General features: G+C 65.2%; 97 protein-coding genes, 1 tRNA gene, 2 pseudogenes and 1 riboswitch (1 of these 101 running past the window's edge). Of the genes and pseudogenes, 45 read left to right on the top strand and 55 right to left on the bottom strand.

Translation table 11 applies throughout. From position 1 onward, the window contains the following. Positions 1-121 carry the 5' portion of a hypothetical protein gene (locus CFR72_RS01535; protein WP_110912305.1) on the bottom strand. Its footprint begins 65 nt before the window's first position, so only the first 121 of its 186 coding nucleotides appear in the window; it begins with the start codon at positions 119-121; its stop codon lies off the left edge, out of view. Between the two features lie 116 nt (positions 122-237). After that, positions 238-325, bottom strand: a riboswitch (glycine riboswitch). 127 nt (positions 326-452) lie between these two features. On the opposite strand from CFR72_RS01535, the gene CFR72_RS01530 reads away from it, so the two are divergent. After that, positions 453-761, top strand: coding sequence for a putative quinol monooxygenase (locus tag CFR72_RS01530; RefSeq protein ID WP_110912390.1), 309 nt, complete (start codon positions 453-455; stop codon positions 759-761). 162 nt (positions 762-923) lie between these two features. On the opposite strand, the gene speE is transcribed toward CFR72_RS01530, so the two are convergent. The 3 genes from speE to uvrA all read right to left on the bottom strand — a co-directional run bounded on the left by speE (position 924) and on the right by uvrA (position 5,648). After that, on the bottom strand, positions 924-1,799 hold the full coding sequence (gene speE / locus CFR72_RS01525) for a polyamine aminopropyltransferase (RefSeq protein ID WP_110912389.1): 876 nt from the start codon (positions 1,797-1,799) through the stop codon (positions 924-926). Between the two features lie 146 nt (positions 1,800-1,945). Then, entirely contained in the window at positions 1,946-2,410 is a 465-nt protein-coding gene (speD, locus tag CFR72_RS01520; RefSeq protein WP_110094539.1) for an adenosylmethionine decarboxylase, read from the bottom strand. Positions 2,411-2,582: 172 nt separating this feature from the next. Beyond that, positions 2,583-5,648, bottom strand: a complete 3,066-nt coding sequence (gene uvrA / locus CFR72_RS01515; RefSeq protein ID WP_110912388.1) for an excinuclease ABC subunit UvrA — start codon at positions 5,646-5,648, stop codon at positions 2,583-2,585. A gap of 321 nt (positions 5,649-5,969) precedes the next feature. Between uvrA and ssb the strand changes: the two genes are divergently transcribed. From ssb to CFR72_RS01485, 6 genes are all read left to right on the top strand, one after another. Beyond that, entirely contained in the window at positions 5,970-6,509 is a 540-nt protein-coding gene (gene ssb / locus CFR72_RS01510; protein WP_110912304.1) for a single-stranded DNA-binding protein, read from the top strand. Positions 6,510-6,657: 148 nt separating this feature from the next. Further along, positions 6,658-7,227 carry an RNA 2'-phosphotransferase gene (locus tag CFR72_RS01505; RefSeq protein WP_110912387.1) on the top strand — a complete coding sequence of 190 codons (570 nt, stop codon included), beginning with the start codon at positions 6,658-6,660 and terminating at the stop codon, positions 7,225-7,227. 223 nt (positions 7,228-7,450) lie between these two features. Further along, a complete protein-coding gene (gyrA, locus tag CFR72_RS01500; protein WP_408869951.1) occupies positions 7,451-10,327 on the top strand; it encodes a DNA gyrase subunit A in 2,877 nt (958 codons plus the stop codon). Further along, on the top strand, positions 10,320-10,832 hold the full coding sequence (gene coaD, locus CFR72_RS01495) for a pantetheine-phosphate adenylyltransferase (RefSeq protein WP_110912386.1): 513 nt from the start codon (positions 10,320-10,322) through the stop codon (positions 10,830-10,832). Before gyrA ends, coaD begins: the two co-directional genes overlap by 8 nt. A gap of 75 nt (positions 10,833-10,907) precedes the next feature. Continuing rightward, positions 10,908-11,396, top strand: coding sequence for a peptidylprolyl isomerase (locus CFR72_RS01490; protein ID WP_110912302.1), 489 nt, complete (start codon positions 10,908-10,910; stop codon positions 11,394-11,396). A gap of 311 nt (positions 11,397-11,707) precedes the next feature. Beyond that, positions 11,708-11,783, top strand: a tRNA-Lys gene (locus CFR72_RS01485). Between the two features lie 110 nt (positions 11,784-11,893). Here the strand turns inward: CFR72_RS01485 and CFR72_RS01480 are convergent. Next, positions 11,894-12,400: a cupin domain-containing protein gene (locus tag CFR72_RS01480; RefSeq protein ID WP_244182119.1), complete on the bottom strand. Its 507-nt coding sequence runs from the start codon at positions 12,398-12,400 to the stop codon at positions 11,894-11,896. 440 nt (positions 12,401-12,840) lie between these two features. Between CFR72_RS01480 and edd the strand changes: the two genes are divergently transcribed. Both edd and eda read left to right on the top strand, forming a co-directional pair. Continuing rightward, on the top strand, positions 12,841-14,682 hold the full coding sequence (edd, locus tag CFR72_RS01475; protein ID WP_110912301.1) for a phosphogluconate dehydratase: 1,842 nt from the start codon (positions 12,841-12,843) through the stop codon (positions 14,680-14,682). Between the two features lie 60 nt (positions 14,683-14,742). After that, on the top strand, positions 14,743-15,357 hold the full coding sequence (gene eda / locus CFR72_RS01470; RefSeq protein WP_110912300.1) for a bifunctional 4-hydroxy-2-oxoglutarate aldolase/2-dehydro-3-deoxy-phosphogluconate aldolase: 615 nt from the start codon (positions 14,743-14,745) through the stop codon (positions 15,355-15,357). A 47-nt stretch (positions 15,358-15,404) separates the two neighbouring features. Here the strand turns inward: eda and alkB are convergent, their stop codons facing one another. Together alkB and CFR72_RS01460 are read right to left on the bottom strand one after the other, a co-directional pair. Continuing rightward, entirely contained in the window at positions 15,405-16,055 is a 651-nt protein-coding gene (gene alkB / locus CFR72_RS01465) for a DNA oxidative demethylase AlkB (RefSeq protein ID WP_244182101.1), read from the bottom strand. Between the two features lie 235 nt (positions 16,056-16,290). Beyond that, positions 16,291-17,082 carry a DUF2076 domain-containing protein gene (locus CFR72_RS01460; RefSeq protein WP_110912298.1) on the bottom strand — a complete coding sequence of 264 codons (792 nt, stop codon included), beginning with the start codon at positions 17,080-17,082 and terminating at the stop codon, positions 16,291-16,293. Between the two features lie 212 nt (positions 17,083-17,294). Here CFR72_RS01460 and CFR72_RS01455 point away from each other — a divergent pair, with 212 nt between their 5' ends. Continuing rightward, positions 17,295-18,182, top strand: a complete 888-nt coding sequence (locus CFR72_RS01455) for a glycine--tRNA ligase subunit alpha (protein ID WP_110912297.1) — start codon at positions 17,295-17,297, stop codon at positions 18,180-18,182. 7 nt (positions 18,183-18,189) lie between these two features. Continuing rightward, entirely contained in the window at positions 18,190-20,250 is a 2,061-nt protein-coding gene (gene glyS / locus CFR72_RS01450; RefSeq protein WP_110912296.1) for a glycine--tRNA ligase subunit beta, read from the top strand. Positions 20,251-20,454: 204 nt separating this feature from the next. Here glyS and CFR72_RS01445 read toward each other — a convergent pair whose 3' ends face one another. The 6 genes from CFR72_RS01445 to CFR72_RS01420 all read right to left on the bottom strand — a co-directional run bounded on the left by CFR72_RS01445 (position 20,455) and on the right by CFR72_RS01420 (position 26,710). After that, positions 20,455-20,847, bottom strand: coding sequence for a DUF3293 domain-containing protein (locus CFR72_RS01445; protein ID WP_110912295.1), 393 nt, complete (start codon positions 20,845-20,847; stop codon positions 20,455-20,457). Beyond that, positions 20,844-21,998 (bottom strand): rod shape-determining protein RodA, encoded by a 1,155-nt coding sequence (rodA, locus tag CFR72_RS01440; protein WP_110912294.1) that lies wholly within the window; start codon positions 21,996-21,998, stop codon positions 20,844-20,846. Before rodA ends, CFR72_RS01445 begins: the two co-directional genes overlap by 4 nt. Positions 21,999-22,076: 78 nt before the next feature. Next, positions 22,077-24,002, bottom strand: coding sequence for a penicillin-binding protein 2 (gene mrdA / locus CFR72_RS01435; protein ID WP_110912293.1), 1,926 nt, complete (start codon positions 24,000-24,002; stop codon positions 22,077-22,079). A 46-nt stretch (positions 24,003-24,048) separates the two neighbouring features. Next, complete coding sequence (locus CFR72_RS01430) at positions 24,049-24,615, bottom strand: rod shape-determining protein (RefSeq protein WP_110912292.1); 567 nt, start codon at positions 24,613-24,615, stop codon at positions 24,049-24,051. Between the two features lie 12 nt (positions 24,616-24,627). Next, entirely contained in the window at positions 24,628-25,533 is a 906-nt protein-coding gene (gene mreC / locus CFR72_RS01425; protein ID WP_390670883.1) for a rod shape-determining protein MreC, read from the bottom strand. Positions 25,534-25,663: 130 nt separating this feature from the next. Continuing rightward, on the bottom strand, positions 25,664-26,710 hold the full coding sequence (locus CFR72_RS01420) for a rod shape-determining protein (RefSeq protein ID WP_003617867.1): 1,047 nt from the start codon (positions 26,708-26,710) through the stop codon (positions 25,664-25,666). A 302-nt stretch (positions 26,711-27,012) separates the two neighbouring features. On the opposite strand from CFR72_RS01420, the gene CFR72_RS01415 reads away from it, so the two are divergent. Continuing rightward, positions 27,013-27,564, top strand: coding sequence for a hypothetical protein (locus CFR72_RS01415; RefSeq protein ID WP_167400268.1), 552 nt, complete (start codon positions 27,013-27,015; stop codon positions 27,562-27,564). A gap of 176 nt (positions 27,565-27,740) precedes the next feature. Here CFR72_RS01415 and CFR72_RS01410 read toward each other — a convergent pair whose 3' ends face one another. The 3 genes from CFR72_RS01410 to CFR72_RS01400 form a co-directional block, all read right to left on the bottom strand. Next, positions 27,741-29,315, bottom strand: a complete 1,575-nt coding sequence (locus CFR72_RS01410) for a 2-isopropylmalate synthase (RefSeq protein WP_110912290.1) — start codon at positions 29,313-29,315, stop codon at positions 27,741-27,743. Positions 29,316-29,634: 319 nt separating this feature from the next. Beyond that, positions 29,635-30,552, bottom strand: coding sequence for an N-acetylmuramoyl-L-alanine amidase family protein (locus tag CFR72_RS01405; RefSeq protein ID WP_110912383.1), 918 nt, complete (start codon positions 30,550-30,552; stop codon positions 29,635-29,637). Between the two features lie 135 nt (positions 30,553-30,687). Further along, a complete protein-coding gene (locus CFR72_RS01400) occupies positions 30,688-30,999 on the bottom strand; it encodes a hypothetical protein (protein WP_110912289.1) in 312 nt (103 codons plus the stop codon). A 336-nt stretch (positions 31,000-31,335) separates the two neighbouring features. Between CFR72_RS01400 and CFR72_RS01395 the strand changes: the two are divergent. After that, positions 31,336-34,281 (top strand): annotated as a pseudogene (locus CFR72_RS01395) (Rne/Rng family ribonuclease). Between the two features lie 185 nt (positions 34,282-34,466). On the opposite strand, the gene bla reads toward CFR72_RS01395, so the two are convergent. The 5 genes from bla to CFR72_RS01370 form a co-directional block, all read right to left on the bottom strand. Continuing rightward, positions 34,467-35,327 (bottom strand): class A beta-lactamase, encoded by an 861-nt coding sequence (gene bla, locus CFR72_RS01390; RefSeq protein WP_110912288.1) that lies wholly within the window; start codon positions 35,325-35,327, stop codon positions 34,467-34,469. A 174-nt stretch (positions 35,328-35,501) separates the two neighbouring features. Continuing rightward, entirely contained in the window at positions 35,502-37,001 is a 1,500-nt protein-coding gene (locus tag CFR72_RS01385; protein ID WP_110912287.1) for an ATP-binding protein, read from the bottom strand. Continuing rightward, positions 36,998-38,266: a TIGR03862 family flavoprotein gene (locus tag CFR72_RS01380; RefSeq protein WP_110912286.1), complete on the bottom strand. Its 1,269-nt coding sequence runs from the start codon at positions 38,264-38,266 to the stop codon at positions 36,998-37,000. Before CFR72_RS01380 ends, CFR72_RS01385 begins: the two co-directional genes overlap by 4 nt. Continuing rightward, positions 38,266-39,102, bottom strand: a complete 837-nt coding sequence (cysE, locus tag CFR72_RS01375; protein ID WP_244182118.1) for a serine O-acetyltransferase — start codon at positions 39,100-39,102, stop codon at positions 38,266-38,268. The genes CFR72_RS01380 and cysE overlap by 1 nt, the downstream gene beginning before the upstream one ends. Positions 39,103-39,186: 84 nt before the next feature. Continuing rightward, a complete protein-coding gene (locus tag CFR72_RS01370; protein ID WP_110912382.1) occupies positions 39,187-40,410 on the bottom strand; it encodes a UbiH/UbiF/VisC/COQ6 family ubiquinone biosynthesis hydroxylase in 1,224 nt (407 codons plus the stop codon). Positions 40,411-40,673: 263 nt separating this feature from the next. On the opposite strand from CFR72_RS01370, the gene CFR72_RS01365 reads away from it, so the two are divergent. Beyond that, entirely contained in the window at positions 40,674-41,012 is a 339-nt protein-coding gene (locus CFR72_RS01365; RefSeq protein WP_110912284.1) for a P-II family nitrogen regulator, read from the top strand. 73 nt (positions 41,013-41,085) lie between these two features. Further along, a complete protein-coding gene (locus CFR72_RS01360; protein ID WP_110912283.1) occupies positions 41,086-41,583 on the top strand; it encodes a hypothetical protein in 498 nt (165 codons plus the stop codon). Positions 41,584-41,758: 175 nt separating this feature from the next. Here the strand turns inward: CFR72_RS01360 and CFR72_RS01355 are convergent, their stop codons facing one another. Genes CFR72_RS01355 through CFR72_RS01345 form a run of 3 tightly spaced genes read right to left on the bottom strand, consistent with a single transcriptional unit; the run spans position 41,759 to position 44,754 of the window. Continuing rightward, on the bottom strand, positions 41,759-42,727 hold the full coding sequence (locus tag CFR72_RS01355; RefSeq protein ID WP_233045319.1) for a retroviral-like aspartic protease family protein: 969 nt from the start codon (positions 42,725-42,727) through the stop codon (positions 41,759-41,761). A 56-nt stretch (positions 42,728-42,783) separates the two neighbouring features. Beyond that, complete coding sequence (pip, locus tag CFR72_RS01350) at positions 42,784-43,743, bottom strand: prolyl aminopeptidase (protein ID WP_110912282.1); 960 nt, start codon at positions 43,741-43,743, stop codon at positions 42,784-42,786. Between the two features lie 36 nt (positions 43,744-43,779). Next, positions 43,780-44,754 carry a tyrosine recombinase XerC gene (locus CFR72_RS01345; protein WP_110912381.1) on the bottom strand — a complete coding sequence of 325 codons (975 nt, stop codon included), beginning with the start codon at positions 44,752-44,754 and terminating at the stop codon, positions 43,780-43,782. A gap of 111 nt (positions 44,755-44,865) precedes the next feature. On the opposite strand from CFR72_RS01345, the gene CFR72_RS01340 reads away from it, so the two are divergent. After that, a complete protein-coding gene (locus tag CFR72_RS01340; RefSeq protein WP_110912281.1) occupies positions 44,866-47,139 on the top strand; it encodes a primosomal protein N' in 2,274 nt (757 codons plus the stop codon). A gap of 175 nt (positions 47,140-47,314) precedes the next feature. Here CFR72_RS01340 and CFR72_RS01335 read toward each other — a convergent pair whose 3' ends face one another. Further along, positions 47,315-49,000: an NAD(P)/FAD-dependent oxidoreductase gene (locus CFR72_RS01335; protein ID WP_110912380.1), complete on the bottom strand. Its 1,686-nt coding sequence runs from the start codon at positions 48,998-49,000 to the stop codon at positions 47,315-47,317. Between the two features lie 251 nt (positions 49,001-49,251). Here CFR72_RS01335 and CFR72_RS01330 point away from each other — a divergent pair, with 251 nt between their 5' ends. From CFR72_RS01330 to CFR72_RS01320, 3 genes are all read left to right on the top strand, one after another. Beyond that, the gene (locus CFR72_RS01330) at positions 49,252-50,304 is read left to right on the top strand and encodes a cation diffusion facilitator family transporter (RefSeq protein ID WP_110912280.1); all 1,053 of its coding nucleotides are present in this window, start codon (positions 49,252-49,254) and stop codon (positions 50,302-50,304) included. A 17-nt stretch (positions 50,305-50,321) separates the two neighbouring features. Further along, a complete protein-coding gene (locus tag CFR72_RS01325) occupies positions 50,322-51,242 on the top strand; it encodes a cation diffusion facilitator family transporter (protein WP_110912379.1) in 921 nt (306 codons plus the stop codon). 249 nt (positions 51,243-51,491) lie between these two features. Beyond that, entirely contained in the window at positions 51,492-52,868 is a 1,377-nt protein-coding gene (locus CFR72_RS01320; RefSeq protein WP_110912279.1) for a chloride channel protein, read from the top strand. A gap of 101 nt (positions 52,869-52,969) precedes the next feature. Here CFR72_RS01320 and CFR72_RS01315 read toward each other — a convergent pair whose 3' ends face one another. The 9 genes from CFR72_RS01315 to CFR72_RS01275 form a co-directional block, all read right to left on the bottom strand. Further along, a complete protein-coding gene (locus tag CFR72_RS01315; RefSeq protein WP_233045317.1) occupies positions 52,970-54,037 on the bottom strand; it encodes a glycosyltransferase in 1,068 nt (355 codons plus the stop codon). Between the two features lie 20 nt (positions 54,038-54,057). Further along, positions 54,058-55,131: a WD40 repeat domain-containing protein gene (locus tag CFR72_RS01310; RefSeq protein WP_110912278.1), complete on the bottom strand. Its 1,074-nt coding sequence runs from the start codon at positions 55,129-55,131 to the stop codon at positions 54,058-54,060. Next, on the bottom strand, positions 55,128-56,120 hold the full coding sequence (locus CFR72_RS01305; RefSeq protein ID WP_110912277.1) for a CobW family GTP-binding protein: 993 nt from the start codon (positions 56,118-56,120) through the stop codon (positions 55,128-55,130). Before CFR72_RS01305 ends, CFR72_RS01310 begins: the two co-directional genes overlap by 4 nt. 99 nt (positions 56,121-56,219) lie before the next feature. Further along, positions 56,220-57,305, bottom strand: a complete 1,086-nt coding sequence (locus CFR72_RS01300; RefSeq protein ID WP_110912276.1) for a glycosyltransferase family 4 protein — start codon at positions 57,303-57,305, stop codon at positions 56,220-56,222. 26 nt (positions 57,306-57,331) lie between these two features. Further along, entirely contained in the window at positions 57,332-58,000 is a 669-nt protein-coding gene (locus CFR72_RS01295; RefSeq protein WP_110912275.1) for a glutathione S-transferase family protein, read from the bottom strand. A gap of 21 nt (positions 58,001-58,021) precedes the next feature. Beyond that, positions 58,022-59,098, bottom strand: a complete 1,077-nt coding sequence (gene mnmA, locus CFR72_RS01290) for a tRNA 2-thiouridine(34) synthase MnmA (protein ID WP_110912274.1) — start codon at positions 59,096-59,098, stop codon at positions 58,022-58,024. A 96-nt stretch (positions 59,099-59,194) separates the two neighbouring features. Further along, positions 59,195-59,509 carry a ferredoxin family 2Fe-2S iron-sulfur cluster binding protein gene (locus CFR72_RS01285; RefSeq protein ID WP_110912377.1) on the bottom strand — a complete coding sequence of 105 codons (315 nt, stop codon included), beginning with the start codon at positions 59,507-59,509 and terminating at the stop codon, positions 59,195-59,197. 62 nt (positions 59,510-59,571) lie between these two features. Beyond that, the gene (locus CFR72_RS01280; RefSeq protein ID WP_110912376.1) at positions 59,572-60,756 is read right to left on the bottom strand and encodes a cysteine desulfurase family protein; all 1,185 of its coding nucleotides are present in this window, start codon (positions 60,754-60,756) and stop codon (positions 59,572-59,574) included. Between the two features lie 206 nt (positions 60,757-60,962). Beyond that, on the bottom strand, positions 60,963-62,102 hold the full coding sequence (locus CFR72_RS01275; protein WP_110912273.1) for a cysteine desulfurase family protein: 1,140 nt from the start codon (positions 62,100-62,102) through the stop codon (positions 60,963-60,965). 582 nt (positions 62,103-62,684) lie between these two features. On the opposite strand from CFR72_RS01275, the gene CFR72_RS01270 reads away from it, so the two are divergent. The 3 genes from CFR72_RS01270 (at position 62,685) to CFR72_RS01260 (ending at position 65,417) form a co-directional block, all read left to right on the top strand. Beyond that, on the top strand, positions 62,685-63,350 hold the full coding sequence (locus tag CFR72_RS01270) for an alpha/beta hydrolase (RefSeq protein ID WP_110912272.1): 666 nt from the start codon (positions 62,685-62,687) through the stop codon (positions 63,348-63,350). 298 nt (positions 63,351-63,648) lie between these two features. Continuing rightward, positions 63,649-64,905: a tyrosine--tRNA ligase gene (gene tyrS / locus CFR72_RS01265; RefSeq protein ID WP_110912271.1), complete on the top strand. Its 1,257-nt coding sequence runs from the start codon at positions 63,649-63,651 to the stop codon at positions 64,903-64,905. A 14-nt stretch (positions 64,906-64,919) separates the two neighbouring features. Then, on the top strand, positions 64,920-65,417 hold the full coding sequence (locus CFR72_RS01260; protein WP_110912270.1) for a DUF4186 domain-containing protein: 498 nt from the start codon (positions 64,920-64,922) through the stop codon (positions 65,415-65,417). A gap of 93 nt (positions 65,418-65,510) precedes the next feature. On the opposite strand, the gene CFR72_RS01255 is transcribed toward CFR72_RS01260, so the two are convergent. Further along, entirely contained in the window at positions 65,511-65,879 is a 369-nt protein-coding gene (locus CFR72_RS01255) for a Rieske (2Fe-2S) protein (protein WP_233044969.1), read from the bottom strand. 154 nt (positions 65,880-66,033) lie between these two features. Here CFR72_RS01255 and CFR72_RS01250 point away from each other — a divergent pair, with 154 nt between their 5' ends. Both CFR72_RS01250 and CFR72_RS01245 read left to right on the top strand, forming a co-directional pair. After that, a complete protein-coding gene (locus CFR72_RS01250) occupies positions 66,034-67,281 on the top strand; it encodes an aminopeptidase (protein WP_110912268.1) in 1,248 nt (415 codons plus the stop codon). Next, positions 67,278-67,772: a hypothetical protein gene (locus CFR72_RS01245; protein ID WP_110912375.1), complete on the top strand. Its 495-nt coding sequence runs from the start codon at positions 67,278-67,280 to the stop codon at positions 67,770-67,772. Before CFR72_RS01250 ends, CFR72_RS01245 begins: the two co-directional genes overlap by 4 nt. Here the strand turns inward: CFR72_RS01245 and CFR72_RS01240 are convergent. From CFR72_RS01240 to CFR72_RS01225, 4 genes are read right to left on the bottom strand one after another with little or no spacing between them, the layout of a single operon-like run. Beyond that, positions 67,739-68,893, bottom strand: a complete 1,155-nt coding sequence (locus CFR72_RS01240) for a glycosyltransferase family 4 protein (RefSeq protein WP_110912267.1) — start codon at positions 68,891-68,893, stop codon at positions 67,739-67,741. The genes CFR72_RS01245 and CFR72_RS01240 overlap by 34 nt on opposite strands. Continuing rightward, positions 68,890-70,596 (bottom strand): heparinase II/III family protein, encoded by a 1,707-nt coding sequence (locus CFR72_RS01235; protein WP_110912374.1) that lies wholly within the window; start codon positions 70,594-70,596, stop codon positions 68,890-68,892. Before CFR72_RS01235 ends, CFR72_RS01240 begins: the two co-directional genes overlap by 4 nt. Positions 70,597-70,645: 49 nt before the next feature. Further along, entirely contained in the window at positions 70,646-71,326 is a 681-nt protein-coding gene (gene rpe, locus CFR72_RS01230) for a ribulose-phosphate 3-epimerase (protein WP_110912266.1), read from the bottom strand. A 60-nt stretch (positions 71,327-71,386) separates the two neighbouring features. Then, entirely contained in the window at positions 71,387-72,700 is a 1,314-nt protein-coding gene (locus CFR72_RS01225; RefSeq protein ID WP_110912265.1) for an RsmB/NOP family class I SAM-dependent RNA methyltransferase, read from the bottom strand. Positions 72,701-72,984: 284 nt separating this feature from the next. On the opposite strand from CFR72_RS01225, the gene CFR72_RS01220 reads away from it, so the two are divergent. The 6 genes from CFR72_RS01220 (at position 72,985) to CFR72_RS01195 (ending at position 79,863) form a co-directional block, all read left to right on the top strand. Next, positions 72,985-73,695 (top strand): YggS family pyridoxal phosphate-dependent enzyme, encoded by a 711-nt coding sequence (locus tag CFR72_RS01220; protein ID WP_110912373.1) that lies wholly within the window; start codon positions 72,985-72,987, stop codon positions 73,693-73,695. A 123-nt stretch (positions 73,696-73,818) separates the two neighbouring features. Next, entirely contained in the window at positions 73,819-75,816 is a 1,998-nt protein-coding gene (locus CFR72_RS01215; RefSeq protein ID WP_110912264.1) for a potassium transporter Kup, read from the top strand. Continuing rightward, positions 75,806-77,017 (top strand): radical SAM family heme chaperone HemW, encoded by a 1,212-nt coding sequence (gene hemW, locus CFR72_RS01210; RefSeq protein WP_167400266.1) that lies wholly within the window; start codon positions 75,806-75,808, stop codon positions 77,015-77,017. The genes CFR72_RS01215 and hemW overlap by 11 nt, the downstream gene beginning before the upstream one ends. 175 nt (positions 77,018-77,192) lie before the next feature. Continuing rightward, entirely contained in the window at positions 77,193-78,320 is a 1,128-nt protein-coding gene (locus CFR72_RS01205; RefSeq protein ID WP_110912262.1) for a nucleoside hydrolase, read from the top strand. A 17-nt stretch (positions 78,321-78,337) separates the two neighbouring features. After that, complete coding sequence (locus CFR72_RS01200; RefSeq protein WP_110912261.1) at positions 78,338-78,784, top strand: DUF1489 family protein; 447 nt, start codon at positions 78,338-78,340, stop codon at positions 78,782-78,784. Beyond that, positions 78,781-79,863: a transglycosylase SLT domain-containing protein gene (locus CFR72_RS01195; protein ID WP_390670902.1), complete on the top strand. Its 1,083-nt coding sequence runs from the start codon at positions 78,781-78,783 to the stop codon at positions 79,861-79,863. Before CFR72_RS01200 ends, CFR72_RS01195 begins: the two co-directional genes overlap by 4 nt. Here the strand turns inward: CFR72_RS01195 and CFR72_RS01190 are convergent. Beyond that, on the bottom strand, positions 79,844-81,946 hold the full coding sequence (locus tag CFR72_RS01190; protein WP_244182100.1) for a glycoside hydrolase family 3 C-terminal domain-containing protein: 2,103 nt from the start codon (positions 81,944-81,946) through the stop codon (positions 79,844-79,846). The two genes, CFR72_RS01195 and CFR72_RS01190, sit on opposite strands and share 20 nt — an antisense overlap. A gap of 365 nt (positions 81,947-82,311) precedes the next feature. Here CFR72_RS01190 and CFR72_RS01185 point away from each other — a divergent pair, with 365 nt between their 5' ends. Genes CFR72_RS01185 through holA form a run of 4 tightly spaced genes read left to right on the top strand, consistent with a single transcriptional unit; the run spans position 82,312 to position 87,343 of the window. Next, positions 82,312-82,836: a DUF3576 domain-containing protein gene (locus tag CFR72_RS01185; RefSeq protein WP_110912259.1), complete on the top strand. Its 525-nt coding sequence runs from the start codon at positions 82,312-82,314 to the stop codon at positions 82,834-82,836. 28 nt (positions 82,837-82,864) lie between these two features. Continuing rightward, positions 82,865-85,498: a leucine--tRNA ligase gene (leuS, locus tag CFR72_RS01180; protein WP_110912371.1), complete on the top strand. Its 2,634-nt coding sequence runs from the start codon at positions 82,865-82,867 to the stop codon at positions 85,496-85,498. A gap of 3 nt (positions 85,499-85,501) precedes the next feature. Beyond that, positions 85,502-86,299, top strand: a complete 798-nt coding sequence (locus CFR72_RS01175; RefSeq protein ID WP_110912258.1) for an LPS assembly lipoprotein LptE — start codon at positions 85,502-85,504, stop codon at positions 86,297-86,299. A gap of 24 nt (positions 86,300-86,323) precedes the next feature. Beyond that, entirely contained in the window at positions 86,324-87,343 is a 1,020-nt protein-coding gene (gene holA / locus CFR72_RS01170; protein ID WP_110912257.1) for a DNA polymerase III subunit delta, read from the top strand. 460 nt (positions 87,344-87,803) lie between these two features. On the opposite strand, the gene CFR72_RS01165 is transcribed toward holA, so the two are convergent. The 3 genes from CFR72_RS01165 to CFR72_RS01155 all read right to left on the bottom strand — a co-directional run bounded on the left by CFR72_RS01165 (position 87,804) and on the right by CFR72_RS01155 (position 91,569). Next, the gene (locus CFR72_RS01165) at positions 87,804-89,093 is read right to left on the bottom strand and encodes an McrC family protein (protein WP_110912256.1); all 1,290 of its coding nucleotides are present in this window, start codon (positions 89,091-89,093) and stop codon (positions 87,804-87,806) included. Continuing rightward, complete coding sequence (locus tag CFR72_RS01160) at positions 89,090-90,661, bottom strand: AAA family ATPase (RefSeq protein WP_208629934.1); 1,572 nt, start codon at positions 90,659-90,661, stop codon at positions 89,090-89,092. The genes CFR72_RS01165 and CFR72_RS01160 overlap by 4 nt, the downstream gene beginning before the upstream one ends. 545 nt (positions 90,662-91,206) lie before the next feature. Further along, positions 91,207-91,569 (bottom strand): winged helix-turn-helix transcriptional regulator, encoded by a 363-nt coding sequence (locus tag CFR72_RS01155; RefSeq protein WP_110912254.1) that lies wholly within the window; start codon positions 91,567-91,569, stop codon positions 91,207-91,209. Between the two features lie 115 nt (positions 91,570-91,684). Here CFR72_RS01155 and CFR72_RS01150 point away from each other — a divergent pair, with 115 nt between their 5' ends. The 3 genes from CFR72_RS01150 to CFR72_RS01140 all read left to right on the top strand — a co-directional run bounded on the left by CFR72_RS01150 (position 91,685) and on the right by CFR72_RS01140 (position 95,946). Then, positions 91,685-92,809: an alkene reductase gene (locus CFR72_RS01150; protein WP_110912253.1), complete on the top strand. Its 1,125-nt coding sequence runs from the start codon at positions 91,685-91,687 to the stop codon at positions 92,807-92,809. A 16-nt stretch (positions 92,810-92,825) separates the two neighbouring features. After that, a complete protein-coding gene (locus CFR72_RS01145; protein ID WP_110912252.1) occupies positions 92,826-94,196 on the top strand; it encodes an NAD-dependent succinate-semialdehyde dehydrogenase in 1,371 nt (456 codons plus the stop codon). A gap of 289 nt (positions 94,197-94,485) precedes the next feature. Next, the gene (locus tag CFR72_RS01140; protein WP_208629933.1) at positions 94,486-95,946 is read left to right on the top strand and encodes a phosphomannomutase; all 1,461 of its coding nucleotides are present in this window, start codon (positions 94,486-94,488) and stop codon (positions 95,944-95,946) included. A gap of 104 nt (positions 95,947-96,050) precedes the next feature. Here the strand turns inward: CFR72_RS01140 and CFR72_RS01135 are convergent, their stop codons facing one another. The 3 genes from CFR72_RS01135 to CFR72_RS01125 form a co-directional block, all read right to left on the bottom strand. Then, positions 96,051-97,076: an MYG1 family protein gene (locus CFR72_RS01135; protein WP_110912251.1), complete on the bottom strand. Its 1,026-nt coding sequence runs from the start codon at positions 97,074-97,076 to the stop codon at positions 96,051-96,053. A gap of 134 nt (positions 97,077-97,210) precedes the next feature. After that, positions 97,211-97,771 (bottom strand): methylated-DNA--[protein]-cysteine S-methyltransferase, encoded by a 561-nt coding sequence (locus tag CFR72_RS01130; protein ID WP_110912250.1) that lies wholly within the window; start codon positions 97,769-97,771, stop codon positions 97,211-97,213. 185 nt (positions 97,772-97,956) lie between these two features. Continuing rightward, positions 97,957-98,505: a Dps family protein gene (locus CFR72_RS01125; RefSeq protein WP_110912249.1), complete on the bottom strand. Its 549-nt coding sequence runs from the start codon at positions 98,503-98,505 to the stop codon at positions 97,957-97,959. Between the two features lie 258 nt (positions 98,506-98,763). Between CFR72_RS01125 and CFR72_RS01120 the strand changes: the two genes are divergently transcribed. After that, a complete protein-coding gene (locus CFR72_RS01120; RefSeq protein WP_167400273.1) occupies positions 98,764-99,357 on the top strand; it encodes a cupin domain-containing protein in 594 nt (197 codons plus the stop codon). Here the strand turns inward: CFR72_RS01120 and CFR72_RS01115 are convergent. Further along, positions 99,269-100,300, bottom strand: coding sequence for a LysR family transcriptional regulator (locus CFR72_RS01115; protein ID WP_110912247.1), 1,032 nt, complete (start codon positions 100,298-100,300; stop codon positions 99,269-99,271). The genes CFR72_RS01120 and CFR72_RS01115 overlap by 89 nt on opposite strands. Before the next feature lie 161 nt (positions 100,301-100,461). On the opposite strand from CFR72_RS01115, the gene CFR72_RS01110 reads away from it, so the two are divergent. Continuing rightward, entirely contained in the window at positions 100,462-101,235 is a 774-nt protein-coding gene (locus tag CFR72_RS01110; protein ID WP_110912246.1) for an SDR family oxidoreductase, read from the top strand. Between the two features lie 539 nt (positions 101,236-101,774). Here the strand turns inward: CFR72_RS01110 and CFR72_RS01105 are convergent. Further along, positions 101,775-102,275 carry a periplasmic heavy metal sensor gene (locus CFR72_RS01105; RefSeq protein ID WP_408869953.1) on the bottom strand — a complete coding sequence of 167 codons (501 nt, stop codon included), beginning with the start codon at positions 102,273-102,275 and terminating at the stop codon, positions 101,775-101,777. A 387-nt stretch (positions 102,276-102,662) separates the two neighbouring features. On the opposite strand from CFR72_RS01105, the gene CFR72_RS01100 reads away from it, so the two are divergent. Further along, on the top strand, positions 102,663-103,604 hold the full coding sequence (locus tag CFR72_RS01100; RefSeq protein ID WP_110912244.1) for a nucleoside hydrolase: 942 nt from the start codon (positions 102,663-102,665) through the stop codon (positions 103,602-103,604). 80 nt (positions 103,605-103,684) lie between these two features. Here CFR72_RS01100 and CFR72_RS01095 read toward each other — a convergent pair whose 3' ends face one another. After that, positions 103,685-104,185 carry a GAF domain-containing protein gene (locus CFR72_RS01095; RefSeq protein ID WP_110912243.1) on the bottom strand — a complete coding sequence of 167 codons (501 nt, stop codon included), beginning with the start codon at positions 104,183-104,185 and terminating at the stop codon, positions 103,685-103,687. Between the two features lie 185 nt (positions 104,186-104,370). Here CFR72_RS01095 and CFR72_RS01090 point away from each other — a divergent pair, with 185 nt between their 5' ends. After that, the gene (locus tag CFR72_RS01090; protein WP_193713575.1) at positions 104,371-105,300 is read left to right on the top strand and encodes a glycosyl transferase; all 930 of its coding nucleotides are present in this window, start codon (positions 104,371-104,373) and stop codon (positions 105,298-105,300) included. Positions 105,301-105,363: 63 nt separating this feature from the next. On the opposite strand, the gene CFR72_RS01085 is transcribed toward CFR72_RS01090, so the two are convergent. From CFR72_RS01085 to CFR72_RS01080, 3 genes are read right to left on the bottom strand one after another with little or no spacing between them, the layout of a single operon-like run. After that, positions 105,364-105,618 (bottom strand): hypothetical protein, encoded by a 255-nt coding sequence (locus CFR72_RS01085; RefSeq protein WP_110912241.1) that lies wholly within the window; start codon positions 105,616-105,618, stop codon positions 105,364-105,366. 35 nt (positions 105,619-105,653) lie between these two features. Further along, the gene (locus CFR72_RS17425; RefSeq protein WP_167400265.1) at positions 105,654-105,809 is read right to left on the bottom strand and encodes a hypothetical protein; all 156 of its coding nucleotides are present in this window, start codon (positions 105,807-105,809) and stop codon (positions 105,654-105,656) included. A 32-nt stretch (positions 105,810-105,841) separates the two neighbouring features. Further along, a complete protein-coding gene (locus CFR72_RS01080; RefSeq protein WP_110912369.1) occupies positions 105,842-106,120 on the bottom strand; it encodes a hypothetical protein in 279 nt (92 codons plus the stop codon). A 137-nt stretch (positions 106,121-106,257) separates the two neighbouring features. Here CFR72_RS01080 and arfB point away from each other — a divergent pair, with 137 nt between their 5' ends. Further along, a complete protein-coding gene (gene arfB, locus CFR72_RS01075; RefSeq protein WP_110912240.1) occupies positions 106,258-106,680 on the top strand; it encodes an alternative ribosome rescue aminoacyl-tRNA hydrolase ArfB in 423 nt (140 codons plus the stop codon). Between the two features lie 123 nt (positions 106,681-106,803). On the opposite strand, the gene CFR72_RS01070 is transcribed toward arfB, so the two are convergent. The 3 genes and pseudogenes from CFR72_RS01070 to CFR72_RS01060 all read right to left on the bottom strand — a co-directional run bounded on the left by CFR72_RS01070 (position 106,804) and on the right by CFR72_RS01060 (position 112,680). Continuing rightward, positions 106,804-107,493 (bottom strand): Fe2+-dependent dioxygenase, encoded by a 690-nt coding sequence (locus CFR72_RS01070; RefSeq protein ID WP_110912239.1) that lies wholly within the window; start codon positions 107,491-107,493, stop codon positions 106,804-106,806. A gap of 291 nt (positions 107,494-107,784) precedes the next feature. Beyond that, a pseudogene (locus CFR72_RS01065) lies at positions 107,785-110,265 on the bottom strand (TonB-dependent receptor). A gap of 288 nt (positions 110,266-110,553) precedes the next feature. Then, a complete protein-coding gene (locus CFR72_RS01060; protein WP_244182095.1) occupies positions 110,554-112,680 on the bottom strand; it encodes a TonB-dependent receptor in 2,127 nt (708 codons plus the stop codon). 244 nt (positions 112,681-112,924) lie between these two features. Between CFR72_RS01060 and CFR72_RS01055 the strand changes: the two genes are divergently transcribed. From CFR72_RS01055 to CFR72_RS01045, 3 genes are read left to right on the top strand one after another with little or no spacing between them, the layout of a single operon-like run. Further along, complete coding sequence (locus CFR72_RS01055; protein ID WP_110912237.1) at positions 112,925-113,215, top strand: hypothetical protein; 291 nt, start codon at positions 112,925-112,927, stop codon at positions 113,213-113,215. Then, positions 113,215-114,681 carry a PepSY-associated TM helix domain-containing protein gene (locus CFR72_RS01050; RefSeq protein WP_110912236.1) on the top strand — a complete coding sequence of 489 codons (1,467 nt, stop codon included), beginning with the start codon at positions 113,215-113,217 and terminating at the stop codon, positions 114,679-114,681. Before CFR72_RS01055 ends, CFR72_RS01050 begins: the two co-directional genes overlap by 1 nt. After that, entirely contained in the window at positions 114,678-114,947 is a 270-nt protein-coding gene (locus tag CFR72_RS01045) for a hypothetical protein (RefSeq protein WP_110912235.1), read from the top strand. The genes CFR72_RS01050 and CFR72_RS01045 overlap by 4 nt, the downstream gene beginning before the upstream one ends. Positions 114,948-115,343 lie beyond the last annotated feature (396 nt).

Below are 115,343 nucleotides of genomic sequence, written 5' to 3'. Positions count from 1 at the left end.
GCGACGCCAGCAGCGCATGCAGGAGGAAGATCGCGGCGTCGGGACACGCGCGGGGGGAACATGTGCGGGGGGATGCCAGAAATTGCGAAATCGTTACGATCTGTGCCGAAAGCATGGACATGAAAAGGGCTCCCGCGACTCCGTCATGGATATCACCTGCCCCTTCTGTCACCTGTGCCTGAGATCGCTATCCCGTCGGCGGGCGCCACGGAAGACCGCGCGCCTCTTTCCAGAAGTTATCACCGACCGGTCCTTTTGCCTGAGAGTTTCCGGGGCGGTTGCTCCTTCGGCGCCGGCATGGCCGGTCTCTCCCGTGTCGATATCCGACTGCTTGACATGACACGCGAACACAAGTCAATCCATGAAAACACCCGATGTCCCGCGTCCATGCGCCCGCGCCTGCACGCACCGGGGCGGGGCATCCATTCGCGCTGTCACAAAGGATGCCAGACATGACCGACACCCGCCTGATCATCATTGCGGAATTCGAAACCACGGCCGCCACGCGCAAGCCCTTCCTCGAGGCATGCCTCGAGGACAGCATCCGTTCGGTTGCGGACGAGGCGGGATGTTCGTGCTTTGACGTGCTGACCACGTCGGACGAACCCGACACCGTGATCCTGCACGAAGTCTATGACAGCCCGGCCGCGTTCGAGGCGCACCAGGCGACGCCGCATTTCAAGGCGTTCAGCGATGCGGTCAACACGCTGAAGGTGCGCACCGTGAGCGTGCGCAAGACGACGCGCAACGTGGCGGCATGATCCGTTACGGAACGATCTCTGAAAAGTCATGAAAGTTTCTGGGTGTCGCCTTTTGATCGAAAAAGGCGACGTTCTTTGAAGCTTTTTGAAAAAAGCTTCACCAAAAACTTTTATCATTTCAGGGCTGCGGGGCGGAGAATGACTTTCCCCGCCCACGACTGGTCAGGTTTCGGGGGTGTAGCCCGGCAGGTTGCGCGCGATGTAGGGCGGCAGGACGAAGGACGCGACCTGCATTTCGGGCGTCCAGTACTGGCATGCCCCGATTCCCGCCTTGCGCGCGCGCTCGCGGATGGTTGCGACATCCTGCCTGCCCGGCGCCTCGCCCTTGGCCGCGATGCCCAGCGTCATGAACCCGCCGACATAGGTCGGGACCGCCGCGACATAGGCCGAGACATGACGGAAGAACTGTGCCCGGCGCATGCTGGTGTCACGCAGTTCATCAGCCTGCATGAAGGGCACGCCGCACTGGTTCACGATCAGGCCGTTATCCGTCAGGACGCGCGCACAGTGGCGATAGAACGAATCGGTAAACAGCACTTCCCCCACACCGATCGGGTCGGTGCTGTCGACGATGATCACGTCAAAGGCGCCATCGGGTGCGTTGGTGACATATTCGATGCCATCGCCCACGATCACTTCCGCACGCGGGTCGTTCCACGCATCACCCGCGATGTCGGGCAGGAACTTCTTGGACAGGGAAATGACTTCGCCGTCGATTTCGACCATGACCGCGCGTTCGACCGTGCTGTGCTGCAGCACGCGGCGCAGCACGCCGCCATCACCCGCCCCGATGATCAGGACATTGCGCGCCGCCCCATGCGCCAGCAGCGGCACATGCGTCAGCATTTCCTGATACACGAACTCGTCACGCTCGGTAATCTGCACCACCCCGTCGAGCATCAGGACGCGGCCATAATCCTCGTTCTCGAATACCGCGATGTCCTGGAACGCGCTTTTGGTCTGGGCCAGCATCCTGTTGACGCGAAGCTGCTGGCGCCAGCCGCCATAAAGGGTTTCGCTGATCCAGACATCGGACATCATGGTACTCCTTGAAAATATCCATGCGAAAACGGGCCGTACATCTGGTCCGGCCTGTCATTCTTTCCCCTACGGGAGGTAATCGGGTGCGGGCGGGACGCCGAAAACCGGGACATGGGGCACATGACGCACCCCATGCCGGCACGTTACAGCGCGACGCGACCGCGACGCTGTTCGTCCACCTCGATCCGGCCGGCCTGGAACAGGCGCTGCATGACCGGGATCGCCAGGTGCGGGTCACATGCGCCGCACATGAAGATGTCCACGGCGGCAAAATTGCGTTCCGGCCACGTATGGATGGAAATGTGGCTTTCCGCCAGCACGACCACGCCGGACACGCCGCCATTGGGCGTGAAATGGTGGAAGTGGCTGTGCAGGATTGTCGCCCCGGCCGTCACTGCGGCTTCGCACAGGGTGCGGTCGATCTTGTCCGGATCGTCAAGATTGTGCGCATCCCAAAGATCGACAAGAAGATGCGTTCCCGCAAACTTCATCCCGTCTTTTTCGACGAAATAATCTTTCCGGTCGTCGTCGGACGAAAACGGCGCTGAAGAGATCTGGTTATCGCTCGGGAGTTCCGAGACCATCCCCAGTTGAGCAAGTGCGTTCATCACGTACCCCCAAACCAGTAGACAGCCTGTTGGGCAGACATTGCCCCCTTGGGCCAAGAGCGCCGCTGATAGGGCTTCTGACGGGCAGGACGCAAGCATTTTCCGCATGATGGGGACAATATTTTTCGTATTTCCCCATCACGCCCGCAACTTCGCCCCGCCCTGCCGGTTTTTATTTGCCCTTCATCGGCTTTTTTCCGCCTTTTTTCGCCTTTGGCGCGGCCTTGGTCCCGGCGGCGCGCGATTTCGGCGCGGCGGGCGGTTTTTTGTCCCCCCTGCGGGCAGGAGCCTTCTTCGCGGGCTTCGCCGCGTCGGTGTGAGGGACCGCAACCAGCGGACGCTGCGCCAGGAGCGGGCGAAGGAATCGGCCGGTATGGCTTTCGGGATTGGCCGCGACCTCCTCCGGCGTGTCCTCGGCCACGATGCGGCCACCGCCGTCACCGCCCTCCGGCCCCATGTCGATCACCCAGTCGGCGGTCTTGATGACCTCCAGGTTATGCTCGATCACCACCACCGTGTTGCCCTGCGCCACCAGCGCGTGCAGCACCTCGAGCAGCTTGCGCACGTCCTCGGTATGCAGCCCGGTGGTCGGCTCGTCGAGGATGTAGAGCGTCCGCCCCGTGGCGCGCCGGGCCAGTTCCTTCGACAGCTTCACGCGCTGCGCCTCGCCGCCTGAAAGGGTGGTCGCCTGCTGCCCCAGCGCGACATAGCCCAGCCCCACCTTCTGCAGGATCGCAAGCCGGTCACGGATGCGCGGCACGGCGGAGAAGAACGGCAGCGCCTCGTCCACCGACATCGCCAGCACGTCGGCAATCGACTTCCCCCGGAACTTCACCTCCAGCGTCTCGCGGTTGTAGCGCGCGCCCTTGCAGGTGTCGCAGGTGACGAACACATCGGGCAGGAAGTGCATCTCGATCTTCAGCACGCCATCGCCCTGGCACGCCTCGCACCGCCCGCCCTTCACGTTGAAGGAGAAGCGCCCCGCCTTGTAGCCACGCGCCTTGCTTTCGGGCAGTTCGGAGAACCAGTCCCGAATCGGGGTGAACAGGTCGGTATAGGTCGCGGGGTTGGAACGCGGGGTGCGCCCGATGGGCGACTGGTCGATGTCGATGATCTTGTCGAGCTGCTCGATCCCGTCGATCTCCCGGTACGGGGCCGGGTTCTGCCCCGATCCCATCAGGCGGCGCGACAGGGCCTTGTACAGCGTGTCGATCACCAGCGTGGACTTGCCGCCGCCCGACACCCCCGTGACGCAGGTGAACGTGCCCAGCGGGAAGCGCGCGGTCACGTCCTTGAGGTTGTTGCCGCTTGCCCCGCGCAGGACGAGTTCACGCGCCGGATCAACCGGACGGCGCCGGGCCGGGACCTCGATACGTTTGCGCCCCGACAGGTACGCGCCCGTCAGGCTGTCGGGATTTTGCGCGACCTGCTGCGGCGTGCCGTATGCCACGACATGCCCGCCATTGACGCCAGCCCCCGGCCCCATGTCGATCAGCCAGTCGGCCGCGCGGATCGCGTCCTCGTCATGTTCGACGACGATCAGCGTGTTGCCCAGCCGCTTGAGCCGTTCCAGCGTGCCGAGCAGGCGTTCATTGTCGCGCTGGTGCAGCCCGATGGAGGGTTCGTCGAGCACATAGAGCACCCCCGTCAGGCCCGACCCGATCTGGCTGGCAAGCCGGATGCGCTGGCTCTCCCCCCCCGACAGGGTGGCCGACCCGCGCGACAGCGTCAGGTAATCCAGCCCCACGTCATCGAGAAAGCGCAGCCGGTCAAGGATTTCACGCAGGATACGGCGCGCAATTTCCGCGCGCTGCGGGTTCAGCGTCTCCTCCACGGTGGCGAACCATTCCAGCGCACGGCGGATGGGCATGTCCGACGCCTGCGCGATGTTCAGGCCCGCCACCTTCACCGAAAGCGCCTCCGGCCGCAGGCGCGCGCCATGGCAGACATGGCACGGCTTTTCGGACTGGTAGCGTGACAGTTCCTCACGCACCCAGACGCTGTCGGTTTCCGCCATGCGGCGGCGCAGGTTGGTGATGACCCCCTCGAACGGCTTGGTCAGGGTGTAGCTGCGGCGGTCGTCGCTGTAGGTGAAGGCGATGGGGTCATGCCCGCCATCAAGGATGACGTCACGCACGCCTTCGGGCAGGTCGCGCCACGGCGTGTCCATGCTGACCCCGTAATGCGCGGCCACACCCGCCAGCGTCTGCTGGTAATACGGACTCTGGCTGTTGCGCCACGGCGCGATCGCCCCACCGGCAAGCGACAGCCCTTCGTCCGGCACCACGAGATGCGGGTCGAAGAACGTCTCCTGCCCGATGCCGTCACAGGCGGGACATGCCCCCTGCGGCGCGTTGAAGGAGAACAGCCGTGGCTCGATCTCCTCCAGCGTGAAGCCGCTGACGGGACAGGCGAAGCGCGACGAGAAGACCGTGCGTTCGGCAGGCGTGTCGTCGGATGCCTCCTTCCCGCGTGGCACTTCCTCGGCATAGACAAGGCCGTCGGACAGCGACAGCGCGGTCTCGAAACTGTCGGCAAGGCGGGATTCCAGCCCCTCGCGCACGACGATGCGGTCCACCACCGCCTCCACCGTATGGCGCAGGCGGCGGTTCAGGTCCGGCACGTCGGCGATTTCATACAGCGTGCCGTCCACCTTCACCCGGGTGAAGCCCTTGCGCTGCAGGTCGGCGAGTTCCTTGCGGCATTCGCCCTTGCGGTCGCGGATGACCGGGGCCAGCAGCATCAGGCGCGTGCCCTCCGGCATGGCCATCACGCGATCGACCATCTGGCTGATGGTCTGCGCCTCGATCGGCAGGCCGGTCTCGGGCGAATAGGGAACACCCGCACGCGCCCACAAAAGGCGCATGTAGTCATGGATCTCGGTCACGGTGCCCACGGTGGAACGCGGGTTCTTCGACGTGGTCTTCTGCTCGATGGAGATGGCGGGCGACAGTCCCTCGATCGAATCCACGTCCGGCTTGCCAATCAGTTCAAGGAACTGCCGCGCATAGGCCGACAGGCTCTCGACATAGCGGCGCTGTCCCTCGGCATAGATGGTGTCGAACGCCAGAGACGACTTGCCCGACCCCGACAGGCCCGTCATGACCGTCAGCGCGTCGCGCGGGATATCGACGTCGATGTCCTTGAGGTTGTGCGCACGCGCGCCCCGCACGCGAATCGCGGGGCCGGTCACCTGCTGCACACCGGCCCCCGCCCGTGCGGGAGAAGAATCGTCCATGTTATCCTCCTGCCCCACTGACGCCGCGTGGGGACCGAATGTGATGTTGCCATGTTGTTCTGTCCCCATCCCGGCCGGAGGGCAAGGGGCCATGGCAAGGCGACCTGTTTTTTCCCGGCTGCTTTTCCGATGGGAATCCGCACCAAAAAACCCCGGGCAGGGCTTTGCCGTGCGCCCCCATTATGGTCTAGGATATGCGGCCTCACGACCGGCCGGTCCGCACCATGGCGGACATGGCGGTTCCCGACGGACCGGCCCCTGCCCCTGACACCGGGACGCAGGCAGGCCGCCCGCGAACCCGAACAGCAAGCAGGACATCAAATGGCGGGTAGCGTCAACAAGGTCATCCTTATTGGTAATCTGGGCAAGGACCCCGAGATCCGCAACAGCCAGAGCGGTGCAAAGATCGTCTCCCTGACGGTCGCGACCAGCGAATCATGGAACGACCGCGCCTCTGGCGAACGGCGCGAGCGCACGGAATGGCACCGTGTGGTCATCTTCAACGAACGCATCGGCGACGTGGCCGAACGCTTCCTGCGCAAGGGGCGCAAGGTCTATCTCGAAGGGACGCTGCAGACCCGCAAGTGGACGGACCAGTCAGGGATGGAGCGTTATACCACCGAGGTGGTGATCGACCGTTTCCGCGGTGAACTCGTCCTGCTCGACAGCAACCGCGGCGGCGAAGGTGGCGAGGGCGGTGGTTACGGCGGCGGCAATGGTGGTGGCTATGGCGGCGGTGGTGGCGGCGGCGGTTCCTCCCGCCCGGCACAGCAGCCCCGCTCCGCCCCGCCCGCAGGCGGCGGTGGCGGATGGGATGCGCCGTCGGGTGGCAGCGACCTTGACGATGAAATCCCGTTCTGAGCACGGCGCCGACGCCGTCTGAAGGCATGTGACCGGCGAAGGGCGCAGGAAATGCGCCCTTTTCCACGGGCGGCGTCCGTGGGCGGGTCCAATGGCAGGCATCGCCCCGGCATGATGCCGCCATGGTGCCAGGTGATGGATGGACGACATGAATACGCACGCCCCCCGCACGCAACGCCCCCTGACCGACAGGGAAATCGGCAGATTCCTCAGCCTTGTCCTGCGCCACGACCCCGGCCGGATCGACATCAGGCTCGACCCGCAGGGATGGGTGGACACCACCATCCTGATCCGCCAGGCCCGCAGGCATGGCAGGACGTTCGACCTGCCGACGCTGCGCCGCGTGGTGCGTGACAATGACAAGCAGCGTTTCACCCTGTCGCCCGATGGCGCGCGCATCCGCGCGGCACAGGGCCATTCCGTCGCCGTGGACCTCGCACTTGCCACTGCCATCCCGCCCGCGACCCTGTGGCATGGCACCGCGCGCGCCAGCCTGGATTCGATCTTTCGCGACGGACTGGTGCCCGGGCGCCGTCAGCACGTCCACCTCTCCACCGACGAGGCCACGGCCATGAAGGTCGGGACGCGCCATGGCCGGGCCGTGGTCCTGCGGGTCGCGGCGGGGCGGATGCAGGACGATGGCCTGGTATTCTGGCGGGCGGATAACGGCGTATGGCTGAGCGGGCACGTGCCGCCACGCTATCTCTCCTTCGCCTGACATGGCCGTCCCGCGGGTCTGGCGCTGCGTCCTTTCCGTGACGGAAACAGGCGTATCCGCACCACGCCACGGGGCCGGACTTGCACGCCCGCGCACCCGCCCGTACGTTCCCATGCGCGACACGCTTCGCGCGTGGGCGCAATTCTGCTATTGAGAGGGCAACAAACCCGCACGCCATGCGCGATGCGAGTCCTGATGCCCGCCCCCGCCCGCTTCCCCCCGAATGCGTGCGAAAACCAGCCATGACGGAACTGCCTTGACCGAAATTCCCGAACAGACTCCGCCCTCCGACATGCTGCCGGTGACCATTGAGGAGGAGATGCGCTCCTCCTACCTGGCCTATGCAATGTCCGTCATCGTCAGCCGCGCGCTGCCTGATGTGCGCGACGGACTGAAACCGGTGCATCGCCGCATCCTGTATTCCATGCGCGAAAGCGGCTTCACCCATGACAAGCCGTACCGCAAGTCGGCCCGCGCGGTCGGTGACGTCATGGGTAAATACCATCCGCATGGCGACTCCTCCATCTATGACGCCATGGTGCGCATGGCGCAGTCATGGTCGATGCGGGTCAAGCTGATCGACGGGCAGGGCAATTTCGGGTCGGTCGATGGCGATTCCCCCGCCGCCATGCGCTATACCGAGGCAAGGCTGGCGCGGGCCGCCTCCTTCCTGCTTGATGACATCGACCGTGACACCGTCGATTTCCAGCCCAATTATGACGAGAGCGAGCAGGAACCCCAGATCCTGCCCGCCGCCTTCCCCAACCTGCTGGTCAACGGCGCGTCGGGTATCGCGGTCGGCATGGCCACCAACATCCCGCCGCACAACCCGGGCGAAATCATCGACGCCACGCTGGCGATGATCGAACGCCCGGACATGACGCTCGACGACCTGCTGCAGTACGTCCCCGGCCCCGACTTCCCCACCGGCGGGACGATCCTGGGCCGCGCGGGCATCCGCAGCGCGTTCGAGACGGGACGCGGGTCGGTCATCATCCGTGCGCGTGCGGAGGTCGAGGACATCCGCCGCGACCGCAAGGCCATCATCGTCACCGAAATCCCCTATCAGGTGAACAAGGCCACCCTGCAGGAACGCATCGCCGACCTGGTCCGCACCAAGCAGGTGGAGGGCATTTCCGACATCCGCGACGAAAGCGACCGTTCGGGCATGCGCATCGTCATCGAGATCAAGCGCGACGCCACGCCCGAGGTGGTGCTGAACCAGCTTTACCGCTTTACGCAGTTGCAGACCTCCTTCGGGGTCAACATGCTGGCCCTTGATGGCGGGCAGCCGCGCCTGATGGGCCTGAAGGACGTGCTGCAGGCCTTCATCCGCTTCCGCGAGGAAGTGATCCTGCGCCGCGCGCGCTTTGACCTGAACAAGGCGCGCGACCGCGGGCACCTGCTGGTCGGCCTGGTCATCGCGGTCGCCAACATCGATGCGGTTATCGCCCTGATCCGCGCCGCCCCCGACGCCGCCACTGCGCGCACCGCCCTGATGGAACGCGCATGGGACGCAGGCGACATCGCGCCGCTGCTCGCGCTGATCCATGACGAGGGCAATGTCGTGGTGGACGGGCGTGTCCACCTGACCGAGGCACAGGCGCGCGGCATCCTTGAACTGCGCCTGCAGCGCCTGACGGGGCTGGAGCGCGACAAGATCCAGCAGGAACTCTCCGAAGTCGCGACGCGCATCAACGAACTGCTGGAAATCATCGCCAGCCGCCCGCGCCGCATGGAGGTCATGCGCCACGAACTCGCCACCGTGCGCGCCGAAATCGCGACCCCGCGTGCAACCGACATCGCCGATTACGCGGGCGACCAGACGGATGAAAGCCTGATCGAACCGGGACAGATGGTCGTCACCATCACCCGCGACGGCTTCATCAAGCGCACGCCGCTTGATGTCTTCCGCGCGCAGAACCGTGGCGGGCGCGGCCGTACCGCCGCCGGCCGCCGGGGCGATGACATCATCATCCGTTCGTTCAACGCCCACACCCACCAGTGGGTGCTGTTCTTCTCCTCCGGCGGCAAGGCATACCGCGAAAAGGTCTGGCGCCTGCCCGAGGCCAGTCCCACGGCGAAGGGGCGTGCGCTTGTGAACCTGCTGCCTGACCTGGGCGAGGATTCGATCACCGCCGTCCTGCCGCTGCCGCAGGACGAGGACCTGTGGGAAAACCTCCACCTTGTCTTTGCCACGGCGTCGGGGAACGTGCGCCGCAACCGGATGAGCGATTTCCGCAACATCCGCTCATCCGGCCTGATCGCGATGAAGCTTGATGACGGCGACAGGCTGATCGGTGTCGCCACCTGCCGCGAGGGGCAGGACGTCTTCCTTGGCACCCGCAACGCGCGCTGCATCCGCTTCCAGATCACGGACGACACGCTGCGCGTGTTCGCCGGGCGTGGCAGTTCGGGCGTACGCGGCATCCGCCTTGCCGAAGGCGATGAGGTCAACAGCCTGTGCGTGCTGTGTCATGTCGATGCCACGGTGGAGGAACGCGCCGCCTACCTGCGGATCGCCAATGCCCGCCGCCGCGCCGAAAATGCTGCCCAGAATGGCGAGGACGCCGACACCACGCCCGAGGCCGCCACCAGCGAGGACGAGGAAACGGCCACCGACCTCGCCCTGTCGCCCGAACGCGTGGCGGAAATGGAGGCGGCGGAGGAAATCCTCCTGATCGTCAGCAATGCCGGCTTTGGCCGCCGCTCCTCCGCCTATGACTACCGCGTCAGCGGGCGCGGCGGGCAGGGCATCAACAACATGTCCTTCCCCACCGCGCGGCGCGGCAACGCGGTGGTCGCCACCCTGCCGGTTCTGGCGGGCACGGATGTCATGCTTGTCACCGATGCGGGCCGCCTGATCCGCCTGCCGGTGGACCAGATCCGCATCATGTCGCGCCAGGCCAGCGGCGTGACGCTGTTCCGCCTGAACGATACGGAAGAAGTGACCAGCGTCTTCCCGGTCATGGATGACGGATCGGAAGGCGACGACACCGACGATACGGATACGGGCGATACGGGCGCGGACGAAACCGGTGACGTGGCGGATGGCGACGCGACGCCGCCCGCCGCCGGGACGGACGCCGGCGATGACTGACACGGCCGTGCGCGCCGGCTTTTACCCCGGCACCTTCGATCCCGTCACCAACGGGCACCTCGACATCATCACGCGCGCCGCACGTCTGGTCGGCCGCCTGGTGATCGGGGTGGCGAAGGACACGACCAAGCAGCCCCTGCTGTCGCTGGATGAGCGGATCGCGTGCCTGCGCACCGATATCGCGGCCCTCGACATCCCCCCTGCCACCGTGATCGAGGTGGTGGGGTTCGAGGGCCTGCTGGTCAACGCGGCGCATGCGCATGGGGCACATGCAATATTTCGTGGCCTGCGGGCGGTTGCGGATTTCGATTACGAGAACCAGATGTCAGCTATGAACACGCATCTGGCCCCGGACATCGAGACCGTTTTCCTGATGGCGCGACAGGGGAACCAGTATATTTCCTCCCGCCTGGTCAAGGAGATCGCGCGGCTGGATGGTGACATCACGGATTTCGTCTCATCCTCCACCCGCCAGTGCGTTCTGGCGCGCCTGAAGAACCGCTGAAGGCGCCTTCCCCGACCCGGCAACGGATGCGCGCCGGTTTTTTTCACCCTACAGATAAACAGGAAACGGACAGCCATGTCAGATACGAACAAGGCCGACCTCATCAACATGGACCTCAAGACCGGGCGCGTGGTCATCCGCCTGCGTCCCGACCTCGCCCCGCTGGCGGCGGAGCGCATCCGCACGCTGGCGGCCGAAGGGTTCTATGACAACACGCCGTTCCACCGCGTCATCCATGGTTTCATGGCGCAGGGTGGCGACCCGACCGGCACCGGCACGTCAGGCAGCAAGCTGCCGGACCTGAAGGCCGAATTCACCAACAAGGCGAAGTTCGAGCGCGGCACCGTCGGCATGGCCCGCACCATGAACCCCGACAGCGCCAACAGCCAGTTCTTCATCATGTTCGAGCCCTCCCCCCATCTGGATGGCCAGTACACGATCGTCGGACAGGTGATCGAGGGCATGGACCATATCGACAAGGTCAAGCGCGGCGCGGGCCAGAGCGGCATGGTCAAGGATCCCGACCGCATCATCAAGATGCGTCCCGCCGACGCCGAGGCGTAAGGACATGCATGGGGACCGTGCACGCGCGGTCCCCATCCCCCTGCCGCCCCGTCACCATACGGCCAGCATGAAGACCGGGGCGGCAGGGCGGCAATCAGGGCGTATTTGCGGCCCACCGCCATGAATTCGTGGCGTAATCGCCAACAACTGCCCTTAATATCAGCGATTTAGTCCGCAGATATATTTTCATCTTCTTCTTGACAGTCCGCATCAGGCCGCCTACACCCCCGCTTGAGCAGTTACGGGACGTCAAGGCACGTCGGGTCCTCCATGACCTGACCCCTGTTACGACAGGCCAGATCCCCATTCGTGAGCCGGTAGCTCAGTCGGTAGAGCATTCGACTTTTAATCGAATGGTCGTGGGTTCGAATCCCACCCGGCTCACCACACACTTTCATGAAAATCCAGAAGTTTTTGGTGAAGCTTTTTTCAAAAAGCTTCGAAAGAACGCCGCGTTTTAAAATAAGGCGACACCCAAAACTTTTATCCGTTTCAAATCAGCGGAAATGGCAGGGCCGGTCCACCGTGGGCGCGATATCCATCTGCACCACCATCAGGTCCACCGCACCATCGCCGACATTCCAGCCAAGATGCCCCTTGCGCCCCTGCATCGGGCCGGATGGCAGCGGACGGGTATTCTGGTCCTCGCCCAGCAGCACATCGCCCGGCCCCATCTCGACGCGCGTGCCATCCATCGCCTGCACGAACCAGCGCCCATGCAGGGGGACGATCCACTGCACCTTCGGGTCTTCGTGCCAGTCCCCGTCCCAATGCGGAGGCTGCACGGTCATCAGCACCGTCGCGCGCCCGTCAGGCTGGCGGTCCTGCCATTGCGGGCCTGCGGGGGGCGACATGCTTTTCAGCACGAACTGCGTCAGCGGACAGGTCGCGATATGGCTGACGCCCTGCCCGTCGGTCCAGACATGGTGATAGGTCAGGCGCGGTGGCGTCTGTGGCGTCGCCTGCGCGGATGCGGCCAGCGCCCCGGCCGGCGGCAGCACCATCGCCGCAACAGCCATGGCCCATCGCCCGGCGCGCCAGCACCTGATTGCATGTCCAAGGATCATGTCATGACACCTCCCGATGATACGAAATATCACGCGCCCGCCACAGCCACCAAGGCACGCGGCCATGCGCGACCATTTGTGAACCTGCATCGCCACCCATGTCCCTGCTGAACGCGGAAATCCGCACAATCGGCGATGTATATTACGATTCAATAATTAAAATACCAAACGAGACCTTAATTATAATTTTATGTCTTGTTTTTGTTTATATCATGCCATATGTAACCGCAGGTATAATATGCCACCGTTCCTTCTGGCGGCATCCATCCGGCCGAAATACCGCGTCCCATCCCGGCACCGCCTGCGGACGCACCGGAAAACCCATCATCGGGATTGCAGCGGCAACCCCGCGGCCACATGACATTCTGTGAGAACTGATGAGCCTTAATCCTGTCCTGTCTGCCGTAACGGATCGCGTGATCGCACGTTCTGCGCGTTCGCGCGGCCATTATCTCGACCTGATCGCCCGTGAAAAGGACGCAGGCATTTCACGTCCGCACCTGGCCTGCGGCAACCTTGCCCATGCCTTCGCCGCGGCGGGAGAGGACAAGGACAGCATCCGCGCACAGCGCGCGATGAATATCGGTATCATCACATCCTATAACGACATGCTTTCCGCGCACCAGCCCTATGGCCGGTATCCGGACCAGATCAAGGTCTTCGCGCGTGAAGTCGGGGCCACGGCGCAGGTGGCCGGCGCCACACCGGCGATGTGCGACGGCGTGACGCAGGGCCAGCCTGGGATGGAGCTGTCGCTGTTCAGCCGCGACGTGATCGCGATGTCCACGGCGATCGGGCTGAGCCACGGGATGTACGAGGGCGTCGCGATGCTGGGCATCTGTGACAAGATCGTGCCCGGCCTGCTGATCGGCGCGCTGCGCTTCGGGCACCTGCCCGCCCTCCTGATCCCGTCGGGGCCGATGCCATCGGGCATTTCCAACAGCGAGAAGCAGCGCATCCGCCAGCTTTACGCCGAAGGGAAGGTGGACCGCGAACGCCTGATGGATTCAGAGGCCGCGTCCTACCACGCGCCGGGCACCTGCACCTTTTACGGCACGGCCAACACCAACCAGATGCTGATGGAGGTCATGGGCCTGCACCTGCCCGGTTCCTCCTTCGTGCCGCCCAACACGAAACTGCGCCAGGAACTGACGCGTGCGGCCATCCACCGGCTGGCGCAGATCGGGCCGAACGGCAATGACTACCGCCCGCTTGGCCACTGTGTTGACGAACGCGCCATCGTCAACGCCGCCGTCGGGCTGCTGGCGACGGGCGGGTCCACCAACCTTGCCATCCACATCCCGGCGATGGCGCGCGCGGCGGGCATCATCATCGACTGGGAGGATCTGGACCGCCTCTCCGCCGTGGTGCCGCAACTCACCCGCGTCTATCCCAATGGTTCCACCGACGTGAACGGTTTTCACCAGGTGGGCGGCATGCCCAGCCTGATCGGGTCGCTGCTCGATGCGGGGCTGCTGCATCCCGACATCCTGACCGTGGCCGAGGGCGGCTTCACCCGCTACCGCACCACCCCGCACATGCGCGACGACCGCCTGGTGTGGGAAGAAGCCGGGCCGTCACGTGACGACACGGTCCTGCGCACGCCCGCCGACCCGTTCCGCAAGGATGGGGGCATGCGCCTGATGCAGGGCAACCTCGGGCGCGGGATCTACAAGACCAGCGCCGTCGCCCCCGAACGCTGGACGATCGAGGCACCGGCCCGGATATTCGAGGACCAGCAGGACGTGATCGACGCGTTCAAGGCGGGGGAGCTTGATCGTGACGTGATCGTGGTCGTGCGCTTCCAGGGACCGGCGGCGAACGGCATGCCCGAACTGCACCGCCTGACGCCGACGCTCAGCGTCCTGCAGGACCGCGGGCACAAGGTCGCGCTCGTCACCGATGGCCGCATGTCGGGCGCAAGCGGCAAGGTGCCCGCCGCCATCCATATCGGCCCCGAAGCCCATGCGGGTGGCCCGCTGTCGCGCCTGCGTGACGGGGACATCGTGCGGGTCTGCGCGCAGTCGGGCCGTATCGAGGCGCTGGTTGACGCGGCGGAATGGGAACAGCGCCAGCCCGCGACAGGGCCAAGGGCCGCCTTTGGCACGGGGCGCGAACTGTTCGCGCTGATGCGCGGCGGGGTGGACAGCCCCGAACGCGGGGCGTCGGCCATCCTTGCCGGGATGGACCATATGGCCGAAGCCGAGGGGCTGTCGTAAAAACCGGGCACACGCTCCCTGCCCCATCTCCGCACGGACCAGAACCAAGGAAAACCCATCGTGGCTACCATCGAAGACATCATGACGCTGTCACCGGTCATTCCGGTGCTTGTCATCCATGACCCCGCCCACGCCCGTCCCGTGGCCGAAGCCCTTGTCGCGGGGGGCCTGCGCACGCTGGAGGTCACGCTGCGCACCGAAAGCGCCCTCGACGTCATTGCGGAAATGGCGAAGGTCGAGGGCGCGGTCGTCGGCGCGGGCACGGTGCTGAACAGGGCCGACCTCGACGCCAGCGTGCGTGCGGGCGCGCGTTTCATCGTCAGCCCCGGCCTGACCAAGCCGCTGGCCCATGCGGCGCGGGACGCGGATGTGCCGCTGCTGCCGGGCATCGCCAATGCGGGCGACATCATGCGCGGGCTTGACCTTGGCCTGACGCGCTTCAAATTCTTCCCTGCCGAGGCCTCGGGCGGGATCGCGGCGCTCAAGGCGCTGTCGGCCCCGTTCGGGCAGGTGCGTTTCTGCCCCACCGGCGGCATCCGCCAGGACACGGCGGCGAACTGGCTGGCGCTGCCGTCCGTGCTGTGCGTGGGCGGGTCGTGGCTGGTGCCGTCGGGCATACCGGACCCTGCCGACATCACGGCACGCGCCCGCGCGGCGGCGGCACTGGCGGCCTGATCCCACACCTGCCGATTACATGACGGGCGGGGACACGGCCCCCACCGTCATGCGGTCCGGCGGAATGTCAGGTTGTAGCGCACATCCCCGCACAGCGGATGCTGCGCCTGTGGCACGGGTGCGATCCCGTGCCATGCCAGACGCGACGGGCCGCCCCACACCACCACGTCGCCATTGCGCACCACGATGCGCCGCACGGGGTCCGATCGCGTCACACCACCCCACAGGAAGACCGCCGACACGCCCAGCGAGATGGAAACGATGGGCGCATCACACCGTTCATCCCGATCCTGATGCAGCCCCATCCGGTCCCCCGGCCCATAACGGTTGATCAGGCCCGAATCCGGCACAAACCCGTCATATCCCGCCTTTTGCGCACATTCGCCCGCGATGTCGCGCAGCAGCGCGGGCATGGGCGGCCATGGCCGTCCCGTGCGGGGATCGTGCGTTTCATACCGGTATCCCGCCGCGTCACTGACCCAGACACGCGCGCCACAGCCACTCATCCCCACCGACATGCGGCCGCCACCCGGCGTCGTCATGTGCCGCAGCGGGGCACGGCGCACGACCTCCCCGATGGCCGACAGCAGCGCAGGGGCACGCGCATGGACAAGGCCGGGGAACAGCCATGCACCGGGGGCCAGCGCCTGCGCGGGGGCATCCCTGCGGCCCGGCGGCTCCTCCGTATTGAACAGCATGCCCTGCATCATGGACCGCCTCGCCTGTTGATATGTGCGTCTGGGGGCTGTGATCTTTCAAAAGTTTTTTGGTGAAGCTTTTTTGCAAAAAAGCTTCGAAAGACGTCACCTTTTTGAAAAAAGGCAACACCCAAAAACTCTTGTGATTTATCAATGCCCTACCTTCAGGCGCTGTCATAAAAAAGGCCACCCCGAGGGATGGCCTTTCAAGTGTTACGACGGAACGGACGGGCAATCAGAAGCTGTTGTCGTCGCCCGCGTCGAACCCGCCGCCATCGTCAAAGCCGCCGCCGCCCGCGTCACCACCAGCGTCAAAGCCCTGGTCGGCGGTCGTGCCGCTGCCCGCGAACGGGTCGGCACCGGCACCCGCGCCGGAATCGCCATAGTTGTTGTTGATGATGGTCTCGCCCCCACCCGCAGGCATGCCCGCGCCGAAGCCTCCGCCCATGTCGTGATGGCCGCTGAACAGGCCCGTCAGGGCGTTGCCCATCATCATGCCACCGGCAACACCGGCCGCCGTCGTCAGGGCAGACCCGAGGAAGCCCGAACCGCGCTGCGGGAACATGCCCGGCTGCATCCCCGGCGGATAGACAGGCTGCGGCGGGGCGGACGGTGCCGCACCCGCACCCCAGCCCGGCGGCGGGGCGGCGGGGCGGGGTGCGGACTGCGCCGCGCCACCACCGAACATGCCGCTGAAGAACCCGCCCGAACGTGCGGGCTGCGGCGCGGCCTGCGGCTGTGCCTGCTGCGCCTGTGCCGCGGCAACCTGCTGCTGCGCCTGCTGCAGTTCCCACTGCAACTGGCGGATGCGGTTCTGCGCCTCCGCCAAGGCAGCTTCCTGCACCACGGCCATCTGCGTGATGCGGTAGCGTGCCTCGGGGTATTTCTGGAACATCTCCCCGATATACTGGTCGGCCTGGGGGTCGATCGGCGGCAGCGAGGATGCCGTCTGCGGCACGCTGCCCGTGCTCGCGCCGCCAACACGGGCGAAGAACTGTGCGATCAGATCGCGTTCCTGAGTATTCATCGTAATTCCATCCTGCTCCACACAAGGAAACTGACCCAGCCACCAATCATGTGGCGCGCGGTGCGCCAATGCGCAAGACCCCACGCCATGCAGGCAACGGACAGCCACACGGCACGCCCCGCCTTTCGGTCGGGGCGACATAACGGTATGCTGTTCGCAGCAATTGCGCCAGATGGCGCAGACCCGTCCCCGTTCAACGGAGCATCCTGTTCATGGACCCGGCCCCCGTGCCCCGATCATCCCGTACGCGCCCCCTGTCGTTCCAGGGGCTTATCCTGAAACTGCACCAGTTCTGGTCCGAACAGGGCTGCGCCATCCTCCAGCCCTATGATACCGAAGTCGGCGCTGGCACCCTGTCGCCGCATACCACGCTGCGCGCGCTGGGCCCGCGCCCGTGGAAGGCGGCGTATGTGCAGCCCTGCCGCCGCCCGTCGGACGGACGTTACGGGGAAAACCCGAACCGGCTTCAGCATTATTACCAGTATCAGGTCCTGCTCAAGCCCACGCCCGAAGACAGCCAGAAGCTGCTGCTTGACAGTTATCGCGCCATCGGGATCGACCCGATGGAACATGACATCCGCTTTGTGGAGGATGACTGGGAAAACCCGACCATCGGGGCATGGGGACTGGGCTGGGAGGTCTGGTGCGACGGGATGGAGGTGACGCAGTTCACCTATTTCCAGCAGGTCGGCGGCATCCCCACCGTCATGCCGTCCACGGAACTGACCTATGGCCTAGAACGCCTTGCGATGTACGTGCAGGGGATCGAGAACGTCTATGACCTCGATTTCAACGGCCACGGCCTGACCTATGGCGATGTGTTCCTGCGTGCCGAACGCGATTATTCGCGCCATAATTTCGAGGCCGCGGACGTGGAGATGCTGCATCGCCATTTCATCGACGCGGAACGCGAGTCCACGGCCCTTGCCGAACTTGGCCTGGCGCAGCCTGCCTATGACCAGTGCCTGAAGGCCAGCCACCTGTTCAACCTTCTTGATGCGCGCGGCGTCATCAGCGTCAGCGAACGCGCCTCCTATATCGGCCGCGTGCGCACGCTTGCAAAGCGATGCTGCGAAGCATGGCTGGCGGGCGAAGGATAACACGATCATGCCCGAACTCCTGCTTGAACTCTTTTCCGAGGAAATCCCCGCCCGCATGCAGCAGCGCGCGGCGGAAGACCTGCAGCGCCTGCTGACGGAGGCGCTGTCCCCGCTCAACCCGCGTGAGGCCCGTACCTTTGCCGGGCCACGCCGCATCGCCATCTCGCTACAGGTCGATGCGACCGTGCCGGGCAGCACCGTCAACGAACGCGGCCCGCGCGAAAGCGCGCCGGACAAGGCGCTGGCCGGTTTCATGCGCAAGCATGGGGTCGAACGCGACGCGCTGGTGCTGGAAAACGGGTTCTGGGTCCTGCGGCGCGAGGTTCCCGCCGTGCAGGCCGCAACCCACATCGCGGCCACCGTGCCCGCCCTGCTGCGCCGCTTCCCGTGGCCCAAGTCGATGCGCTGGGGCGTGGGCAGCAGCTTCACATGGGTGCGCCCGCTGCGCCGGATCGTCTGCCTGCTCGACGGGCAGGTCGTGCCGTTCTCCCTGGCCGAGGGCGAGGATAACGGCCACGGGCTTGTTGCCGCCAACCTGACCGAAGGCCACCGCTTTACCGCGCCGGGCGCGTTTGCCGTGACCGGCACGCAGGACTGGCTTTCGGGACTGCGCGCGCGCCAGGTCGAACCCTGCGCCGATGCCCGCCGCACCAGAATTACCGAAGGTGTCGCCCGCCTTGCCGCCGAAGAGGGGCTGAGCGTCGTATCCGACCCCGCCCTGATTGACGAGGTCGCGGGCCTGACGGAATGGCCGGTGCCATTCCTGGGGCAGATTGACGACGAATTCATGACCCTGCCGCCGGAGGTGATGCAGGTGTCGATGCGCGTCAACCAGCGTTATTTCGCGCTGCGCAACGCCGATGGCTCCGCCGCACCGCGCTTTGCCTTCGTCGCGAACATGGAACCGTCGGATGGCGGCGCACTGACGATCGCGGGCAACGAACGGGTGCTGCGCGCGCGCTTTGCCGATGCCCGGCATTTCTGGGACCTTGATCGCACCCACACGCTCGAAAGCCGCGTGGCGCAGCTCGACCGCATCGTCTTCCATGCCGCCCTCGGCAGCCAGGGGGAACGGGTGCGGCGCATCGTGCGCCTTGCCGGACTGATCGCGCCGATGGTGGGCGCGGACCCGAAGCAGGCCGAACGCGCCGCCCTGCTGTGCAAGGCGGACCTGACGACCGGCATGGTGGGTGAATTCCCCGAGCTGCAGGGCACGATGGGGGCCTATTACGCCCGCCATGATGGGGAGGACAGCGTGGTCGCCGACGCGATTGGCGAACATTACATGCCGCGCGGGCAGCATGACGGCGTGCCCCATGCCCCCGTCTCCATCGCCGTGGCGCTGGCGGACAAGATCGACAGCCTTGTCGCGTTCTTCGCGGCGGGGGAAAAGCCGGGCGGGTCGGGCGATCCGTACGCCCTGCGCCGCGCGGCCCTTGGCCTGATCCGCATCATCCGCGAAAACCACCTGCGCCTCGACCTTGCGGAACTTTTCGTCATGGCGGCCCATGGCCTGCCTGAAAACCTGCGGCTGGCCCCGGACCTCGACCTGCTGCCGCAGTTCGTGGCCGAACGCCTGCGCGTGCAGTTGCGTAACGAGGGCGCGCGCCACGACATCCTGGCCGCCGTGTCGGTGGGCAATACCGACACCGACATCACCCGCCTGCTGGCGCGCAGTGACGCGCTGGCGGAAATGCTGGCGACGGAGGACGGGCGCAACCTGCTGGCGGCGACCCGGCGCGCGGCCAACATCCTGCGTATCGAGGACCGCAAGGACGGCCCCCACGAAGGTGCCCCCGACCCCGCCCTGTATGCACAGGACGAGGAACGTGCCCTTGCCGATGCGCTGGCCCGCACGATCCCCGCCGTGGAAAGCGCCATCAGCGAGGAACGCTTCGCCGACGCCATGCGCGATGTCGCCCACCTGCGCCCCGTGCTGGACCGGTTTTTCGAGGACGTCACCGTGAACGCCGAAGACGCCGCCATACGTCGCAACCGCCTGCGCCTGCTGTCGGAACTGCGCCGCATGACCGTGCTGATCGCGGATTTCAGCCAGATCGAAGGCTGATCCCCCGCCCCCGTGGCTGCGTGCGCGGGGGCGGCTTTCCCAGGGGCGTTGCCCCTGAAACCCCACCAAAGGGTATTACCCTTTGGAAACCATGATTTTGGTAAACGGATCAGGGTGCAGGGAGCCGCGCTCCCTGCCGGGTCCGGGCAGAGCCCGGGTGTCCCATGCACGCGGCGACACCACGCGCCAGAAAACTGACGGCCCCTAAGCCAGATAGACAAGCCGTGCCGCCTGCCCCCGCCGCACGACCACCACCGCGTTCTGCCGATACCGCCGGGCAAGGCGCAGCGCCGGGGCAAGGTCCATTTCCACCGCATAAAGCGGTTCGGACCACCGGCCCAGCCGTCCTTCGCCCAGATGATGCGGCACATGGCGCAGGTCGCGGGCCAGATGCGCCATCATGCGCGCATTCCACCCATCCGGCCGGCGACGCCCGCCCGGATTGCACGCACTGAGCATCACGATTGTCCCCCGCCGGGGCAGGCCCGCATCATCGGGACGTTGCCCCACCCGGACAACCGGCAGGGTGGCGGCGTGATAGGTACTGAGGCGATAGGACCGGCGGATGGCGGCAGACGGGGGCAGGATGCCGCTCATGCATCCTTGTCCGTCGTTTCGCCAAAGGTGGAGTTGCGATGTACCCATGCGGACAGCAGCAGGCCAAAACCGAACATCACCATCAGCATGGCCGACCCGCCATACGAAATCAGCGGCAGCGGCACGCCGCCCACCGGGATCGCCCCCATGACCATCGACAGGTTGACCGCGCAGTAGAGGAAGAAATTCATGCTGATCCCCAGCCCCAGCAACCGCCCGAACTGGTTGCGGCTGCGTATCGCGATCAGCATGCCGCCCAGGATCATCACCAGCAGCAGCCCGATCACCGCCGCGCCCCCGACATACCCCCATTCCTCCGCGATCATGGTGAAGATGAAGTCGGTCTGCTTTTCGGGCAGGAAGTTAAGCTGCCCCTGCGTGCCGTGCAGGTAGCCCTGCCCCCACATCCCGCCAGATCCCAGTGCGATCTTGGACTGGATGATGTTGTAGCCCGCGCCCAGCGGGTCATTTTCAGTGTGCAGGAAGGTGATGACCCGCGCCTTCTGGTAATCATGGAGGTGGTTGTAGGCGATTTTGGTCAGGAACGGCAGCGGCGCCGCCAGCAGCGCGATCTGCCACAGGCGCATCCCGGCGGCAAAGAACAGGCTGGCCCCCACGGTCGCGATGATGACCGCAGTCCCCAGGTTCGGCTCCTTCAGCACCAGCCCCACCGGCATCAGCACCATCAGCGCGGGCGGGATCAGATAGAGCGGATTGCCCATGTCACGGTAACTGACCTTGTGAAACCAGCTTGCCAGCACCAGCACCAGCGCGATCTTCGCCAGTTCGGAGGGCTGGACCTGCAATCCGCCGATCATCAGCCATCGCTCCGCCCCCTTGCCGACATGCCCCATGCGCAGCACCGCCACAAGCAGCAGCAGCGACAGGCCATAAAGCGGCCATGCAAGGCGCACCAGCACCGTCGGACTCATCAGCGCGACGCCAAGCATCATCACAAGGCCGAAGCAGAAACGGATGGTCTGCGGTTCGGCGAACGGGCGTGACGTGCCGCCGCCAGCGGAATACAGCGCCCCATATCCCACCGCCGCCAGCAGGCAGATCAGCACGACATAGATCCAGTTGATCTGCCACAGCTTGGCAAGGATCTGGAAATTGGGTTCCGCCCGCAGCAGGCGTTTCTGGAAGTTCATGTCAGTCCCCCGGCAGCAGCAGACACAGCCATCTCGACAGCCTATGCGACAGGCCATCGCACGCCAATGGCGCGGCCGTTATCCCTGATCCACGTCCGCCTGCGCCACTTCCTGGCCCGGCGATTCCTTGTGATTGACCGGATCGCGCATCAGCGTGTCGGTCATGATGTCACGCGCCAGCGGGGCCGCGACCTCCGCCCCGGCATTGCCGTGCTCCACCACCACCGCCGCCGCATAGCGCGGCGCGTCATAGGGGGCAAAGCAGATGAACAGAGCGTGCGGGCGATATTCACACGGCAGGTTGGCGGAATTGAAATGCCCGCTTTCACGCATGGCGCGCGACACGCGCCGCACCTGCGCCGAACCGGTCTTGCCCGCCATCTGCACGCCCGGAATGGCCAGGCGCGCCTTGGGCGCGGTGCCGCTTTCCTCGTTCACGACGGCATACATGCCCTCGCGGATCGCGTTGAAGAAATGATCGGGCATGTTTTCCATCGGCCCGGCATGGTCCAGCGCCGCCATGTCCCCCAGTCGGCCGCCCACCGCACGCACAAGATGCGGCTGCACGTCGCGGCCGCTGGCAATGCGTGCGGCATAGGTCGCAAGCTGTAGCGGCGTGACCTGCATGAAGCCCTGCCCGATACCACTGACGATGGTGTCGCCCCCGTTCCAGTGATGCCCGTGCGCGCGCCGCCATTGCGGCGTGGGGATCAGGCCCTGACGCACATGCGGCAGTTCGATGTCCAGCGGCGCGCCAAGCCCGAACTGGTGCGAGGCCAGCGCGATCGGGTCCATGCCGGTACGCCGCGCGACCTCATAGAAAAACACGTCGCAGGAGAATTTCAGCCCCTGCCTGAGCGTCAGCGACCCATGGCCATAGCGTGACCAGCAGTGAAAGCGCGTGCCTCCGACATCGATATAGCCGGGGCAGTTGATGCGGTCGTTCGGCGACAGGGTGCCCGCGCGCAACGCCGCCATCGCCACGGCCGGCTTGAAGGTGGAGCCGGGCGGATACAGGCCAGACACCGCCTTGTTGATCAGGGGCGTCTGGCTGTTGTTCGTCCATTCGATCCACTGCGCCTGGCTGACGCCGCTGTCGAACAGCGACGGGTCGAAGGAAGGGTTGCTGACCATGGCCAGCACTTCGCCATTGCGGCAGTCCATGACCACCGCACTGGCGGACTGGTCCGCGATGCGGCCAAGCACCTGCTGCTGCAACCCGCTGTCGAGCGTCAGGGTGATCTCGTTCCCCGGCTGCCCCTCATCCCGGTCAAGCTCGGCCATGATGCGGCCAACGGCGTTGACCTCCATCTCCACCGACCCGACCTGCCCGCGCAGGCCCTGGTCCTGTGTCTGCTCGATCCCCGAACGCCCCACGCGCATCCCCGGCAGGGCCAGTTCCGCATCCCGCGCCACGTCCTTTTCCGAAGGGGGCGCCACATACCCCACCACATGCGCCAGCAGCGGGCCAAAGGGATAGACCCGCGTCGTGCCAACATCAATCAGCACACCCGGAAGCGACGGCATGTTGAGTTCCAGCCGCGCCATGTCGTCCCACGACAGGAAATCACGCAGCATGATGGGGATGAAACGCCGCTTGTGCCGCAGTTCACGCTCGACCCGCGCGGTGTCGCGTGGCTCCATCGGGACAAGCTGGGCGAAACGCTCCAGCGTGCCGGGCAGGTCGTTCGTCTCCTCCGCCAGCAGGAGCGCGCGCCAGTTCACCTTGTTCGCCGCGACCGCGATGCCGAACCGGTCGGTAATGCGCCCGCGCGGCGGCGCAAAAAAGCGTTTGCTTAACCGATTGTTTTCCGCAAGCCGTGCATAATGGCTGCCGTCACGAACCTGCAGGCCGTACAGGCGTTGCGCCAGCGTGCCGAGTACGGCCCCCTGCGCCGCCATCAGCAGCAATGCACGACGTGTAAAAACACCCCGGGAAGGATTCTTGCCTTCCTCCGGGCTGGTCATCAGCCGCGTACCTGTTTTCTTAGTGCGAAACTTCATTCACCCATCCGGGCAGATCGGAAGACGTCTGATCCATCAGCCCTGTTCAGGCGCGATTCGCGTCGTTGACGATAAAGCGGTAAGTCCAGACGAATATGACATAAAGCACCGGAAAGCTGCCGAATGCCAAGATGCTTTCGAACATGAATGGTATCGTTTCCACAAGATGCAGCGCCAGCGCCGAACACAGCACCCATTGCAGCGCCGTTGCGAACACCATGACAACCCCGAACACCAGCCACAGCACGAAGACATTCAGGCGCGCCAGCACGTAACGCCCCGAAAGCCCGATCCCATGCACCACCAGCATGATCAGCAGCAGGACGCCCGGTGGCTCGAAACTCAGCAGATCGACACACAGCCCCAGCCCGAACACCGCAACCGACGGCATCAGCGCCGGGCGGAACACCGACCACAGGAAGACCGACACCTGCACGACGGCCGGCATCAGTTCCGCCTGCGCGGGGATATTGAGCGGCGCGGACAGCACCAGCGTCACCACCAGCACGAACAGGCACGGCAGGCAGTGCCGTACGAACAGGTCCGTGCCGTGGGCCAGACCGGCACGCGGCTGGATCTCGGGCTTCAGCGATGGCGGGGGAAGCGGTTTCATCCATGCACCCCTTCATCCCCGCTTCGGCTGGAACTGGGGCGGAAGGGTCATGGTCCGCCCGACGGAAGGCAGCGGTATGCGCCCCGGCGCATCAGGCGGGACGACCGCATCGGCATAGTTGAATATCCGCAGGATATCGAGATGCTCCAGCGCGGCGGCCGGGATCACCACCGGCGTGCCGGGACGCAGGTAATGGACATGCCCGACCGGAAGGCCAGCCGGCAGGGATTCGATTTCGCCGTTGGTCACGACGCGCTCCCCCTCCACCGGCATGTTGTCCTGCGGGTAATAGATGATCTTCGGCGTGGCGGAATTGTCCCCCGCCATGATCGCCGCCGCATGGCTCGATTCCAGCGTCACGGGCAACCTGCTGGAGGAATCGGTAATCAGCAGCACGCGCGCCGACCGCTTGCCCACCTCGGTCACGCGCCCCGCAAGCCCCGCACCGTCAAGGGCGATGCCATCCTTGCGCACGTTGGTGTCGGGATTGATCGACAGCAGCACCGCGCGCGCATACAGGCCGCTGGTGTCGCGCACCACGCGCCCGGTGACATAGGAAGGCGCATCGTCGGGGATCCAGTGCAGGTTGGCCTTCAGCGTCGCATTTTCATCCGCCAGCGCCGCCGCCACGTCATACCAGTGCTGCAGGTTGGCATTTTCGGTGCGCAGGCGGATATTTTCCGCCTCCAGGTTGCGGATGTCCTGAAGATTCCCCGAAAGTTCACGCAACCGCGCCTGTGGCCATGCCACAAGGCCATAGGCCGGGGCGAGCATGTCGGCCACCTGCATGCGCATATGTTCGATCAGGGGACGGTCCGCCTTGCCCAGCAGGATGATGCCACACGCGACAAGGATCAGGAACGGCAGCACAAGCTTGCCCATCGCCTGACGGGACTGGATGGAAACCGGCATTACCATGCCCCTTTCCCGTACCTGTCCACGCGCCGGCCGGACCTATCGAACGTGCCTGAGCGCCGGCCCCCCATAGTCCTGCATTCCCCTTGTCTTGTCCTGCGCCACGCTGGCCAGTGGCATGGCGTCGATACCGTCAGTACATGCTTGTCAGCACATTGCGCAACCGCTTCATTTCCTCAAGCGCGCGCCCGGTGCCCATCGCAACGCACGACAGCGCGTCCTCCGCCACCGTCACCGGTAGGCCAGTCGCACGGCGCAGCACCTCGTCCAGGCGATACAGCAGCGCACCGCCACCCGTAAGCACGATGCCCTTGTCCACGATGTCGGCGGCCAGTTCAGGCGGCGTGTTCTCCAGCGCGGTGGTCACCGCATCAAGGATCTGGCTGACGGGTTCGGCAAGGCTTTCGGCAATCTGCGCCTGCGACACCACCACTTCACGCGGCACGCCGTTGATCAGGTCGCGGCCCTTGACCTCCCGCCACGGGCCGGCATCATCCGGGTCATCGGGCGGGATGGCGGAACCGAGGCCGATCTTGATCTGCTCGGCGGAGCTTTCACCGATCAGCAGGTTATGGTTGCGCCGGATGTAGGAGATGATGGCCTCGTCCATCTTGTCGCCACCCACCCGGACGGAACGGGCATAGACGATACCGCCGAGGGAGATGACCGCCACTTCGGTCGTGCCGCCGCCGATATCGACGATCATGCTGCCCGACGGTTCTGTCACCGGCAGGCCCGCGCCGATCGCGGCCGCCATCGGCTCCTCGATCAGGAAGACCTTGCGCGCGCCGGCACTCTCGGCGCTTTCCTGGATGGCGCGCCGTTCGACTGCGGTTGACCCGGACGGGACACATACGATAATCAACGGGCTGGCAAACATGCGCCGATTATGCACCTTGCGGATGAAGTGCTTGATCATCTCCTCCGCAACTTCAAAATCGGCGATCACGCCATCGCGCAGCGGGCGAATGGCCGTGATATTGCCAGGGGTACGGCCAACCATCAGCTTGGCTTCCTCCCCAACGGCCAGAACCTGTTTCTTGCCCCGCACCTCGGCCAGGGCAACGACCGAAGGTTCATTCAGGACGACGCCGCGTCCCTTGACATAGACCAGTGTATTGGCCGTGCCGAGGTCAATCGCCATATCAGCGGACAGCAGACCCAGCACACGAGCAAACATCCAAAACTCCCGACAACAAACCAGCCATGACCCATTCCGCAGCTTCGACCCGATGACACGGCCATGCCGCGCCTGTTCGCCTGCCGAAAAATCTGGATCAGGTCGAGTGCTTACCGGTGCTGACGGATGGGAGCAAGAGGAGACATGGTTTTAATTCGTTAATTTATGGCCGCCAAGGCGCTTTGTTACAAAATGCCCAAATTTTATCACGCAGGATATCCTTTCCTGTGCGGCGCACACTACAATATGACCCTTTGCCGGTCGCGGCAGTTCCGCCGCCCCCGCACCAGAGATTGATGAGAATGATCCTTCACGATTTACTGCGCCGACCGCTCGCGGTTGCGACCCTTGCCGCCGCTTCCATGACGATGGTCGCCTGCACCGACAATTATGATCCGGGTCAGCGTGCGATCGCCGGTGGCCTGATCGGGGCGGGCGGCGGTGCCGCGATCGGCGCCCTTGCCGGTGGGGGCGAAGGGGCGGCCATCGGTGCGCTCGCAGGGGCCGGCGGCGGCGCCGCCGTGGGGGCCGCGACCACCCCGCGCAGGCGTTCCGATGGTGGCCCGCCAAGCTACATCTGCCCCAACGGCACGGCGCTGCCACCCGGATACCCGCCGCAAAGCTGCCCCGGCGCACGTCCCGGCGGTTACGCCACGCCGTCCTACCCGCAGGGCTATCCGCAACAGGGATATTCCCAGCAGGGGTATCCGCAGGGGGCCTACCCGCAGCAGCAGGGCTATTCGCAGCAGTCCTACCCGCAGCAGGAAACCTATCCCCCCGGGGCCTACCCGCAGGGCGCGGCCTATCCCCAGAGTGGATATTCGCAGGACCAGGGCGGCTACTACCCGCAGTAACGCATCCCAACGAAAAAGGGCTTCACCACCATGGCGAAGCCCTTTCCCATTTAAAACAGCCTGACGTCATCAAAAGTTTTTGGTAAAGCTTTTTTCAAAAAGCTTTAAAGAACATCGCCTTTTTGAAAAAAAAGGCGACATCCATCAACTTTTACTGTCCCTTCCATCAACGCACTTCACGCCGTCAGTTCGGCGGGCTCCGCACGGTCACGCTTGACCAGCAGCTTGTTCAGGGCGTGGACATAGGCACGCACGGCGGACACCAGCGTATCGGCATCGGCCCCCTGCCCGTCCACCATCTTGCCGCCTTCCTCCAGACGCACGGTGGTACGTGCCTGCGCGTCGCTGCCTTCGGTCACAGCGCCAACGGAATAGAGTTGCAGCGTCGCATCATGGGCGACAATGGCGCGGATGGCGTTGAACGCCGCATCGACCGGCCCCTGCCCCGCGGCGGTGGCGTGCTCTTCCTTGCCATCGACCTCCAGCGTCAGTTCCGCCTGCGCCGGGCGGCGTGAACCCGCGGACACGTCCAGCGCAACGAAGCGGATGCGGGCATGATCGCGCACCTCGTCATCGACCAGCGCGACCAGATCCTCGTCATAGATGACCTTCTTGCGGTCGGCGAGGTCCTTGAAACGGTTGAACGCGTCGTTGAACTGCGCCTCGTCCAACGCGTCGTAGCCCATGGCCTTGAGCTTGTCGCGGAAGGCCGCGCGACCCGAATGCTTGCCCAGCACCAGCGAGGAGCGCGTCCAGCCGACACTTTCGGGCGTCATGATCTCATACGTCGCGGCGTTCTTGAGGATACCGTCCTGATGGATGCCGCTTTCATGGGCAAAGGCGTTGCGCCCGACGATCGCCTTGTTGGGCTGCACGTCAAAGCCGGTGATGGTCGAGAGCATGCGCGACATCTTCAGCAGCTTTTCGGTCTGGATGCCGGTGGTATAGGGCAGGACGTCATGGCGCGTGCGCAGGACCATGACGATTTCCTCCAGCGCGGCATTGCCCGCGCGCTCGCCAATGCCGTTGATCGTGCATTCGATCTGCCGCGCACCCGCGCGCAGGGCCGCAACCGTGTTCGCCACCGCCAGGCCGAGGTCATTGTGGTTGTGGGTGGAAAAAATCACCCCGTCCGCCCCCGGCACGCGCGCGCGCAGGTCGGCAAAGATGCGGGCCATGTCCTCCGGCGTGGAATAGCCGACCGTATCGGGGATGTTGATCGTCGTGGCCCCGGCCTTGATCGCCGCCTCAACGCAGCGGCACAGGAAATCGGGATCGGTGCGCGACCCGTCCTCCGCCGACCATTCGACGTCATCGGTGAACTGGCGCGCCGCCGTGTTGCCCGCCTTGATGACCTCCAGCACGGTCTCAGGCTCCATGCGCAGCTTGTATTTCATGTGCAGCGGCGAGGTGGAGATGAAGTTGTGGATGCGCCCGCGCTTCGCCTGGCGGATGGCCTCGCCCGCGCTGGCGATGTCGTTCTTGCCGCCGCTGCGCGCCAGCGCGCAGACCACGGCCGTCTTCACGGTCTGCGCGATCTGCGCCACGCTGTCGAAATCGCCCTTCGACGCGACGGGAAATCCCGCCTCGATCACATCGACGCCCAGGTCGCCCAGCGCCTCGGCCATGCGCAGCTTTTCGGCCATGTTCATGGAAAAGCCGGGGGACTGCTCCCCGTCACGCAGGGTCGTGTCGAAAATGATGACACGGTTTTCGTCGATGCGCCCGAAGGACGGATGATTGATGGTCATGGAAATACCTCGGACATATCCGGATGTGGGACCGGCATTCCACACCGGGCCATGCCGGGCGGGAATGCGTCATTCGTTTCATGGTGGCCGCACGACGCGGCCCGACTTTCCCCTGGGCGTACCGGAACAGGCCGGCCCTGACCGCTCAGGGGCGGATAAGTCGTAGAAGACGAAGGAGTCCGGTGCGGTCGCATGCATGCAGGGACACGGACGCCTGCGCGCCTGTCAAACCTGCCTGAATGTGCCTGTCCGTTGCCATGTCGGGCACAATACAGCGCAGACCACCGATTGCAACACATAATGCGCCCTTCCCCGCTTCCTATCCCGTCACCCGCGTCACCATCGAGGCGGAGGCGAAATACCTGTCGATCGCCTGCACCATGGCGCCCGCCACGACCATGCGGTGCGCGGACTGCCGCAGCGCGGCCTCGTCCAGGTGGTTGGACATGAACCCCATCTCCACCAGCACGGAGGGGATGTCCGCGGATTTCAGCACGACAAAGGAGGCATGCCGCGCCGGATGCGTCAGCAGGCTGATGCGCGGGCGGAAGGAGGTGACGATACTGCTGGCCATGTGCGCGGCCCCATGGCGCGTTTCCTCGGTCACGAGGCTGGCGAGGATTTCCTGCACCTCGGGCGAGGTCGCATGCACCTGCGGGCCGCCAAAGCGGTCCGCGCTGTTTTCCGAACGCGCGATGGCCGCCGCCTGCGCGTCGGATGCGTGCGATGACAGGGTATAGACACTCGCGCCGCGTACCATGCGGTCATGCAGGGCATCGGCATGCATGGAAATGAACAGCGACGCCTTGTGGGTATGCGCAAGGTCCACCCGCCCCTCCAACGGGATGAAACGGTCATCGGCGCGCGTCATCGCCACGCGGTAGCGCCCGCTGCCGATCAACTGGCGCTGCAGTTCGGCGGCCGCCGCTTCCGCCACATGCTTTTCATAGGTGCCGGAAACGCCGATCGCCCCCGGATCCTTTCCGCCATGGCCGGGGTCGAGCATGATGAGCGGGCGCGGCGGTTCCGCCCGCCCCACGATGGCCGGACGGTGCAGCGTCCCGTGCGTGGCGGCATGGGGGGCCGTGGCGTGGGTGGCGGCGGCATGGGCGGCGGCATGGTGCGTCACCGCGCCGGATGCGCGCACCGGCGCGATGGCGGCCATGGCGATCCCGGCAAGCAGCGTGCGCCGGTGCACCGCCACGCGCAGGTCCAGCGGGCCGCCGCCCCGCGCCATATGCGGTGGCGTCGGGCCTGCGGCGTCGGAGGGCGCGCCCGGCGTGGCGGCAGTGCCACGGGCGTGCTGCATATCGGCGGAAGATACGGTGCGCATGCTGCGATATGGCCTTCATGGGACAGGTCGGGTGTCGGGCTACGCCACGATACCATCACGCCGCGCCCGCGTCAGTGACATAAACATTCGCAAGGCTTGCAGGAAGCGCGCGGTTGCGCCATGGTGGCAGGCAGTGGTGGGCGTGCGACGTCCGAACGTCAGGCCGACGGGAGATTGCTCGTGCCCTGACACGCCGTTCGACGGCGCGAATCCATCCGGCAGCCAGCAGGCGCGCGCCCGCAAGCCTTTTCCGGACCGAATCCATGTCACGGGAATGCCGCTTTCGCGGACCATGCGCGCGACAAAGGCCACCGCACCGGCGCTCCCGATCGACAGGAGGCCGGGTGACACGGACCTGTCGATATTTTTTCACGAAGGCCCCTCCCGCCATGCGGGACCGGACCTTCCCACAGATGGCCGAGGATGGAGTGATGACCACGGTGGACATATCCGCCGACGCGACAGGGACATGCATGTCATGGCACGGCACGACGCCGGGCCACGATGCCACGCATGCCGTCGCCGTCGCGCGTGACGCCTGCCATGGGATCAGTGCCGGATCCGGTCACCCTTTTTCAATTGATGTTGCTGTCCGTTCCCATTCCCGTTCCCGCCGCCCCCGGAACATTCCGTGGGGCATTGCGCGGGACGGACGCACGAACCGGACATACCGGAGTTCCCGTTTTAATGACCAAACGCATGCTGATCGACACGACACACGCGGAAGAAACCCGCGTGGTCGTGATGGATGGTAACAGGCTTGAAGACTACGATGTCGAGGCCGCGGCGAAGAAGCAGCTCAAGGGCAATATCTACCTTGCCAAGGTAATCCGGGTCGAACCCAGCCTGCAGGCCGCCTTTGTCGATTATGGCGGCAACCGCCACGGCTTCCTCGCCTTCAGCGAAATCCACCCCGACTACTACCAGATCCCTGTCGCCGACCGCGAAAAGCTGCTGGCGCTGCAGGAAGAAGAGCGCCGCGCCGAAGAAGCCCGCAACGCGCGCGAGGATGACGAGAAGGCCGAAGGCGAAGACGACGCCACGGAGGAAACCGCCGCACGCGATGGCGAGGCGGAAGAAGCCGAGCCCGAGACCGTCGGTGGCGAGAACGACACCGGCGACGAGCCGGAGGCCCAGCGCCGCATCGCGCGTTTCCTGCGCAACTACAAGATCCAGGAAGTCATCCGCCGCCGCCAGATCCTGCTGGTGCAGGTGGTCAAGGAAGAGCGCGGCAACAAGGGTGCTGCGCTGACGACCTATGTCTCGCTCGCGGGGCGTTACTGCGTTCTGATGCCCAACTCGCTGCGCGGCGGGGGTGTTTCGCGCAAGATCACGTCCGTGGCCGACCGCCGCCGCCTGCGTGAAATCATCGCCGAACTGCAGATCCCGCACGGCATGGCCATGATCGTGCGCACCGCCGGCGCACAGCGCCCGCGTGCGGAGATCATGCGCGACTGCGAATACCTGCTGCGCCTGTGGGACGACATCCGCGAACATACCCTCAAATCCGTGGCCCCGGCCCTGATCTATGAGGAAGCGAGCCTGATCAAGCGCGCCATCCGCGACATCTATACCCGCGAGGTGGGCGAGATCCTGATCGATGGCGAGGCCGGGTGGAAATCCGCGCGCGAGTTCATGCGCATGCTCATGCCCCAGAACGCGCAGAAGGTGCGGCTGTGGCAGGACCACGGGCAGACGCTGTTCTCCCACTACCGGGTGGAGGGGCTGCTGGATTCCATGCTGTCGCCGTCGGTACAGCTTCGTTCGGGCGGCTATCTCGTCATCAACCAGACCGAGGCGCTGGTCGCGATCGACGTGAACTCCGGCCGCGCGACGAAGGAACGCAACATCGAGGAAACGGCCCTGCGCACGAACCTCGAGGCGGCGGACGAAGTGGCGCGCCAGCTGCGCCTGCGTGACCTTGCGGGCCTGATCGTGATCGATTTCATCGACATGGAAAGCCGCAAGCATAACGGCATGGTGGAGCGTCGCCTGAAGGAAGCTCTGCGCAATGACCGCGCGCGCATCCAGGTGGGCCACATCTCGCATTTCGGCCTGCTGGAGATGTCGCGCCAGCGGCTTCGTCCCTCCATCGCGGAATCGACGTTCACCCCCTGCCCGCACTGCGAGGGGACGGGCATCATCCGCGGGGTCGAAAGTTCCGCCCTGCACGTCCTGCGCGCCATCGAGGACGAAGGCATGCAGCGTCGCGCCGCCGCGGTCACGGTGCATGTCGCCCCCGAAATCGCGCTCTACATCCTCAACAACAAGCGCGCATGGCTGCATGAGATCGAGGAACGTCACAAGATGCATGTGACGTTCGCCGCCGACTCCACGCTGCATGCGGCGGAATCGCGCATCGAACGCACCCGTCCGCAGACGGCGCAGTTCGAGGCGTCCGCCCCGGCCATCACGGCCGAGCCAGAGGCCCCGCACACCGAAACGGCAGGCGTGCGTGAAATCCCGATCCACAGCGAACCGCCCGCCACCACGGCGGAAGGCGGGACTGCGGCCCCGGATGCCACCGCCCTGACGGACGAGGACGCGGCCTCGGGCACGGACCATCGCCGCCGCCGCCGTCGCCGTCGCCGTCGCAGCAGCGCGAACCGCGAGGTCGAGACGCAGGGCACCGAGACGGTGGAGCCGGAAGTTGTCGCCGTCCCCGAACCGGTGGTCGAGGTTGGCTACAAGGGCCCGACGCCTGCCGATCCGTTTGGCGATGCGATCATCGACATCTTCGACGTGATCGAACAGACGACGACGCCTGCGGCGACCCCGGTCATCGAACCGGAAGGCCCGGTCGTGGTGGTCGAGGAGGAAGCGCCCGCAAACCCCGCCGCCGAGGAGGAAAAGCCCCGTCGCGCACCGCGTCGGCGCACCCGCCGCACGAACCGTCCCATCACGACGACGGAAACGGTCGTGACCGCAGAACCCGCCACGCCTGAAGCCGAAGCGCCTGTGAAAACGCCCGTGGAAGCCCCTGTGGAGGTGGAGACGGTGGAGATCGAGACGCCGGAACCGGTGGCCGAAGTGCAGCCGGAAGTGGCGATCGAGGCAGAGGCCGAGGCAAAGGAAAAGCCGCGCCGCCGCCGCACGACCACGCGCAAGGCCACCACGACGACCACCCGTAGCCGTGCGAAGAAGGCCGAAGCCGAGGAACCGGCGGAAACCGTCGCCCCTGCCGCCGACACGGCAGCAGGGGAGAAGGCCGAAGAAACCGTGACGGAGGCAAAACCCCGCCGCCGGCGCGCCACCACGACGCGCACCACCGCCACGGCCGCCAAGACCCCGACCCGCCGTCGCACCAGCACGGCCAAGGCCGCCAAGGAAGCATCGGACACGGCTGCTGACGCCGCCCCCGAAGCTGCTGCCCCGGTCGCGGCGGAAAAGGCCGAGGAAAAGCCCAAGGCCCGTCGCGTGACGCGTCGCAAGAAGGTGGAGGCTGAACCTGCGGCCCCCCCGGCCCCCGAGGCCGAACCCGCAGCAGAAGAAAAGGCCCCGGCCCGCAAGGCGACCCGGACCCGCCGCAAGAAGGTGGAAACGACGGCTGTGTAAGAGACCGCACCGGCGGAACCGGCAACCGCCGAAGCCGCCCCTGCCCCGAAACGGCGCACGGGTTGGTGGAAACGCTGATCCAGCCCGCCTTTTACTGACAGGACAGGCCCTGCTCCCTCCCCGGGTGCAGGGCCTGTTTTTTTTTGGGAAGGCATTTCCGGATGCTGGATTTTTCAGAGATTTGTTTTCTTTCGAAGCTTTTTACAAAAAGCTTCGAAAGAACGCTGCCTTTTCAAAGACAGGACGGCACCAGAAACCTTTGTTCACAAGGTCTGCGCCACCAGCCGTCCGATACCGGAAAAGACTGCGGCGAACTGCTGTTCCGTGGGTGTCCCACCGCGCGTATAGACGCACATGACAATGGGCGTATCGGGCCGGGGCCATGCCACCGCGATATCACCTGCGGCGTCACGGGCATTGTTGCCGGTCTTGTCCCCCACCACCCAGTTCGCCGGCAATCCTGCACGCAACCGGTTCTTCCCCGTCTGGCATCCGACCAGCCAGCGGGTCAGGAGTGCGCGTGACGGCGCCGACAGGACCGTGCCCAGCACCAGTTTCTGGATGATCGCCGCCATGGACGCAGGCGTCGTGGTATCGCGCACCCCACCGGCAGGCGTGCGGTTCAGGTACGGTTCGGGATCATCCAGACGTGTCGTGGTATCCCCCATCGCGCGCCAGAACGCCGTCAGCGCGGATGGCCCGCCAATGCGCGACAGCAGCAACGTGGCGCAGCTATTGTCACTCTGCTCCACGGCGCCCTCGCACATGTCCCCCACCGACAGGCCAGCGCGTCCCTGCGCCAGTGCGGCCTTTGCCACGGGGGCGTACCAGTCCTGAATGTCGGCAGCGGTCAGGGGAATGATATGGTCCAGCCCGTCGCGCCCCTGATCGACATGCGACAGCACGCAGGCCGCCAGCGACGCCTTGAAGGTGGAACACATGACAAAGCGTTCGTTCGCGCGCCACAGCAGCCTGCGCCCGGTTGCGATATTGTGGGCATAGACGCCGACATGCCCGCCCGTGGCGTGTTCATAATCGGAAAGGATGGAAGGCACCGCCGCACGGGCAAAGGCCGGGAACAGCATGGCGGCAGATCCGCATGACATGAAATCGCGACGCCGCATATGTTCCCCGATTCATTTCGGTACAGGTTTCAGGATATGATCTGAAAATATCCGTGAACCCTGAAAAGTCAAAAAAAAGTTCTTGGGGTCCATCTTTTTCAAAAAGGCGGCGTCTTTCGAAGCTTTTTGGAAAAAGCTTCACCAAAAACTTCTGAATGTTTTCAGGACATTCCCTTACGCGGGTGCGTCGGGCAGGGCCGGTGCGGTTTCCCAGCCAAGGCCGACGATAACGGCACTGCGTCGGCCCATCCCGTCCATGCGCAGGACGATGACGTTCTGTTCCTCCAGATACGCCAGTTGCCGCCGCGCCCGGCCCAGCGAATGAGTGCCATAGGCACGCGCGATCGTCGCATCCGACGGGCACGGCAGCTTTTCCAGCGCACTGCGGGCAATCAGCAGGAAGATCCCCTGCACGTCTTCGGGCAGGGCGGAGGCCATCTGTTCGGCCTGCTGCCACACATCAGTCTGCGCCGTGCGGGCATCCACGCCGGCCCGCGCGGTCGCCAGCGCGCGACGGAAACGCGGCATGTCCAACGCCTGACGTCCCATTCCCTCGATCCGGCAGCGCACGAGGAAATCCTGATACAGCACATGGACCGGACGGAATCCTGCTTCCTCGTCTTGCAATATGTCGGCAAGGATCGCGGCGAAACGCTGCTTCTGTTCTGCGGGGTCGATCTCGGGCGTGGCCTGTGCCTCCACCTCGGCTTCCGCGCGGGCGACATCCGCATGGGCCGCCAGTTGCGCAAGGATGTCGGGCGGCGGGGCCACGGGACGCGGCGTACGCGCGGGCAGTTCACGCTCCGGCACGGGGGTAAGGATCAGTTCGCGGATTTCCTCGGTCGGGGCGGTGGGTTCGAACGGCATCAGGGCAGGCCCGGCCGAGCGGCTTTCGGTTTCCACCGGGCCGATCCGCACCGCCAGCGGACGGCGGCTGATGGCGGGGCCGAGGGCGACGAAACAGCCACGTTCAAGGTCGCGGAAGCTTTCGGCCTGCCTGCGCTCCATGCCCAGCAGGTCGGCGGCGCGCATCATGTCGATATCGAGGAAGGTGCGCCCCATCAGGAAATTGGAGGCCTCCGCCGCGACATTCTTCGCCAGTTTCGCCAGCCGCTGCGTCGCGATGATGCCCGCAAGCCCGCGCTTGCGCCCGCGGCACATCAGGTTGGTCATCGCGCCAAGGGAAGCGCGCCGGGCCTCGTCCGAGACCTCGCCCGCCGCCGCCGGGGCGAACATCTGCGCCTCATCGACCACGACGACCACGGGATACCAGTATTCGCGCGGCACCTCGAACATGCCGCCAAGGAAGGCGGCAGCCCGGCGCATCTGCACCTCCGCATCCACGCCTTCGAGGTTCAGCACGACGGAGGCGCGATGCACGCGCATGCGCTCGCCCGCCGCCTGCAGCGCGGCCTCGGTATGTTCGGCGGCGTCGATGACCAGATGGCCGTAACGGTCGGCAAGGCTGACGAAATCGCCTTCGGGGTCGATGATCGCCTGCTGCACCAGACGCGCGGACTGTTCCAGCAGGCGGCGCAGCAGGTGCGACTTGCCCGACCCGGAATTGCCCTGCACCAGCAGGCGGGTGGACAGCAGTTCCGCAAGGTCCATCGTGACGGGGCCATCGCCTGCGGTGGCCCCGCGTCTCTCCCCAATCGTGATCGCTACCGTCATGGCGCTGACGGATACAGCCCCTTGGGGGTGTCATGCAACCATTGCACCACGCCATCCGCCGCCCAGCGCCCCATCGCAATGCAGGCCTGCAGCAGGTAGCCGCCGGTGGGCGCTTCCCAATCCACCATTTCCCCCGCGACGAACACGCCGGGCAGCGCGCGCAGCATCAGGTGCGCGTCCACATCGTCCCAGCGCACGCCACCGGCCACCGAAATCGCCCGGTCAAGGTCATCCGTCCCCTCCACCACCAGCGGCACGTCCTTGATCAGGGCCGCCAGCGCCCCCGGTTCACGCGGCAGGCTGACGCCCGCCCCCTCGCGCAGGAGGGCGAGCATGACCGGCGACAGGCGCAGCGCCTTGCGCAGCAGATTCGACACGCTTTCGCGTCCTCGCACGCGCGCCAGACGCTGCGTCACCTGCGCGATGTCCATGTCGGGACGCAGGTCGATATGGATGCGCGCCTGTCCCTGTCGTGCAATCGCATCGCGGATGGGCGCGGACAGGGCATAGACCACGCCGCCCTCGATCCCGTTGCGGGTGACCACGGCCTCCCCGCGTGCGCAGAGATCGCCGATCCGCAGGGCGATCCCGTGCAGGGGCGCGCCCTCGAAGCGGGTACGCATCAGGTCGGACCAGAGAATGCGAAAGCCGCAATTGGCGGGCCGGAACGGGGCAACGCCCACGCCACGCGCCGCCACGATGTCGCGCCATGCGCCATCGGCCCCCAGCCGCGCCCAGCTTGCCCCACCCGTCGCCAGCACCAGCGCATCGGCGTGCAGGCTGGCCTCCGTCCCGTCCGGCCCCGCGACACGGACATGCCCCGCCGCGTCCCAGCCAAGCCAGCGATGCCGCGTCATGATCCGCACGCCCGCCCCCTCCAGCCGCGCAATCCATGCCCGCAGCAGGGGGGAGGCCTTCATCGCGACGGGAAAGACCCGGCCGCTGCTGCCGACATAGCAGGGCTGCCCCAGTCCCGCCGCCCATGCACGCATGTCATCGGGACCAAAGGCCGCAAGGGCGGCATCAAGGTGGGGCCGCGCCACGCCATAACGCGCCATGAAACGCGCCATCGGTTCGGAATGTGTCAGGTTCAGCCCGCCGCGCCCGGCCATCATGAACTTCCGCCCCACGGTGGGGCGCTGTTCCAGCACACACACGCGGCATCCGGCGGCGGACAGGACCTCCGCCGCCGACAGGCCCGCCGGGCCGCCACCCACGACGACGACATCCGCCCCGCCAGTATCGCGCGCGCCGGGCCCCGCCATCAGATGATGTAGTCGAGCGGCGGAAGCATCTGGTCCATGGTAAAGGCCGGAAGCGAGGAATGGCGCGTGCCCACCGCGCGCGCGGGATTGCCGACGACGGTGGTATAGGGTGCGACCGATTCAAGGACGATCGACCCCGCGCCGATCTTCGCCCCTTCCCCGATCTCGATATTGCCCATGATCTTGGCCCCCGCCCCGATCAGCACGCCGCGCCGCACCTTGGGATGGCGGTCGCCCACGTTCTTGCCCGTGCCGCCCAGCGTCACCCCCTGCAGGAGGTAGACATCGTCCTCCAGCACCGAGGTCTCGCCAATCACGATGCCCGTGCCATGGTCGAACAGGATGCGCCGCCCAAGGCGCGCGGCCGGGTGGATGTCCACCGCAAACAGTTCCGAAGACCGGCTTTGCAGGTGCAGCGCAAGATATTCGCGCCCGTTGTTCCATAGCCAGTGCGCGACGCGATAGCTCTGCACCGCGTGGTATCCCTTGAAGAACAGGAAGGGCGTCGCGTAATTGCCCGTCGCGGGATCGCGTTCGCGGATGGCGACAAGGTCGGCGGCGGCGGCGGCAACGATATCGGGATCGGCGGCGAACACCTCCGTCACCAGTTCGGACAGCGCATCGTCCGCGACGGCGCGATCGTCCAGCTTGCGCCCGATCAGCGCCGCAAGGGCCGCGCCAAAGGTCGCATGGTTGCGGATCCCGGTGGCCAGCAGGCCCTTGACCAGCGGGTCGCAGCACCCGCACGCCCCCTCGACGATCTCATGCCACAGGGCGTCGATATCGATGCCCGACAGCGTGGGCGGCAGGACCGGCGGGCGGCTGTGGTTGGTCATGGGAGGGGTGGATTGACGTTCAGACATGTCGGAGCGTCCGTTCAGGAAAGACGAAAGGATAACACGAAACGCGCAGGCGACCCGTTACAGCCCCATGGCGTGGCGCGCGAACGCCCGGCGCAGCGGCGTGATGCGGTTCACCCCCGCCAGCCCGATATCACGCGCCAGGCGCAGTACGGGATTGTCGTTGCCAAACAGCCGTTCGAGCGCATCCGTCGCCGCGAGCATCAGCATGTTGGCCGGGCGGCAGCGCGCCTGGTAATCGCGCAGGACATCGGGCGCGCCCACATCGCCACCACGCGCATGCACGCCCGCCAGGATGTCCGACAGCGCGATCACGTCGCGGAAGCCAAGGTTGAGCCCCTGTCCGGCAATGGGATGGATCCCGTGGGCCGAATCCCCCACCAGCACGAGGCGCGTGTCGATGTAGCGCTGCGCATACTGCGCCGACAGCGGATAGACCCAGCGCCGTCCCACCGGGGTTACGGCCCCCAGCCAGTCGCCCATGCGCCGGTGGATTTCGTGGGTAAAGGCCTCGTCCGGCAGTTCCGCAAGGCGGTGGGCCAGCTTTTCTTCGTCCGTCCAGACCAGCGCGGACAGGTTGGGATGTTCCGCCGTCCCCGCCATCGGCAGTTGCGCGAACGGGCCGGCGGGCAGGAAATGTTCCAGCGCGCGGCCTTCATGCGGGCGTTCATGGGCCACGGCGCACACGATCCCGCACTGGTGGTACGGCAGGCGCGTCACCACGATCCCGGCCTGCGTGCGCAGGGGGCTGCGCCGTCCCTCCGCCGCGACGACAAGGCGCGCGGAGATGGTGCGCCCGCTGCGTGTCGTCACCAGCGCGCCTTCGGCCCGGCGCACGACCGTGGCCTCGTCCGGGGCAAGGACGGTGACACCGGGCGTTGCGTGCAGCGTGGCGTTCAGCGCGACACGCAGGGCACGCGCCTCGATCATGGAACCGAATGGCTCGGTCGCATCCTCGCGCCCGAATTCGAGGAACAGCGGCGAAGGCGGCTGCCCCGGACGGCCATCGGTGACACGGATTTCGCGGATGTCGCATGACGGCATCGGCAGGTTCCGCCACACGCCCGCCGCCTCCAGCAGGCGGCGCGACCCGGCCGCGATGGCATAGGCGCGACCGTCAAAGGCAGGATGTTCCATCGGCGGCAGGGCGGCGCGGTCGATGATGACCACGCGCATCCCCTCCACCGCCAGGCGGCATGCAAGGGTCGCGCCCACCGGGCCTGCCCCCACGATGCAGACATCGACCTCCATCGCGTCCGCCTGGGTGGGCGGGGGGGGTGTCATGTGTTCGCTCATGGTCTTCGTCTCTGTCCTGATCAGTGGCCGCCGCGGGGGAACCGCAGGCCCCGCCGGGGTGTTCACGCGCAATGCAACGCAGATATGGCATGCAACGCATCCGCTGTCCAAACGCTGCGCACCGATGCCAACCGACGCACAGGCGATGCAAGACGGATGACATGTCTCTCACACTCGCGGTATAGGAGGAATGCGGATGCACAACGACACACTGGCCCCACCCGCAAAGACAGGAATGGAGACATGGTGAGATGAAGCTTGTCACAGCCATCATCAAGCCTTTCAAGCTCGACGACGTGCGCGAGGCGCTGACCCCGCTGGGAATCCAGGGCCTGACGGTGTCGGAGGTCAAGGGATTCGGCCGCCAGAAGGGACAGACCGAAATCTATCGCGGCGCGGAATACCATGTCAGCTTCCTGCCCAAGATCAAGATCGAGGTCGCCGTGCCCGACGACTTGGTCGAACAGACGGTCGAGACCATCGTGCAGGCCGCCAACACCGGCAAGATCGGTGATGGCAAGATTTTCATCACCCCCCTTGAAAGCGTGGTGCGCATCCGCACCCGTGAAACCGGCGACAGCGCGCTTTAGGCACATCCCGCCCCGCGCGGCGCCCAATCCTTTTCATCACAGCCTGCCCCATCATACCGGAGGACCATTTTTCATGATTTTTTCCCGCCGCGCCTGCCTGACCGCCGTCATGGCCCTTGTACTTCCGGCCGCACTGAGCCTGTCGCCCGTCACCGGACATGCCCGTGAAACGTCGAAATCCTGCCACCAGAAATTCGTGACCGCCCGCACCGCCGGCACCCTGAACGGACAGACCTACAAGGCGTTCAAGGCCGCGCAGTGCGATGACGCCGCCACCCCGGCCACGGCGGCGACACCGGCCACCGCCCCTGCGGCCGCACCCGCCGAAGCCCCCAAGCCCGCCGCCGCACCCGCCGCTGCGGCAAGCACCGCCGCACCGGCCGCGACGAACGCCACCCTGCCGAGCGCGGTTTCACCCAAATACGCCAAGGAAGCGACAGGCAAGGCCCGCCTGCACACCTGCCTTGACCAGTACAACGCGAACAAGGCGACCAACGCCAATGGCGGCCTGCGCTGGATCCAGCGTGGCGGCGGGTATTACAGCGTGTGCAACGCCCACCTGAAGGGCTGATTTCCCTTCATCCCGTCCTCCTCCCATGCGGGGACGGGATGAACTCCCGCAGCAAACCTGCGTGCAATCGTTCAAAAGTTTTTGGTGAAGCTTTTTTCAAAAAGCTTCAAAGAACGCTGCCCTTTTCAAAAAAAAGGCCGCACCCGAAAACTTTCATTCCGCCTTCACATACCCCTCATGGCTGCGGGTGGCTTACCACCGGCGCCGCCGCAGGATGCTTTACGGCAGGCGCTGCCGTGCTGGCCGCGGGCCTGACAAACGCCTGCCCGGTCGCATACGAAATCCAGACCCGGTGCGCCGCGAACCAGTCCGAACCCAGCAGCATCTCCAGCCCTTCACGCAGGGGGGCGACCGTCATGACGGGATTGCGTTCGAGTTCGTGTCCGATCTGCAGGCTGTCGAAACGGTGCCAGTGATAGACGTCCTCATGCCCGTCGATCCCGCTGGTGACGCCACCGGGATCGGTCTCGAGCTTCTGCGCGGGCACGCCAAGGCGCGCGGCCAGCCGGGGCGAGACAATGCGCGAGCGCGCGCCACTGTCGAGCAGCGCCATCACCTGCTGCCCGTTGATGCGCACGCTCAGCATGAAGCGGTTTTCCTGCCGTTGCAGCGGCAGCGTGTCATACCATCCCGTCCATGCCGGGGGCTGCGCGCAGGCGATGGAATCCGCATGCACCTCCCACAGGCCCAGTTGCCCGTTGGGCACATCCATGTCGAGGTCGAAGCGTGAGAGGATATCCCCGCCGATCAGCCCCCCGATCGGCGGCGTGATCATGGGCTGTCCCGGCAGCACGCCTACCGGCGCGGACATGACGCCGAAATCGATCCCGCCGATGCGCAGGTCGGGCACGATGGCGTTGGGCGTGGCATGCGCCGTGCCCCCCGTCCCATGGACCACCGTCTGCTGGTCCGGGTCGAGGCCAAGGCGCAGACGATGCACCATTTCGGGCGTCAGCAGGCCGCCATCCGATCCCGTATCCACCAGCAGGCTGAGGTCACGCCCGGCCACCTGCGCGACAATCGACAGGTATCCGCCATCATTGCGCAGCGGCACCTGCGCGACATGGCGGCGCGAACACAGCCGTGCCCCGTCGTCCTGCGCATGGGCAGGCCACGCCTGCAGGCAGCACGGCAGCACGAACATGCAGGCCACGACGCGCCATGAGGACAGGTGACGGCCGGGAGGAAGCACCGCCATTCCTACAGCCGGTCGGCAAACGAATCCGTTGCGTCCAGCAGGGCCGACATGATCCCCGGTTCCGACATGGCGTGCCCCGCCGCGTCGATCAGCTGGAACGTCGCCTCCGGCCAGGCACGGTGCAGGTCCCATGCCGTGCGCATGGGGGTGGCGGTGTCATAACGCCCCTGCACGATCACGGCCGGGATATCGCGGATCAGGCCGACATCGCGGATCAACTGCCCCTCCTCCAGCCAGCCGCCATGGACGAAATAATGGTTCTCGATCCGTGAAAATGCGGTGGCATAGCGGATGTCGGCATGCTGCGTCGCGATGTCGGGCATCGGCAGCAGCGTCAGCGTCTCCCCTTCCCACAGGCTCCACGCCAGTGCGGCGCGGTTGCGTTCCTCTTCATCCGGCCCCGTCAGGCGCCGGTGATAGTCCCCGATCAGGTCATTGCGCTCCTCCGGCGGGATCGGGGCGATGAAGCGTTCCCACTTGTCGGTGAACAGCCATGACGCGCCTTCCTGATAGTACCACAGCACCTCCGCCCGCCGCAGGGTGAAGATCCCGCGCAGCACCAGTGCCGTGACCCGGTCGGGGTGCGTCTGGGCATAGGCCAGCGCCAGCGTCGAACCCCATGACCCGCCGAACACCATCCATGCGCTCACGCCGGTCATCTCGCGCAGGCGCTCGATATCGCCGACAAGGTGCCATGTCGTGTTGTGCTCCAGCGAGGCATGCGGCTTGGAGCGCCCGCATCCGCGCTGGTCAAACAGCAGGATGCGGTAGCGTGTCGGGTCGAACATCCGCCGTTGCAGCGCGGAACACCCGCCCCCCGGCCCGCCATGAAGGAACACGACGGGAATCCCGTCGGGATTGCCACACAGTTCCCAATAGACCCGGTGCCCGTCCCCGGTATCGAGGTATCCGTGGTCATAGGGGTCGATGGGGGGATAGGGCTGGCGGGGGAACTGGTTCATGGCTGAGGGAAACTCCGGGTTCCTGCTGGGATACTTCTACACCTGCGCGCGGGGATGGGCACGGCTCCATACGTCAAGCAGCCGCGATTCGTCGGCAAGGGTATAACGCTGCGTCGTGGACAGGCTGGCATGGCCCAGCAGTTCCTGGATCACGCGCAGGTCCGCGCCGCCCTCCATCAGGTGCGTTGCAAATGAATGACGCAGCGCGTGCGGGGTTGCATGTTCCGGCAGGCCCGCCATGTGCCGCCATGCCCGCATCGCGCGCTGCGCCACGGCGGGTTGCAGGCGGCCACCGCGCACGCCGGGGAACAGCGGGGCCCCGGCAAGGGGAGCGGGATGGTGGCGTCGCCATTCGCGTAAGGTACGTCCCACCACCGGCAGGATGGGCACCATGCGTTCCTTGCCACCCTTGCCTTTGATGCGCAGCACGCCTTCATCCGCCCCACCGCCCAGCGCCATGGCACGGTCAAGGTCGGTAATGTCGAGCGACAGTGCCTCCGAAATGCGCAGGCCACAGCCATACAGCAGCAGGAACAGCGCCCCATCGCGCATGCGTGCCATGGGCGTATGCGCGATTTCCGCAACACCCTGCGGCACTTCGAGCGCGTCTTCATGGTTCAGCGGGCGCGGCAGGGTCTTCTTCACCCGTGGGGCCGCAAGCAGCGTCGGCGCGGGATTGTCCACCCCATGATGCCGCGCGAGGTAGCGGAAGAAGGAACGCAGCGCCGAAACCCGTCGTGCGCGCGTGCGCGCCGCGCGGTCGCGGGTGGTGACACGGTGGCCCGGACGCGGGCGCAGCGCCTGGTCATGTTCGAACGCAAGCCATGCCCGCAGGTCCGCAAGGCCGAGCGTATCGAGCGCCGCCACATCGACCTCGCCCCCGATATGGGTGCCAAGGAATTCGATGAAGCGGTGAAGGTCCCCGCGATAGGCCTCCACCGTGCGGGGAGAGGCACGGCGTTCATCCGCCATCCAGTCCAGAAAACATGCGCATGCCTGCATGGCCATCATGGCGTGTCGTCCCCCTTGCGCCGGATGCTGCAACATCCGTTCATGATCCCATGTGCCCCCCCATGCAACAGCAGGCAAGACATCCGCCCGCCACGACGCTAGAAAACCCGCATGCCGCGTCGCAACCACACGCCTGACCTGCTGGAGTCGCAACCGGGCGCGTCCCGTACTACGCCCCCCGATACACCACAACGGGTACGGGTCATGCTGCCCCTGCCCTTCGCGGGCGCGCTGGATTACCGCATGCCGCCCGCAGGTGACCTGCAACCCGGCGATATCGTCACCGTGCCACTGGGCCGGCGCACCGAAACCGGCGTGGTGTGGGACGCGCAACTGCGCCTGCCGCCCGAATTCATGACGCCCCCCATGCCCACTGTCGCGTCCGGCCGCCTGCGCGCGGTCAGCGCGCGTCTGGACCTGCCGCCCATCCCCGCTGCGCTGCGCCGGTTCATTGACTGGGTCGCGGCCTATACCCTGTCGCCACCGGGCATGGTGCTGGCCATGGCGCTGCGGGCCAATGCGATGGCCGCCGCCCCGCGTCCCGCCGCCGGGTGGCAGGTGACGGGCGATATCCCTGCCGACCTGCGCCTGACGCCCGCGCGGCAGAAGGTCCTGGATGTCGCGGGGACGGGCACGCCGCTTTCGACCACCGAACTGGCGAAGCAGGCGGGGGTCGGCGCCAGTGTCGTGCGCGGGCTGGCGCAGGCAGGCTGCCTGCGCGAGGTCGTGCTGCCGGCACCGCCCGCGTTTGGCACGCCCGACCCCACACACGCGCCCCACGTGCTGGAAGGCGAGCAGGCCGACGTGGCCCGCGCCCTGCGCGACACGGTGGCGGAGGACCAGTTCTCGATCACGCTGCTTGAGGGGGTGACGGGATCGGGCAAGACCGAAATCTATATGGAGGCCATCGCCGCGTGCCTTGAAAAGGGACAGCAGGTGCTGGTGCTGCTGCCCGAAATCGCGCTGTCCTCGCAATGGACCGGGCGTTTCGCGCGGCGTTTCGGCACGCAGCCCGCATTGTGGCATTCCGACCTTGGCGCGCGGTTGCGGCGCGTGACATGGCGGGCCGTGGCCGACGGCACGGCGCGCGTGGTGGTCGGTGCGCGCTCGGCGCTGTTCCTGCCGTTCGCGCGCCTTGGCCTCATCATCGTGGACGAGGAACACGAGACCTCCTTCAAGCAGGAGGAGGGCGTGACCTACAACGCGCGCGACATGGCCGTGGTGCGCGCACGCATGGATGCCGCCCCCATCATGCTGGTCTCCGCCACGCCAAGCCTGGAGACACTGGCCAATGTCGGCGCGGGGCGTTACCGCCACCTGCGGCTTGGCGCACGCCACGGCAATGCGTCCATGCCGCAGGTGCGGGCACTCGACATGCGCGCCGACCCGCCCGAACGCGGGCTGTTCCTCTCCCCCGTGCTGACTAGGGCGATCGAGGACGCGATCGGGCGGCAGGAACAGGCGATGCTGTTCCTCAACCGCCGGGGCTATGCGCCGCTGACGCTGTGCCGGACCTGCGGGCACCGGATGCAGTGCCCCAACTGCACCGCGTGGCTGGTGGAACACCGCGCGCGCCGCATCCTGACGTGCCACCATTGCGGGCATAACGAACCGATGCCCCCCGCCTGCCCCTCATGCAATGCCGAGGACAGCCTGACCCCCATAGGCCCCGGCGTCGAACGCATTACCGAGGAGGCACGCGCCACCTTCCCCGACGCGCGTATCCTTGTGATGGCGAGCGATACGCTCCACGGTCCCGCCGCCACGGCGGATGCGGTCGAACGCATCGCCCGGCGCGAGATCGACCTGGTGATCGGCACGCAGATCGTCGCCAAGGGATGGCATTTCCCGCACCTGACGGTGGTGGGCATCGTCGATGCGGACCTCGGCCTTGGCGGGGGGGACCTGCGGGCCGCCGAACGCACGGTGCAGCTTCTGCATCAGGTAGCGGGCCGCGCGGGCCGGGCGGAGGCCCAGGGCCATGTCCTGCTGCAGAGCTACGTCCCCGAACATCCGGTGATGGAGGCGCTCGTCTCCGGCGATTTCGCAAGCTTCATGGAGCAGGAGGCCGAACAGCGCCGTCCCGGCTTCTGGCCGCCCTTCGGCCGCCTCGTCGCCCTGATCGTCAGCGCGGACACACCCGAAGCCGCCGACGCGACCGCCCGCGCGCTGGGGCAGGAGGCACCGCGTCTGGAGGGCGTGCAGGTGCTGGGGCCGGCGCCAGCACCGCTTGCCATCCTGCGCGGCCGCCACCGGCAGCGCCTGCTGCTGCGCGCGCGGCGCAACATCCCGGTCCAGCCGATCATGCGCGAATGGCTGTCGCGCGTGAAACCCGAACGCGGGGCGCGGGTGGATGTGGATATTGATCCGATTTCGTTTCTGTAGAGTGGGGCAAAGGTCTTCTTTTTCTGAAGAAAAAGAAGCAAAAAGACTTTAATTCCTCAAAGGGCTTACGGGCTGGCAGGGACATTGTTCCCGGAACACCTGCCCGCACGATGCCGCGCGAAGCACTGATAAAAGTTTTTTGGTGAAGCTTTTTTCCAAAAAGCTTCGAAAACCCCTACCGCGCCTCCGACGCCTGCATCATCCCCTTGCGCACCAGTCCGTCCACCGGACGCCCCGCCAGCGACAGGGCCACGGCCTCCGCCACGCGGATGCCATCGATCCCCGCCGACAGGATGCCACCGGCGTAACCCGCCCCCTCGCCCGCGGGATAGAGACCGCGTGTATTGACGCTCTGCCAGTCCGCACCGCGCGGGATGCGCAGGGGGGAGGAGGTGCGCGTTTCCACCCCCGTCATGACCGCGTCATTCATGGAAAACCCGTCAAGCTTCCGGTCGAAGGACGGCAGCGCCTCACGCAATGCCGTGACCACGAAATCCGGCAGGCAGGTGGCGAGGTCGGTCGGCGTCACGCCGGGACGGTAGGAGGGCGTGACCGCCCCCAGCGAGGTCGAAGGACGACCGGCCAGAAAATCGCCCACCGTCTGCGCCGGGGCGAAATAGCGCCCGCCACCGGCAAGGAACGCCTGGCGTTCCCAGTGGCGCTGGAACGCGATTCCCGCCAGCGGCCCGCCGGGGTAGTCCACCTCCGGCGACACGCCCACCACGATGCCGGCATTGGCGTTGCGTTCGGCGCGGGAATACTGGCTCATGCCATTGGTGACGACCTGTCCCTCCTCCGACGTGGCGGCGACGACCGTGCCGCCGGGACACATGCAGAAGGAATAGACCGAACGGCCATTGGAAGCCTGATAGGACAGGGAATAATCCGCCGCCCCCAGCGCGGGGTCCGGCGTACGGGTGCCATAGCGCGCGACGTCGATGACCGATTGCGGATGTTCGATGCGCACGCCGATGGAAAAGGGCTTGGCCTGCATCTCCACCCCGCTGGCATGCAGGCTGGCGAAGGTGTCACGCGCGCTATGCCCGATGGCGAGGATGACATGCCTGGCCGCGATGACCTCCCCATCGCCCAGACGCACGCCCACGACCTGCCGCGCGCCGTCCGCCCCCTGCTCCACCAGCAGTTCGTCCACATGCGCGCCAAAACGGTATTCCCCGCCCAGCGCCTCGATCTCCGCACGGATATGCTCCACCATGGAGACAAGGCGGAACGTGCCGACATGCGGGTGGGAGAGGTAGAGGATTTCCTCCGGCGCGCCGGCACGCACGAACTCTTCCAGCACCTTGCGCCCGTAATGGCGCGGGTCGCTGACACGGCTATAGAGCTTCCCGTCGGAAAACGTGCCCGCGCCGCCTTCGCCGAACTGCACGTTGCTTTCGGGATCGAGGATGGACTTGCGCCACAGTGCGAACGTATCGACGGTGCGTTCGCGCACCACCTTGCCCCGTTCGAGGATGATCGGACGCAGGCCCATCTGCGCCAGCACCAGCGCCGCCATGAAGCCGCACGGCCCGGCCCCGATCACGACGGGACGGCTGTAGTCCGGCCGGGAGGCAATCTGCGGCCCGTCCTCGATACAGAAGCGATAGCGCGTATCGGGCGTGGGGGCGACATTGCGGTCACCCGCATGCGCCGCCAGCACCGCATCCGCGTCACGCACCCGGCAGTCAAGGGTATAGACCAGCATGATCCGCCCGCGCCGGCGCGCGTCATGGCCACGGCGGAAGACCCCGAACCCCTCCAGTGCGTCCGGGGCGATGCCAAGGCGTTCGACGATGGCCTTCTCCAGCGTCTCGCGGTCATGGCCAAGGGGCAGGCGCAGTTCGGTAAGTCTGATCATCGGGAAAGGGTCCATCGACACGATGACGCTCCGGCAGGGGACATGACATGAATGGGCAGGTGACGTGCAATCACCCATTGCCCGTGTGCGGCGCGCCTGCCATATCATGCCGACCCGGATGGGGCGAGGGCACCGTGGCGCATTCCGTGGCATGGCATGCGCGACCCACGCGTGCCACACGTCCCCCTGTTGCGAGTTCCCGTTCCGTGGCGTACCGCCACCGGGGCAGAAACTGAGGAAAGAGCGCGCCAATGGGCGACGAGCATCACGACGATTCCTGCCACGGGCACGACCATGACCACGCCGGGCATGACGGGCATGGGGACCATGGACATGATGGCCATGACCATGACGACCATGGCCATGACGGGCACGACCACGCCCATCACGGCGGGTTCGGCCATCACCACGTCCATGCCCCGGCGTCCTATGGCCGGGCCTTTGCCTTCGGGATCGCGCTGAACCTGTTTTATGTCATCGCCGAAGCCATATGGGGCGTCGCCTCGCACGCGCTCGCGCTGCTGGCGGATGCGGGGCACAACCTGTCGGACGTGCTCGCCCTTGGGGCGGCGTGGCTTGCGGAAATCCTGTCGCGGCGTTCGCCCACCGCCAATTTCACCTACGGCCTGCGCCGTTCCTCCATCCTCGCGGCACTTGGCAACGCGGTGGCGCTGCTGCTGGTCACGGGGGGGATCATCTGGGAATCGGTGCTGCGCCTTGCCCATCCACATCCGGTCGCGGGCATGACGGTCATGGTCGTCGCCGCCATCGGCATTGTCGTCAACGGGGTGACGGCCATGCTGTTCGCAAGCGGCGGCAAGGGGGACCTGAACCTGCGCGGCGCATTCGTGCACATGGCGTCGGATGCGCTGATGGCGCTGGCGGTGGTGATATCGGGCGGCATCATCCTGATGACGGGATGGCTGTGGGTGGACCCGGTGGTCAGCCTGCTGGTCTCCGTCTCCATCGTGATCGGCACATGGTCGCTGCTGCGCGATTCGCTGGACATGGCGCTGGACCGGGTGCCGCGTTCGGTCGATCGCATGAAGGTGGAGGACTACCTGCGTGCCCTGCCCGATATCGTGGACCTGCATGACCTGCATATCTGGCCCATCAGCACGACGGAAACCGCGCTGACGGTCCACCTTGTCCGCGACGAGCATGCCCCCGCAATGGACAGCAGGACGCTGCATGACATCGCGCGCGAACTGAAGGCGCGTTTCCAGATCGTCCACCCCACCCTGCAGATGGAAACGCGCCACGACGCCACCCTGTGCGTCCTTGCCGCGGCACACAGCGTATGAACAGCGTCTCCCCCGACATGGGCACATCGGCCGCCGCCCCGGCTTCGGGCGCGTCGCGCAACCTGATCGCCTGGGTGACGCTTGGCGTCAGCATCCTCGCACTGGCGATGAAATACGCGGCGTGGCGCGCAACCGGCAGTGTCGCGCTGTATTCCGACACGCTGGAGACGATCATCAACGTCGTCGCCGCCATCGCCGGCCTGTGGGCGCTGCATGTCGCAAGCCTGCCACCGGACGAGAACCATACCTATGGCCATTACAAGGCCGAATACCTGTCCGCCGTGGCCGAAGGGGTGCTGGTGGTCATGACCGCCATCACCATCGGGCATGAAGCGTGGAAGGGATGGTTTTCGCCGCACCTGCCGACCAATTCGATGATGGGCGTGATCCTCAATGGCGGGGCGGGTGTCCTCAACCTTGTCTGGGGATCGGTCATGATGGCGGCGGGGCGGCGTCACCAGTCGCCCACCCTGATCGCGGGGGGGCAGCATGTGCTGTCGGACGTGTGGGCGTCGGCGGCACTGGTGGCGGGATTCGTGCTGATCCCACTGACGGGGTGGGAACAGCTTGACAGCATCCTTGCCGGCCTGATCGCGCTCAATGTCCTGCGCACCGGGTGGGACATGATGCGCACGTCGATTTCCGGCCTGATGGATGCCGCCCCCGACCCGGCCACGCTGGCGCAGATCCGCAGGATCATTTCCGCCAACGCCACGGGCGCGATCGAGGCGCATGACATCCGCGCGCGCATTGTCGGTGCGATGACCTTCATCGAATTCCACCTTGTCGTCGCGGGCGACATGAGCGTGGAGACCGCGCACCAGATCTGCGACCATATCGAAGAAGCACTGCGCCAGGACCTGGGCAGCGCGCTGATCAACATTCATGTTGAACCCGAACGCAAGGCCAAGCATAACGGCGTCATCGTCCTGCCCTGATGCTTCGTCCCCGTGGGGATGGCAGCCATGCGGCGGCATGACGGCATGAGACCGCAACCCTGCGCCTACGCGTGGGTTTGGGGTCATGGTGGGGGTCCGCACATGTGGCCGCCCCACCGGATCGATCCATTGGACCCGCAGGGGACGCCCCCGGCCGGAACCTGCATGCCGGGACGGGATGTTGACGGCCCGTCGTGCATGGCACAGGCCGGTCCCGGTTCCACGCATTACTGAAAGCCACGTCCGGCGATGAAACCTGACCTTACCCCGGCCCGCAGGCGTCACCTGCGGCGTTCCGCCCGGATCACCACGGAACAGTGGCGGCGCAAGCTTGCCTGCTGGACGGCGGCCGTCGCCGTGGGAATCGTGGCTGTCGGCTTCGCCCTTGCCGCAGACAGGGCGGCGGCCATCCGCACGCACCTGATTACATGGAACCCGTGGATCATGCTGGTGGTGACGCCCGGTGGCCTCGCCCTGTCGTCATGGCTGACGCGGACATGGTTCCGTGGCGCGCAGGGCAGCGGCATCCCGCAGACCATCGCCACGCTGAACCTGACCAATTTCGCGGTGGTGGACCGCCTGCTGACGCTGCGGGTGGCGTTTGGCAAGATCGCGCTGACGACGCTGGGCCTGCTGGCGGGGGCGTCGATCGGGCGCGAGGGACCGACGGTGCAGGTGGGCGCCGCCATCATGCATACCTGCGGGCGGTGGCTGAACCTGTCCACCGTCAGCATGCGTCGCGGCCTGATCTTGGCGGGCGGTGCCTCCGGGGTGGCGGCGGCCTTCAACACGCCACTGGCCGGGATCGTCTTCGCCATCGAGGAACTCAGCCATTCGTTCGAGCAGCGCACCAGTGGCACCATGCTGACGGGGGTGATCCTGTCGGGTGTGACCGCCATCGCGCTGGTGGGTAACTACACCTATTTCGGCCACACCGATGTCAGCGTGCCCATCGGCATAAGCTGGATCGCGGTGCTGACGTGCGGCATCCTTGGCGGTGTGGGCGGCGGCGTGTTTTCCGCCATCCTGATCCGTGCGACGGCGGGCCTGCCCGGTGCGCTCGGCCGTTTTGCCAAGGGACACCCCGTCGCCTTCGCCGCCGCGTGCGGGCTGGTGCTGGCGCTGCTTGGCATTGCGTCGGACGGCATCACCTATGGCACGGGGTATTACCAGGCGCGCTCCGTCATTGACGGGCAGGCGCATTATCCCGCGTCGTTCTTCATCCTGAAATTCATCGCCACCATCATCTCTTACTGCTCCGGCATTCCCGGCGGGCTGTTTGCGCCGTCGCTTGCGATCGTGGCGGGGTTTGGCGGATGGGTGGCGCAGTTCCTGCCCCACACCACGCCGGGGGCGGTCGTCCTGCTGGGGATGGTGGGATATTTTTCCGCCGTGGTGCAGTCGCCGCTGACGGCATCGGTGATCGTCATGGAAATGTGCGACAATCAGGAGGTCACGCTGGCGCTGCTTGCCACCGCGTTCCTTGCCTATGGCGTCTCACGCATGATCTGCCACCATTCGCTATACAGCGCGCTGGCGGAATCGTTCCTCGGCGGGGTGGCGAAACAGCAGCCTCCCCCCCCCATGGCACCGATCGCGCCAAAGCAGGCCGCCCCCACACGGTAAAGGATTATTCTTAAACGTTTTTGGTGAAGCTTTTTTCAAAAAGCTTCGAAAGACACCGCCTTTTTGAAAAAAGGCGGCACCCAAAAACTTTTATTACTTTATCAATCCTGTCCCGGCGCGCAGATGCGGCGGTAATAATCCAGCCACTGTTGCGTCACCGCTTCACGCGTATAGCGCGCACGGTACTGCGCATATCCCCCCGCCACGATCCGCGCGCGCAGGGCCGGGTCGTCCAGCACGGCACGCAGGGCATGCGTCAGGGCGGGCACATCGTCAATCGGCACCAGCATGCCGTTTTCCCCATCGCGCACATGCGCGCGCGGCCCGGCACTGGCGCAGGCAACAAGTGGCGCGCGCGCCGACCATGCATCGAGGATGACGGTCCCGAACGGTTCGTAACGTGACGGCAGCACGCAGATATCCGCCGCCGCCAGCAGCGCGCCACGGTCCGTCCGCCAGCCAAGGAACCTCACGCGCGACGCCACCCCCAGCGTCGTCGCCAGATTCCCCAGAGCATCGCGCAACGGCCCGTCACCCGCCATCCACAGGTAACAGTCCGGCAGGTCACGCAACGCGCGCAGCAGTGTTTCCAGCCCCTTGGCCTCATGCAGGCGCGACAGCGTCAGCAGCACGCGCGCATTGTCGGGCGTGTGCAGGGACTGGCGTGATACGGGTGGCGCATCCTCCACGGACGGGAAGGTCGGGATATAGGCGACATGGTCGGCGGCAACCCCGCGCGCGCGCATCGAGTCCGCCATGTCGGGCGTGCAGCCAACGAACCAGCGGCAGTGCGCGAATGCACGCAGGTCCTTGTAATTGCCGAACCAGCCAATGACCTGCGCCGCACGCCCCGCATCACGCGGCGTCAGTTCGGCGGCGCGCCGCAGCCAGCAATGCACGATATCGGGTCGGTAGCGCGCGATCTCGCGCCCCATGCGCCAGCGCTGCATCGTGGCAAAGGGGGCATGCAGGGGGGCGGTCACGACATCCACCCCCGCCGCACGCAGTTCGGCCGTGCGCGGCGCATCGGGGCGCATCACCGCGCGCTGCGCCAGGCCTGCGCGCTGGAGGCTGAGGATCACATCGGTGGAGTAGAGTTCCGCCCCGCCATTGCCCCGCCCCGCCATGATGTGCAGCACGCGCACGGGGGGCACGTCCGGCATGGACATGCCCGCGTGCGATGGCGCGCTCAACGCGCGGACAGGTCCACGACCGCGATGCGCCCTTCCTCCGTCCCGAAGGCAAGGGCGCACCCGTCCTCGCTGAACGCCAGGGCGGAGACCGGGCCACCCCCCGCCGTACACACCGGCAGGAGTTTCTGCGCCGCCGTATCGGCCAGCAGAACCGTGCCATCGGCAAAGCCCGCGGCCACGATGTCATGCAGCGGATGGACCGCAACACGGGTGCAGACCACGCCTGGAATACCGCCCAGTTCCGCCGGCGCCTTGCCCATCGGCCCGCCGCCAAAGAACGGCCACATCACCACGACATCCGCGCCACTGGTCACCAGCCATTTGCCGTTGCGGGTAAAGGCCATCGACTGCACCTTGGAGGGATAGCCGCTCATGCGCATGTTGTGCCCGTCCGACAGCCGCCAGCCATGCAGTTCGGATTCCTGCATCGACGTCACCAGCGCCTCGCCCTCGGGGTGGATGGCGATGCCGATATGACTGCCCTTCCATTCCAGCAGGCGCGGCGTGTCCACCTTGGCCTGCACGAACCACATCGTCGCCCCGTTGTAATGCGAGGCTGCGACGCGCTTGCCCTTGGCGTCAAAGGTGATGCCGCTGACGGTGGAGGGATGCTCCAGCGTCTTGAGCGTATTCGCCCCGGACGCATCGCGCAGTTCCACGTTCTTGCCCGCGACAAAGGCGATCACGCCGCCCTTTGTCGCATCCTTCGGGTTGGTCCAGGTCGTGACATGCTCGATCCAGCGGCGGCCCTTCACCAGGTCGCTGACGGTGCCATCGGCGGCCACGCGGCGCAGGGCGTTGTCGTCCCCACCCGTCAGGAAGCCACCGGGTGCCGCATCGGGTGCGACCGACAGGATCGCGCCGTCATGGATGGTCATCACCTGCCACGCATCGGCCTGCCCCCAGTCGGTGCGCGGGGCGATGACGATATCGCCCTCCCCCGTCGTGAAGGCGACCTGCTGGCTGTCGCGCGAAATGGCGCAACCGGTCACGTGGGCCTCCAGCGTGCGGGTGGCGCCCCGGCGTTCCAGAAGGGTTTCGGGCATGGGTGCGTTCATCTGATCGCTCATTTCGCACGGCAGCTTTCAAAGCCGCGACGCAGTTGCGGGCGGTTGAGGTTGCGCCCGATGAACACAAGGCGGGATTCCGGCGTCTCGTCCTTCTTCCACGGGCCGATGAAGCCGCCATCGGCCATCATGTGCACCGCCTGAAACGCGAAACGCTGTGGCTCCCCCTTGTAATTCAGGATGCCCTTGGCGCGCAGGATGTCCGCGCCCTTTTCCTGCAGCAGCGCGCCGATCCATGCCTGGAACTTCGCCGCGTCCAGCGGTTCCTCCACCACGAAGGACATCGAGGTCACGTCCTCCTCATGATGGTGTTCGGTTTCCTCAAGGAAACGCGGCGCCTGCTGGAGCGCGCGCTGCAGGTCGAAACCGCCCTGGTCGAGCACATCGCTCAGCGGCACATCGCCGCGCTGCGCACGGTGCAGGCGGGCTACCGCGTTGATCGCACGGATGCGCGATTCGATGGTCGCCAGCGCCACTTCGTCCACAAGGTCGGTCTTGTTGAGGATGATGACATCGGCAAAGGCGATCTGGTTCACCGCCTCCGTGCTTTCATCAAGCGTCTGCAGCACGTTGTAGGCGTCCACCACGGTCACGACCGCATCCAGCCGTGTCTTGCCACGCACGTCCTCGTCCACGAAGAAGGTCTGCGCGACGGGGGCGGGATCGGCAAGGCCGGTCGTCTCCACGATGATGCCGTCGAATTTGCCGCGCCGCTTCATCAGGTTGCCAAGGATGCGGATCAGGTCGCCGCGCACGGTGCAGCAGATGCACCCGTTGTTCATTTCGAACACTTCCTCGTCCGCGTCCACGACGAGGTCGTTATCCACGCCCAGTTCGCCGAATTCGTTGACCACGACCGCGTATTTGCGGCCATGTTCGGCGGTCAGGATGTGGTTGAGCAGCGTCGTCTTTCCCGCGCCCAGAAATCCGGTCAGGACCGTGACCGGGACAAGCCGGTCGGTATCCGGCGATGCCTGCGTGGCGTCCGACATGGTGTTACTCCATCACTCTGCGAATTACGTTTCCTGCATATAGGCATACAGGTGCGCCTGTCACATACCCCTGCTCCATGCCGTCGGCATGCACCACGGTCATGCGCCGATGCATGCGGCACGGACCCGGTGACGGATGGCGCGGGCCTGTGGCAGGTCGAAACGCAGCGCCTGCGCACGCCCGCGCGCCGACAGGGCGGCACGTTCTTCGGGTGCCGCCATCAGGCCCGACAGGGCGGCGGCCAGTCCCTCCACCGGCATCGGCGGCACCAGCAGGCCGCCATCGCCCACCACCCGCGACAGCGCGCCATAGGGCGCGGACACCAGCGCGGCCCCCGCCGCCATGGCCTCCAGCGCGCTGAGGCCAAAGGGTTCGGGCCAGCGGCCGGGCATGACCACGATCGCCGCCCGTCCCATCGCCGCCAGCACGTCCGCATGGGGGCGGTATCCCACCATCTTCACCCCCGCTGCCTTCGCCTGCGGGCGCAGGGCGGCGATGAAGGGCGTTTCCGGGGCCTCGGCAAAGAAACGGTCCGCGCCATACATCACCGCGCGCCACCCGGGATGGGCGGCGCGAATGGCTGCCCATGCCTGCACGAACAGGTCCGCGCCCTTGTCGGCCACCACCCGCCCGGCGAACATCACCATCTGCTCACGCGCGGCGGGGGGCGTGCAGGTCGCAGGCACGGCGGTCCCGTTGGGGGAAAAGGTGACGCGCGCGCCACAGGCGTCAGGCAGCCCGTCAAGGAAACGGTCACGCAGCCAGTGCGAGACAGCGGCGACATGCACACGACCCAGCAGCGCCTGCCGTTCGGCGGGCGTGCGGGCGAAACGCATGCCCTGCGGGTCGTTATGCAGCACCAGCAGGACGGGAACCCGGCGGAACCTGCGCGCAAGGAACAGGGCCATGTCGGGACGGTTATGCACCTCGATCAGGTCGGGCGCGGGCGTGTCGCGGCGGATGGCCCGCCCGACCGCCAGGGCATAGCGCCACAGCATCGTCCCCGGCGGCCACCATCCCATCACCGCAGGCACGAACCGCCCGCCGGGCAGGGGCGCGCCGGTGATGGGCATGCCGACGACAACATCGTCCGGCCCGGCCATGGCCGTGACCTGCAACCCGATGGCGCCCACCGCATCGGGGCTGTACCCCTCCCGCCGGGGCAGTACTGTTACAACGCGCATGGTGTGACCGCTGCCGGGCCGGTGCCTCAGGGAATGTCCTCAAAACGGGCGTTGCGCCATTCCTTGGGCTCCGCCAGGGCGGTCTGGTACCACTGGTCCACCAGAGGATGCGCGCGCACCGCGTTCATGTAGGCCACCGATTCCGGCGAAGGCGTCACGCCATAGGACAGGAAGCGCGAGACGATGGGCGCATACATCGCATCGGCCAGCGTGAAGTCCGCGCCGAACAGGAACGTGCCGCCCTGCCCGAAATCCAGCCGTGCTTCGGTCCAGATGGCGTCGATGCGCGCGATGTCCGCGTCGATGTCATCTGTCGTCCCGCTGGCCAGCGGACGGCCATTGCGCCCCACATTCATCGGCATCGCCGCGCGCACCGCGCGGAAGCCGGCATGCATTTCGGCCGCGATGGACCGGGCGAAGGCGCGCGCACGCGGGGCGGACGGCCACAGGGCGGGCACCTGATCGGCGCAGTATTCGCAGATCGCGATGCTTTCCCACACCGCAACCCCGCGATGTTCGAGGTAGGGCACCTTGCCATTGGGGGAGATGGTCTTGATGGCCGACGTGTTGCCATCGTTGGAAAGCGGGATCACCACTTCCTCCACATCCAGTCCCGCCAGCCTGACCGCAAGCCAGCCACGCAGCGACCACGAGGAGTAGCGCCGCGTCCCGATGACCAGTGTTCCCTCAGCCATGTCTTCGTCCTTTCGTGGTCTTCAGACGACGCTGTCCTGCCGGCGGATGAACCCGCCACCCAGAACCCGCGTCCCGTCATACATCACACAGGCCTGCCCCGGCGCGGGGACCGCCGCCTCGTCCAGCAGGACCGACGCGCCATCCTCCGTGCGCCAGACCGTCGCGGGGCGCACCGCCTCGCGCGCGCGGATCTGCACGCCGCAACGCAGGCCATCGGCAGGCGGTTCGACCAGCCAGTTCATGTCACGCAGGCTCAGTTCACGCGCAACGCCGCGCGTGCGCGGGCCGATCACCACGCGGCGTCGGCCGGGTTCGATGCCCACGACCATCTGGCGTTCGCCGCCATGCATGGTCGCATCGCCGAGGCGGCGGCTCTGCCCCACGGTATAGCGCGCGACCCCTTCGTGCGCGCCCACGACATTGCCGGCAAGGTCCACGATCTCGCCCGCGCCACTGGTCTGCGGGCGCAGTTTTTCAACAAGGGTGGCGTAGGAGCCATCGGGGATGAAACACAGGTCCTGGCTGTCGGGCTTGCCCGCGACCGCAAGGCCGAAACGTTCGGCCTCGGCGCGGACGGCATCCTTGTCGGGCATGTCGCCAAGCGGGAAGCGCAGGAAGCCAAGCTGCTGCAACGTGGTGGCGAACAGGAACCATGACTGGTCGCGCGTGCTGTCCACCGGGCGGTGCAGTTCGACGCCCTGCGGCCCCTCGATACGGCGGACATAATGGCCGGTGGCCATCGCATCGACGCCAAGGTCGCGCGCCATGCCGAGGAGGTCGGTGAATTTCACGCCCTGATTGCACGCGACGCAGGGAACGGGGGTTTCCCCTTCGGCATAGGCGTCGGCGAACGTCTCGATCACGCTGTCGCGGAAACGGCGTTCGGCGTCGATGACGTAATGCGCGATGCCAAGCCGGTCGGCCACGCGGCGCGCGTCATGGATGTCACGCCCGGCGCAGCACGCGCCCTTGCGCGCGCTTTCACGCGAATCATACAGTTGCAGGGTCGCGCCCACCACCTCGTGCCCTTGTGCGACGAGGCGGGCGGCGACAACCGAACTGTCCACCCCACCGGACATGGCGACCAGGATACGCATGGGTCCGCTATACTTTCAGAAGAATTGAGGACAACCGGGCCTTCCTGCCTATCGAAGGCGCAGGCCCGGCGTCAAAGGAATTATCGGCCCGCCCGTTCAGGACGTGCGCGGCAGGCGCACCACGAGGCCGTCGAGCGCCTCGGTCATCACGATCTGGCAGCCAAGGCGGGAGGTCTTCTCCAGCCCGAAGGCGAGGTCGAGCATGTCTTCCTCATCCTCGGTCGGGGGCGTCAGCCTGTCGGCCCATTGCGGGTCCACGACCACGTGGCATGTCGCGCACGCCAGCGATCCCTCGCATGCGCCTTCGAGGTCGATTCCGTTCTTGTGCGCGATTTCCAGCACCGACAGCCCGATCGGGGCCGCGACCTCGCGCCGGGTGCCATCACGTTCGACAAAAACAATATGCGCCATCATTCCATCCTGAACACAGTTCCACGCCCGGACATCCCTGCCGGGCCATTCCTATCCCCGCGCTACGCGCTCCCGGCCGCGGCACGGCACAGGATCGCCGCCGCACGATCCACATCGGCGCGTGAGGTATAGCGTCCGACCGCCAGACGCAAGCTTCGCGCCGCCTGCGCCGCGTCCAGTCCCATCGCCGTCAGCACATAGGACGCCACCACCTCGGCCGAGGAACAGGCCGACCCGGTGGACACACACAGTTCGGGCGCGCGCGCCATGATATCAAGGGCGGTGGCATTGGGGAAACGCAGGTTCAGGTTGGTCGGCAGGCGATGTTCCATGCTGCCATTGACCTCGATCCCCGGACACCCGGCACGCAGCAGGTGCAGCATGTGGTCGCGCAGCATGCGCCCGCGCGCGGCGTCCGCCGCCATTTCACGCATCGCGATGTCGCACGCCGCGCCAAATCCGACCAGCAGCGGCGCGGGCAGCGTGCCCGAGCGCAGGCCACGTTCCTGCCCCCCGCCCGAAAACAGCGGGGCCAGCCGCACGCGCGGCCTGCGCCGCACGAACAGCGCGCCCACCCCCTTCGGCCCGTACATCTTGTGCGCGGAGACCGAGGCAAGGTCGAGGTCGAGTGCCCGCACATCCACCGCAACCTTGCCCGCCGCCTGCGCAAGGTCGCTGTGCAGCAGGGCGCCGGCCCCGCGCACCAGCGGCGCAAGGGCGGCCATGTCGTGCATCACGCCGGTTTCGTTGTTCGCCATCATGATGCTGGCCAGCAGCGTCGGCACCTCCAGCGCGCGGCGCAGCACGTCGGGGTCCAGCCGTCCGTCCGCCCCGACCGGCAGGATGACGGGTTCGCACCCATCGGCCGCAAGGTCGCGGACGGATTCCAGCACGCATTTATGTTCGGTCGCCACCGTGATGACGCGCCGCCGCGCCGTGCCGGTGGACAGCAGGTGACGCACCGCCCCCTTGATGGCGAGGTTGTTGGCCTCCGTCGCGCCGGAGGTGAACACGACCTCCCGCGCCTCCGCGCCGATCAGGGCCGCGACGCGCGCACGGGCGATGTCCACGGCGTCATGCACATATCGCCCCGCCGCGTGGTCCGCGCTGTGGGGATTGGCGAAATGCGTCGTGAACCATGGCAGCATCTCCTCGACCACGCGCGGGTCGCACGGCGTCGTCGCCTGGTAATCGAGGTAGATCTGCCCATCGGGCACATCATCGCCCGGGCGTGCCGTCTCCAGCATTGTCATCATAACTCCGCCACGTGTGGATGGAGCCCTACCATGTCAAGGTAGTACTCATGCGCGGCACCATATGCGCTTGCCATAAGGAAGTTTTTGGTGAAGCTTTTTGCAAAAAGCTTCGAAGAACGCCGCCTTTTTGAAAAAAGCCGTCACCCGAAAACTTTTATTCACATCCCATTGTAAGGCGTGCCTGCGCGTTGTCCACGTCAAACCGCTTCGCGCATGGGCAGGCGGGCGGCCATGTCGGCGTATGCGGCCGTGAATGCCTCCACCTCTGCATCCGTCACGGACCATGGCAGGGAGACGCGGATCGCGCATCCCGCCTGCCCTTCCATTCCCATCGCGACCAGCACATGCGAACGCGCGACCTTCCCCGACGAACAGGCCGACCCGGCAGAGACGCAGAATCCCGCCATGTCGAGTGCAATCAACTGCGTCTGCGCCCGCCGGTGCGGCAGGACCAGGCAGGTGGTGTTCGCAAGCCGTGGCGCATCCGCCGAGCAGACCACCGCGCCACAGTCGCGCGCCACGCGATCAATGCCATCGCGCAGTCGTGCAAGGCGCGCCCGGTGCGCGGGATCGGCAAGGTCGCGTGTCGCCGCCGACAGGGCCGCCGCCATGCCCGCGATGGCCGGAAGTGCGGGCGTGCCGCCACGCCGTCCCTGTTCCTGCCCCCCACCGGCCAGCATGGGCGGCAGGGCAACAAACCGCTCCCCCGCCAGCAGGAGCGCGCCCGCCCCCTTGGGGCCGCCGAATTTATGGCCCGACACCGCCATGCTGTCCGCGCCCAGTGCGCGCAGGTCCACCTCCATGCGTCCCGCCGCCTGCACCGCATCGACATGCAGGCGCGCGCCATGTTCGCGGCACAGGCGCGCGACCTCGGCAACCGGCTGGATCACCCCGGTCTCGTTATTGGCCAGCATCACGCAGACCAGCGCCTCCCCCGGTTGCGCCAGCAGGGCCGCCAGCGCGTCGAGGCGGACCACGCCCTGCGCATCGACGGGAATGGCCTGTCCGCCGCGCGCCTGCGCCGCCATGCGCACGGCGTCATGTTCGCCCGCGCCATACAGGATGCGCCGCCCCTGCCCCAGCGCGTCGATGGCCAGGACGTTGGCCTCCGTCCCGCCGGATGTCATGACACAGTTTTCCGCCGTGACACCGAACGTCGCGGCAATCTCCTCCCGCGCGGCCTCCATGATGGCGCGCGCCGCACGGCCCGCCCGATGGACGGATGACGGGTTGCCGCGCACTGCCGCCGCCGCCGCCATGGCCGCCGCCGCCTCCGGGCGGAGTGGCTCCGACGCGTTGGCGTCCAGATAGAAAAAATCCCCCGCGCCGCCGTTCATTTCAATCCCTGATCCATCTGTGAGCGCCAATACCACGGCGTTACTTTGCCCCCATGTTTACGATTTATGTGGCAATTTGTGAATTGGCCTCGCTATAAGCTGCGCATCCAACTGCATGGCGACACCCGGCGGGAGCGTATCGCGGCAGACGCAGCCCCCGCCCCGTGACGCACCAACAAATGGCGGAGCGCAGAGCATGAGGCAGCATCAGGACAGGCCGGCACACACGACGCCCCACACCGCCATGCCTGCCACAGACGCAACGCTTACCCGACAAACTAACATTTTTAATCCCTAGGCCACGTCAGCATTATAAGGCCCAATCGGTATATGTCCGGTCCGCACACATTCAATCACGGCAACCGGGGCCGTGGGTTGCAGACATATGTTCTGGGTTTACTGGCGCCCCTCCAATGGCTGACATCCGGCCGTGACGGCGCCGCCGGGGATGGCCTTGGCCATTGCCGGGTTACTTGAATCAGTCGCCTGTCCGGTGCGGGGCATCGCCACCGGACAGACCAAAATGCCAACCGCCCCGCCGCCATGCCATCAGGCAGCCGGGCAACCATATGCGGGATATATATGCCTGAGGTCATGTTCGCCGGCCCTGATGGCCGTCTGGAAGGACGCTACCACCACTCGAGCGAGCCGAACGCGCCGCTTGCACTGGTCCTTCATCCGCACCCGCTGCATGGCGGCACCATGAACAACCGCATCACCTATGCGATGTATCGCGAATTCGAAAAGATGGGCTTTTCGGTCATGCGCTACAACTCGCGCGGGGTCGGGCGTTCGCAGGGACGTTATGACGGCGGCATCGGCGAAATTTCCGACGCTGCGGCCGCGCTGGACTGGATGCAGATGGTCAACCCGAACGCGCGGGGCCTGTGGATCGCGGGCTATTCCTTTGGCGCGTTCGTGGGCATGCAACTGCTGATGCGCCGGCCGGAAATCACCGGCTGGATCAGTGTCGCCCCCCCGGCCAACCATTATGATTTCGGCTTCCTCGCGCCGTGTCCGTGTGGCGGCCTGATGATCGCGGGCGACGCCGACGAACTGGTGCCCGAACCCGCCGTGCACAAGCTGGTGGACAAGCTCAATACCCAGAAGGGAGTCGAGGTGGATTACCGTGTCTTCAAGGGGGCGGACCATATCTTCGCCTCCCACGCGGATGAAGTCGCCGCGGCGCTGGAAGACCATGTCAGTACCGTGATGAACCGCCGCGCGCTGGCACTGGCCGCGGACTGACCTGCTGCCCTGCTGACAGGGGGCTGGCGCATAGGGGACTGGCGCGGAAGAAACCGGCGCGAAGGCGATGCTGCGCGACATGATGCCGGACATCCGGCCCACGCCCGTCGCGCGTGCCGTGTCATCGCATGGACGCTCGGCCTGCCATCGCGCCATGTCTCCTCCTGTGCCTGCCCTGTCCCGACATCGCCAACGCGGCAGCGGGCGGATGGTTTCTTCGCATGGCGCGATCATGCTAGACCCTGTCGCATTCCGCCCGCGTGCGGAGCCGTGACAACCCGCAGACACAGTAGAGACCATGCCCAAAAGCGAATTCCTCCGCGAGGCCGAGGCACGTGGCTTCATCTTCCAGTGCACCGACATGGAGGCGCTCGACGCCGCCATGCAGGCGGGGCCGGTCTCGGGCTATATCGGCTTTGATCCCACGGCGGACAGCCTGCATGTCGGCAGCCTGATCCAGATCATGATGCTGCGCCTGATGCAGAAACACGGCCATCGCCCGGTGGCCCTGATGGGTGGCGGCACGGCGAAGATCGGCGATCCCTCCTTCCGCGAGGAAGCGCGCAAGCTGATGACGGCGGAGACGATCGCGCAGAACCTGCGCGGGATCGAGGGATGCCTGCGGCAGTTCCTGTCCTTTGATGACAAGGCGGAAAACAGGTCCGGCGCGATGCTGGCAAACAACGCCGACTGGCTCGACCGGCTGTCCTATATCGACCTGCTGCGCGATGTGGGGATCCATTTCTCGGTCAACCGGATGCTGTCGTTCGATTCGGTGCGCAGCCGGCTGGAGCGTGAGCAGGGACTGACCTTCCTGGAGTTCAATTACTCCATCCTGCAATCCTATGATTTCCGCGAACTCAACGCCCGCCATGGCGTAACCCTGCAGATGGGCGGGTCGGACCAGTGGGGGAACATCGTCTCGGGCATCGACCTGGTGCGGCGCATGAACCAGCAGCAGGTGTTCGGCCTGACCACGCCGCTGCTGACCACCAGTTCGGGGGCCAAGATGGGCAAGTCCGCGCGCGGCGCGGTCTGGCTGTCGGCGGCGCGGCTTCCGGTCTTTGAATACTGGCAGTTCTGGCGCAATACCGAGGATGCCGATGTCGGGCGTTTCCTGCGCCTGTTCACCGACCTGCCGATCGAGGAATGCGACCGCCTTGCCGCCCTGCCCGGCGCGGGCATCAACGAAGCGAAAAAGGTCCTCGCGACCGAGGCCACCGCCCTGTGCCACGGCCGCGCCGCCGCCGAGCAGGCCGCCGAGGCCGCCCGACGCACGTTCGAGGAAGGTGCGCTGAGCGCGGATGCCCTGCCCTCCATCAGCATCGCGGCCGCCACCCTGCATGAAGGGATCCCGGCATTCCGCCTGTTCGCCGACAGCGGCCTTGTCGCCAGCAACGGGGAGGCGCGACGCCTGATCCGTGGCGGTGGCGCGCGCCTCAATGATGAGGTGGTCACGGACGAGGGGCGGATGATTGGCGAAGGCGACCTGCGTGACGGGGTCATCAAGCTGTCATCGGGCAAGAAGAAGCACATCCTGGTGCGCCCGGCCTGAGCCACGGCCAGACCATGACGGCGCGCGCCCCTTCCCGTCGCAGGACGCCTGCCGCACCGTCGGGGCAGGCGGACCTGTTCGCGCCGTCGCCGCCAGCGCAGGAACCTCCGCCCGCCCCGGCCGCAGTACCGCTTCCCGCCACGCTGCCCGCCGTTGCGGATGATCTGTGGGAACGGCTGTCGCGTTCGCGCTTTCGCGCACGCTTCCACCTTGATGCAAAAGACCGGGCCTACCTGCACCGGCAGGGGCTGCAAAGCGTGTCCGGACATGCGGCGGAGTTCATTGCGACCCGCCTTGCCCCCGCCCACCCGCACAAGGACGGGCGGCAGACCCCATGGCGCGGACATCCGGTTTTCGTCGCACAGCACGCAACGGGCACCTGCTGTCGCGGCTGTATCGAGAAGTGGCACGGGTTTGCGAAGGGGCAGGAACTGCAACAGGCACAGCGCGACTATATCCTCGCGGTGATCCGGGGATGGCTGCTGCGTGAAGACCCGGATTGTAGCGAATAGAAATTTTTGGGTGCCGCCTTTTTTTAAAAAGGCGGCGTCTCTGAAGCTTTTTGGAAAAAGCTTCACCAAAAACTTTTATTACTTATCAATATGCTACCTTGCCGACTTTCCCATGGCGGGAGGTACGCTGGCCCAGACCCCGTCCCCTTCCACCCATGTGTCATAGGGGCGCGGCATCGGGTTCGCCGCCTCGATCCGGCCACCGGGCGCATCCACGTCGCCCCGTATGCCAAAGGTCCACATATGCAGCGGGCAGACAAGCCGGTCATACTGGACATAGCCGGTGGACAGGCGCGCATTGCCATGCGGGCAGCGGTCGTCGAACACGCACACCCGTCCGTCCTGCGTGGCCCAGACGACCAGGGCGCGGCCCTGCGTGACGACACGCTGCGGGCGTTCGCGCACGGCGGCGACATCACACAGCCTGACGGCATTTTCACGACCGCCCGGTATTCCCGCCATTTCCATCACCTTCGCTTTTCCCCAACAGGTTACGGTATGATTTTACGCAACCGTGGACTATCGTCTATCGTATCGTGACAGACACCTTGTGACAGGGCGGGCGCCTCTGGTCCGTCCCGCCATCCCTACCGCCTTCAACAGGATGAATGCACGCATGGCCCCAGCTTCCAACCACGCAGAACTCCTTGACCGACTGGGCGAGGTTGCGGTCCGGGTCGGGCTGAACATCGCCCATGGCCAGCAGTTGCTGATTACCGCGCCACTCGACGCGGTGCCGCTGGTACGACGCATTACCGAACATGCCTATCGCGCCGGGGCGTCACTGGTCAGCACGTTCTACAGCGACGATGAAACCACGCTGGCACGTTTCCGCCACGCACCGGACGACACGTTCAACACGGCGGCAAAGTGGCTGCAGGATGGCATGGCCGACGCCTATCGCGCCGGTGCGGCGCGCATGGCGATCACGGGGGGCAACCCCACGCTGCTGTCGGGGGAAAACCACGACCGCGTCGCCCGCGCGTCCCGTGCGGCATCGCTTGCCGGGCGGCCGGCGATGGAACTGATCACCAATTTCGCCATCAACTGGAGCATCGTCGCCTGCGCCACCCCGGCATGGGCGCAGCAGGTCTTCCCCGACCTTGAACCCGACCAGGCGCTGGCCCGCCTGTGGGACGCCATCTTCACCGCATCGCGCGTGACAAACGCCGACCCGGTGGCCGAATGGACGCGGCATAACGAAATCCTGCACCGGCGCTCCGCATGGCTGAACGAACGCCGGTTCGCGGCCCTGCATTTCCGGGGGCCGGATACGGACCTGACGGTGGGGCTGGCCGATGGCCACGCCTGGGCCGGCGGGTCGGAACCTGCACGCAACGGCATCACCTGCAACCCCAACATCCCGACCGAGGAAGTCTTCACCACGCCGCACGCCCGCCGCGTCGATGGCACGGTGCGCGCGACCAAGCCGCTGTTCCATCAGGGGACGCTGATTGATGACATCGCCGTGCGCTTCGAAGGCGGCCGCATTGTCGAGGCCAGCGCCCGCGTGGGGCAGGAGGTGCTGACGCGCATCCTCGACACCGACGAAGGCGCGCGCCGCCTGGGAGAGGTCGCGCTGGTGCCTGCGTCATCGCCGATTTCAAGCAGCGGCATCCTGTTCCGCAACACGCTGTTTGACGAAAACGCCGCCAGCCATATCGCGCTGGGGCAGTCCTATACCAAATGCATGCTCGACAGCGACAGCCTGACCGAGGCGCAACTGACCGAGCGTGGCGCGAACACCAGCTTCATCCACATCGACTGGATGATCGGGTCAAACCTGATCGACGTGGACGCCATCACCCATGACGGCACACGCGAATCCTTGATGAAACAGGGCGAATGGACCAGCCAGCCATGACTTTTCGCACATATCTCCTTGCCGCCGCCCTGTCGGTGGCGCTGCCGGTGCTGCCCGCGATGGCGCAGCAGGCCCCCGCGGGACAGCAGCAGCCCACGGACGAACAGAAGGCGATGATGATGCATGACATCACCGCCGCCGCGCAGTACCGCCTGCCCAACAACTTCTTTACGGTCATGATCCACACCATCCGCGAGATCAAGGCCCGCAACGTCACCCCGCCCGAAAGCGGCAACCTGTCGCTGTCGCAGACGATCGAACGCACGGCGCAGATGGACCGCCTGATGCCGATCCTGCGTGAACATGGGCTGAGCGCGTCGGATTTCGTCATGGGCATCACGACGTTCGGCATGACGACCGCCCTGATGCACCAGCAGGCGCCCAAAGGCGCGCCGGCGCTTAACCCTGCGAACATCAAGCTGATCAATGCTCATCCGCAGGAAACCGAAACCCTGATTCAGGAAATGGGCGGCCAGCTTTCACAACCCTGACGTCGCCGCGCGCCCTGCACCAGCAGGGCGCAGGTCCGCGCCAGCACCGCATCCTGTGAAAACATCGCCAGCGCGCGCGCCCGTCCTGCCGCCCCCATCGCGTGCCGCAGGTCCGCCGAACGCACCAGTCGCCCCAGCGCCGCCGCCAGCGCGGTGGCGTTGCCGGCCGGCACAAGGTATCCGGTCCGTCCCGTGACGATCTGTTCACGGATGCCGCGAATATCGCTGCCGACAACCGGCAGGCCACACAGCATCGCCTCGATCACGGTCATGGGCAGCCCCTCGAAATGGCTGGGCAGGACAAAGATGTCGGCGGCCGTCATCAGGTCCGCCACATCGGCGCGATAGCCAAGGCACCGCAGCCGTGGGCCAAGTTCCGCCTGCGCCTGCGTCATCAGCACCGCCATGTCCGGCCCGTGGTCGGTCGGCAGGCGTTCCCCCGCGACCCACAGCACGGCATCGGGAACATCACGCATCGCCGCCAGCAGTTCGGGATATCCCTTGTGCCGCACCAGTCGCGACACGGCGAAGATGACGACATCCCCCTGCCCCACGCCAAGTTCCGCGCGCACCCTGTCCCGCGTCGCCGGGTCCGGGCGGAACAGCGTCCCGTCGCGTCCGTTGCCGATCGCCGTGGCGCGGCGATGGATACCCAGTCGCCGCGCATCACGCGCTTCCTCGTGCGAGACGGTCAGGTAGGTATCGGTCACGCGCCCCGCCAGCCATTCCAGCACCAGCGCCAGCATGCGCCGCCACACGGGGCCGGGCTGGTTGAACAGGAACCCGTGGCAGGTATAGGCCACGCACGGCACGCCACACAGCCACGCCGCAAGGCGGGCCAGAAGGCCGCTGATGGGCATGTGGGCATGGACGATATCGGGACGTTCGCGCCGGATCAGGCGCACCAGCGCCCACAGCGCGCGCGCCTGCGCCACGGGGGAGAAGGAGCGCGCCATCGCCACCGCCTCCACCCGGAAGCCATCGGCACGCACCGGCGCAAGCAGGGGGCCTGCGGCACAGGCCCCGACGACATCGTGGCCATCGGCGCGCAGCCGGCGCATCAGGGGATGGAGGAAGTGATACAATGCAAAATCAACATTCGTGATTTCGAGTATCTTCATTCCCCGCTGCCGTCCCTTTCGCGTTCCAGACCCCAGCGGATCACGCGGCGCCTGCGCCCGGGCGCCACGTCTTCCGTTGGGCCGGGGGGAATCCCCTCGCCCGATCCGGCGGGGGCCTGGGGAATTTCCTCGCCCACGGCGGCAGGCTGGGCTGCATTGGGGAGCACACGCACGACAATCTGCGTCGAGGGCACGGGACGCATCCCCCCGGAATAGACGCTCTCCTCCACCGCGACCTCGCCCCCCGTGGCGCGGAAGGTCCATGTCTGTTCCCCGGCCTCCAGCACCACGGAACCCTCCTGCGTGCCCGGCTGTACACAGACCGACGGATGCAGGTGCAGGCGCAGGACAAAGGCCAGTTCGCGCTCGCCCTCGATCGTTTCCTCGCCACGCAGGCGGTGGCCATTGTTGCCCAGATACAGACGCCGCGTATAGGTCGCGCCCGCCGTGGGGTAATATCCATCGTGCGACAGGCTCAGCCAGTGCGCGCCCTCCCGCGTGGCGTGGTCCACCTCCACATGGGCGGGACGGCGGGCGACCGTGCCGTCCTCGTGGAAGTCGGAGGAGGACAGCCCCTCCACCTCCACCGTGGAATGGGCCGCCGTCTGGCGCAGCGCCTTTTTCCATTCCGGCAGGAAGCCCGCGCCACAATTGACGATCAGGCGCTGGCGCATGCACGAAAATTCCAGCGACAGCGTGCCTGCATGGGCGTTGTGGTCATACCCCGCCGGCGCGGGCGCGCCCGCATCCACCAGCAGCAGCGAACGCCCCGACTGCGCGCGCACGAAACCGCCATCGGGCATCGTGCTGGCCACGACCCGCGTGCGCGTGGCCTGCGACAGCACCATCTCCACCAGGGTGGAACTGCGTTCATGGCTGCCATTGAACAAAGCGAGGCAGCCGTCCCCATGGCGCATCGCGCGCAGCACGGGGCTCATCTTGTCGAGCGCAAGCGCCACCGAATGCGGCAGCGCGTGCTGTGCGGCCTGCATCATCGCGCGCATTTCCGCCAGTTCACGCAGGGCGCGCAACTGCACCTCCGGACTGCGCTGGATGTGCCAGCCATCGGGCAGGATCTGGCGTTCCACCTCCGCATCGATATAACGGCGGTAACGGCTGAGGAAGCCGGTATATTCCGGCATGGCCACCGCCACGGCAAGCAGGCCCTTCAGCGCCGTAAGCGACTGCCAGTCATGGCATTCGGGCGGCAGGAGGGCCGCGATCGTCCGTCCCTCCACCAGCAGGCGCGCCATCAGGCGCTGGCGGAACATGTCACTGGCGGAGGCGGCGAAGAAATCGTAATGCCCCAGCCATGCCGCCACGCGCGCACCCGCCACGGTGCAGTCGCGCACCATCTGGTGGTTCGGCGGGTTGAGCAGCCAGTCATCCACCAGCGCGCGCGCCCGCAGGCGCGCGGCGTCCGTGCCCATTGCGCGCAGGTCCCGCAGCCAGCGGAAACTGTGCAGCCCTTCGCGGAAGGCGGGTTCGAAATCGGGATTGTCCCACATTCCCGGTCCGATGGGATGGGTATATCCCTCCTGCGTCATCATGCCCTTGATGAGCATCGCCCCCGTCGCGGCGTCGCCGGGCCACAGGTCACGGATATTGTGCACGGGGGCCACGGGCACCCGCCCCTTGCCCACCAGAAGCGGCAGGCGGGCCATGGACAGGCGCGCGCCCTGTGCCAGCCGTTTTACGACCATGTCCGTCCCGTCCCCCGACCGGTGCGCCGGACGATGATGAAAGTCCCCCTCACGCCGGGCGGGGTGCCCCGCCTGTGCGCAGGGCGTCGATGGCATGTGCGTAATCGGCCTGCCCATAGACCGAGGTCCCGGCGATCAGCACATCCGCGCCCGCCTGTGTCGCAAGGACGGCGGTTTCGGGATTGATCCCGCCATCAACGCCAATGCGGATGTCACGGCCCGTCGCGTCGGCCATCTTCCGCAGGGTGCGGATCTTGGGCAACTGGCTGGACAGGAACTTCTGCCCGCCGAAACCGGGATTGACCGTCATGACAAGGATCACGTCCACAAGGTCGAGCACCTCGCCCAGGGCCTCCGGCGGCGTGGCGGGGCAGATCGCGACACCCGCCTTCACCCCATGGTCGCGCACATGCTGCAAGGAGCGGTGGGTATGCGGCCCGGCTTCCACATGGATGTGGATATGGTCCGCGCCCGCCTTGGCAAAGGCCTCGATATACGAATCGACGGGGGCGACCATCAGGTGCACGTCGAACGGAAGCTTCGAGCGCGGGCGCAGCGCCTTGACCAGTTGCGGCCCCATCGACAGGTTCGGGACGAAATGGCCATCCATTACATCAAGATGGAGCCAGTCGGCCCCTGCCTTCTCGACAGCGGCGACTTCGTCCGCCATGCGGGAAAAATCAGCCGAAAGCACGCTCGGCGCGATAAGGGGAGAAGATAGGGCTGCCATACGCCTTTAGTATCAGGAATATCGCAGGCAGGCCATAGTTTTACGACATCCCCCCGGCACTCAGGCCCTGCGGAAGCGCGCGGCGAAGAATCCGTCCATGCCGCCCTGCTCCGCCCACAGGCCCGGATGGGTGCGCAGCCAGCCCTCGCTTGTGCGGGCCTGCGGCAGGAAGGACAGTTCCTCCGGCGTGAAGGGATCGGCGATCAGGCCCATCTCCTCAGCAGCACGGGCGCAGGCGGGGCCTTCCTCCGGCTGGAGCGAGCAGACCGCGTAGACCAGACGCCCGCCCGGGCGCAGCATGTCGCGCGCCGCCTTGAGCAGCGCCTGCTGCCCCGCCGCAAGCGCCGCCAGATCGCGCGGACGCTTGATCCACAGGGCGTCCGGGTGGCGCCGCACCGTGCCCGTGGCCGAACATGGCGCATCAAGCAGCACGGCATCAAGCGGCGCCTCGGGCCGCCACTGCGTCGCGTCCGCCTGCACCACGCGCACCGTCTCCGACAGTTTCAGGCGCGCAAGGTTGGCCTGCAGCCGTTCCACCCGGCGGGCGTCGCGTTCGACCGCCGTGACCTGCGCCCCGGCAAAGGCAAGCTGCGCGGTCTTGCCGCCGGGTGCGGCGCACAGGTCGGCCACGCGCTCGCCCGCCTTCACATCCAGCAGACGCGCGGGCAGGGTCGCCGCCGCGTCCTGCACCCAGAACGCGCCTTCGGCGAAACCGGGCAGTTCGGTCACGCGCGTGCCGGCGGGGAAACGCACGGTGCCGTTGGGCAGCACCTCGCCCCCCGGCGGGGGCAGGCACCCCGGGCGCATCGACAGGTCGAGCGGCGGTTCCATCCCCAGCGCCGCGGCGATGGGACGCGCCATGCGCCCCCACGACGTCCACAGCCAGGGCGGCACGTCGAGGCGTTCCTGGTCCAGCCCGTCAAGGCAGGCATCCCCCTTCTGCGCGATGCGGCGCAGGACGGCATTCACCAGCCCCGCAAACGGGGCGAGGCCGCGCCTGCGCGCCAGTGCGACCGACGTCGCCACCGCCGCATGCACCGGCGTGCCAAGGAACAGGAGTTGCGCCACGCCAATCAGCAGCACGGCGCGCACGGGTTCGGGCGGTTCCTTTTTCAGGAAGGGCGAGAGCACCTCCGTCGCGGTGCCCATGTGCCGCAGGACCGAGGCGCCGAGGCGATGGGCGGCGGCCCGGTCGCGTGGTTCCGCATCCCGCGCGGCGGCCGAGTTTTCCATGGAGGTTTCAAGCATGCGCCGGTGCTCGATCACGCCGGTGACGATGTCGAAGGCGATATCGCGCGTCGGGTCGGCTGCCGCCTGCGCGCCACGGCCTGCGGCGCGGCGTCCGGACGAACGGGGTGCGGACGTCTGTTTCATTGTCTATCCTGCTTCGGAACTCATCAAACCATCGAAAACTGCATGCCGCCTGCGCTGCGGCACCCGCGTGCCCCGCACATGACACGCCCGCGCCCGCGCCGCCACCCCCGGCGCATGGATTTTTACCATCCCGCCGCCCAATGACAGCAGCCCCCCGCCATGATATCGCAGTCAGGATACCGCAACACGGACCCGCGAGCGCCGCCACGCGCAACCTTGGGACGGCCACGGACCACGGCAGTCGGATTTCCGAAAAAGGGGACAGCAGCGTGCACGACACATCCATGCCAGCGACCACGCCGCAGGACACGGCCACGGGCCACGACATCGCCACGGCGCTTGCGGCGGTGCGGGCGCGTATCGCGGCGGCGGCACACAGGGCGGGGCGCGATCCCGCGGACATCACGCTGGTCGCAGTGTCGAAGTTCCACCCCCGCGAAAGCGTGGTCGCGGCGCTGCGGGCGGGGCAGATGACGTTCGGCGAAAACCGCGTGCAGGAGGCGGCGGCAAAATTCCCGCCCCTGCGCACGCAGTGGCCGGACCTGCGGCTGAACATCATCGGCGGCCTGCAGACCAACAAGGCGCTGGAGGCCGTGCGCATCGCCGACATGATCGAAAGCCTCGACCGGCCTGCCCTGTGCGACGCCATCGCGCGCGCGGCCGACCGGGCGGGGCGGATGCCGCAACTGCTGGTGCAGGTCAATACGGTGGACGAGACGCAGAAATCCGGCGTCGCGGTGGAGGATGCGGATGCGTTCATCACCGCAGCCATGGCGCGCTTTGGCGATGCCGTGGCCGGCCTGATGTGCATTCCCCCCGTCGATCAGGACCCCATGCCGCATTTCCGCACGCTGGCGGCCATGGCGCGACGGCACGGGCTGGGCGTGGTTTCCATGGGAATGTCGGCGGATTTCGAGCAGGCCATCGCCGCCGGTGCGACGCATGTGCGCGTCGGCAGCGCCATTTTCGGCCCCCGCCCGGCCCACCCGTCCTGAAGCCCGGCATGGCACCTGTACGGAGACGGGCCTTGATGCCCCACCCGCTTGTGGGTATGCAAAAGTACCGGGCATGATACAGCCTGTATTTCTTGACATTCACTGCCGCGGAGCTGTCACGACATGACGCAAGCCACGGGGCCTGACGCCCCCGGACCCTCGACGACGCCATCCGCCCCCGCTCCGGATGGCAGGGCCGCCTCCCCGACGGGGCCGTCGAAGGTTACCGAATACGGCGCGGACCAGCACGAACATGCCGCCAACCCCGTAGGCTTCGCCGCCCTGCTTGGCGTGCTGGGCGTGGTGTTCGGCGATATCGGCACCAGCCCGATCTACGCCCTGCGTTCGACCATCATGGTCGTCTCGCAGCATCACAGGATCGAGCCGTGGGAAATCCTCGGCGTGCTCAGCCTCATCATCTGGTCGCTGCTGCTGATCGTGACGGTGAAATACGTCATCCTGATCATGCGCGCCGACCATAATGGCGAAGGCGGCATCATCTCGCTGATGTCGATGGCCCAGCGCGTCGCCACCACCAACCGCCTGCGCGTGGCGCTGGGCATGGTGGGGATCGGCGGCGCATGCCTGTTCGTCGGCGATGGCATGATCACGCCCGCGATTTCCGTCCTGTCGGCGGTGGAGGGGCTGGAGGTCAGCTTCACCGCCGCGCGCGAACTGGTCATTCCCATCGCGCTGGTGGTGCTGGTGGGGCTGTTTTCGGTGCAGTCCTATGGCACGGGCAAGGTGGGGACCATCTTCGGCCCGATCATGCTGGTGTGGTTCAGCCTTCTGGGCATCCTCGGCCTGACGCAGATCGTGCAGCATCCGGCCATCCTGCTTGCCGTGTCGCCCACCTATGCGGTGCAGTTCATCATCTATCACGGCTGGCTGTCGTTCATCGCCCTTGGCTCCGTCGTGCTGTCGGTCACGGGGGCGGAGGCGCTGTATGCCGACATGGGCCATTTCGGCCGCCAGCCCATCCGCTATGCCTGGCTGTTCTGCGTGCTGCCGTGCCTTGCGCTCAACTATCTCGGGCAGGGGGCGCTAATCATCGCGCACCCGGCCACACTGGCGAACCCGTTCTTCCTGCTTGGCCCGCACTGGCTGCAGGTGCCGATGATCATCCTGTCCACCTGCGCGACCGTCATCGCCAGCCAGGCGGGGATTTCGGGCGGGTTTTCGCTGTGCCGGCAGCTCATCCAGCTTGGCTACCTGCCGCGCATGCGCATCACCCACACCAATGCGGAGGAAGAGGGCCAGATCTACCTGCCGGAATTCAACCGCTTCCTGATGACCGGCGCGCTCCTGCTGGTGCTCAGCTTCCGCAGTTCCGACGCCCTGGCCTCCGCCTATGGCATCGCGGTGACGGGCACGTTCATGTGCACCTGCGTGCTGGCGATGGTCGTGTTCCGCCGCCTGTACCACTGGTCGCGCCTGGCCGCGATCACGACGTTCGGCGGCTTCTTCATCATCGACACCACCTTCTTCGCCTCCAACGCGATGAAGATCCCGCAGGGCGGCTGGGTGCCGGTGCTGCTGGGCATCGTGCTGACGCTGATGATGACGACGTGGAAGAAGGGCCGCCTGCTGATCATGAACCGGCAGAAGCAGGACAGCATGCCGATGAACTCGTTCCTTGCGCGCCTGCCGCAATCGCGCATCATCCGCGTGCCGGGAACGGCGGTGTACATGACCGCGACGCCGGATTTCGTGCCCGCGTGCCTGCTGCACAACCTCAAGCACAACAAGGTGCTGCATGACCATGTCCTGTTCGTCACGGTCCAGACCCTTGACCAGCCGGAGGCCGATCGCGGCCACCGTGTCGCGTTGCAGGAACTGGCCCCGGACATGTACCGCATCATCCTGCGTTACGGCTTCATGGAAACGCCCAACCTGCCCCGCGCGCTGGAGGACCTGAAGGCCAGCGGGCTGGAATTCGACGCGCTGCAGGCGTCGTACTTCACCAGCCGCGAACTGCTGGTCCGTTCCTCCGTGCCGAAGATGTCGCGCTGGCGGATGTCGCTGTTCCTGCTGATGGCGCGCAACGCGACACCGGCGACCGAATTCTTCCGCATCCCGCCCGACCGCGTGGTTGAACTTGGCGTCAGCCTTGCCATCTGACGCGCCTTTCCCCCGCCCCGCGCCGGATGCGGGGGAGACGCTGGCGCTGTACGTGCACTGGCCGTTCTGCCTGTCGAAGTGCCCGTACTGCGATTTCAACAGCCATGTGCGCGACGTCATCCCGCAGGCGCGCTTTGGCAATGCCCTGCGCCGCGAACTGGCGCACGAGGCCGCGCGCATCGGGGCCACGCCGGACCGCCGCCCGGTGCTGGGCTCCATCTTCCTTGGCGGGGGCACGCCCTCGCTGATGGACCCCGCAACCGTCGCCGGCCTGCTGGAGGATGCGGGCCGCCTGTTCCGCCTGTCCCCGGAGATCGAGATCACGCTGGAGGCCAACCCCACCAGTGTGGAGACCGGACGCCTGCGCGCCTTTCGCGACAGCGGGGTGAACCGGATTTCGGTGGGATTGCAGAGCCTCGACCCCGAAGCCCTGCGCTTTCTGGGGCGCGAACACAGCGTGCCACAGGCGATCGCGGCACTGGAGCAGGCGCGTGCACTGTTCGGGCGCATCTCGTTCGACCTGATCTATGCCCGGCCGGGGCAGTCGCTGGCGTCGTGGCGGACAGAACTCAATCAGGCGCTCGGTCTCGTCTCCGACCATCTCTCGCTCTACCAGTTGACGATCGAGCCGGGCACGCGCTTCGAAAGCCTCTACCGGCAGGACCGCTTCCGCCTGCCCGACGACGAACTCGCCGCCCGCCTGTATGAGGAAACGGCCAGCGTGGCGGCGCGGCACGGACTGCTGGGGTATGAGGTCTCGAACTATGCCCGGCCGGGGGCGGAAAGCCGCCATAACCTGACCTACTGGCGCTATGGCGACTATCTGGGCATCGGGCCGGGGGCGCATGGGCGCATGACGTTCGACGGCGTCACCCATGCCACGCGCCGCCACCGCGCGCCCGAACCCTGGGCCGAACGGGTGGAGCAGGCAGGCACCGGCACGACACATGAGGAGGCACTTTCCCCGCGTGAGAAAGCGCGCGAGATGCTGCTGATGGGATTGCGCCTTGATGAAGGGATCGCGGCCGACCGTTTCGCACGACGCACGGGCATGGACCTGATCGAGGCGACGGAACCTGACATCCTGCTCGCCGCGCTGGAGGAAGGCTATCTGCAATGGGGTGAAGGCGGGGCACGGCTGCGCGCCACGGCGGAAGGGCGGTTGCGGCTGGAGAGCCTGCTGGCCGCGCTGGTGGCCTAGGCAGGGGGCGATGCAACGGCTCAGGGCGCTGCCCTGAAACCCGCCAAAGGGCATTGCCCTTTGGAAACCATGACGTATCAACACAGTGAGCGCGGATGGTATGGCACCGGGCCACAAACTGGCTAGACTGCGCCCCCAAGGTCAGGGAAGGAACCAAGCTGTGTCCCGTGCATCCATGTCGCGCCCATCATTTCCCGCCATGCTGAAGGCCCTGGCGCTTGTGGCGGGAACGGCCCTGTGCGCCGCCCTGCCGGTGCTGGCCCATGCAGCAACACCCGGGCCCGAACTGGTGATCGAGGATAACGATTTCCTCGGCCCCGGCGGGTCGGACCAGCAATCGATCATCCCGCTTTTGTTCAATCCGCATGTGCGCGTGCTCGGCTTTAGCGTCGTCAGTGGCGATGACTGGGAAAACGCCGAATCCGCCCACCTGCGCCGGTTCCTGGAGATCATCGGCCGCACCGACATCCCGGTGGCCGATGGCGCGGTCTACCCTCTGGTCAACACGGTCGCGGCACTGCGCGAACATGAACACCAGTTCGGCACGATGCCGTGGAAGGGCGCGTGGGGCGGCCTGGGCAGTATCGAGCACATCCCCGACGAACAGCCCGCCGTGCCCCCGCTGAAGGAGGGCATGCCCCACATGCGGCCCATCGCGCAGAACGCGGCGCAGTTCCTGATCGAACAGGTCCATGCCCACCCGCACCAGGTCACCATTGTCGCGGCGGGGCCGCTGACGAACCTTGCGCTGGCCATCCGGCTGGACCCGACCTTTGCCGCGACGGCGAAGCAGTTGATCTTCATGGGCGGCATGCTCGACACCAGCATGATGTCGGTGACGGGCAATGCGGACTTCGCCTCCGACTTCAACATGATCTTCGACCCGGAGGCCGCCCACATCGCCCTGACCGCGCCATGGGCGTCGGTCACGGTGGTCGGCAGCGTGTCGAACGACCTGATGATGACGCGCGACTACCTTGCGCAGATCACGCGCAAGGTGACGCCGATGACGCAGTATCTGGGAAAATATTACGAACCGCTGCCGATGTGGGACGAACTGACGACCGCCATCGCCGCCGACCCGTCGCTGGTGACGTCATCGGTTGACGCCTTCATGGATATCGACCTGACACACGGACCGAATTACGGCCATGCCTATGTCTGGCCCGAACAGCTTGCCCCAAAAAAGCAGGGGGTGCGCCGCGTCCATGTCGTGCGCAGCGTCGATGCCGCGCGTTTCCGCGCCACCTTCGCGCAGGAGGCGCAGACCGACCTGCCCGCTGCCGCCCCGGCACGCCACTGAACGGCGGGGAGCGCGCGATGCTGCATATGGTCAAGCTGGCGGTGGGGGTGAACAGCCTGCCCGAACTCGCCCTGCGCCAGCAGGTGGAACCGCCGGTGCCACGCGACGGGCTGGACGGGACGACGCCCGCGGGGCAGCCATGGCTGCGCACGCGCATGTTCCCCCGCCGCGCGGCGGAAATCCTGGAGGGCGGGTCGCTGTACCGCGTCATCGCGGGGATGATCATGTGCCGCCAGCGCATCACCGGCATCCGCCCCGACACCCGCGATGACGGCGTGGCCTGCGCGCTGATCACGCTCGATCCGCAGATCGTGCCGGTCGTCCCGCGCAGCATGCGCCCCTTTCAGGGGTGGCGCTACCTGCGTGCGGCCGACGCGCCGGCCGACCTTGGCCATTTCGACCCCAATGGAGATACCCTGCCCGATGACATGCGTCGCGAACTGGCTGCGTTGTGCCTGATCTGAAATCCGCCTCCCTCCGCCTTCCCGCACTGTCCCCTTCCCTGCGCGCGGCCACCCTTCTGGGGTGTGCGGCGCTGGTTCTGGCGGGCTGTGCCTCCACCCCGCAGACCGGCACGTCACGCTACTCGCGCTATTACCCCGCCAGCGGGGCCTACCGCGCGCCCGGCCCGGCCGATGACCCGTGGAAACCCTATATCGAGGAGGCCTCGAACCGCTTTTCCGTGCCGCAGCCATGGATCCGCGCCGTCATCCAGAAGGAATCGGGCGGACACGAATACATGGACGGCCATCCCATCACCTCCGCCAGTGGCGCGATGGGCCTGATGCAGTTGATGCCGCAGACCTATGGCGACATGCAGAAGCGCAACCATCTCGGTTCGGACCCGTACGAGCCACGCAACAACATCCTGGCGGGCACGGCCTATATCCGCACGCTGTATGGCCTGTATGGCGCGCCGGGATTCCTTGCGGCGTACAATGCGGGGATCGAACGGCTGAACGACTATCTGGAGGATGGCCGCCCGCTGCCCAGCCAGACCGTGCGCTACCTGAAGATCATCACGCCCAACCTCGGCAATGCCGTGGCGCTGAGCGGCCCTCTTGCGATCTATGCCGGGCCGGGACAGCCCGTGACCCGTACCCCCGTGGCGCTGGGCGGGCGCAACCAGCATGCCGTGCTGCAATATGCGACCCTCAATCCGCCCGCCCCCACGACACACGCCCCCGCACCGTCCACTGGCTGCGCACAGGACCCGAATGCGGCCTATGACCCTTCGGCACGCTGCACGGGCATGACAGTGACGGCGACATCGGGCGCGGGCGTCAATTATGGCGCATGGAGCGTGCAGGTCGGCGCCTTCTCCACCGAGGGGCAGGCCCGTTTCGCCACCACCATGGCGCGGCAGGGCGACTTCACCCTCCTGCAGGGCGCACGCAGCATGGTGATCCCCATCACCAGCGCACGCGGCACGCAGGTCTATCGCGCGCGACTGGCGGGCCTGTCGCAGACGGCGGCGGAACGGGCATGCGCCAGCCTGAAAGGCCAGGGACTGCTGTGCCTCGTCATTCGCCCGGGGATGTAGGCGCGGGCAGGTTTTCCAGCGTGGCGGCCACGTGCAGCGCGGGCAGGTGCACGCTGGCCTGATGCACCAGCATGACCGAAGATCCCCCCACCGCGAACGTATAGGTCCACGCCGGCACCATCCATGCCCCCGCACCCGCATCCCACTGTCCCAGCAGGTGCGGGTCCACGGGAATGGTGACATGGGTGACATGCCCGGGCGTCAACGTGACGCTGCGCCATCCCACCAGGCGCTTGACGCCGCCGGCCTCCGCCGGGGGGGTCATGTAAAGCTGCGCCACCGCGCGGACGGGATGGTCGGCCGTATCGGTCAGGGTGAAGGTCACGTTCAGGTGCGTCGCATCCTCGCGGCTGACGTGCACATCGCCATAGGACACGCCACCTGCAACCGACAGGCCATAGCCGAAGGGGAACAGCGGTGCCACATGGGCGCGTTCGAACGCATGGTAATCGGCATACGCCATGCCGGGGGGATAGAGGCCGCCGGTAAACGTCATTGGCAGGTGGCCGGTGAAATCGCGCGTTCCCGTCAGCATCGCCGCCAGCGGGGCGGCATATTCATCATGCCATGACCAGGCCTGTATCACGCTGTCCACCACGTCGAGCCACGGCATCGCGCGATCGGGGCTGTCGGACATCATGATGGTGACGACATGCCCGCCAAGGTCGGCCAGCGCCGTGATGAACGCATTGTCCGCGTCACGGTCCGTCAGCATCACGGCACGCGCCACCTGCGCGGCCTGTGGCGGTGGCGTCCCGTCGGGCCGGACGATGGCCGTGCTGACCCTGATCCCGTCATGCCCCAGCGCCGCCGCAAGTGCCGCAAGCGGCCGCTGCAACGCCTGCGTCGCCAGCAGCAGCACCGGCCCGCTGCGGTCATCAAGCGGCAGGACCTGATTTTCATTCTGCAAAAGGACCATGCCCTCCGCCCCGATATCGGCCATCAGCCCCGCCACCGACAGGGTATCGGACGCTGGCGGGGGCTTCGTGTCACGGTTGAAGGACGGGGGATGGTCAAGGATGCCGGTACCATACAGCGACGTCAGGACATGCTGCGCCATCTGGTCGATCCGGGCGGCCGGCACCGCCCCCGTCGCCACCGCGCGACGCAGGGGCGTAGCATAGATCCCGTCCTCCAGCCCGAGTGACTGTTCCAGGTCCACGCCATCGGCCACGGCGGCGGGCGCATTGGCATCCGTCCCCGACAGCGCGCCGGGCATCGCCATCAGCATGCCGCCAAAGCGCCAGTGGTCGCGCACGATGGTGGACAGTCCCGACAGCGCGCCACACGCATGCATGCCCCCGCATGCGATCGCCCCCCCATGCGCGGTAGCCAGCGCGATGGACAGGCCCATCAGGCTGCCGTCCATATACCGCCCCGCCGGGACGGGCAGCGTGGCGGGCAGGGCGACCACCCCGTCACCGCGTCCCTGCTCCTCCGCGCGGAGGGAGGCGAAGACCGGAACCACATGCCCCCCCATCAGGCCCGAGGCGACCATCCCCGCCATCGTCCCCGCCAGCATCGGGTCCTCCCCCGCGAGCAGCCGGCCCGATGGCAGCAGGTCCACGCCCCCCACCCGCACCATCGCCCGCCCGCGCGCCCATTCGTCCCGCGCCCGCAGCGCGCCCGCACGATGGGCCAGCACCGGGTCCCAGCCTGCGGCAAGGGCAAGAAAGGGCAGTTGCGGCATGGCGGGATCGGTGGGGTCCGGGCTGGCGAAACTGCCCATCCGCAGGGCGGGCAGGCCAAGGCGCGCAACACCCGGCCATGTCAGCAGTCCCGCGCCCTCGCCCGCAGACGCACCGCCAAGCGGGGCGGGGGCGGCGCGCAGGACCGACAGTTTCTCCTCCGGCCGCATGCGTGCGACCATGTCGGCGGCGCGCGTCGCGGCGGCGTTCGCGGGCACGGCGGCCCATGCGGACGCCCCGGGCAACAGGACCGGCCAGGGGGGACGCACCGGCGGGAACATCATCGCAATCGCCGCGACAGCCCCGGTCAGGGTCGTCCCCGCCCGTCCCCCGGCCCATGTCGCCACCCGCGCCATGAACCGGGTGACCCGCGATATGATGAATGTCTGTCGCACTGCTTTCTCCCGCACCCTGCCTGTCCCTGCCCGCAGGCCCTCCCCCGGCGCGCCCATGTCACGCATTGCATGGCGCACGCATGTTCCGATGCCCCGCATCCGGGGCGTTTACGATCCGATAGGTACTACCATCGGCGCCCCGGTGCCATGACCCGTGCCCATGCGGGGCATGCCGCGCCGTCACGATGGTGACACAGAAAGGTCGCCGCGTGACTTGGCGGGACCGGCGCGGCGGGATATGAAGGACGCATATCGATAGCAGGCAGGACCGTGGCCGTTCGTCCGGACACATCGTGGCGGGATGCGCGACACACGGGGCCGAAATACCACATGCGGGGCCCATCCCCGGCGTCCATAGAGGCATCATGACCCTTCGTCCGCCAACTTCCGCCCTTCGCCCGACCTCCCGCCGCATCCTGCGCACGGGACTGCCGGTCCTGATGCTTGGCACGCTGCTTGGCGCGTGTTCGACAGGCCCGCATGACAGCACCGGCCTCGCCCGGCCGCAGAACAAGCTGCTGAAGGAAGACCGTGGGGCCACCGGCGGCAACGACCAACTGGCGAAAAGCGGCGTCAACGCCTATCTGTGGCGCGGGGCGATCGATACGCTGTCGTTCATGCCGTTCGCCTCTGCCGATGCGCTTGGCGGTGTCATCCTGACGGACTGGTACACGCCCCCCGCCACGCAGAACGAACGCTTCAAGATCACCTGCTTCATCCTGTCGAGCAACCTGCGTTCCGACGCGGTGCGCGTGTCCGTCTTCCGCCAGGTGCTGCAGGACAACCAGTGGGTCGATACCCCCGTCGCCGCCAATACGGTGTCCGACATCACCTCCAAGATCCTGACCCGTGCGCGCCAGTTGCGTGCCGATAGCGGCCACAAGAACTAACACCTCGCGCCCGGACCCGATGACCAAGATGACCGATCCCAAGACTCCCGCCGATCCCGCCACCCCCGCCTATGACTTCGCCACGGCCGAACCGCTGTGGCAGGAGCGGTGGGAACGCAGCGGCGTCTTCGACGTGCCCGACGTCCCCCCCGCCGACCGGCCCAAATATTATGTGCTGGAGATGTTCCCCTATCCTTCGGGGCAGCTTCACATGGGACATGTCCGCAACTACACGCTGGGCGATGTGGTTGCGCGCTACAAGCGGGCGCAGGGGTTCAGCGTCCTGCACCCGATGGGCTGGGACGCGTTCGGCCTGCCTGCGGAAAATGCGGCGCGGGAACGTGGCGTGCATCCGGGCAAGTGGACGATGGACAACATCGCGGCCATGTGCACGACACTCAAGCAGCTTGGCTTCTCCTTCAACTGGGACCGCGAGATCGCGACCTGCCTGCCGGATTACTATGGCAAGCAGCAGAAGCTGTTCCTTGACATGCTGGCGGCAGGCCTGGTGGAACGGCGCGAAAGCTGGGTCAACTGGGACCCGGTGGACAATACCGTGCTGGCGAACGAACAGGTCGTGGACGGTCGCGGCTGGCGCTCCGGCGCGCTGATCGAGCAGAAGCAGCTTTCGCAGTGGTTCCTGAAGATCACGAAATTCGCGCCGCAGCTTCTCGATGGGCTGTCGCACCTGCCGCGCTGGCCCGAACGGGTGCGCACGATGCAGGAACGCTGGATCGGCCGGTCGGAGGGCGCACGCGTGCGCTTCGGCCTGCATGAACCGCCCGCAGGGTTCGACGTGGACCTTGATTCGGTGGAGGTGTTCACCACCCGTCCCGACACGCTGTTCGGGATGTCGTTCCTTGCCATCGCGGCCGACCACCCGCTGGCGGCGAAGGTCGCGGCAAAGAATGCGAAGGCCGCCGAATTCATCGCGGAATGCCATCGCCTCGGCACCTCGGAAGAGGCGATCGAGACGGCGGAAAAGCGCGGGTTCGATACCGGCCTGCGTGTGTCGCACCCGTTCATGCCGGACAGATCGTTCCCGGTCTGGATCGCGAATTTCGTGCTGATGGATTACGGCACGGGTGCGGTGTTCGGCTGTCCCTGCGGGGATCAGCGCGACCTTGATTTTGCCAACAAGTACCGCCTGCCCTTCATCCCCGTCATCCTGCCCCCCGATGCGGACCCGCAGACCTTCACCGTCACCGACAGGGCGACCGACGGGCAGGGCACGCTGTTCAATTCCGCCTTCCTCGACGGTCTCGACATCGCCACGGCGAAGAAGGAAGCGATCGCACGGCTTGAAGGCCTGGGCGTCGGGCGCGGCGTGGTCAACTGGCGCCTGCGTGACTGGGGCATCTCGCGCCAGCGCTACTGGGGCTGCCCCATCCCCATCATCCATTGCGACTCCTGCGGGGCGGTGCCGGTACCCGATGACCAGCTTCCGGTCGTCCTGCCCGAGGACGTGACGTTCGACCGTCCGGGCAACCCCCTGGAGCACCACCCGACATGGAAGCATGTCGCCTGCCCCAAATGCCAAAAGCCCGCCACGCGGGAGACGGATACCTGCGACACGTTCGTGGACAGTTCGTGGTATTTCGCCCGCTTCACCGCGCCGCATGCGCCACAGCCCACCGTGGTCGCGGCCGCGGACGGGTGGCTGCCGGTGGACCAGTATATCGGCGGGATCGAACATGCGATCCTGCACCTGCTCTATGCCCGCTTCTTCACCCGCGCCATGCATGAAACCGGGCACCTGAACGTGGATGAACCGTTCGCGGGCCTGTTCACGCAGGGCATGGTCAACCACGAAAGCTACCGCGATGCGGATGGCAACTGGCTGTATCCCGACGAGGTCGAGCGTACGGCCACGGGTGCGACCCGCCGCGACACGGGTGCGCCGGTCACGGTCGGCCGCGTGGAAAAGATGTCCAAGTCCAAGCGCAACACCGTCGCCCCCGTGACGATCATCGAGCGTTTTGGTGCGGATACGGCGCGCTGGTTCGTCCTGTCGGACAGCCCGCCGGAACGCGACATGGAATGGACGGAATCCGGCGTCGCCGGGGCCGCGCGCTTCCTGCAGCGCCTGTTCCGCGTCGTGCGCGGCGTGGCGGCACAGGTCCCCGCCGACGTCTCCTGCCCCGCGCAGGTTGCAAAGGCCGCCGATACGCTGCGCCGTGCCACCCACCGCACCATCGCCGCCGTGACCGAGGCGCTGGAGGGTTTCAGCCCCAATGTCGCGGTTGCGCGCCTGCATGAACTGACCAGCGCGCTGGCCGATGCGGAAAAGCACGCGGAAGAGGACGGCATCGCCTTTGCCCGGCGCGAGGCGGCGACGACGCTGGCGCTGCTGTGCGCGCCGATGGTGCCGCACCAGGCCGAAGCGATGATGGCGCTGCTGGATCCCGCGGGCAGGCCGGTGGTCGAACGCGCCTGGCCAAAGGCGGAGGCCGACCTGCTGGCCGCAAGCGAGGTCACGATCGCGGTGCAGATCATGGGCAAGCTGCGCGGCACGATCGCGGTGGCCCCCGACCTGCCCAAGGACGATGTCATCGCCCGGGCAGAGGCCGAACCCAACGTCGCACGCCTGCTGGAGGGTACGCGGATCGTCAAGCGCATTTACGTGCCGGGGCGCATCGTCAATTTCGTGGTTGCGAAATAACCGATGAAACGCTTTTCGTGTCGTCGCGCCGCACCCACGCTTTTCGCGGCCGCCCTTGTGGCCGCGATGGGCGGGTGTGGCTTCTCGCCCATGTACCAGACGACCGGAAAGCATATCGGCCCGGACGGCAAGGCCACCGTGACGGACGTGGCCGCCGAACTGCAGCAGGTCTATGTCCCGCGCATCACGGAGCGTTACGGGCAGCAGTTGCGCCAGTTCCTGCAACAGGACCTTGGGGGGGCCGGGCCTGAAAACCCGACCCGCTACAGCCTGCGCATCCGCACCTACATGATGAACGAGGCGGTGGACATCCACTCCGACAATACCAGCGGGCGCACGCGCACCACCGCCTTTGCCCACTGGCAGCTTTATACCATCAGCGCCAGCCCGCGCCTGCTGGCCGAAGGGGATGCGAACATCATCGACGGCGTCAACAATACGTATGAACAGTATTTCGCCCTGTCGCTGAACCTGGAAACCGTGCGCACCCGCGTGGCCAAGAACATGGCCGAGCAGATCACCCAGCAGGTTGGCGTGTGGTTCCGCACCCATGCCAAGCCCGCGACCGACGGGACCGATGCGGAGCAGAACCAGCCACGCTACATCGATCCCGATTCGACCCCCAACGCCACCAGCAGCAACCAGATGCCATCGCAGCGTCCCGGCGCGGATGGCCTGCCGGCGCTTGCCACCGGGCGGTCGAATTCACAACTGAACGATGATGACGTGGGCACCTCCGTCAGCGTCGGGAGCGACAGCCCCGACAGTGTCAGCATTGGCGGCAACGGCACCAGCCAGTGAACGTCAGCCAGTGAAACCCCGACCGTGAAGATCAGTGCGCGTTCAGTCGCCGCCACCCTGCGCGATCCCGGCGCGTGGCGCATCGTGCTGCTGCATGGGGAGGATGCGGGCCTGATCCGCGAACGCGCGACCCAGGCGGCGCAGGTCATTACGCCCGACCTTGATGACCCGTTCCGTGTCGCCATCCTTGGCCGCGACGCGCACGACCGCATGGTGGAGGAATGTACCGCCCTGTCACTGGTGGGCGGGCGCCGCGTCGTCTGGGTGCGCGAAGGGCGCGATGGCCTGACGGGACTGGTCAAGGAGTGCCTTGCAACCCGGACCGATACGCTGCTGATCATCGAGGCGCCGGGGCTTGAATCCCGCTCCAAGTTACGTGCGCTGCTGGAAAAGGCGAAGGACTGCGCCGTCATTGCCTGCTACCCCGAGGAAGGGCGCGCGCTGGAGGCCAGCATCCGCCAGATGCTTTCCGAACAGGGGGTGCAGATCGACCCCGATGCGCTGTCATGGTTCGCCGAACGCGCAAGCCCCGATCGCGCCGCCACCCGTGCGGAGGTGGAAAAGCTGTTCCTGTTCGCGGGACAGGGCGGGCGACTGACGCATGAGGACGTGCAGGCCTGCATTGGCGATGCGGCGAGTGTGTCGCTGGAGGATGCGGCCTTTGCCGCGATGGTGGGCGACCGGGCGGGGGCGGACCTTGCGATCGAACGCGCCATGAATACCGATCGCATGAACCCGATTGGCGCCGCGCGCGCGCTGCTGTCGCACATCCACAGGCTGCGGCGGGTGCGTCTGGCGATGGATGCGGGACAGGGCCGGGCGGAGGCAATGTCCGCGCTGTGGCCCCAGGTCTTTTTCAAGCGCACCGAAGCCTTTGGCCGCGCCGTCGCGATCTGGAGCGCGGATGCCCTGATGCAGGCGGCGGTGTGGACGCAGCAGCTTGAACTGGAGTGCAAGCAGACCGGCAGCCCTGATATCGTGCTGTGCAAGCGCCATGTCGCACGCCTTGCGGCACAGGCGCGGATCATGGCGCGACAGCGCTAGGGGCGGCCATATTGCCGCTTGCCCCTGCCCCGTCCCTCCGCTACATAAGGTCGGGTGTATGTCCGCGTAGCTCAGCAGGATAGAGCACAGGATTCCTGGTAGCAATTGGGCGTCACGACGGGAAACCACGTGACGGATCTGCTCAAATTCGGGGAACGCTCTGGCAGAATGCCGTGCCAATCCCGAGCCAAGCCCGGCCCCGTGCCGGGAAGGTGTAGAGACTGGATGGGCAGCGCCTACCGACCCGCTGGCGGGTCCATGGCGAAGGGACAGTCCAGACCACGAACGTCATCATCCGGTGGCGGCGGCGAAAGCCGAAGTGGGATGAATCCTGGGGCCGTGGGTTCGAATCCCGCCGCGGACACCACCATACATTCCCATGTCATTCCAACCGGTCCAGAAGCCGGCTTCCCGCCGGGGGGAGTGCATCATGCCCATCCCGACACAATGGCGCATCCCGTTACAGCGGTGACCCGGTTTCGCCGTCTGCACACAACGTCCGCAGGTTGCGCAATAGGGCTGCATTGTCCGATATGTCTATCGTTGCGACCTCCAGCACATCAGGCCCGGACGGCGTTGCGATATAATGCGTATTGCACACCGGATCCACGCCAAGTCCCGCATGGTGCGGATAAAGCAGCATCAGGCGTGGACAGTCATAAATCCTGGCATATGCCATCATCTGATAGATATCAGCCTGGCTGACCCCCTGCCTGGGATCATCATCCTGCCGGGCAAGGCATTTCCATTTGGTATCCACGATCTGCACGATGGCATTGCCACGTTTGATCAGAATGTCGGGAATGGTCTGGAATACGCCCTTTTCCTCCGGCGTATACAGGGCATATCGCCTGCCCTTCTGGGCGGCGGCATGCAGGCCCGTTCCCGCCAGGGCCGTACGTAACCGGCAGGCGATATATTTTTCAAACAGCACGTTCATTTCAAACAGCAGCGAAAACCCCTGCGTCACCCCGCCTGATGTCGTCTGGAACCGCTGTCCCAGCAGCAGGCGCGCCAGTTTCAATGGCGTTTTCCACCGTGTCGTGGTGCGGTCCAGCACTACCCGGTCCCAGCGCAGGGCCGACACAGCCACCGGACTGACATCGGCATAGACAAAGGCCAGTTCCCGCAACCGCCGCTGGTTATCCGCCGCGCGCGACAGGCGCAAAAGCCGCTCCACCGCTGCTTTCATGATCTGGTTGAGTGGCGTGTCACATGCCATTTCATCATAACGGCAGGCCAGTTTCTGCGGGCTGACCGCAAGTACGCTGAACTGTCGCGTCACATCCAGCCTGCCCCGCAGGGCCGGCAGGTCATCGGCCTGCTCCACATAACGTCGGGGCAGGCCGGGCTTCACGGCCTCGGATAACCTTCTGGAAAACAGCCGGATCAATACTTCCAGCAGGGTTTCTTCCTGTGTGCCCAGATGCGCGATATCACCATCGGCCACGTTTATGTCCAGCACCACGGCCAGCATATGCACCAGTCGCCTGCGGATGCTGCTGACCGCCTGTGCGCCATGCTGCTGCGGCGTGTCGATCTTGGGCAGGATTTCCAGTTCGGCGCCGGGGGCGACAATCATCCCCACCATGCCACAGGCCCGCAGGCCATGGCGCTGGTCTTGCAGCGCGCCGGGCATGGCGGAGTTTTCCGCCACGGTCACAAGGCGTTCGGCAATGTCACGGGGGATTTCCGCCTGGCCTGACCCATAAGGTAGCGTGTTCCATTCCAGAACCGTACGGTGGATCATACGTCCAGAAGTCCCCTGTTATAATCAAATCCTTCCTGTTGGGTACGCACGCGCCAGCGGTAACGCGCACTGCCCTCACCTTCCAGTCCCAGCCCGCGTGGGACCGGGAGTTTTTCCCGATTAAGGAAACCACCTTCATAGTCCCCTTCCGCTTCTGTCGCATCGCCAAGCACGGCGGCGACCTTGTCCCAGTCCTCGTAGAAATATTCAGCCAGAAGCGGGATGATCCGGTCACGCATGACCTGATCGATGCCGTTGGAACCCTGACGCGCCGTGCATTTAATGAAATAGGCATGCCCGATCTGGTGTTCGCGATCGAACAGGTATTCGATCCGTTCATTAAGCGCGCGCAGCACGGCAGGCAGGTCGATCCCATCCACGGTTTCAAGCTGCGTCGGGTCGGGCATCAGTTCGCGGAAGTCGAACCGGCGGCGCAGCGCCGTATCCAGCAGGGCAATGGAACGGTCCGCCGTGTTCATCGTGCCAATGATATGCAGGTTGGACGGCACGCCAAACAGGTCACCTGAATAAGGCAGGCGTACCTGCAGTTCATTCGGCTGGCCCAGCCGTTTGTCCGGTTCGAGCAATGTAATGAGTTCGCCAAATACCTTGGAAATATTGGCGCGGTTGATCTCGTCTATAATCAGGACATAGGGCTGTGGCGTGACAGGGGATGTATCATGCTGCCTGCCGATATACTGCGCCAGTGCCGGGACATTGATCAGGTCACGATTCAACTGGTAGACGGTCGCCATGGAAAAATCCTTGGCATAGATACGATCGACCGGTTCGCCCTCCGGACTGACCCACAGCCACCTTACCTTGCGGCGGTGCGCATAATCGGGCCGCTCCTCAAGCGGTTCGAAATAATAATCGCCCGTTATCTGACCGATTGCGCGGAACAGGCCGTTCCCGCGCGAAACCACGATGATATCGCCAATACGCATCTGGTTACGAAAGATGTTGGGCATCTTGACCCATCCGGATGCGGACGTGAGTACCTTGTCCCACACCACCCCTGAATCCTGCACGGCCTTAAGGATAGCATCCGGACTGGCAAAACGTGGATCGGTAAAATCCAGTTCGCCATACCCGATGATGGCATACCCGTCCCTTATGGCATTTTCAAAGATATGGGCATCATCATGATCGCCCGCGACCCCCATGGAGAGTTTGAAAACACGTTTGCCCGCCAGCGAGAACGTATCCTCCGTTTCTTCGGTCTCCCCAAGCGCCTCGCGCACGATCCGGCGGAAAATGCCGTCCCTTGGCACAAGCGTGAAGCCTGCGGCAGGCTGTTCGCCGTCCGGGCCACCGCCCGCCATACCCTGCTGGGGACGCAGTCCCTCGACAAAATCTTCATAGGCCAGTGACTGGTGAAAGGTCACGAATTCGATCCGCCCCGCGCGTATCAGGCGATGATAGGCGGCCATCAGTTCCTTGCGGTCCTCCGGCACGGTTTCGCCACACAGCCTCACGGCCTCGGCAGCAGTGGCATAGGTCTTGCCCGTGCCGGGCGGCCCATACAGGATCAGGTTGACGGTTTCGGCACTGGAGTCAGCGGGCATGATGTCTTTGTTCTCTGGCATGGTATCTTGCAGCACGGTCCTGTTTTTCTTTTTAGGCAGGGGAGGATAGTCATCTGGCCACAGGCCATTACGATCCGTCTTCAGCCTGCCTGCAATATCGTCCTGGTTCATCTCAAGGACACGTTTTGCGATATTTACGGTTGTACTGTTGAGTGAAAATTTCTTGTCTTTTACATTATCGTCCATATTCCGGACAATATTGGAATTAAAACAGAAACATATACGATCATCTTTTTTTTCAAAAAAACCTAGGGTGCCTTTACGTACCGCAGTATCGTTGCCATTGTTCTTGCGCCCGAAACGGAAGTATTCATTCTTTATATCGGTAAAATACCAGTCCAGCCCCTCATCATGGACAAGGCGCGCGATCTCGCAGAAACTGTGTCTTTCTTCGGCGGTCAGTTCCGGCAGGAATGCTTGGAAAGCCGGGGCGTTTTTTGCAAAACGCGCAAGTAATTCGTCATCTGTCATTATGGTCCATTTCCGGCATAAGGCTGCAATATCCATTCAGGGAATGCTTCAGGCTACCCGGCGGCTTTCCTGCCATGCAGGGAATGGGCGTGCGTATCCCCCCATGTCTTGAGCGCCTTGATGACAGGCTCAAGCGTCTTCCCAAGATCGGTCAGCGCGTATTCGACGTGCGGCGGAACCTCGGGGAAGACGGTGCGTGACACCAGTCCATCGGCTTCGAGTTCGCGCAACTGGTTGGTCAGCATCCGCTGCGTGACGTTGGGCAGGCGGCGGCGCAGTTCGCCAAACCGCAGCACCCCGTCCTCGAACAGGTGATACAGGATCAGCGCCTTCCACTTGCCCCCGAACAGTTCGAGCGTGGCCTCCACCGTGCAGCCGGGGCTGCAGGCCAGCGTGGTGTGACGGATGCGGGGCATGGTATCATTCCTGACACTAGTGGCGGTTTATGTGCGTTCTTGCGCACACCGCAGGCTGGGTCAATGTTTACATGCGGGCCGGACGGATGGCCTGCATTTGTAAACAGGGTTGATCATGTCTCCATCTTCTTTATTCGGTCCCGTGCGGCTGGCCGACCTGTCGCTGGAAAACCGGATCTTCCTGCCACCGCTGACACGCTGCCGCAGCACCCAGCCCGGCGATATTCCCAACGCCATGATGGCCGAATATTACGCGCAGCGCACGCAGGCTGGCTTCCTGATTACCGAAGGCACGCAGATCGAACCCCGCGGGCAGGGCTATGCCTGGACGCCGGGCATCTACTCCCCTGAACAGGTCGCGGGCTGGAAACTGGTCGTCGATGCAGTGCACGCAAAGCGGCGGCCCATCTTCGCGCAGTTGTGGCATGTCGGCCGCGTGTCCCACCGCGCATTGCAGCCTGGCCACGAGGCGCCGATCGCCCCGTCCGCCGTGGCTGCAACAGGTGTCAACGTGTTCATCCCCACGGGGCCGGGCACGGGAAAGCTGGTGCCGCCCGACATGCCGCGCGCACTTACCATCCCCGAAATCCACGAACTGGTGGAGATGTATGCACAGGCGGCGCGTAACGCGCTGTCCGCTGGCTTCGATGGGGTGGAGATCCACGCGGCCAATGGCTACCTGATCAACCAGTTCATCTCCGAACGGGCCAATTTCCGCACCGATGCCTATGGCGGCAGCCTGTCCAACCGCCTGCGCTTCCTGCGCGAGGTGGTCGAGGCCGTCTCCGCCGTGGTCACGCCTGACAGGATGGGCGTGCGGTTTTCCCCGCTGTTCGGCACGACCGCAGAAGAACGCGTGTATCTCGGCCTGCTGGAGGACAATCCGGCAGAGACCTACACCGCAGCCGTGCGCGTGCTGGCAGATGCGGGCATCGCCTATGTCTCGCTGGCCGAGGCAGACTGGGACAATGCGCCCGAAATGCCGGATGCCTTCCGCGCCAGCGTGCGCGACATCTTTGGCGGCCGCATCCTGTGCGCGGGCCGCTACGACCTGCACAAGGCGCAGCATGTGCTGGGCCATGGATGGGCGGACATGATCGGCTTTGGCCGGAAGTTCATCGCCAACCCGGACCTGCCTGCGCGGCTGGAACATAACTGGCCGCTCAATCCGCTGGATCCGGCGACGATGTATGGCGGCGGTGCGCATGGCTACACCGACTACCCTTTCCATAATCAATAAACAGGGAAATGTACCAATGAGTTTTTACCAGACCCTCAACCCGACCACGGAAACCGTGGAACGCACGTTCGAACTTCACACATCCGAACAGATGAAGGCGATTGTCGATCGCGCGGAGCATGTGTGGAAGACCGACTGGAAAAAGCGCGACATCGCAGCCCGCAAGGTCATCATGTCAAAGGCCGCCGACCTGCTGCGTCGCGATCGCGTGGCGCATGCGCGCCTGATCGCGACCGAAATGGGCAAGGCGCTGCCAGATGCGCTGGAAGAAATCGACATCACAGCCGATATCCTGTCCTTCTATGCCGATGGCGCGGCAGAATTCCTTGCCCCCACGCATCTGAAGGTCAAGGAAGGCCACGCAAAGATCATCAACCAGCCGCTTGGCCTGATCTACTGCATCGAGCCATGGAATTTCCCCTATTACCAGCTTGCCCGCGTGGCGGGGCCGAACCTGATGGCGGGCAACGTGGTCATCGCGAAACACGCGCCCAACGTGCCGCAATGTGCGCTGGCGTTTGAAAAGCTGTTCCACGATGCGGGCGCGCCTGCTGGCGTCTATACCAACATCTTCCTCGATAACGACCAGTCCGCTGAACTGATCAAGGATTTCCGCATCCGTGGCGTCGCCCTGACCGGCAGCGAACGCGCGGGCCAGACGGTCGCGGCCGAAGCGGGGGCGGCGCTGAAGAAGGACACGATGGAACTGGGCGGCAGCGATGCCTTCATCGTGCTGGATGACGCGGACCTTGAACTGGCGGTCAAATGGGCGACGTGGGGACGGTTCGCCAATAACGGGCAGGTCTGCACGGCGGCCAAGCGGATGATCGTGCATGAGAAGGTCTATGACGCCTTCCTCGCGGGTCTGAAAAAAGCGATCACACAGTTCCGCATTGGCGATCCGCTGACTGAGGGCACCACCCATGGCCCGATGAGCAGCAGGAAGGCACTCGACACCGCACTGGCGCAGACCGACGAAGCCGTCAGGGCAGGGGCAACGCTGGTGGCAGGCGGCAAGCGGATGGAGCGGACGGGCTTCTTCATGGAACCGACCATCCTGACCAATGTGTCAAAGGACAACCCGGTCTTCTATCAGGAGATTTTCGGCCCCGTTGCCGTCGTGCACAAAGTAGCAAGCGAGCATGAGGCCATCGAACTGGCCAATGACTCACCCTATGGCCTTGGCGGTTCCGTGTTCTCCCGCGACCTTGGCCGGGCGGAACGGGTGGCCGAAGCGGTCGAGACCGGCATGATGTTCATCAACACGGCCACGGCCGCAGCCCCCGAACTGCCCTTTGGCGGGATCAAGAATTCGGGCTTTGGCCGCGAACTGTCCTTCCTGGGTATTGAGGAGTTCATCAACCGTAATCTGATCCGCGTCGCCTGAGGCGGATCAGCGCCCAAAATCATTCACAGGTTTTTGGTGAAGCTTTTCGCAGAAAGCTTCGAAAGGACGTCGCCTGCTTAACCCAAAGGCGGCGTCCAGAACCTTTCTGTCGATGCATTGTCCTGAAACACCCATTCCCGCGGCCCGCGCATGACAGGCAACGCCCGCCTGAATATCCATGCAATCGGGGGAAAAATCCCCTAACATGAAATGGATGGGGCCCTGTCACGCCCCTGCCTTTATCCGATCAAGCCGCGAGAGAATGCACCTCATGAAAATAGCCCAGTGGATGAAACAGTCAGGTGTGGCGTTCGGGACCAGCGGTGCGCGCGGCCTTGTGACCGCGATGACGGATGCCGTCTGTTTCGCCTATACCGTGGGTTACCTGAAACATCTGGCGACACTTGGGGAATTCGCACCCGGCACGCATGTCGCGGTGGCGGGCGACCTGCGCCCCAGCACGCCCCGAATCCTGCGTGCCTGTGTCGCGGCGATCGAGTCCATGCAGGGCGTGCCGGTTTTTTGCGGCTTCGTGCCGACCCCCGCCCTGTGCCTGCATGCTTTCGCGCGCGGCATCCCTTCCCTGATGGTCACGGGCAGCCATATCCCCGCCGACCGCAATGGCATCAAGTTCAACCGTGCACGCGGCGAGTTCCTCAAGACCGACGAAGCCGCCATGCGCGAACAGGATGTCGCACTGCCCGATGGCTGGTTCGGCGCAGACGGTGCGCTCACAAAACAGGTTGAACTGCCCGCGATCACGGACGTGGTGCCGGATTATGTCGCACGCTACCGCGACTTCTTCGGTCCCGATGCCCTGTCGGGCCTGACGCTTGGGATCTACCAGCATTCCGCCGTGGGGCGCGACGTTCTGATGCTGGTGGTCGAGGCATTGGGCGCAAAGGCCGTGCCGCTGGGGCGTTCGGACACGTTCATGCCCGTCGATACCGAGGCCGTGCGCCCCGAGGACGCAAAGCTGGCGCGGGACTGGGCGGCAGGCGGCACGCTGGACGCCATCCTGACGACGGATGGGGATTCCGACCGGCCGCTCCTTGCCGACCGGCATGGCAACTGGCTGCGCGGCGATGTGCTGGGCATCCTTGCCGCACGCTTCCTCAACGCCGTGGCCGTCACCACCCCCGTCAGCAGCAACACTGCGCTGGAACAGGCAGGCTTTGCGCGTGACATCCGCCGCACGCGCATCGGATCGCCCTTTGTCGTCGCCGCGATGACCGAGGCGGCGGACGCCGGCCTTGTCCCCTCCGTCGGGTATGAGGCCAATGGCGGCTTCCTGCTGGCGAGTGACGTGCGGCACGAAGACCGCACGCTGGCGGCGCTGCCGACGCGCGATTCCGTGCTGCCGATGCTGTGCGCGCTGGTTGCGGCACGCCGGGCGGGCACGGATCTGGCCGGGCTTGTCGCGACACTGCCGCCACGTTTCACGCTGAGCGACCGTCTGGTGGAAATGCCTACGGAGCAGAGCAGGGCGAAGATCGCGGCACTGGCCGACAACCCGGCGGCGGGTGCCGCGGCACTTGGCCTTGTCGCGGCCTGTGGCGACCTGTCGGATGTGGATACGACGGATGGGCTGCGGATGACCTTCTCCAATGGGGAGATCGTCCATCTGCGCCCGTCTGGCAACGCGCCGGAACTGCGTGTCTATGTAGAGGCCGACAGTCCGGAACGCGCTGCCGGCCTGCTGAAAACCGGTATTGAAGCCGTCAGCCCATGGCGCAAAACGGCATCCTGAAATTGAAAAGTTTTTGGTAAAGCTTTTTTCAAAAAGCTTCGAAAGAGGCCGCCTTTAAAAAAAAGACGGCACCCAAAAACTTTTATTCCTTTACCTGTTTCCCCTTACGCACCCTTGTTCAGGGATTCGTCGATTTCCAGTGCAAGGCGCGCCATCTTCAGCGCCCCTTCTTTGCTGCCCGCGCCACAGATGAAACGCGCGGGATGGGCGAAGACCGCATCCTCCACACCCGACACCTTCGCCAGCGCCTCACCATCCAGTCCGCGCCATGCTTCGGGCAGGGAGACACGCTGCCCGAAATCACCGCGCACGGGGGGCACGGCCTTGACGTTCCAGCGTCCGGGGGCGGCGGGCGAGACGACATAGACGACCGGCAGGTCATGCTCGAAAATCACCTTTTCGGTCGGCATGCCCGTATCCATGACCAGGATACGCTTGTCCTGCGCCGCCTCGTATGCCGCCAGCACACGGTCCGTCGCCTTAAGGCTGGCGCGGACGCGATCGACGGTGTTGACCAGAAAGGCCGCAACCGTGGTGGCCGCATCGGCAAACCCGATGCTTTCCTGCATCTTCGCCTCGTCCGGGCCATAGAGTTCCGCCGTGTCCCATGCCGGACGGCAGGAGGAGACGATGTCCGCCAGCGACAGCTTTTCCAGTTTGACGACGCCATTGTCATCCTGGTCGATCGGCAGGACCAGCGACCGGTCGATCGACTGCCAGATGAGGGGAAGTGCGGCCTCGTCCACCGGGGCCTTGAGGATGTTGCGGATCGCGGCAATGCCGTAATCCTTCCACAACAGGCCCGCCGCACTGTAGGGAACGCCGTCCTCACGCAGGGGCTTGTCCTTCATGTGATGGTCGTAACGCCCCTTCTGCGGGTCATAGATCCCGCCGACGTCGAACACGATATCCGCCGCGCGGATACGTTCGGGCGAACGCGTCCGGCCGAAATCCAGCCTGTCGGCAGGCGCGGTCCCCAGCACGCGGCCCCGCAGGTCGCCATGGGGGGCCAGCGCGTAATGCAGGATGACATATCCCAGCGTCTCATCGACGTGGAAATTCCCCGAATGCGTCAGGGCTTTGACGGTTGCGGCCTCATCGCCAAGGCCAACGGGGGTGTAGTTTGACATATCAGGACCTACCAACGAACGGGAATGAATGGGCGTCTGCGCCCCTCATGCCGCAAAGAGTAGGGCAAGACAACCGGCACGCCCGCATCCCGCCATGCCCGATGCCTTGCTCGGTTACCCCATGGCCTGCCCGTTCATGCCGGTTCCGCAACCCTTTCCGTGATGGCGGCCTCACGCGCGATCAGCGCCCGCTTGCGCGCCACACCCCAGCGATAGCCCGACAGCGTGCCGTCGCTGCGCACGACCCGGTGGCACGGAATGACGACCGCCAGCGCATTTGCCCCGCACGCCCCGGCCACCGCCCGCACCGCCGCAGGTGCGCCGATCCGGCGTGCAAGTTCGGCATAGGTCACGGTCGTACCCGGCGCGATGACCCGCAGCGCCGTCCACACCCTCTGCTGGAACGCGGTCCCCCTGATATCGAGGGGCAGGTCCACCTGCGTCGATGTCCCGTCAATGAACGCCGTCACGCGGCGCAGGTATTCCCGCGCCTGCGGATCATCATCGACCAGTTCCGCCCTGGGGAGGCGCGCCTGCAGGTCATGTCGCAATGCCTGCGCACTGTCGCCCATCACGATGGCCACCACGCCACGCGCGCCTGCGGCCAGCATGACCGTGCCCAACGTGCACGGCCCCGACGCCATGCCAAGGCGCTCGCCCCCGGTGCCAGCCTTGTGGAACGAAACTGTTGTCATCGCCTGCCTCCCTTCCCTGCGGCATGGAAGGTACACCACCCCGGACGGCGGGGCCACGAAAAGGCATGTGGGCCATCAAAGTTTCCGGGTGCCGCCCTTGGTCTAAAAAGGCGGCGCTTTCTGAAGCTTTTTGAAAAAAGCTTCACCAAAAACTTCTTTTTGATCTTGTGGTTTTTTGCACCGGATCAGGTGTTGCTGCCGAAGGCCGGGCGCGTGGCCTCGAACAGGAACCATGTCCGGCGTTCGGTCTCGTCAATCCAGACTTCGAGCAGGCTTGCGGTCGCCACGTCATTGCCTTCATCACACAGGGCATGCACCGCGCGCAGGCGCGCCGTCAGCGCAAGGTTGTCCTCCCGCAGTTCCGACAGCATGTCCTCGGGCGTGACATATTCGGCGTCATTGTCGGCCACTTTCGTCAGGCGCGCGATCTCGCCCACGGAATGCAGCGTCGTGCCGCCGATCTTGCGCGCGCGCTCGGCCATCGGGTCGGTCATGGCGAAGATCTGCGTGCCCTGTTCATCAAGCAGCAGGTGATAATCGCGGAAATGACGGCCGCTCATGTGCCAGTGGAAGTTCTTTGTCTTGATATACAGGGCAAAGACATCCGCCAGCGTCGCCTTCAGTCCGGCGGCGATGTCATGCACCGCGGCCTGCTTCAGGTCCGTGGGGGTGCCGAGATAGGTCCGAACATGTGCCGCACCCGCCTTTGTCGCGGCGGCCTTCGTCTGTGTCATCGCACTCTCCATTGGGTCTATCGTTCCCGAACGAGCCTAGACGACACAGGGTTGCATGCGCATGCAACCCGCCCGCACGCCATGCGTCCCCTATAAAGGAATATGTTTCAAAAGTTTTTGGTGAAGCTTTTTCCAAAAAGCTTCGAAAGACGCTACCCTTCTGGAAAAAGGCAGTCCCCGGAAACTTCTGTTGTTTTGTAAAATCCCATACGGACACAACGGATCAGGAGCATCCCCATGACCTTGTCCCGCGCGAAAATGGAACGCCGCCAGTTCCAGGCGATCCTTGGCATGCTGGGACTGGTGCTGTGCGGCGGGCATGTCCGCGTGGCGCGCGGGGCCGCACGCAATGGTCCCGACGCCTTCATGCTGCCGCCCAATGGCTGGGTTCCAAACAACGCGCACCTGCCGGTGCTGCATTACCGCAATGCGCTTCCCACCGACACCCGCGATCCGGCGGCGGGGATGGAGGCGCTGTTTACCGCCAACGGATGGCCGCCGCGCTGGCGCTGGGGCGTGTATGACTTCCACCATTACCACAGCACCGCGCATGAGGTACTGGGCATCGCGGCCGGGTCCGAGCAACTGCGCCTTGGGGGGCCGGGCGGCCGTCCCGTTACGGTCCGGGCGGGCGATGTCGTCGTCCTGCCTGCGGGCACGGGACACAGGAACGAGGGATCGGATGACGGTTTCCTTGTCGTGGGTGCCTATCCCCCCGATCAGGATTTCGACCTGCAACGCGGTCCCATCACGCCTGCGGCCATCACGGTGATGAACCGCCTGCCCTTTCCCCCGACGGACCCGGTGCAGGGACGCAACGGGGCCCTGTCGCAGTTATGGCACGCCGCGTAACATCGCCGGTCGGGGACGGGGCATCCGCCACAGGACCGGCCAGTGGCTGCCAGGGGATATGCAGCGCTTCCTCCAGCCAGTCGGCAAAGACCTGTATCCGCCGCGACAGGTGCTTGCGATGCGGATAGAGCAGCGCCATGGGCAACGGGGCCGCACGCCAGCGGGGCAGCACCTCCACCAATGCGCCAGAATGCAGGAGGTCGGCCACGTCATAGGCCGGGATCTGGATCAGCCCCAACCCCGCAAGGCAGCAGGCGATGAAGGCCTCCGCACTGTTGACCGTGACACGACCGGACATGGCGAGGCTGCGGGTGGCGCCGCCTTCCTCCCACTCCCACTCCTCGATCCGCCCGGTGGAGGGCGAGGCGTAGCGCACGGCCTGATGATGTGCCAGGTCGGCGGGCACCTGCGGCACGCCATATCGCGCCAGATAGGCGGGCGAGGCGACATTGACCAGCGCAAGGTCGCCCATCCGCCGCGCGATCAGGCCGGAATCGTGCAGCGGCCCGACCCGCAGGACACAGTCGATCCCGTCCTCCACCAGGTTGACGGCCCTGTCGGTCACACCCAGCGCGATGTCGATCCCCGGATAGCGCCCGAGGAATTCCGGCAGGCGCGGCGCCACCAGCAACCGCCCGATCCGCCCCGGCAGGTTGACCCGCAGCAGGCCACGGGGACTGCTCCCCTCGTGCCGGAACAGGTTTTCGGCCTCCTCCACATCGGCAATCAGGCGCAGGCAATGGTCATAGAACGCCCGGCCATCCGTTGTCGGGGTCACGGAACGGGTCGTGCGCGCCAGAAGCCGCGCGCCAAGGCGCCCCTCCAGTTCCTGTATCGCGGTGGAAACGGTCGAACGCGGCAGGTTCAGCGTTTCTGCCGCACGGGTAAAGCTTGTCGTCTCCACCACGCGGGCAAAGACGCGAAACAGGTCGATCCGGTCCATCTGTCCCCCACAGGCTGCAGGTGCGACACTTTGTTCGCGATTTACGACATATGTTGTCGGGAAAGGCAACTTTATCGCGATATTCCAAATGATACCTTCATCCGGCATCGCTCCGCTCCGGGGGAGCGCACATCGCATCACAACGAAGGAACACCCAGACCATGGTCGATCACAGCATCAAAGGGAAAACCGTCCTGATCGCGGGCGGCGCAAAGAACCTTGGCGGGCTGATTGCCCGTGACCTCGCCGCCCATGGCGCGCGTGCCATCGCCATCCATTACAACAGCGACGCCAGCAGGGCCGAGGCCGACAGGACGATCGCGGACCTGAAGGCGGCGGGCGTGCAGGCCGTGGCGTTCCAGGCGGACCTGAGCACCGCGGCAGCAACAGCGAAGCTGTTTTCCAACACGGTCGCGGCCATTGGCCGTCCCGACATCGCCATCAACACGGTTGGCAAGGTCCTGAAAAAACCCATCGCCGAGACGAGCGAGGAAGAATTCGACGAAATGTTCGCCGTCAACACCAAGGCGGCATTCTTCTTCATCAAGGAAGCGGGCCTGCACCTGAACGACCATGGCAAGCTGCTGACACTGGTGACGTCGCTGCTTGGGGCCTATACGCCGTTCTACTCCACCTATGCCGGGTCGAAGGCGGCGGTGGAGCATTTCACGCGCGCAGCGTCGAAGGAATATGGCGCGCGCGGCATCTCGGTCAATGCGATCGGCCCCGGCCCGATGGATACGCCTTTCTTCTACGGGCAGGAATCAAAGGAAGCCGTGGCCTATCACAAGACCGCCGCCGCCCTGTCCCCCTTCAGCAAGACCGGCCTGACGGATATCGAGGATATTGCCCCGCATGTCCGCTTCCTCGTCTCCGAAGGATGGTGGATGACCGGGCAGACCATCCTCGTCAACGGTGGCTACACCACGAAGTAAGCCGCCTCCACCGCCTGCATGACCGCGTCCGGCAACACCTGCCGGGCGCGTTTTCTTTTTCCGTTACACGACCATACGCGGGCACGTCGCCATGCCCGCCCGTGCCAGCGCCATATCCCGGCCACCGGCTTTCCCCCCCCCCGATATCTGCTGACATCCCTGCCAGATGGCGCGCCCCCGGCGCGCGCATCATGTGCCGCCAACGCGCCATCGCACGCATGTTTTTCTTTATATATTAAGTTCGATAACATCACATGAAATCGAAATGAAATGCACCCCCAAAAACCTGCCACCAATCATTCAGAAGTTTTTGGTGAAGCTTTTTTCAAAAAGCTTCGAAAGACGCCGCCCCCTGAAAAAAGGCAGTCGGACTTTGATGTCATCCCTAAGTTCCACCATCCGGCATTAGACCTGCCTCTGTCCCGCAGGCCAGAGCACGGCATTACCGGGATGCACAAACAGAAATGGCGCCGGTTGCAAGGCAACCGACGCCATAACCCTGACAGGATGGGGAACGCCCCACCCTTTGACCGCAGAACTTACTTCTGCGGGGGTGCGGGGGGCGCCATCAGGGCATGAAGCTGTTCATGCAGGGCATCGATCTTGTCCTGCCGGTCCTTGATCTGCGCCAACTGATCGGGGGTCAGGATGTCGTGGATCTTGACCTCGAACTGCAGTCGCTGCGCCGCGCGCTTCTGGTGCAGGGCGTCAAGCTGCTGCTCGACAGAGGTCAGGCTGGCCTGATCCACCGCGCCGGGCGTGGTCAGCAGGGTCCGCAACTGCGTGCGCATGGCGTGTTCCTGCTGCATGTCCGCGCGGAAGTCGGGATGGTCGCCATGCATCAGGGCCGCAAGTTTCTTGTGCTGCGCCGATGTCAGGGTGATCCCCTGGAGGGAAAGGAGATGTCCATGATGGGGGCCATGCCCGCCGCAACCTTCACCCGGCGGCGGGGGAGGCGGAGCATCGTGCGCCAGCGCCGCATGTCCAGCCGTTCCGGCCAGTCCGGTCATGACGGCAGCAGCGAGAAGCATTTTCTTCATCATTTTCTGACTATGTCCTGAAAATATTAAAATGATGTAATCAGCGTCAAGTCATGCGCCTTACAGATATGGTTATACAGAAGGCCATATGTCAGAATGCGGCATCTGTTCTACGAATTGTAACAGCGATTATTCCTGACAGACCGCACCGTCTCCATAGCACGCCCACAGGCCTGCCGGCCACCAGTACAGGCAACATCACGCAACCGTTCGGAAATGTTTTGAAAAAAACCTGAAATATTCATCCATGTCCCCAAAAAAAATAGCCCCAGAACCCTTTGCCCTATCAATGGGTTGGTTTCAGCCAATCTCCTGCTGGCGCGGGAACATGGAAATATCCTACCGTAACGCCTCCATGAGACAGGCGGCACGAGGCAGGCGGGCAACATGACAGCACACAGGATCATCATCGACACCGATCCCGGCGTGGATGACGCGCTGGCCATCATGCTGGCGCTGGCGTCCGAACAGGTGGAGGTACAGGCCCTGATCAGCGTGGCGGGCAATGTCACGGTGGAACAGACCGCACGGAATGCCTGCCGCATCCTTGAACTGGCGGGACGGACGGAGATCCCGGTCCATGCCGGATGCGCCCGCCCGATCGGCCATACCAGCGTCAGTGCCAGCCATATCCACGGCGTCACGGGCATGGACGGCCCGGACCTGCCGCCGCCGACCATGCCGATCCAGACCCAGCACGGGGTCGATTACCTGGTGGATGCCCTCCGCACGGCCCCGCATGGCAGCCTCAGCCTCGTCATGCTGGGGCCGATGACGAATCTGGCGATGGCGCTGGTCAAGGCACCAGATATCGCCGCGCGCCTGCGTCAGGTCGTCGCGATGGGGGGCGCATGGTCCGAAGGCGGCAACATCACCCCCACCGCCGAATTCAATTTTTATGCCGATCCGGAAGCCGCCGATATCGTCCTGCGCAGCGACATTCCCCTTACCCTGCTGCCACTGGATGTCACCCACCAGTGCCTGACGACACCGCAGCGTCTGGCGCGCCTGCGCGCGCTGCCCGGTCGCTGTGCCGCTGCTGCCGTGGCGATGCTGGAGCGGGCGGGACAGTTCGACCTGGCCAAATATGGCTGGGCGGGCGCGCCGTTGCATGATCCGTGCACCATCGCCAGCCTGATTGCCCCCGACCTGTTTGCCGGGCGGCGGGTCAATGTCACGATCTCGCTGCATGATGCGCTGACACGGGGCATGTCGGTCGTGGACTGGTGGGGCACCACGCAGCGCCCCGCCAACGCCATGTTCATGCGACAGGTCGATGCGGACGGGTTTTACGACCTGCTGACACACCACCTCGCCCGCCTGCCCTGACTGGGACGGGCACGGACCGGAAAACATGAAGCTTCAGGAAACGCCGCCTTCCCGGATCAAAAGGCGGCACCCGGAAACTTCTACTCCCGGCGCCCCCGGACTTCCCCGCCACAGGCCTGCACATACAACGCCGCGACCTGTTCGATCAGGGCGGCATGCGCCTGCGTGAAACGCGCGAGGGAGGGACTGTCGATGTCGATCACCCCCAGCAGGCGGTCCCCATCGACAATGGGCACCACGATTTCCGAGCGTGAGGCCGCATCGCAGGCGATATGCCCCGCGAACGCATGGACATCGGGCACCACGACCGTCGTGCGCTGCTGCGCCGCCGTGCCACACACCCCCTTGCCCATCGCGATGCGGGTGCAGGCCACACGCCCCTGGAACGGCCCCAGCACAAGCTGCCCGTCGCGCAGGAAGTAGAACCCCGCCCAGTTGATGTCCGCCAGTCCTTCGAACAGGATGGCCGCGATATTCGCCGCGTTGGCGATCGGGTCGCCTTCCCCTTCGGTAATGGCGGCGACGGTGGCGACGATCTCGTCCTCGCCAAGGGTGGCCGATGTCCCCGTGTGAACTGTCATGACGCGGTTCCTGTGATGGTCATTGCACGGCCCCGAACATAGCGGCGTTCCCCCATGCGGACCAGCGCCCCCCCCACACGATACGGTGGAGGATACGCCCGCCGTTTCCCCCCCGTCATGATGGCTCTATGCTGCATCGGCCCGCGCCGCCACGACCGGCGGGCAGGCAAGGCAGGAGGCCCCGGTTGCGCAAGGTTATCGTTACGGGATGTGACAGTGGTTATTTCCCGCTGGTCATGGAACTGATCCAGTCGATCGGCGGCAGGACGGATGCGGCATTATGCGTCCTTGACGCGGGCCTGTCGCCCCAGCAGGTGCAGGTACTCTCGGACCTTGGGGTTCTGGTCCGCACGCCCCATGTCCCGCCCTGCGCACCCGCGCGGCAGATACGCCAGCGCCCGACCCTTGCCATCAACCTGTCCAAGCTGTGGCTGGACCATGTGCTGCCACAGTTTGACCTGATCCTGTGGATCGACGCGGATGCGTGGGTGCAGGACATCACCGCCATCGAACACATGTTCGACGCCGCGCGTGACGGGTCACTGGCCATCGTTCCTGAAATCGGGGCCAAGATCGCAGACATGTTCGCAATCCGCTGGATCTGTCCCGGCTGGATGCAGGTGCGTTCGTTCCTGTACAAGAACGCGCGCAAGGCCCGCCTGCCCTTTTCCATCCGGCGACGGATCGGTGCGAAACCCCTGCTCAATTCAGGGGTGATGTGCCTTCACCGCGATGCGGACATATGGCCCGTGCTGCGCAAATGGCAGGACACCATCGTCCGCCGTGGGGGCGCCCTGTTCACGCAGGATCAACTCAGCATCGCGCTGGCGGTCTATATCGACAATGCCCGCGTGACGTTCCTTGATAACGCCCACAACTATATCGGGCCATGGCTGCTTGACGTGGAACGTGGCAGGCTGGTCAACCTGTTTTACCCGCATGACCCGGTGGGGATCGTCCATCTGGTCTCTCAGGCGCGGTTGCGGCAGTCGCTGTCGAATACCCTTTCCGTCCCCACCCTGTCGGGGGAGGAGGTCGCGCTCAACCTGCGTTTCGGGGGGCTTCAGGCCTTCCGCCGCGCGCACCCTGCATCCGGGGGGGATGTTTCGGAATAACGGGACAAAAATTCCCGGGTGCCGTCCTTTTCAAACAGGCGGCACCCGGGAATTTTTAAATATTCACGATGCCACGCGGTCCTTGCGCGCCTTCAGCACAGCTTCCGCCGCGTCATGCAATTGCTTTGCCAGGTGGCGGGCCTGTTCGGGATGCAGGGCCGTGACCACGCGACGGTCCCCCGATTTCAGATGGTCAGGGGATGTGGCCATGAACAGGTCGAGGATGACCACGGAATCCTGCACGGCTTCTGCCCCGCAGCTTACGGTGGGATAGACGACAACATTGCCGCTGTTGTCTTTTGCGTGTTCGTCAGACATGGGTTCCTGCCATGATTGAGGGAAAGGAAGCGCCCTTAACGCGTGCGTTTCTTCTGCGCCTGTTCCTGGCGCAACTGCGCGCTCTGCGCCTGGATGGTTTTCTGCGCATTGGCCAGCGCATCCCTCAGACGGGCCAGTTCGGTCTTCAGGGCTGCGATCTCGGCACGCAGGGCGGGGGGATGATCATCCATTCGTCACAACCTTTGCATACAAAGAAGGGGCACTACTGGGTCGCAAATCGCGAACGTACCTGGTCGAACAGGGCGCGCGCAGCCATGTCCTTGCTGTCGGTATGTTCCATCAGGTGACGCATGTGCGCGGCAATGTCCTCGGCGCGCAATGTGCCGCTATCGGTCAGCATCTGCATCAATTCCATGATGACAAGCTGCTGTGCCGCGATCATCTTGACCACCGGCATCACCTTTTTCTGCGCCGCCTGGTCCGCCGCCTGCGCCAGCAGGTCGCGCAACTGTTCGCTTTCGCGATCCGTAACCTCGGTCATGTGTTCCTCCCGCCATGTTTCCTTGTTGGGTGCATGGTGGTCGTATCCACGTCCGCAGGCAATGCCCGCCATGCGGGGAAGGTATCCGCAAAGCGAACATCTGCCCACACAATGGCGGGAATATGCTATACGCAGGCATGGCGTACCATGTTCTTCCCGATCTTGTTATCTCCGACGACGATCTTGTCGTCACCTATATCCACGCGTCCGGGCCGGGGGGACAGAATGTCAACAAGGTCGCGACCGCCGTGCAACTCCGCTTTGACGCGGCGCGCTGTGCCGCGCTGACGTCACGCATACGCGCGCGCCTGCGCCTGCTGGCCGGCAGTCGCATGACGCGGGAGGGCGCCGTCATCCTGACCGCGCAGAGGTTCCGCAGCCAGACCCGCAACCGCGAGGACGCGATCGAACGCCTGTGCGACCTGCTGCGGCAGGCGGCGCACGTCCCCACGCGTCGCATCGCCACCCGCCCGTCCCGCACGCAGCGCCGCCGCAGGATGGATGACAAGGCGCGACGTGGACAGGTCAAGCAGGGACGCGGCCGCCCCGCCATCGACTGACCTGCTGCCTCATGTCGGTTGAAGGGCGTTGCACCGGAAAAGTTTCCGGGCGCCGGATTTTTCAAAAATATGGTGTTGCCTGAAGCTTTCTGAAAAAATCTTCACCAAAAACTTTCATCCGTCTTACAGGATGCACCACTGCCGCATCAGGTTGTGATAGATGTTCGTCAACCCCAGCACGGCAGGGTCATGATCGCCAAGACGCTCGCGCAGCGTGATGGTCTGCAGGTCAAGGTCGAACAGGATACGCCGGCGCGTTTCATCGGCCACCATCGACTGTGACCAGAAAAATGCCGCCAGTCGCGACCCGCGCGTCACCGGGGTCACCCGATGCAGGACGGTTGTGGAATACAGGACCAGATCACCCGCCGGCAGCTTGATCGCCTGTTCCCCACCGGGATCGGACATGACCAGTTCGCCACCGTCATAGTCATCCGGATCGGACAGGAACAGTGTGGAGGACACATCCGTGCGGATGCGCGTATGGATCCCCGCCGCATAAATCCCCCGGATGGCGTTATCGACATGCGCGCCAAAGGACATCCCCACGTCATAGCGGTTGAACAGCGGGGGACTGACGCGATACGGCAGCACCGCACTGTTGAATGTCGCATTGCGGCCCAGCGCACGCAGCACGATATCACCCAGTTCCCGGCAGGCGGGGGAATCCTGCGGCAGTTGCCGGTTATTCTTGCTCTTGGCGGATTGCTGCCCGGCTGTCTCCCGCCCGTCCGTCCATTGTGCCGCGCGCAGCGTCGCCTGACAGTGGGCCAGTTCCTCGGCATCAAGCAGTCCGGGCACATGTAACAGCATTCGACCTTATCCCCGTATCCGTGCGTCCCGGCCTCAATGGCCGATCATCCAGCACCACGCCACAGGAAGGTGCTTACGAAATCTGGCAAAAATCATGAAGCAGTTTCTGGTAAAGATTTTTTTTCAGAATGTCATGCCCAAAGATATCGGAGGACTGTGGCCTGCACGCAGGAATTTCGTGAAATCATAAAAAGTTTTTGGGTGTCGACTTTTTTCAAAAAGGCGACGTCTCCTGATGCTTCCTGAAAAAATCCTCACCCGAAACTTTTATTTTCCATAACGCCTTTCCCCTTAATACTGGGCCGAAACATTGAACAGAAAAGACCTGCCGATGGAAGGCGTCACGCGGTTCGAAAACAGGCTGCCGTAATTCAGTCGGTTATCAAGGTTGTAGGCATTCATCGCCACGCGCCAGTGGTTGTCGAACCGGTGCGACACCATGGCGTCGAATTCCACCGTGGCGGGTGCGCGCGCCGTGTTTGCCTGATCCAGCCATACGCCCTGCCGCCATGTCAGGCCACCGCCAACCGTCATGTTCCACGGCCTGCGCGGCGCGATTTCATACGACGTCCACGCCGTCGCCTGGTTGTGGGGAACATACTGGATCTGCCCGCCCTGCTTTGATGTTGAGGAACCGGCCTTGGTAATCGTCGGGTCATACAGCGCATACGTGCCATAGAACATCCAGTTGGGCAGCAGCGTGCCGGAAATGCTCAGTTCCAGTCACTGGTTGCGCTCCTGGTCACTTGTCGCACTGATGTCGCCGGTGGTGGGATCGGTCTGGATCGAATTGCTCTTGTCCAGACGGAAAAGTGCTGCTGTCATGCCGATCAGGTCATGAAAAGCACTGTATTTCGCACCAATTTCATAAAGGGAGCTGCGTTCTGGCGCGGCGCTCTGGCTCTTGGCGGTCATCGGTTCGGAACTGTTGGTGACATACATGCTCAACGGGGTCGTGGACTGCGACCAGTTGAAATACACCATCAGGTTGCTGCGCGGCGTATACATGATGCTGACACTGGGATTGATGGTCGTCTCGTCCTGCCCGTAATGCACGTCGGGATATTTGGCGGTATCGCCGCCCGTCGCACTGTAATGGCTGTTCCAGTTGTCCCAGCGGAACCCCGCCTTGACCGACAGGTAATCGGTAAACCAGACCTGATCGGACAGGAAGAACCCGACATCGAGCGCGTCACTGTCCTTGTAACATTTCTTGCCCACACCGCTGATGTTCACAAGGCGGTCCGGATACTGGTTGCAATCCCCCAGCACAAGGCCCGGCACATACATCGACGGGTTGAGGAGGCTGGTGCTGGCGCGGTTGCTGCCATAGGCATAGTTCTGCCGGTGATCGGTCACATATTCGATGTCGAACCCGCCGATGACCTCATGCCGGATGCGCCCGGTCTTGAAACGCGCAACACCGGAGAAGACATCCTGTATGGACCAGTCGCTCTGCCGATAGGGTTCCGGCCCCCCCACGCCACCATTGCGCGCGACCTGCGCACTGGCGGGATTGGCGGAGAAGAAATCACTATTACATGTCGCGGACGGCACGCTGCCATTGATCAGGTTGTTGTTATAGGCCGTAGTGCCTGCCGCCATGCTCGAACAGGCCTCCTGCGAGGCGGAGAAGTAGCGATGGAAGATCCCGCCACGCATGTCGTTATACAGCGTCAGGATGGGACTGACATGCGCCGTCAGGCGTCCCGTGATCATGTCGTCGCTGCTGTTGTCCTGATCGTAGGTCGTGCCATACCAGTTGGTACTCCGCACGCCATATTCGGTGACCGGACGCCCGATCGCCTGCCCGGGCTTATAGACGACCGGCACACCGTAATCGGGGATGCGGTTGTCATTCTGGTGGAAATATTCAAGGACGAACGAGACCTTCTTGCCCAGGCCAAAGGCGATCGACGGCGCGATGCCCCAGCGGTGGGAGTAGATATAATCACGCCCGACCACATTATTTTCGTTCCCCATGCCCGTCAGGCGGAATGCGATGCTGTTGGTCAACTGCTGGTTGATGTCCAGCGTGCCGCGATAGTACGATCCGCTCCCGCCCGAGAAATTGGCCTGGTACGCATTGCCAAGGTGCGGGGCCTTGGTGACGATGTTGATCGCACCGCCCGTCGTGCCGTTGCCGAAGACTTCCGATGACGGTCCCTTGATGACGGAGACATGGTCGTAATCGAAACTGTCGCGGGTATAGACGCCAAAGTCACGCAGTCCGTTTTCATAAATGTCGTTCTGCGACTGGAACCCGCGGATCAGGAACTGATCCCCCGCCATACCGCCTTCACCCTCACCCACCGACGCCGTGATGCCGGGCACGTTCTTCAGCGCTTCGTCGAGGGATTTGACGTTCTGCTGCTGCATCAGCACCTGCGGCACGACATTGATGTTCTGCGGCGTATGCATCGCGTCATGCGGCATGCGGCTAAGGCCCACGGACTGCCGCAGCGCATTCATTGGCGAGGCCGTCACCGTCGTATGGTCGTAACGATGATCCGAAAGCACCCCGTCCGCATCTGGCTGCGCATCACCTGCTGGCGTGGTGTTCGACGTCGCGGCGGTCGTACTGGTGGTCGCACGCCCCCCCTGCCCTGACGTAGATGCCACGGTGGACGGTGCCCCCGTCAGCACGGTGGCGGAGGCATTGCCCGTCGCTCTGGTCGTGGCGGCATGTGCCGCGGACGAACAGGCAAGCGCCAATGTTGCGGTTGCTGCGGAAAATGGTCGGAGACGTCGGGGTGGGAGCATGGGGGCCATCTCTGTTTTTGCAACTCATTATCAATTGCCACCCTATTACTCGTAGTGATTCTGATTCGCAATATCAAACCGATACATAGGGACACGAATTGCAACAGTACGATCCGCGCATGACGCCTGCGGCAACATGACGGGACATGGCGCATCAGTCACCGGGTGCCTGTCCCCACAAAAAACGCCATGGCCGCACAAGCCGGCCATGGCGTCATGAATACCGTCCCGCATGCTGCGGACCGTCAGGAAGGATTCCGTTTCATGCCGGTTATTTCAAAAGAAATTCCGTCCCCCTTACAGATCTGCGGTAAAGGAAAACTTGAACGTACGCGGCAGGCCTTCAAGCAGGTAGCCATTGAAGGACGACGACCAGTACCGGGTATTGGCCAGTTTATCGACGCCAAAGCGCAGGGTCAGCGGCTTGTGATCTGCCACGAATGTGTACCGCGCGGCCAAATCAAAACGTGTCCAGACCGGCAGGTGCAGCGTATTGGACGTATTGACCATCTGCTTGCCTGTATTGACGACACGTCCGACAACCGTCGCCCCCTTCAGGAACGGCAGGTCATATTCCAGATTTCCATTGATGGTGTAATTGGGAATGCCAATTGCAGTATGCCCGTCCTGCAGGCCACCGGCCGTACGCCGCAGGTCCGCATCGATGACCGTGCCGCCCCCATTGAACCGCAGGCCCGGCAGGATCTGGCCATTGACGCTGAGTTCAATGCCGCGATTGCGCTGCAATCCATCCTCGACATAGATCGACTGCCCGCTATTGCCGACGGCCTGCGAATACGCGTTGGGCTGCGAAATCTGGTACACCGCAAGCGAGGTGCTGAAACGCCGGGTTTCATATTTCACGCCCACCTCGTACTGCGTGGACTTATAGGGCGCGAAGACCTGCCCCTGGTTGAGGGTATCGGCAGGCGCGGTCGGCCACTGCGACAGCCCCTCGATCCGGTTGAAATACAGCGCCGTCTGCCGTGTCGGATGGATGACCAGCCCCACGACGGGGGTAATCGCGTCCTGATCGTAATGCGAGTTCACGGCCCCACGCCCCGACGCGGCATAGTCATATCCGTTGATCAGCATGTTCTGGTAACGAAAGCCGCCAGTCAGGGCCACACGATCGTGGAAGAACGACATCGTATCGGAAAAGAACAGGCTGTACAGACGCGTACGGCTGATGGGTTGCGGGTTGCCGACGTCGCCACCGCTGAAGGTATTGGCAAGCGGCGCGATCGTGGGGGTGCGGTAGATGTTCGTCGCCGCCGATGTCAGCGCCATGGAATAGGCGGTATCCGCTTCCTCCCACAATGACGATCCACCGGCATTGACCTCATGCCGGACGGGCCCGGTATTGAAATGCGCCCGCACGCCGCCACGCGCGCTTTCGTTCGTCTGGACATAGGGCACATACATGCTGCCGATCGTTGCGGCCCCGGTGGCGGCATCGGTGACGGTGGGGTTGGCATATTCCCCCTTCTCATTCCCGCCAAGGCCGCCAAACGCGCCATAGACCGTGATGTGTTTTGAAAAATCATGTTCGACATTGAACTTGCCGAAAATGTAGTTCAGGTCGTTATAGGCCCAGCGCTGTCCGAAATTATGCGAAGGTGCCGCGGCGCGGGGCACCGCGGTCACGCCGGAACCAAGGAAGATGGCCGGCCGCCCGCCATTCACACCCTGATTCTGGTAATTCATGTCCAGCGAGATGCGGGTACGGTCATCATGCCAGTCGAAATCCGCGCCCACGGCGGCGGAATGGCGGTATTCATGGTCGATGGAATCCTCGCCATCCTGTCCCGCGACATTCAGGCGGAAGCCAAAGGCCTTGTCCCGCCCGAACCGCCGCCCGAAATCCACGCTGCCACCACCAAGGGCGTTGCTGGTGTAATCACCCGTCACCCGCGTGATGGGGGTTGTGGTCGCGTGCTTGAATTCCAGGTTGATGTTGCCGCCAATGGCCGATCCGCTGGGCGCCGCGCCATTGAGGAAGGCGCTGGCGCCGTTGAGCACCTGCACCTGGTCATAAAGCTGCGGCGAGACAAGCTGCCGGGGGGTGATGCCATACAGGCCGTCGATGGCCACGTCATCGCCATTGACCGGGAAACCACGGATCACGAACATTTCGGAAAAGTTGCCATATCCATAGGTCGTGCGGACCGATGGATCATTCTCCAGCACCTGCCCGAGTGTCTGCGACTGCTGGTTGAGGATCATGCTGGCGTTATAGCTGCGCACGTTGAAGGGCACATCAAGCCCCTTCTTGTTCCCCAGCGCGCCGAGGTTCCCGCCGGTCGTGACCTCCATTTCATTGTGACGCTTGGCGGTCACGATGATCTTTTCATCCTTTGTCGCGGCATCCGACGTGTCCTCATCGGCCGCAAGGGCCGGCAGGCATGGCACAAGACTGCCCATGAAAATCACGGCCGCCAGTCTTGCGACGTTTTTGCGGCGGTCGGAAAGCAGGCAGACACATAACATCACAGGGAGCCTCGGATAAAAACGGTTGCGTCGAGGCGTGATATACGCAAGTGCGAGTAAGTCGCAACAGCAGGATGGACATTCCCATACGGTTTTCGCAAAAGATGCGGGTTTGTGGCATGAATACCACATGAGAATGCGTCGCATCCGTTTAACATTATGTAACAGAAGGATTTTCGTGACCCGCGACAAGGCAAAACAGAAATCCGCGCTGTCCGCCGACAGGGTCTGCTGCGCCGTTGCGGCATGCGTACTGTCGTATCTGGCGGCGCGCCTGATCGTGTCGGACTTCAGCCACTGGCATGTCCCCCTGCCGACCGAGGCCACGGCGCTGGGCCAGGTCATCGCCGTGGCATGCCTCCCGGTCATGGTGCTGGCCGGTTTCGGGATGCGGACACGCCATCGGGGGCTGGTTCTGATCGGCATGCTTGGCGGTCTGGCCGCGCTATGGCCGCAGGTCCTGTCGTAATGCGCGAGACGCTGCGCACGCGCATGGGATGGCTGCATGCATGGGTCGGGTTCCTGTGCGGGCTTGTGCTGGTATGCATCTGCGCCACCGGCACGCTTGCGGTTTTCGATACGGAAATCACACGATGGATGCAGCCGGAAATCGATATTCCCGCCAATGCCTCCCTTACCGATACGGCACTTGACGCGGCGGCGGCACGCGTGCGCGAACAGCAGGCGCGGGGCATCTTCGCATTTCTCAACCTGCCTTCCGCCCGCGCGCCGATGCTGGAGGTCCTGCATTACAACGGCCATGAATTCACCGGCGATGTGCTGGACCCGCGCACGGGTGCGCCCATTGCGGCACGCGCCACGGCGGGGGGCAAGTTTTTCTATGACTTCCACTATACGCTGCGTGGCGGCGGCACGGTTGGCGTGGGGATTGTCAATGCCCTTGCATTCGGGCTTCTGATTTCGGTGGGGGCGGGTATCGTCATCCATCTGCGCGCCCTGCTGCCCGATATCGTCATGCTGCGCCTGTCGGGATCGCGTCTCCGCTCATGGCTGGATGCGCACCTGCTGGGCGGTGTCCTGTTCCTGCCCTTCATCGTCATGATGGCCTATACCGGCATCCTTATACATGCCGACACGATCCTGCCCGCACGCCTGCCCGCGCTGGTGGAAGCCCCGAAGGCACCCGCCGCGCCACCCGCGCGACCGCCCGTCCCGCCCCTGCCCATGGTGGCGCATCTGCGACCGTTGCTGGAGACGGCGCGCAAAAACCTTGGTGGGCGGGAGTGCGGCTTCATCCTGTTTTCGCCCGACCGGCTGAGCATTTCCGCAAGCGACTCCTCCGGCCCGTTCCTGACGCGTGACCATGTCGATTTCGCCCTGCCTGACGGCCACGTGCTGGGCACCACACTGACGCGCCGTCCCATCGCGACGACCCTGCAACTGATGCACGGACTGCATTACGCGCGCTTCGCACCGCCCGCGCTGCGGTGGCTGTATTTCATATCCGGCCTTGGGGCGACAGCAACCATTGCAAGTGGCCTGATCCTGTTCCTGATGAAACGGCGCCGGCAGTCGGGGCACCTTCGGGTCTTTCGCATCGCGGAAGGGCTGAACATCGCCACCATCACGGGTTTACCGGTCGGTATCCTGTCGTTCCTGTGGGCCAACCGGATGCTGCCTGCGGGCATGGCCGGGCGGTACATGCTGGAAATCACCGTGTTCCTTGCCATATGGGCCGCCTGCGCGGTGCATGGCATTTCGCGGTCATGCCGGACCTTTCCCATGCGGGGATGGCGCGAACAGCTTGCGGTCATCATGGTGCTTGGCTGTGGACTGCCCCTGCTGGATCTTGTGTCCGGCATGGCGGCGTGGCTTCATGCGCCCGGCCTGCATGCGGGCATTGGTGGCATGGCGTTCCTGTGCGGCCTTGCGGCATTCCATGCCTCGGCACGGATCGGCGGAGAACCCCGATGATGATCCCCTGCCTTGTGCTGTTATGGACATGCTGCCTGTCATGCCATGCAGGACTGCACCCCACCCGCTATCGCCTGCCGGGCGTGCCGGCGCGGTATCGTGCGGTGCTGCGGACATTGCGGTCGGGTACGCCGGTCCTTGCCCTTGGCGCCGCACTGACGGATGGCGTGGTGAACGGGATCCTGCTGTGGTGTGGCGCATTTTCCATCGCCGGACTGCTGGTCGCAGGTGGCATCGCGGCATGGTCCGCAAGGCACGGACCATGAAAAAGTTTTTAGTAAAGCGCCCCAAAAGCCCTCGCAGGACAGTACATTCCTGAAAAATCCCAGAACCCGAAAACTTTTATTTCATTCCCTGCCCATGACTGCCCGGTCCCAGTAACTTTTGAGAATGGAACATAAGAAAATATCAATTCGACGCCTGTCATGTCCGGGTCCATAATACGCCATTATTCATTTCGCCATACCGGAGCACGACATGGGGTCACTGATCTACCTGAACGGGGAATTCCAGCCTGCGGAGAGCGCACGGATTTCTTCTGTGGTTGCCGTCCGTTATGCAAGAGTTTTCTGACCCATATTGACGTGTGATCGTGTGCGGTCTTCTGTAAGGCCTGTTGATGTGGCCTTTCAGAAGCCACTGGCCAGTATGGTGATCAGCGG

This window comes from Gluconacetobacter entanii (genome assembly GCF_003206495.1).
Classification (GTDB): domain Bacteria; phylum Pseudomonadota; class Alphaproteobacteria; order Acetobacterales; family Acetobacteraceae; genus Novacetimonas; species Novacetimonas entanii.
Note: the sequence above shows the minus strand (reverse complement) of the source record. Positions and strands in the feature narration are given on the sequence as shown.

Bases quoted from the DNA above. Each gene is read 5' to 3' on its own strand.
- CFR72_RS01530 (WP_110912390.1), top strand. From the start codon at position 453: ATGACCGACACCCGCCTGATCATCATTGCGGAATTCGAAACCACGGCC.
- speE (WP_110912389.1), bottom strand. From the start codon at position 1,799: ATGTCCGATGTCTGGATCAGCGAAACCCTTTATGGCGGCTGGCGCCAG.
- speD (WP_110094539.1), bottom strand. From the start codon at position 2,410: ATGAACGCACTTGCTCAACTGGGGATGGTCTCGGAACTCCCGAGCGAT.
- uvrA (WP_110912388.1), bottom strand. From the start codon at position 5,648: ATGGACGATTCTTCTCCCGCACGGGCGGGGGCCGGTGTGCAGCAGGTG.
- ssb (WP_110912304.1), top strand. From the start codon at position 5,970: ATGGCGGGTAGCGTCAACAAGGTCATCCTTATTGGTAATCTGGGCAAG.
- CFR72_RS01505 (WP_110912387.1), top strand. From the start codon at position 6,658: ATGAATACGCACGCCCCCCGCACGCAACGCCCCCTGACCGACAGGGAA.
- gyrA (WP_408869951.1), top strand. From the start codon at position 7,451: ATGCGTGCGAAAACCAGCCATGACGGAACTGCCTTGACCGAAATTCCC.
- coaD (WP_110912386.1), top strand. From the start codon at position 10,320: ATGACTGACACGGCCGTGCGCGCCGGCTTTTACCCCGGCACCTTCGAT.
- CFR72_RS01490 (WP_110912302.1), top strand. From the start codon at position 10,908: ATGTCAGATACGAACAAGGCCGACCTCATCAACATGGACCTCAAGACC.
- CFR72_RS01480 (WP_244182119.1), bottom strand. From the start codon at position 12,400: ATGGTGCTGCCGCCGGCCGGGGCGCTGGCCGCATCCGCGCAGGCGACG.
- edd (WP_110912301.1), top strand. From the start codon at position 12,841: ATGAGCCTTAATCCTGTCCTGTCTGCCGTAACGGATCGCGTGATCGCA.
- alkB (WP_244182101.1), bottom strand. From the start codon at position 16,055: ATGCTGTTCAATACGGAGGAGCCGCCGGGCCGCAGGGATGCCCCCGCG.
- CFR72_RS01460 (WP_110912298.1), bottom strand. From the start codon at position 17,082: ATGAATACTCAGGAACGCGATCTGATCGCACAGTTCTTCGCCCGTGTT.
- CFR72_RS01455 (WP_110912297.1), top strand. From the start codon at position 17,295: ATGGACCCGGCCCCCGTGCCCCGATCATCCCGTACGCGCCCCCTGTCG.
- glyS (WP_110912296.1), top strand. From the start codon at position 18,190: ATGCCCGAACTCCTGCTTGAACTCTTTTCCGAGGAAATCCCCGCCCGC.
- CFR72_RS01445 (WP_110912295.1), bottom strand. From the start codon at position 20,847: ATGAGCGGCATCCTGCCCCCGTCTGCCGCCATCCGCCGGTCCTATCGC.
- rodA (WP_110912294.1), bottom strand. From the start codon at position 21,998: ATGAACTTCCAGAAACGCCTGCTGCGGGCGGAACCCAATTTCCAGATC.
- mrdA (WP_110912293.1), bottom strand. From the start codon at position 24,002: ATGAAGTTTCGCACTAAGAAAACAGGTACGCGGCTGATGACCAGCCCG.
- CFR72_RS01430 (WP_110912292.1), bottom strand. From the start codon at position 24,615: ATGAAACCGCTTCCCCCGCCATCGCTGAAGCCCGAGATCCAGCCGCGT.
- mreC (WP_390670883.1), bottom strand. From the start codon at position 25,533: ATGGTAATGCCGGTTTCCATCCAGTCCCGTCAGGCGATGGGCAAGCTT.
- CFR72_RS01420 (WP_003617867.1), bottom strand. From the start codon at position 26,710: ATGTTTGCTCGTGTGCTGGGTCTGCTGTCCGCTGATATGGCGATTGAC.
- CFR72_RS01415 (WP_167400268.1), top strand. From the start codon at position 27,013: ATGATCCTTCACGATTTACTGCGCCGACCGCTCGCGGTTGCGACCCTT.
- CFR72_RS01410 (WP_110912290.1), bottom strand. From the start codon at position 29,315: ATGACCATCAATCATCCGTCCTTCGGGCGCATCGACGAAAACCGTGTC.
- CFR72_RS01405 (WP_110912383.1), bottom strand. From the start codon at position 30,552: ATGGCGCGGGGCGGCGGCCCGCTGGACCTGCGCGTGGCGGTGCACCGG.
- bla (WP_110912288.1), bottom strand. From the start codon at position 35,327: ATGCGGCGTCGCGATTTCATGTCATGCGGATCTGCCGCCATGCTGTTC.
- CFR72_RS01385 (WP_110912287.1), bottom strand. From the start codon at position 37,001: ATGACGGTAGCGATCACGATTGGGGAGAGACGCGGGGCCACCGCAGGC.
- CFR72_RS01380 (WP_110912286.1), bottom strand. From the start codon at position 38,266: ATGGCGGGGCCCGGCGCGCGCGATACTGGCGGGGCGGATGTCGTCGTC.
- cysE (WP_244182118.1), bottom strand. From the start codon at position 39,102: ATGACCAACCACAGCCGCCCGCCGGTCCTGCCGCCCACGCTGTCGGGC.
- CFR72_RS01370 (WP_110912382.1), bottom strand. From the start codon at position 40,410: ATGACACCCCCCCCGCCCACCCAGGCGGACGCGATGGAGGTCGATGTC.
- CFR72_RS01365 (WP_110912284.1), top strand. From the start codon at position 40,674: ATGAAGCTTGTCACAGCCATCATCAAGCCTTTCAAGCTCGACGACGTG.
- CFR72_RS01360 (WP_110912283.1), top strand. From the start codon at position 41,086: ATGATTTTTTCCCGCCGCGCCTGCCTGACCGCCGTCATGGCCCTTGTA.
- CFR72_RS01355 (WP_233045319.1), bottom strand. From the start codon at position 42,727: ATGTTCGTGCTGCCGTGCTGCCTGCAGGCGTGGCCTGCCCATGCGCAG.
- pip (WP_110912282.1), bottom strand. From the start codon at position 43,743: ATGAACCAGTTCCCCCGCCAGCCCTATCCCCCCATCGACCCCTATGAC.
- CFR72_RS01345 (WP_110912381.1), bottom strand. From the start codon at position 44,754: ATGATGGCCATGCAGGCATGCGCATGTTTTCTGGACTGGATGGCGGAT.
- CFR72_RS01340 (WP_110912281.1), top strand. From the start codon at position 44,866: ATGCCGCGTCGCAACCACACGCCTGACCTGCTGGAGTCGCAACCGGGC.
- CFR72_RS01335 (WP_110912380.1), bottom strand. From the start codon at position 49,000: ATGATCAGACTTACCGAACTGCGCCTGCCCCTTGGCCATGACCGCGAG.
- CFR72_RS01330 (WP_110912280.1), top strand. From the start codon at position 49,252: ATGGGCGACGAGCATCACGACGATTCCTGCCACGGGCACGACCATGAC.
- CFR72_RS01325 (WP_110912379.1), top strand. From the start codon at position 50,322: ATGGGCACATCGGCCGCCGCCCCGGCTTCGGGCGCGTCGCGCAACCTG.
- CFR72_RS01320 (WP_110912279.1), top strand. From the start codon at position 51,492: ATGAAACCTGACCTTACCCCGGCCCGCAGGCGTCACCTGCGGCGTTCC.
- CFR72_RS01315 (WP_233045317.1), bottom strand. From the start codon at position 54,037: ATGTCCATGCCGGACGTGCCCCCCGTGCGCGTGCTGCACATCATGGCG.
- CFR72_RS01310 (WP_110912278.1), bottom strand. From the start codon at position 55,131: ATGAGCGATCAGATGAACGCACCCATGCCCGAAACCCTTCTGGAACGC.
- CFR72_RS01305 (WP_110912277.1), bottom strand. From the start codon at position 56,120: ATGTCGGACGCCACGCAGGCATCGCCGGATACCGACCGGCTTGTCCCG.
- CFR72_RS01300 (WP_110912276.1), bottom strand. From the start codon at position 57,305: ATGCGCGTTGTAACAGTACTGCCCCGGCGGGAGGGGTACAGCCCCGAT.
- CFR72_RS01295 (WP_110912275.1), bottom strand. From the start codon at position 58,000: ATGGCTGAGGGAACACTGGTCATCGGGACGCGGCGCTACTCCTCGTGG.
- mnmA (WP_110912274.1), bottom strand. From the start codon at position 59,098: ATGCGTATCCTGGTCGCCATGTCCGGTGGGGTGGACAGTTCGGTTGTC.
- CFR72_RS01285 (WP_110912377.1), bottom strand. From the start codon at position 59,509: ATGGCGCATATTGTTTTTGTCGAACGTGATGGCACCCGGCGCGAGGTC.
- CFR72_RS01280 (WP_110912376.1), bottom strand. From the start codon at position 60,756: ATGCTGGAGACGGCACGCCCGGGCGATGATGTGCCCGATGGGCAGATC.
- CFR72_RS01275 (WP_110912273.1), bottom strand. From the start codon at position 62,102: ATGAACGGCGGCGCGGGGGATTTTTTCTATCTGGACGCCAACGCGTCG.
- CFR72_RS01270 (WP_110912272.1), top strand. From the start codon at position 62,685: ATGCCTGAGGTCATGTTCGCCGGCCCTGATGGCCGTCTGGAAGGACGC.
- tyrS (WP_110912271.1), top strand. From the start codon at position 63,649: ATGCCCAAAAGCGAATTCCTCCGCGAGGCCGAGGCACGTGGCTTCATC.
- CFR72_RS01260 (WP_110912270.1), top strand. From the start codon at position 64,920: ATGACGGCGCGCGCCCCTTCCCGTCGCAGGACGCCTGCCGCACCGTCG.
- CFR72_RS01255 (WP_233044969.1), bottom strand. From the start codon at position 65,879: ATGGCGGGAATACCGGGCGGTCGTGAAAATGCCGTCAGGCTGTGTGAT.
- CFR72_RS01250 (WP_110912268.1), top strand. From the start codon at position 66,034: ATGGCCCCAGCTTCCAACCACGCAGAACTCCTTGACCGACTGGGCGAG.
- CFR72_RS01245 (WP_110912375.1), top strand. From the start codon at position 67,278: ATGACTTTTCGCACATATCTCCTTGCCGCCGCCCTGTCGGTGGCGCTG.
- CFR72_RS01240 (WP_110912267.1), bottom strand. From the start codon at position 68,893: ATGAAGATACTCGAAATCACGAATGTTGATTTTGCATTGTATCACTTC.
- CFR72_RS01235 (WP_110912374.1), bottom strand. From the start codon at position 70,596: ATGGTCGTAAAACGGCTGGCACAGGGCGCGCGCCTGTCCATGGCCCGC.
- rpe (WP_110912266.1), bottom strand. From the start codon at position 71,326: ATGGCAGCCCTATCTTCTCCCCTTATCGCGCCGAGCGTGCTTTCGGCT.
- CFR72_RS01225 (WP_110912265.1), bottom strand. From the start codon at position 72,700: ATGAAACAGACGTCCGCACCCCGTTCGTCCGGACGCCGCGCCGCAGGC.
- CFR72_RS01220 (WP_110912373.1), top strand. From the start codon at position 72,985: ATGCCAGCGACCACGCCGCAGGACACGGCCACGGGCCACGACATCGCC.
- CFR72_RS01215 (WP_110912264.1), top strand. From the start codon at position 73,819: ATGACGCAAGCCACGGGGCCTGACGCCCCCGGACCCTCGACGACGCCA.
- CFR72_RS01205 (WP_110912262.1), top strand. From the start codon at position 77,193: ATGTCGCGCCCATCATTTCCCGCCATGCTGAAGGCCCTGGCGCTTGTG.
- CFR72_RS01200 (WP_110912261.1), top strand. From the start codon at position 78,338: ATGCTGCATATGGTCAAGCTGGCGGTGGGGGTGAACAGCCTGCCCGAA.
- CFR72_RS01185 (WP_110912259.1), top strand. From the start codon at position 82,312: ATGACCCTTCGTCCGCCAACTTCCGCCCTTCGCCCGACCTCCCGCCGC.
- leuS (WP_110912371.1), top strand. From the start codon at position 82,865: ATGACCGATCCCAAGACTCCCGCCGATCCCGCCACCCCCGCCTATGAC.
- CFR72_RS01175 (WP_110912258.1), top strand. From the start codon at position 85,502: ATGAAACGCTTTTCGTGTCGTCGCGCCGCACCCACGCTTTTCGCGGCC.
- CFR72_RS01165 (WP_110912256.1), bottom strand. From the start codon at position 89,093: ATGATCCACCGTACGGTTCTGGAATGGAACACGCTACCTTATGGGTCA.
- CFR72_RS01160 (WP_208629934.1), bottom strand. From the start codon at position 90,661: ATGCCCGCTGACTCCAGTGCCGAAACCGTCAACCTGATCCTGTATGGG.
- CFR72_RS01155 (WP_110912254.1), bottom strand. From the start codon at position 91,569: ATGCCCCGCATCCGTCACACCACGCTGGCCTGCAGCCCCGGCTGCACG.
- CFR72_RS01150 (WP_110912253.1), top strand. From the start codon at position 91,685: ATGTCTCCATCTTCTTTATTCGGTCCCGTGCGGCTGGCCGACCTGTCG.
- CFR72_RS01145 (WP_110912252.1), top strand. From the start codon at position 92,826: ATGAGTTTTTACCAGACCCTCAACCCGACCACGGAAACCGTGGAACGC.
- CFR72_RS01140 (WP_208629933.1), top strand. From the start codon at position 94,486: ATGAAACAGTCAGGTGTGGCGTTCGGGACCAGCGGTGCGCGCGGCCTT.
- CFR72_RS01135 (WP_110912251.1), bottom strand. From the start codon at position 97,076: ATGTCAAACTACACCCCCGTTGGCCTTGGCGATGAGGCCGCAACCGTC.
- CFR72_RS01130 (WP_110912250.1), bottom strand. From the start codon at position 97,771: ATGACAACAGTTTCGTTCCACAAGGCTGGCACCGGGGGCGAGCGCCTT.
- CFR72_RS01125 (WP_110912249.1), bottom strand. From the start codon at position 98,505: ATGACACAGACGAAGGCCGCCGCGACAAAGGCGGGTGCGGCACATGTT.
- CFR72_RS01120 (WP_167400273.1), top strand. From the start codon at position 98,764: ATGGAACGCCGCCAGTTCCAGGCGATCCTTGGCATGCTGGGACTGGTG.
- CFR72_RS01115 (WP_110912247.1), bottom strand. From the start codon at position 100,300: ATGGACCGGATCGACCTGTTTCGCGTCTTTGCCCGCGTGGTGGAGACG.
- CFR72_RS01110 (WP_110912246.1), top strand. From the start codon at position 100,462: ATGGTCGATCACAGCATCAAAGGGAAAACCGTCCTGATCGCGGGCGGC.
- CFR72_RS01105 (WP_408869953.1), bottom strand. From the start codon at position 102,275: ATGAAGAAAATGCTTCTCGCTGCTGCCGTCATGACCGGACTGGCCGGA.
- CFR72_RS01100 (WP_110912244.1), top strand. From the start codon at position 102,663: ATGACAGCACACAGGATCATCATCGACACCGATCCCGGCGTGGATGAC.
- CFR72_RS01095 (WP_110912243.1), bottom strand. From the start codon at position 104,185: ATGACAGTTCACACGGGGACATCGGCCACCCTTGGCGAGGACGAGATC.
- CFR72_RS01085 (WP_110912241.1), bottom strand. From the start codon at position 105,618: ATGTCTGACGAACACGCAAAAGACAACAGCGGCAATGTTGTCGTCTAT.
- CFR72_RS17425 (WP_167400265.1), bottom strand. From the start codon at position 105,809: ATGGATGATCATCCCCCCGCCCTGCGTGCCGAGATCGCAGCCCTGAAG.
- CFR72_RS01080 (WP_110912369.1), bottom strand. From the start codon at position 106,120: ATGACCGAGGTTACGGATCGCGAAAGCGAACAGTTGCGCGACCTGCTG.
- arfB (WP_110912240.1), top strand. From the start codon at position 106,258: ATGGCGTACCATGTTCTTCCCGATCTTGTTATCTCCGACGACGATCTT.
- CFR72_RS01070 (WP_110912239.1), bottom strand. From the start codon at position 107,493: ATGCTGTTACATGTGCCCGGACTGCTTGATGCCGAGGAACTGGCCCAC.
- CFR72_RS01060 (WP_244182095.1), bottom strand. From the start codon at position 112,680: ATGGGCAGTCTTGTGCCATGCCTGCCGGCCCTTGCGGCCGATGAGGAC.
- CFR72_RS01050 (WP_110912236.1), top strand. From the start codon at position 113,215: ATGCGCGAGACGCTGCGCACGCGCATGGGATGGCTGCATGCATGGGTC.
- CFR72_RS01045 (WP_110912235.1), top strand. From the start codon at position 114,678: ATGATGATCCCCTGCCTTGTGCTGTTATGGACATGCTGCCTGTCATGC.